Raw genomic sequence first — 90,050 nt, forward strand, 5'->3', positions numbered from 1 at the left:
GTCAATAGATTTTTAGAAAAAAGTGAAAAAACTCGAATCATTCGAGATTTGACTTGAAGAGTAGAAAAAAGACCACATCACTGCTTAACGCTGATGTGGTCTGAGAAATCTTAACTTAATGACATTGACGAAGCAGCAAAGAAAAAATGCTGGTAACGATCGAATTCTCGATCGAATCCAAATCCAGCCGCGACGAATTGGGGGCACCACCTTGCGCCGCGTAACAAAAGAAAATGCATGAAAGAACTCAAAAGAAAGAGGAATACGAATATGTATACTGCATTATCCATCGCCGGATCCGATCCGAGCGGAGGCGCCGGCATTCAGGCCGATCTGAAGACTATGACGTGCAATGGCGTTTTCGCCATGGCGGCCATGACGTCTCTGACGGCCCAGAACACAACCGGCGTCAGCAATATCTTCCCCGTCACTCCCGAATTTATCCGCGAACAGATTGAAATGGTCGTTCACGATATTCGACCCGACGCCGTCAAAATCGGCATGGTCGGCAGTGCACCTGCCATTGAAGCGGTCGCTTTATCCCTTCAGGAAATTCCGGATGTAAAAACCGTCGTCGATCCCGTCATGGTTTCCACCAGCGGCAGTCTGCTCATTGATCCAGACGCCATCGAGGCGCTTAAAACGCATCTGATCCAGGACGCCACCCTGATCACGCCAAACATCCCCGAAGCCGAAGTTCTCTGCGGCTTCTCCATTCAGAACCGGGACGACATGGAAAAAGCCGCCCGCAATCTGGGCAGCACCTTCCATACCGCCGTTCTTGTCAAAGGCGGTCATCGCGTCGAAGACGCCAACGACGTGCTTTACGACGGAAGCAATCTGATCTGGTTTGAAGGCGAACGCGTCCAGACGGAAAACACGCACGGCACCGGCTGTACCCTTTCGAGCGCCATCGCAGCCAATCTGGCCAAAGGGTTTAATCTGCCTCAGTCCGTACGAAGAGCCAAAGCGTACATTACCCGGGCACTGGACGACGGCCTGAATCTGGGCAGCGGTCCCGGACCGATGAACCATGCCTTTAAAGGTCACGAAGATTTTTTTGATCTTCCTGAAAACGATCCGGAGGTCTAGGTACGATGCTTACGCAGATTCTTATTGTCGTCAGTCTCATCGCCTATTTTGGAATCAGCCTCTGGCTGGTTAAGGACGTAAAGCTGACCACGTCTTCGATTTCGATCTGCGCGATCTGCATCGCGCTGACCCTGATTCTGGAATCCATTTTCATTCCGCTGCCGACCGGCGCGGTGATCACGCTGTGTTCGCCCGTGCCGCTGCTGGTTCTGGCCATCTGCTTTGATCCAAAGCTGGCCATTCTTTCCGGATGGATTACCGGTCTGCTTTCCATCGCACTGCTTCCTACCTGGCAGCCGGTCCATTGGGCACAGATTTTTGTGGAACACCTGGTGTGCTTTTCCTGCCTGGGCTATGCAGGACTGTTTTCGGCGAAAACGAAGCTGGGCATTCTTCCCGGCCTTCTGCTCGCGTTTGCGATCAAGTTCATGGGCCATGCGGCCAGCGGTGTTGTCTTCTTTTCCCAGAACGCCTGGTCGGGCTGGGGTCCCTGGGCTTACAGCATGACGTACCACCTCACCAGCAAGGTCCCGCTGTTCCTTCTTTGCACGCTGGTCATGCTCGCCCTGCCGCTCAAAACGCTGGAGCGCCTTGGCAAATCCAAAATGGTAAAGAAAGGAGCCGCCCAGTGATTGAAGCGCTTCGTCATAAGAAAGATTCCTTCAGCGCGCGTCTTTTAAACGATTCCATTCCGTACTGGAACCATTACCTCCGCCATCCGTTTCTGCAAAAGCTGGCCAATGGGACGCTCTCGCACGATCGCTATACCGGCTACATGATGCAGGACTATCTGTATTTGAAAGAGTATGGACGCTGCTTCCTTCTGGGTATGGTTAAGGGCACCGACCCCGCCTTTCGCGCCGTTTGCGAACATTATCTGAAGCGGATCAACAATTTCGAGCTCGACGTTCACCGCGGCGCGTTTGAAGCGCTCGGCATTTCGAAACAGGATCTGGAGCGTGCCGTTCCTTCGCTGGAAAATCTTGGCTATACCTCCTACATGCTCAAAGTCTGTCTCGAAGGCAAACAGGAAGAAATTTTAATTTCGATTCTCGCCTGCGCCCTCAGCTACGAATACATCGCGCACGAAATCGTCAAGGAAAAGCCCGAAGCCTTAAACGATCCGCTGTACGGCAGCTGGTTTGCGCAATACGACTCGGCCGATTACGCCAAAGAAAACGATGACCTCTGCGCGCTGCTCGACGATCTGACCAGAGAGCTTTCCAAAGAGCGGCTCGATGCCCTCGAGAATATTTTCCAGACCTGTTCCCGTTTTGAAATGGGCTTCTGGAACGGAGCCTGGCAGACGGGTGATGAAACGCGGCTTTGTGCCTAAGCGATTTGTAAACACCCAGTAAACGCTCTATACGCGTTCCAAAATACGAATCTCCCGAAAATACGCTGCGCTTCAAATTCCGCCATTTAATGAAAACTGGCTGAGCGGATCCGTCCGACTCAGCCAGTTTTTATCTGAAATTTTCTGCATAAAGCTTCGAATTACCTGGAAGCTTTTTTCTTGCGAAGGAATTCCGGAAGCGGTTTTCCTTCTTTTTTCCACTGAATGAATTCCGCTGTCGCGGTAAAGACGGCATCGCCGGCGGAGTTCAGGCAGGTTTCTACCGAATCCTGAACGACACCGATAATGAAGCCGACCGCTACGACCTGCATGGCCACATCCTGAGAAATGCCAAACAGGGAGCAGGCCATCGGGATCAGCAGAAGAGATCCGCCGGCAATACCCGAAGCGCCGCATGCACCGAGCGCAGCCATCATCGAAAGCAGAACCGCAGCCGGGAAGGAAACCTGAATGCCCAGCGTATTGGCGGCAGCGAGTGTCATGATCGTAATCGTGATCGCAGCGCCGTCCATGTTGATCGTGCTGCCCAGCGGAATCGATACGGAATAGAAATCCTTATCGAGACCCATCTTCTTGCACAGTTCCATGTTGACTGGAATATTCGCAGCCGAACTGCGGGTAAAGAATGCCGGAATGCCGGATTCTTTCAGGCACTTGAACACGAGCGGATATGGATTGACGTGCAGATAGCAGAACACCACAAACGGGGAAACGACGAGCGCCATGAACAGCATCGTGCCGACGAGCAGAAGCAGCAGCTTTCCGTAATCGGTAAAGATGGACAGACCGCTTGTCGATACAGTCGTGTAAATCAGACCCATGATGCCAAAGGGCGCCAGGTTGATTACCCAGCGAACGATCTTGCTGACGGCTTCCGCCACGTCGTTCATGAACTTCTTCGTATTGTCCGAAGCGCAGGCTTTCATCGCCAGACCAAAGAGAACCGCATAAAACAGAATGCCGATATAGTTGCCGTCCGCGATCGACTGGATCGGGTTGGAAACGATATTGGCCAGCAGGGTATGCATGACTTCATCGAGGCCCTGCGGAATCGTGGACGCGCTCGCCGCTTCGGGCAGAACGATGGTCTGCGGAAACAGGCGGGACGCCAGCACCGCCAGTACAGCGGCTAAAAATGTCGTCAGCATGTACAGCCAGATGACAGTACCAAACCGGCGGTCAAGGCGGGAAGAATTTTGCGCAAGCGCACTTGCGACAAGAACAAAAACCAGAATCGGCGCCACGCCTTTCAGCGCGCCGACAAACAGATTTCCAAATTCGCCAATCCAGGTCCAGCCTGGCACCAGCAAAGCCAGTATGACGCCAATCACCAGACCAATCAGAATGCGAAGAATCAGGCTGGTACGGTTGTAGCTTCGAACGAGCTTCAGACACCCATTTTTAATGGATTGCATAAAAACTATCTCCTTTTCCCTTGTCGGAAAATGAAAAACATCGAACCAGAACAGCCGATCCGTGTTCGATGTTCAAATTCACCAACAAAAATAATAATACGTGATCCTCTGATCGCCATACAAAGACGCCTGTCTCCGCCATCTGAACGTTATTCTTGCTCGCTTTGTATGTTTTTATCATGTTTTTCGGAAGATACGTTCTTGCCTTTTGGCCTCTGTCGTTCTTTCTTCCATTCGTATCTTCCCTTTTCACACTTTTTGCCGCAAAAAAGCCGGAGCGTATGCTCCGGCCTGGCAATTCAAGGGGTAAATCGTATGACTCTGTCCTCTCTTTCGAATCTGGATTTTCTGATCAGTGCAGTTCGTAGTACTTGATGGAATCCTGCAGTTCGTCGAGGCGGCGGGTCATTTCTTCGAAATCGTCATCGTTTTCCGCCTGCTGATGGGTAACGAGCGAATCGAGCAGATCGGCGGCTTTCTTATTGATCTGGACGGAACGTTCATAGTATTTGCGCAAAATGTCCATGTTATGACCAATCTTCACATACTGTCTGGCCTGTTCGAGATTGTTCTGGGACATGGCGATCGCTTCATCCAGTCCAGCTGTGAAACGGGCAATCGACAGTTTGCTTCCACCAAAAATGTTTTCGAGAATGGCCTCGGAATTGTCCTTGATGCGGTGCAGTTCCCGGTCGTTGTTTTCGATCTGTGTCAGCAGATTGCGCTCGATCGCGCGCTGCGTCTCCTTGGCCTCGTCAACGACTGGCCGGGCCTTTTTCTCCGGTCGTGGGAAAAGTTGCCCGCTTCCGCTGGAAGCACGTGTGTCTTTCACATTGGGAATCGGCGGCTTTTTCGGAATGGGCGGCTTTTGAGACGGCCGCGCCTGTGTACGGGACGCATGGCTTTGCGAAGAATTCGCAGGAGAAGAATACGTACGCGGACCGGCTTTCAGTGCCCCCATGCCCAGGTAGACCGAGCCCCAGTTGGAAAAATAGCGGCTGAGGCCTGGTGCGAAAAACAGAAGGAAGGAATAGAGATACATCATCAGCCCTTCCAGATAATAAAAGGCATACGGCATGACGACCGGATGCGAATAGCCGAACATCGCCTCGTTATACTCGCTGTTTTGCGGCTTTTGCGGGGAAACGTACTCCGTTCGCGTTCTGGCCTGACCTAAAAAATGGCCGACATAGTAAATGACTGGAATAATAAAAAGGAGTTTGAAAATGAACCCCAGATGCAGAACAAAGGCCAGCGCCATGGGCAGAAGCATGGGGAGCAGATCTTTACCCGAATTATCTGACATATCTTTTCCCTTTCCTGAATAAAACGGTTTCCCGCCGATCGTGCCGTTCGCTCAAATCGCCCGGAAACCGGAAATAAACCTGTAATATGAATTATACCGGCCGCTCAATTTCTTTTCATCCATCGGCCGTCTGGAAAACCGAGGCTTATTAAAAACTTTACTATTCTTTTCCGGTATTTTGGATAGGCACCCATAACGCGGTCAGTCTGGGATTTTTTTGATTTTCAAAGCCTGTCCGACCACGGGAATCTTAAAAAACGGCCCGGTTTCTTTCCCGGCCGCTGTTCAACAGTATCTGTACACGATAAGGAGTCACCATGAATATTCTGTATTTTCTCTGCAACTTTCTGCTTTCCTTTTTTATTTTTCTGAAAGGCACCCAGATTCTCGGCTTTTTAAAGGCGAAAGAGTATGACAGTCTTTCCGGCTATTCGAGCCCGGATCTTGAACCGGGCACAAAGCGCTGGATTCGCGCTCAGGAAATTTATGGAGACGCCCTGCGCAAATGCGGCGCAGGACTGATGCTTCTGAATGTAGTCGGCGCGCTTTCCGTATTCATGCTGGAACTGCCGGTCATTCAGATCGAATCCGTCATCCTTCTGCTTCTGGAAATTCTTTCCTTTTTCGGCGCGAAACTGTGGACCAGAAACCAGATGGCCAAGGACATTGTCCTGACCCCTTCCGCCCCTGCAACGCCGGCTGGCGAAACCGCACCGGCAGACGAAGGATCCAACCGATCGGATGCTTCTTTGGAACATGCAGACGATGCGAAATCTGAAGCGCACAAAGCCGAGGACGAGAATCCCGACGAAAGTCCGAAAGAAACGCCGGCAAAAGCAGAAGAAACTTTCACAGCCGATACACAGGACGATGCGATCCCGGCAGAACGCGACGATGAGAAGGAATCGGTTTCTGAACAGGAAGAACTCGAACCAGATGCTGCCGCAAACGAACCAGACGCAGCCGCGCAGACCGAACAGCCGAGGGAAGCGTCTGTACCGACGGACACGAACGAAAACGAACCGGCTGAACCGGTCCTTCCCGCTGAAGATGCCCATATTCATTTGGCTCCTTCCTCGTCCTCTGCAGACACACAGACGACGTCTTCTGAACCGACTGCCTCTTCACCCTCTTCTGCTCCTTCAGAATCCGCAGCTTCTTCGATCGAACGCAAGGCGGCCCCTTCTCCGGAACGAAGAACTGCGCCGGCTCACGAAGAGAGCAGCTCGGAAGAATCCGGTCTGGAAGATGTGGATCCTAAAGAAGCCGACCGTCTGGCCCGCTCCATTCTGAAAGCTTCCGCTTCCCGAAACGATCGCGCCTCGTTCCATCGCCGCGATCGCCGCAACCAGCAGATTGCAGAAAACGGCTTTCAGGTCCACCAGATCCAGAACAATTCCGATCAGGCCTCCTTTTCCATCAAGCGTCTGCCGGAAGATACAGACACCGAATCCAAATAGAACAGTCAGGATCCCAGGATATAGAGTCATCCTCCGTTTTTCCGCTCCTGTCCTCCTCTGCTGTCCCCGTTTCAAAATCCATGCATACGAAAATCGCCCGCAGAAAGAAACAAAGCGTTTCTCCTTGCGGGCGATTTTCCTGTGTCCTCTTTGAGGTCTCACCGGATGATGTGCGGATCTCTGTCGATCTGCTGAATCTCCGTGAATCTGCGGATTTGTGCGAATCTGCATGAATCTGCAGCGATCTATGCGATTTTATTCGCGATTTTCCCTCTCGGACGGGTACTCGAGAATCTTTTCCATGCCGATTTTCTGCGGCTTGAGATTGAGCGACTCATAAAAGTGAAGGGCCGAAGTATTGTCTGCCCATACGTTGAGCGTCACGTTGTAACAGCCGCTCTTTCGTGCGAAGTCGCAGACGTATTCATACAGATGACGGCCGATGTGCTGATGGCGGATGTTCTGATCGACGCAGAGATCGTCGATATAGAGCGTTTTGATCGGCGTGAGGATATTGTCGTTGGGATGCTCCTGAAAAATGCAGAACGCATAGCCGCGAACCTGTCCTTCTTCATCTTCGTAAACAAAGACCGGTGTCTTTTCCTCGCGAAGAATCGTTTCGAGCTGTTCGTCGGTGTATTTGCGGGCGCCGGTCTTAAAGAGATCCGGGCGCGCCTGATGGTGTACTTCCAGAACCTGACTGAGCAGGCTGTCAATGACGTCAAGATCGTGAAGATCCGCTCTTCGAATATTCATTTCTGTTCCCTCCTCCATCCGGGCTGGCTACCGCTGGCTGGTTTTCTTCTGGCTTTGTTTCGCACCGTTTTGTCTTTGTTTTGGCCTGGGTTGGGCGGTTTTGGCCAGCCGCCTTCGGTCTGTACCTGCCGGGCGGTGTCCCGCCCATTTAAACCGGAATGGCTTTGCGGCTTATGCGGATGAGTGAAGCCTTGCTTCACTATCTTACATACTGGTTACAGACGTTTTTCATTGTAATCCTCTGCTTCTTCTTTAGCAGAGATTTTCCTTCGTTCCATTCTGTCTCCTTTTTGAACCTTCATCGTTTCCGCTCTGGAAAAGGGAGCCCATAAAAAACTGTCCGCAAGGGACAGTTTCGGGATTAGTCAGCGTAGAAGGCGATGCCTTCGTATTTCCAGCCGTAGTAAATCAGATTATCGCGTTCATCTTCACTGAGAGTGAAATGATGGCTGCCGGTTTCGGCATTCGGGTTATAGAGACGATAAACCGGATGTTCATAATGTTCCAGTGCAGCTTTCCAGGATTCGCCTTCTGCGCGCCAGCCAAAGCCCTGCAGCGCGTTGTATTCCTTCTCATCGATGGTGTAGTGATGATCGCCGGTATTCGGGTTATACAGACGGAAGACCGGAATCGCGTTGTCTTCGTCGCAGGAAGACCAGGCCAGACCTTCTGCATTCCAGCCGGCCCGATCGAGGTAATTGGCTTCCTGCAGATTCAGCGTGTAGAAATGTTCGCCGGAATTCGGGTTATACAGACGGAAGACCGGATCCGGTACACGCGAGTTCTGCGCGATCCAGACGAGACGTTCACGGTCCATCAGAGGTCCGCCGGAACGGTCACGGTACACATAGACGTAGGCAAACAGAGAAACGACTTCGCCGTTTTCGTTCAGCATCGGCGATCCGCTCTGGCCGCCGCTGCCGTACGTGTTGGATTCCAGAATGCGGTCAAACACTTCCACATCGCTGCCCCAGCTTTCGTACTGGGTCGAAATGTCATTTTCGTGATTGTATTCCGCCGGATAGCCGCTCAGATGCAGCCGCTGGGCCTTGGCGCCGTCAATCGAAAGCGGAAGCTTGCCGGTTTTGGCGGCAATGTCGTCGTTGAGTACAATCAGTGCCACGTCGTTGGCTTCGTGGGCGTCGTTCAGCCAGCCTTTATCGACTTCGAAATATTCAACATCTTCACTCGTCCACGCGCCAAACGGTGCGGAATAATCGGTGGCACCCGGGGTGATATGAATGCTTTGGATCCAGCCGTAGCCGTGTTCCACATCGTAAATACAGTGGCCGCACGTCAGAACCGTATTTGGACCAATGACAAAGCCGGTACCGACGTAATAGCGGTGTTCATCGTTCTGGTCTACAAATTCCAGACGAAGCTTGCAGATGGCGCTGTACGGCATGCGGGTCGTATCCATAACGCGGGTACGGGTTTCGGGAGAATCTTCGTTGTATTCGGGAAGAATATCCGAACCGTCCGGTCCGCTTGGATCTTCCTTGTACACCGGATCGAGCGGCTGTTCGTTTTCTGGTTCTGCCTCTTCTTCCGATGCAGCATCGTTTTGAATCTGCGTCGAATCAAACGCGTAGCGAACCGAGTCGTCCTCGACAGTTACTGTACCGTTTGGTGCGTCGGTAAAATCCGGCTTTTCCTTTGCCAGCATGGCTGTCGGCGAAAGAAAGGAAAACGCCATCGTCAGGCTTAATACCCAGGCGCCAAGACGATGTCCAAGTTTTGGACGCGTTGACCCATAGGCTGGGGGAATCGGATAAATATGTTTTCGTTTCATGCACAATCTCCTTATTCTATGTTGCCGGGCTGTGAAGTTTCCTTCGTTATGCGTCCGGTAAATATGTCGATCACTATATTGCAGTTTTCTAGTGCCATACTACCCGATCGGTGTCCGTCTTTCTTTTCAACTGACCATATAAAAATGCGGTTCGCATAATGTCAGTTCTGTTTTCTCGCCGTCCTTTCCGACTCTTTTTTCTCAAGTATCGGATCGGGTCAATTTCTTATCTTAGTTGTATATAAAGGCCTTTTTGCGCTTTTTTCGAGAGCCGCTCCCGCCTGGAAAAGCGGCGGTCCTGCCTCTTTCAAGTCCGGTTACCGAGCGATACGCCTGTGCCGTTTTTCTCGTTCTGTGCTGTACTTATTCGCAAAACGGATTTCATTTTGGAAAGCGGCCGAAAAAAAGGCTGATCCTTCTGAGGGTTCTGAAGTTCCCTCAGGCTGGATCAGCCTATTGTGCCTGGACAGAGTTCTGTCGTTCAGAATTTATGAACGAAACGGGTTCGCATCGATTTTCATCGAGCGTTTCTTCGTTCCTTACTTTTCGCTGCTTTCGCTTTCGCTGGAGTCAGCTTTTGAATCGTCGGCTTTGGAATCGTCGGCTTTCTTGTCTTCCGATTTCTTATTGTCCGACTTCCTGGTGTCCGGGGTTTCGACTTTGAAGATGTAGCGAACCGAAGTCTTGGCACCTTCCGGTGCACCGGCGAAGGTGGAGTACTCTTCGTTGAAACGGATCGTTTCATTGCAGAGGTCCTTGAACATGGCGATTTCTTCTTCGCCCCAGTTCAGAGCTTTTTTCAGCTGGCTCATGCCTTCGTCATTGAGTTTGACGGTTCCGTCTTTCAGCTGACGCGCACCGTCATCAAGCTGGCTTGCGCCATCCTTGAGTTGTGCGGCGCCATCCTGCGCCTGGGTGATGCCGTCATCAAGCTGGCTTGCTCCGTCATACAGCTGACTGGCTCCCTGATTCAGCTGTACAGCGCCTGCATGCAGAGCGCTCGATCCGGCGTAGAGACGGGAAGCGCCGTCGTGCGTCTGGGCGATACCAGCGTTCAGATCGTTCATGCCGCTGTGTACATCCGACGCGCCCTTGCTTAATACGGTTACGCCGTTGATCAGTTCCAGATGACCGGCCTGCAGCGCCTTGGCACCGGCATTGACGCTCGAAGCGCCGCTGGCGAGTTTGGCTGCGCCGTCATTCATGGACGCGGCAGCGGTGCTCAGCGATGTGGCGGCATCAATGAGTGTCGTGCGGCTGTCGGCCAGTTTCTGGGTCGAATCCGCAAGCTGATCCATACCCTTATTCAGGTCGTCGGCTTTTGTGGACAGCGTCTGGCTTAATGTGCGCAGACCGCTTTCGAGCTGGTCAATGCCGTCATCCGTCTTCGCTGTCAGTTCGCCGACACCGTCATCGAGTGTGGAGATGCCGGTATGCAGCTGGGAGGCAGCGGTACTTAACTTGTCGGTTGCCTGCTGGAGTTTCGTCAGCGAAGCGCTCAGGTTAGTGAAATCCTCGCTGGCGCTGATCTGGTTCAGACCATTCTGTACGCCGGTCAGTGCGGTAATGGCTGTATCGATATCGTGATCCAGGCTGGTCAGCTGCTGGACGGCTCCATCGAGTGAAGTGGAGATCGTGGAAATCTGGCTGAGTTTCTGGGAAAGACTTTCCACATTGGCTGTGGAAATCGGTGTAATTGCCGTCTGCAGCGGAGCAATCGAAGCCGGCAGATCGTCTACCGAAGTCTTGGCGGTGGCCAGACTGCTTCCGGCAGCCTGTACGCTGGTCAGCGCACCGGAGAGCTGCGGCAGAGAAATGGCATTCAGGGCAGCCCTGGTCGCTTCATCGGTTGTGGATGCAGCGGCAGCGGCAATCGCCTGACGTGCGGCTTCAACCTGCGAAGAGGCAGTCGATACGGATGTGGCGGCCTGACTGTTGGCGGTCTGTGCTGCGGTGATCGCATTGGACGCACCGGTTTTGGCGTTGGAAGCCGCCGCAAGTTTCGTATTGCGATCGGCAATTTCCTTGTTAGCTGCCTGAATCTGCGCGTTGGCCGAGGTTACGCCCTGGTTGATTGTATTGACGTCCGTACGAATACCCGAAGAAAGCGTTCCGACATTGGCGCTTGCACTATTCAGTGCGGTCTTCATCGTATTGAGCGTCTGCAAATCGTTCGCAAGCGTCGTCTTCTGACCCTGCAGAGTCGTCAGAGCGCCGGAAAGCTGGGTGCTCAGTGTTGACAGCTTGGCCGGATCCATCCCGGAAATCTGAGTATTCAGAGCGCTCAGACCATCGGAAATCTGTTTGGAACCATCCTTGGCCTGATCGGCTCCAGTCTGCAAAGACTGCACGCCCTGATCAAACTGGGTCTTGAAGGACGCTGCGCCATCGGCGGCTTCACCGCTCTTATCGGAAGCGGCTTTCGTAAATTCCGATACGCCGGATTTTGCGCTCTTCATGCCGTTGTTCAAAGCGAGGAAGGAATTGCCGAGCTGATACAGCTGGCCGTCCCGGCCGGTAAGGGCATCAACTTTTGTCTTGAACTGAGACGTACCGTCGCTCAGAGATTTCGATCCGCTTTCCAGCTGTTCGGTTCCGGCAGCCAGATCGTCGCTGCCTTTGGACAGCTTGTTGACGCCGTCCTGGGCAGATTTTGCACCGCTTTCGAGCTGTGCAGTTCCGGCGGTCAGCTTGCTGGAACCAGAAACAAGAGCATCGGTTCCTTCCGCCAGACGTTTCGCGCCGGCTTCGAGATCCGCGGTGCCATCCTGTGCGGCTGCGGTTCCGTCTTTCAGCTGGGAAGAACCGTCATGCAGTTTTCCGGAACCGTCTTTCAAAGCGCCCATGCCGTCGGTGAGGGAGTTTGTTCCGTCCAGCAGCTGATCGGCACCGTCGCTCAGTTTGGCTGCGCCGTCCACAAGCTGGTCAGCGCCGTCAAAGAGCGGCTGCAGTTTCGAAGTGAGTTCGCTCAGATCGTCCATATCGCTCAGTTCGGAAAGCTGGATTTCATTGGTTGCACCGAAATACATCTGCGGCACTTCAAAGTCTTTTACATCGGCTTCGATCGTCACATCATCACTGGCGCCAAGCTTATCGGTAAAGGAAGAAAGGCCGGCGCTGTCCATTGTTTCGGTTAATCCAGGCAGTGCAGCGAACATCAGGAATTCGCGTTCGCCGTCATTAATGGTCTCGCCCTGTTCGCAGGAAATATTGGAGAAGATCTTGCCGTCGAGATCCATCAGACCGCCCGCTGCAAAGAGCGGATGAATGATGACGTTCTTTCCGTTGAGATTAACGGTTTTCTTCTGATCGTTAACGAATTCCACGTTCATTTTCAGATGACCGCTTTTGCCTTTGAGCTGTTCGGCCGTCATCGTTTTTCCGTCCAGGCTGTAGGTAACTTTGATCTGTACCGGCAGTTTTTCCCTGGACGTACCCTGATAGTAAAGATCGTTGCCGTTTACGTTCCATGTGTAGACGTCGCCGGAAACGGTCGGCTTGTTGTCTTCTTTCAGATCCTGTACGTCGCTCAGTTTCAGATTTTCGCTGATCTCGCCGAGTCCGTTTGGATTGTGCAGCCAGGACGTAACGATCGTTTTGGAAATATTGCCGTTTTCATCCAGGAACGAGTAAACCGTTTCGGTTTTTGTGGTGTCTTTCGCATCCTTTTTGGATTTTGCACTTTCTTCCTGAAGGATCGTGCGGCTGGCGTTGGAAGGTTCCGCTTCCCTGGCCAGTACGCTAACAGGAAGTGCGGAAAGAGACAGAGCGCTGCTTAACAGAGCGGCTCCGAGTTTCTGAATTGAGTTTTTCATATTCGAAATAGCATTCCTTTCCCTCCGCTGTCCGTTTCCCGTTCGGTCCTTCAAACGGGAAATGGTTCTGGAGGCTGATTCTTGTCGGCCAGGCAATGGGAAGCCTGCGCCATGTGGACAAGCTGCTTTTTTACTGCGGGCATCCTGCCTGTATAGAACAGATGAGGATAAGATGGAAAATCTGCGGATTTTCTAAGCCAGACCGGTCTGCTGGTCCAGGCGAAAACCGGCTGGAGAATGCGGCTGGTTTTCTGAATTCACGTCATTCACTGTCTGTGCAGCAGTTTTGGAATCCTGTGTGTTTACCGTTTGGGCAGTTTCGGCTTTGGCATCCGAATTCGATGCGTCTTCTTCCGGTGCAGCTTTCGGCCAGCCTTTTGTGGTTCTGGTGATGAACTTGTTGCACGTAAGAAGCAGAGCCGGCAGAACCGTCAGAATGACGATGACACTGATCAGGGCGCCGCGGCCAAGCAGGGTGCACAGCGATTTGATCAGGTCCATGCGGGCAATCAGGCTTACGCCCGAGCAGGCCGCAAAGAAGGACATACCGGAAGTAATAATGGAAGGCATCGTCTGGGTGATCGCCGTCGTAATGGCTTCTTTTGGCGGCTGATGCGCAGCGAGCTCTTCACGGAATCTGGACGTTATCAGGATGGCGTAGTCGATGCAGGCACCCAGCTGAATGGTGCCGATAACGATGCCGGCGATGAACGGCAGTTCGGTATGTGTCAGATACGGAATGCCCATGTTGACGAAAATCGCAAATTCAATACAGAGCACGAGCAGGATTGGCAGCGATACCGATTTAAAGGTAAGGGCAATAATAATGAAGATAGCGAGGATGGAAACAAGGTTGACCATCTTGAAGTCGATGTCGGTAACCTTGATCAGATCGCGCGTCATGTTGCCCTCGCCGGCGATCAGCGCGTTCGGATCGTATTTCTGTGTAATGGAATACAGATCTTCAATCTGATTGTTCAGCTCATCGGTAGCTGAACGATAGGACGTATTGACGAGAATCAGCTTGCGGCCGTTGGCTTCGAGTACATCCCGGATGGCATCCGGTTCAAGTTCCGAAGGAATCATCGGTCCGGCAAACTTTTCATAGGCGACTACGCTCGTAATTCCATCGAGGTTTTCGATTTCATCGACCATCTGACGCGTCTTGGACGCGGAGAGATCCTGATCGACCATGATGAAATGCGAAGTCGTCATATCGAATTTATCTTTCAGTTCGTTGGTGCCCTCAACCGCCGGAAGATCGGCAGGAAGAGAAGCAGCCAGGTCGTAATACTGTGCCGTATGGGAGTTGCACCATAAGGCCGGAACAAACAGCAGGGCAAAGACAACCAGAATTGCTTTGCGATGCTTGACAACCCAGTCGGAGAATTTCGGCAGCGGACGGATCAGAACCGGATGCTGCCATTTTTCAATCCATGGGTCAAAGAACATCAGCAGAGAAGGCAGAACCAGAATCGTACACAGCACGGCGAACAGAACGCCTTTGGCCATGACGATACCGATATCGCGTCCAAGCGTCAGCTGCATGACCAGCAGAGCAAGGAAGCCGGCGATTGTCGTAATGGAAGAGCTGGTAATGGAAAGCCATGTCGCATGAATGGCCCGGGCCATGGCGTCTTCCTTGGAATCGCCTTTATTTTTCTCTTCCTGATAGCGGTGCAGCAGGAAGATGGAGTAGTCCATGGAAACGGCCAGCAGCAGAATCATGCTCAGCGCCTTGGTGACGTAGGAAATCTCGCCAAGGAAAATATTGGTTCCCATGTTGTACAGAATTGGATAAACCATGCCCAGAATGAAGATCAATGGCGCCAGCCAGGACTTCAGTCCGAGCGAAAGAACAATTAAAACCAGAAGAACCGCAATGGCGGAATAAATCGGCGTTTCCCGATCCACCATCGCTTTCGTATCCGCTGTAATAGCGGAAAAACCGGCGACATGCACGTTGTCGCTGCAGAGCTTTTTAATTTCCTCGATCGCATTCATCGTGGAATCGCTGGCCGCTGCATCCTTGAACGTGACGATGATCATCGTCGATCCGTCCGAATAGATGGCATCCGTCAGCGAAGAAGGAAGAACATCTGCCGGAATCTGGGCATCCACGACATCTGTCTTGGAGAGCGTCGTATCGACGCCGTCGATCTGAGAAATCTGCTCTTCCAGCCTGGCCACATCCTTGTCCGGCATGTCGTCTACAACGACCATCGCCGTACCCGCCAGGTTGAAATCGTCGCTCAGCACATCCTGCGCCACAATCGAGGGGGAATCCTTTGGAAGATATGTCAGAATATCGTAGTTAACACGCGTATTCATATATCCAATAACCGAAGGAATCAGCAGAAGCGTAGCTACAAGCAAGATAATATTCCGGTATTTAACAATAAATTTTGAACACTTTTCCATAACCGTAAGTACCTGTTTTTCACTGGTTTCCTTTCACATCACCCATCCTATTCAGTTTTTGACCATCGGTCAATATTTACGCCCGTATCCCTTTCAGACACTTTATTCCCTATGCCTAAAAAATGACTATCAGTCATTTTTTATATTTTTTAAAGGTTCGGGTGTATACTGAAGCCATGTCAGGAAAAGCCGAACAGAATAAACTTCATAAAAAAAACAGCCTGCTCAGCGCTGCGCTTGCCCTTCTTTCCAGCCGGGATCTGGCGGAAGTCTCCATTTCGGACATTACCAACCGGGCCGGCGTAGCGAAAGGCACTTTCTATTCTTTTTTCAGGGATAAGGAAGAGATCCGGGACTATCTGGTCGACCGGGAATCCCAGCGCATTGTCCGTAATGCGCAGGACCAGCTCGACGAGGAAGATATCCGAAACTTTGACGATGCGGTCATTTTCATGATTTCCCGCATTCTTCAGCAGCTCTCCGACAATCCCCTGCTTCTGCGTCTGATCCGCCGCAGCCTTTCCATGGGCGTCTTCCATAAGGAACTGCAGAGCACCCTGGGTCAGGGCGGTCTCGATCTGGCGAATCGCTTTGAAGCCAAGGCCCGCGAATGCGGCGTGAAATTTGAAAATGCCCAGCTCGTCTATTTCATGATTCTCGAACTGACCGGATCCGTCTGTTATTCCTCGATTGTGTACGGCATCCCCTGTTCGATTGAAGAACTCAAACCCGTTCTGTTCGATACCATCCGCGCCATTCTGGCTTCGGCCAAAAAGAACCCGCAGGAGGACCCCCCCTGCATTAGTACCTGCATTAATACCTGCATTAACGATTGAAAATACCCGTACCCCGTGTGCTGAATCCATACAAAAAGGAGATCCGTTCCAGCAAATTGCTGAAAATGGATCTCCTTTTTCCTTTTCTGTTCCTGGTTATTCCACCGTTTTCCGGTGAATCGCGTCTCTCCTTCTCTTCGCTCATTGGAAAGAGTAAACGCAGCGAACAAGAGTTCAGCCAGCGCATTTTCGCGTTTCCTTCACCAGTCCCCGCTCTCTTATTTTTGTTTTCTCCTTCAATCAAGGAGAATGAGGGGATTTTTCCGAAATGGCGTTTTCTGCAATCGAGGGGTCAGGCGGTTCTTAATTCTGAAACCAGTTTCCCGTAATCCCGTTTCCTTCGAAAAGGGATCCTCGATCGCTGGCTATAGCTGTCACCTTCGTCTTTATGGATCGTTCTGCGAACCGCATCCTGTATTTTTCCTGATCGATTCCTTTACCTGTCTAAGCCTGTTCCAAAATCTTGCAGACGTCGACCCAGCTTTCGGCATTGGCGTATCGATACAGTTCCTCGAGGTTCATACGAATGGCGCTGTTCGAACTGCCGCAGGCTGGATAGACATAGTCAAAGCGGCGCAGCGATTCATCGAGACAGACGCGAACGTCTTCCGGATTAGCAAACGGACACACGCCGCCGATCGCATGACCGGTTCGCCCTTCCACATCTTCGGCATTGAGCATGGAGGGTTTCAGTCCGAACGTTCTTTTGAATTTTCCGTTATTGACCTTCGCATCGCCGGCAGCCACGATCAGAATCGTATCGTTCTCCGGTCCATAAAAGGAAAGCGTTTTGGCGATATGTTCCGGCTCGCACCCCAGCGCCTGTGCGGCAAGCTCTACGGTCGCGCTGGACTGATCGAGTTCAATGATTCGATCGGCGATATTCTGCGCTCCAAATGCTTTGCGTACATTTTCAATAGACATGAATACTCCCTCTCTCTTTTCTTTACTCGGATACTCTGCTGTTCCGCCCTCCAGATTTCTGGAGGCTTTTTTTTTGGATCGTCTTCCGTCCAGAAGCGGAATTCAATAACAGATTTTTCGCCTTTCCTTTCCCGTTTTCAAGTTCTCCGGAAAGACTTGCCTGTCTCCATGGCGAAAAGCCGCAGATTTTGCGCAATTCTGCGCTCTGTTCCAAGGACAGTGATAGTCAAATTGAGCTTTCCTGCTGCAAGAATGCAAAGAACACTCTCAAAAAATGAAAAGAACCTTCTTCTGGCTATGGATATGATGAAAACAAGTGAAAGCGATCGTACGGTGCAGGAATCGGGCGCCTGCAGACGACAGACAAACCCGCTTTGACTCACTTTCGATACACACGATACACAAAGGAGAAAAGGAAAAGATGAATAAACGATTTCGAAGAGTTTCTTCGGCGGCGCTCAGCCTTCTGCTGATTGCCTCCCCGGTTTCCCCTCTGCTCCATACGCTTCCCGTTCTGGCGGAAGAAACCGAACTGGCCGAATCCTATACGTTTGACGGAACGGCTTCGACACGCGTCAGCATTACCGATCAGCTTCCCGCCTATGGCGAAGCCGATACGATGATCTGGTCCGGAACCTTCCAGGCGAACGCTTCCAATAACGCCATCGTGGCGCTGATGTCGGTCTGCGGCAATGACAACGCCAACGACTACATGACGCTTTATGTCCGCCCGGGCACAAACAAAATCGGTTTTGAATTCCGTAAAGTCACCGGTGCGAGTTACAAAGTATCGCAGGAAGCCAATTTGCAGGTGGGAACCGACAAACACGAATTTGAACTGGTCGTTTCCAGCAAAGGCTATTTTCTGACGGTTGACGGCGAAGAACTGATCGCTTCCCGTCAGAGCGGGGCTTTAACTTTAATGAACTGCGGGTATACCGATCTGCGCATGACCCTTGGCGGCATGGACCGCACCGGAAAAAGTTCCATGTCCGACAACTGGTTTTTCAACGGAACCATGACGAATGTCGCCGTAAAACTCGAACAGCGCGACGTTCTTCCCGAAGCGTTTGCAGAAATCAGCGGCGCTTCCTTTGACGGCAGTCAGATGCAGGGCAAAACGGCACCGCTTCCCGAAGGACTGAATGCGACAGACGGCTGCAGCGCGGCGGTCATTTTCCGGGTAAACAGCAGCGCCGAAGGCTTCATGCCTATCGCAAGTCTGAAATCGGCCGATGCTTCGACGATCTATACGCTAGGTACGACAGGAGATTCCCTCCAGCTTCAGATCACGGCCAGCGGAACCGTACAGTCCGTAAATCTCGATTATCCGGCGGGCACGCTGTACACTGGCGGCGCTCATACCGCCGTTGTGAACTTTACGAGCACCGGCGTTTCCGTTGTCCTCGACAGGCAGGCGGCCAAAGTGATCGAACAGCCGTTGTCTTTAAACAGTCTGACGCAAATTGAACTGGGCAAGAGCGCGGATGCCGCGCTGAATGGCGACATTACCGCCGTGAAGTTTTACAATCACGCGCTTTTGGAAGAAGAAGCAGCCAATGTAACTCAGTTTACGACCGGCCGGCTTCCGAAAACGGGCTATCGAACGAGCATTCTTTCCCTCGTTCAGCCAGGCGACTACGGGTCCGGATACTACCGCATTCCCTGTCTGGTACGCACAAACAGCGGCGTCCTGGTGACCGCAGCCGACAAGCGCAACGATACCCAGATGGACCAGTACAACATCGACACTATCGTTCGCCGCCGGGTAGACGGCGAGTGGAAAGAAGGCCAGGTCATCATCGACATGCCGGATATTGAAGGAACCGGCAGCGAACAGAAAGACTCCAATACGATCGATGCCGAACTGCTCAACGCGACTCTGCCGGACGGTACGAACCGTGTCTTCTGTCTGGTGGACTTCTTCCCGCAGAACATCGCCTGCCTCATGAACGGTTCCGACCTTTCTCTTGGTCACGGCTATATGGATGTGAACGGCAAGAAGTATCTGAAACTGCTTAACGATGACGAATCCGAAGTGTACACCGTACGCGAAGGCGGTCACATCTTTAACGCTGCCGGCGAAGATACGGGAGCGACCTTCCGGGAAAATTCAGACGGATCGATCGGAAACCGCGACTACGGCTGGCTGACCGGCCCGAATGGCGAAGACTGGGGAAGCTGCTGGATGTACAGCGGCGAAGATAAAGGTCACCTGCATGCGGTCCGCAACCAGCATCTGATGCTTACGTATTCCGATGACGACGGCGAAACGTGGTCTTCGCCAAGACTGATCACCGATCAGGTCAAGGAAGACTGGATGAAGTTTAACGGAACCGGTCCGGGACGCGGCATTCAGCTCGAACACGGCGAACACGCCGGACGCCTTGTCTTCTCGACGTATTCCATCGCCAACAACTTCAACTCGCAGGCCTCCAGCATCATATACTCGGATGACTATGGCGAAACGTGGACACGCGCCCGCTCGCCGCTCGAATGCGCAGGCGCCGACATCAGCAGCGAAACGTCCGTCGGCCAGTATGGTGTAACGACCGAAAACCAGGTCGTTGAACTCAATGACGGTTCCCTGCTCATGTTCATGCGCAACTATTCGGGCAAAGTCAAAATGAGCAAATCCACCGACGGCGGCGAAACGTGGGGAGCAATCACTCAGACGGCGGTTACGGATGTGTATTGTCAGGTTGCCGCGACCCACACGAACTACAACGGCAAGGAATACGTGATTCTCGCCACCGCTCAGGGCCCCGGACGCACGAACGGCGCCACAACCGTGGGCGAAATTCAATCCGACGGAACGATCGACTGGAAAACGCCGAAGCAGTATTCCATCGGCTCCAACCAGTACGGCTGTCTGGAAGTCGTTGACGACGGCGTGATCGGCCTGATTTACGAAGCCGATGATGAAGCCGGCGCGCTGGCCATGCGCTATACCGAGTTTTCCATGGACTATCTGCTCGATGACGACGGACCGGCCGCAACCGTTCCGGCTAAAACGAACATGATCGTGACATGCGATCACAAAAACGGCGATGAAAATCAGGTCAAAGCCGGCGATACGTTTGAAATCACCTTTGAACTGAACGAACCGGTTTTCGTCAGCGGCGAACCAACGTTAAGCCTCACCTTCCAGCCGCTCAATACGCTCCTTCCTGCCGAAGCGCGTCAGGCCGTCTATGTCAGCGGCAACGGCACGAACAAGTTCAAATTCAAATACACAGTATCCGAAAGCGACCGGGCCGGCGAACTGTATACGGAACACATTGTCCGCGATGATCAGGGACAGCCGGCCAGGAGCTACTACGATGTGGAAATGTACACCCGCCGCACAACCTATCTTGGTTCCATCGGCCAGCTGAGTGCGGACTGGACCGATGCATCCCGGGATATCGCCGGCGCCCAAGCCATTGAAGGCGGCATTTCCAGCTGGGGCGATGTGGCCAACGCTACCGACGGCAGGGAAAACACCTTCTGGCATTCCTCCGGGCAGAGCGATGCCTATCTGCTCATCGATCTGCAGGATGTCAAAGCCATTAGCGGTCTGCGCTATTTGCCAAGGCCGACAGGAAGTACGAACGGCGATATTACCGAATACGAAATTTCCGTCGGCATGGATCCAGACAGTCTGCGTGTAGTCAAATCCGGAACCTGGACTACGCCCAAGGAATGGAAAGGTACGCTGTTCACACCGGTTTACGCCCGCTATGTCCGACTGCGCGCCATTCGCGGTACCGGCGGATTTGGCAGTGCGGCCGAAGTTCGCATTCTTGCAGCCGGCGACGACGAAACTGCCCTCTTTACGGACAATTTACAAACCGCGATGGCAAAAGCCAGTTCGCTGCTTGAAGGCGATATGTCTTCTTTCCATAACAAATCGAGTGCGCAGGACGCTCTCGAAACCGCAGTAGAAGCAGGCTGGGCTGCCCTTCGCGACTACCAGTCGCAAGAGGCGATCGACGATGCGGCAGACGCTATTCATTCCTTGCTGCTCGATCTGCGCAAGCTTCCCGATCCGGACACCCTGCCCGAATAACCGCTCTCTTTCTTTTCACCATTTTTCAGCTGTGCTGCCTGGCCAGTACGGCCGTAAAGGACAGTAAAGCCGGAACAGGCGAAACTGCATAATGCAGTCGCCTCTTCCGGCTTTTTTCTGTGCAGTTCCAGCCAAGTCGCGGACAGCTGGCCAAAACGGCGCACAGAAAGCGCCCGGAACAGAGAAAAGCCAGACTGCAGAAGATCACAGTCTGGCTTGAAAAAGCGAAGAAGGAAGAAGCAGGGTCGAAAACCTGTTTCTTGAACCTGCTTCTAAAACGTACTTCTGAACCTTACTTTGGAAGGTTTGCCGAAGACGGCGTTTTGCGCAGAGCGAGCAGTGCACGGTTGAGCGTGATGCAGGAGGCATCCAGTTTGGCCTGATCGTCTGCTGCATCTTTCGTTTCGAGTGCTTTGGCTTTCAGTGCAGCAATCGTATCCTGCCCGGCTTTGCCGAAGTCTGCCGTCCTGAGCGCATTGGCTTTGGCAAGAATCTGATCGATCAGCGTGTAGTCCAGAACGGCTTTCTTTTCGAGTGCGTTCAGAGCATCGTTCAGCGTTTTGGCCGCCGCATCGAGATCGGCCTGGCTGTTCTTGTCGCTCAGTGCTTTTTTCGCGGCGTTTACTTTCTGATCCAGAGCCGCCCAGTCGGTCGTATCCACATAGCTGTCGCGGTCGAGTTTTTCTGCTCGATCGATTGCGGCGCTCAGTGCTGTGGTATTCAGACTGGCTTTTGTAACCAGCGCATCCATCGCGTCGTTCAGCGCTTTGGCTGCAGCGTCGATTTCGTCCTGGCTGTTCTTATTTTCCAGAGCGGTTCTGGCGCTGGCGAGCGTTTCATCAAACGCATCCCAGTCGGTTGCGCCGATGTAATCGCTGCGGATCAGCTTGTCCGCCGAAACAATCGCTGTGCTCAGCGCATCCACATTCAGGCTGGATTTAGCTACAAGGCCTTCGATCGCCTGCTCGAGACGGGCTTTTGCAGCATTGATATCGGTCTGTGTGCTCAGGGCATCACGGCCGGCGACAACTTCGTCGAGAACGGCCTTGAAGGCTGCCCACGAAGCTGGCGTGTAGTCCGCTTCATTTTTTGCCTGGGCAATCTGAATCTGGGCATCGAGAGCTGTAAAGGAAAGTTTAGCGGAAGCCTTGAGATCTTCCAGCGTCCAGTTGGTCGCGCTGCGGATGCTCATCTTGCCGTCCTTGCCAATTTCGACAGGCAGCCATACGTAGCCGGATGTGCCCAGAGAGCTTCTGGTCCAGCGGTCGCCCATGTAAATGAACTTGCCGTTTTCCAGATCTACCGGGATGAAGCAGGTGGATTGCGTATGGAATGTTGTCTTGGACGTGTCATTGACACAAGGATCGCCGACGACGGTCCATGGGCCGAGCGGATGATCCGCCATGGCGTACTGCGCCTGGTTTGGATCCCAGCCGGTGCATCCGGACGTCATCAGATAGTACTTGCCATCGTATTTGAACATAGCCGGAGCTTCGCGGGAAGAATTGATGAAGTTGCGGGTGTAATCGGTAGCGGCGACTTCTTCTGCCGACAGTCCGGTTCCGTCCACGCCGCCTGTGCGATCCTTCGCCAGTCCGGTGTAGGCGTCATTGAGGCGGGCGATATACATCGTCGCGTTCATATCCGAGGAGTAAATCACATACGCCGTTCCGTCCTCGTCCTGGAACAGGTTCATATCACGGACTGCACCGCCGGTACCGTCAGATCCATGATCGGATACATGTTCCGCCGCGTAGAGACGGACGGTGGAAACGAGCTTGAACGGACCTGTAGCGCTGTCGGAAACCGCAATGCCGGCGCGGGCACGGCCGTAGCTTCCGCCGCTGGACGGGGTACGTCCATCCGAGTGGAACCACATGACATACTTGCCGGTATCTTCGTTATAAATGACTTTCGGACGTTCCATGACACTGCGGTCGTTGGCGAGATTCCAGTAGGTTTCTTCCGCCTTGTTTTCGTACTGCGGATCGTCTGGTTCTTGATCTCCGCAGTCGCCATAGAGGGCGCTGAAATACGGATCGGTTTCGAAGATGGAGTAATCGGCTTTGTAGCCTTCATTCTGATCTTTTCCGTAGTCTTCGCTGCTCACCGGAACGGTACGGAGGACAACGCCTTCGTCGGTCCAGTTGTACAGGTCATCGGACGTGTACAGATGAACACCGGCCATCGGGGTATAGCCGCTTGCACGGTCTTCGCCGTACCACGCCCATTTTTCCTGGCCGTCGATCTTCAGTTTCTGGACCTGACCGCCGTGAGCCTGAATGTAATTGCCGTTGTTGTCGACCCAGGCGCGGTTCGAATCGCCGCCAAAGGACGTGTAGGTGAAGGTTTCCTTCAAGCTGTCGTAGGCTTTTTCCATCGCGCGGTACATATCGCGCAGTTCTTCCTGCGTCGCGCCTTCTTTGGTGATGAGCGCCTGCGCTTCAGCTTTTTGGGCGTTGTAGGCGTCGAGGCTGTCCTTGCCGAAGGTGCGATCGGTCATGTCTTCTGCCTGTTTTGCGAGCAGAGCGGAAAGGGTTTCGCTGGTCCATTCCGGAGTTGCCTTGACGATGACATAGCTGATCAGCGGGTCGGCGTACTGGCTCGTGCGGTTCGGGTTATGAACGAATACATTGAGTTCGCCGTCATTTACGGTAACGTCCCAGGTCTGTTCAACGAGCTGACCCTTGGTCAGGGTAAGACCCGATTTTACCGTCTGATCTTCGAGAACGACATCGACTGGACGGGTATCCCACGGGTTTTTGAAGCCGAGAGTTACGGTGTAATCGTCATTGACGCGCTCTGGAAGTTCAAAGCTGAATTTGAAGCCGGACTCTCCGCTGACGTAGTCGATCGAATCGCTGGTGTACAGATAGCTGTCTTCAAGCGAGGTGGAATTGCCGCCGGCGGCCGAAATGGAATGTACGCCGTCTTCCTCGAGACCCCATTTGAGACCGGTCAGCGTATCGGTTTTCAGTTTCTGGGAAACCGAAGACTGATACAGACCGCGCTTGATATTGGATGGAGTTACGGACGGATCCGTAGTTCCGGCGTTGAAGACGTAAAGAATGCCGTCGTTGGCCTGAATTTCCTGTTCGGTCCAGGTTTTCGCCGGGTTGGTGATGTCCTGAATCTTGTCGGTAAGCGATTTGGTCAGATCGTCTACACCCTTCTGCGTCGTTTCCGGATTGCGCAGCGCATCGAGAGCGGACTGATGCAGATCGCCAAGCACCTTGATGTCCGCTGCCGAAGCCTTGCTCAGATCGAGTCCCTTGATCGCATTGACCGCATCCTGCAGAGCGTCGGTATCGAGCACTTTCGAAATTTCGATGAAAGCGAGCGTCGGGTCGGGCTGGCCGGACTGCTTTCTAATGACAAGAATCGAATCACTGTCGCCGGAAACTGTGGCCCGACCGGTGAAGGTATTCCAGTTGTTGCCGCCGTTCCAGGTGTTGGACGAACCGAGTTTTGTTTCGGTATCGCCCTGCTTCATATAAATATCCATCTTTCGGCTGGACGTTGAATCTTTCCACCATTCCTTAAAGCCAAGGCGGATCGAATACGTGCCGGCTTTGAGCGGGAACGCGTACTGAATGGCCTGATTGTTATAGGCGTACCAGCCGGAATCGTAGCTGTCATTCACGCTTGAGCTGCTGTGTTTGCCAAGATCCTCGACGTAGCCCCATGTCTTTCCGTTTTCCGGATCATATTTCTGATCATAAGTCTCGTTGAGGATATGGCTGGTTTCTACGGCTTTGGAATAGCGCGGGGAGCCGGCGTTGTTGCAGTCGACTACCCAGGAAAGCAGCGGAGAAACCGTTTCGATTTTGCAGGAAGCTTTGATCGCTGTGCCGCTGACGGTGCCTTCCAGCGTTCCGTTCGAGCTGAGAGACTTGCCTTCGGTATCCCATACGACGGTTTCTTCCGTCGTTGTATCGTCAGACCAGTTTGCCGAAACGGTCTGCGGCAGACGGGCATCAAAGCCGGACGGTGTATATACGGTCACGGAATCGAGACCGATAATCGTCGCGCCGACGGGTGTTACCCGCACGCCGCATTTGGCCATGAGGCCGCCGTCTTCTGTGACGGCACGGATAGTCGTTCCGCCTTTGGCTACAGCTGTGATTTTTCCGTTTTCATCGACGGTCGCAGCGGCCGGGTTCGACGAAGTGAAGGTGACCTTTTTATTGGTCGCATTTTCCGGTGTGATCGTCACCTGCAAAGAATACGTATCGCCCGGATGGAGATCGAGTTCATCCTTGTCGAGAGCAATGCCGGTCACTTCCGGTGTCTCCGGTGTAGAGGCGAACACGAGTTTTACACCCTGGTCATTGGACGATTCGTTCGATCCAATGTGCAGGCGCGTACCGTTTTTCGTTGCGATCGCAAACGTGATTTCTGTGACATCCGGATTTTTCTCGAGATACTTCTGAATCAGTGTGCCGACCGGGATACGAACTTCCGTATCCGTATCATCCACCGAGAACGTTTCTGATTCGGCTTTGCCAAGATCCTGGTCTACCGCCGGCTGGTTGTACCATGTCACGGCGTTTTCTACGGAGGTGCTTCCGCCGCCGTTATCGGTTCCATCGCCGGCGACCCAGTTCGAGTCCGCCACAGCCGCCTGCAGCACTTCTTCTGTGGCGCTTCCTGCATGTCTGGACTGATAAATGATCGAAAGATCCGCATCGATCCTGGAAAGATCGGAAGGCAGAGTGTTTTGATCTAACGCATAGCGAACGAAAGCAATTTTGCAGTCGTAATCGGAATTGGGTCGTTCGCCTTCGCCAAGCAGGCCCTGCGAAGCGTTGCCCTGAACCTGAAGGAAGGCTTCGGAACCATAGTTCTTTCCGGCTTCCTCACCCCAGGACTGAATATGGGTATCCGACTGAGCCGCAAGACCTTTGCGGTTTGTCGAAGCCGGGGTATATTCATCGGTTTTCGCAAATTCAGCGAGCGCTTTTCCGTTGTAGGGAATAACGATAACCTTGCTTCCGTGTTCATCGTTGCCGCGGTCATCGTCCTTTTCAGAGTCAATAACGGCCAGCGTCATGGCTTTGAGCGTCCCGTCTTCAATGTAGACGCCCGGACGTTCCAGTTTGGTCCAGGAGTTTTTCGTTCCATCGGTGTACTGCAGATGCTGAGCCATCGTTTCGGCGCTGTAGGCTGTACCCGTATGCAGAGTCCAGTCCTGAACGCCGTCGTAGCTCGTCAGATAGTAGGCATACTTTTCCTGCCAGTTGTTTACAACAATGTGATACATGCCGTCGGAATACCAGAGAACCGGGTCTTCCAGCGCGCTCGTGTTCATTCCCGGAATGTCCCACCACAGTTTCTGACGCTGCGTCGTCCAAGGACCGCGTACCGAAGCAGCAGTGGCAATATCACCGTCACGGCCGGTCGCCAGATACGTGCCGTCCGGACGCTGGGTAATGGTAACGTTGCTCAGACGGAACTTGCCGTCGGTCTCCATGATTCCGACGTGTTCCCATGGTCCGTCGAGCGATTTGGAAATATGAATGGATCCGTTCATCTGATCGCCGTGCAGACCGGTATCGCTGACGGAAATCGCGTAGCGATAGCCTTCCTTATAGGCTGGATCCGTTTTGGAAATTTCAAAAGCGAAGACGTTATGACCGGCGCCTTCGTAGTAATCCGGCCAGAGCATGCCCTGATCGGTATACGGGCCTTCCAGATTGTCGCTGGTCGCATAGACCGCTACCGATCCGCCCCAGCCGCTGTGGCCGTTGGCCTGATCCCAGCGGGAGGCGAACATGTAGTATTTATCCTTGCCCGTTTCGGCATCCGTTCCCTTAAGGATGGTGCCGTCCCAGTAGCAGTAGTTCGCCAGGGTGCGGTCTTCCAGACCGTTGTCCTGGTCGCGTTTTCCGACCAGAGGAACGCCCCAGACATCGTCTTTGAGTTCGCTCAGAATGGTCATCGGCATGAAGCCGTCGACAAATGAGGCCATTTTTGTCGTTTCCTGCGAACCGTCGTCGGATGCGTCATTTTGCGCGGGAGCGGGGGAACTCTGCGCAAGAATCGACATCGGCGTACCAGCCATCAGCAGTGCAGCAAGCAGACAGCTCGTTCCTTTTCGAAAAGATTTGTGCATAAATTTCCTTTCCTTATGGTGATGCGGTCGTGTCCTGACCCTCCCGTGCTGCCAAAACCTGGTTTCGATTCCGGCAGGCCAGACGGCAGGACAGACTTTCTCAGTTTTACTAAAACCGCTGTACCTTTACGCTATTCCGAAAGCGCTTTCGGATCAAGTCACATTTTTCGTCGAATTCGAAAACGCGTGTGTTTTTCTGTAAATTGGGCAAAAAGCAAAAATGCACAGGATAAAAATCGATCATAACCTTTATGTATCGCACAAAAAGGACAAATCTATCCCTTCTCTTTACGCGCGGCGATCCCGACATCTCTTTTGGCATCGACTAAAAATCCAGTAAATCAGCAGGTAAAATATGGTAAACAATCCCAGAGGCGCATGGAAAAAGGCGGCTCGTTTCTGTTCGAAAACAGAGGCGAGCCGCCTGAATTTCTGGAAAGAGAAATAAAGCAGAATAGGAAATCTATGGAGAACAGGAATTCCGGCCAAACGATCTGAGCTATGTCCTTATTCCAAAGCCTTGCCGTGCGGACGATCCCAGTAGCCGTAGCGCGGATTCATCTTCCACAAATACCAGAAGGCGACAATGGCGGACAGGCCTTCCGCAACCGGCGATGCCAGCCATACACCCTCAAGCTTGAAGAGAAACGGAAGTCCGAGAATGCAGGCCGTCTGAAAGAAGAACGTACGCGTCAGCGAAAGAATCGCAGAAACGACTCCGTTATTGAGAGACGTGAAGAAGCCCGACATCAAAATGTTGAAACCCGTAAACAGGAAGCTGAACGCGTAAATGCGAATCGCGTGAATCGTCAGATTCATCAGCGTCGGCGAATAGGAAACGAAAACCATGCTCAGCTGGCGGGCGAACACTTCTGCGCCTGCAAAAACGAGCAGACTGCCGACGATCGTGATTTTCATGGAAATGCCCAGCAGGTTTTTGAGTTCCTTATGATTTTGCGCCCCGTACTGATAACCGATGCAGGGACCAACGGACATCGTGCAGCCGAAGAAGACGGCAGTACAAAGAAACGTGATGTACTGAATGACGCCATACGCGTTGACGCCGTCCGATCCGATCAGCCGCATCAGCTGCCCGTTATACAGCATGAGTACAAAGGAAGCCGAAAGGTTGGTGACCATTTCGCTCATGCCGTTAAAGCACGACTGCCCAAGCGCCTTCAAGCGCCAGGAAAAGCGGACGAAATGAATCGGCGCTTCCTTATGCCGGAAAAACCAGATCAGCGGAATGATGGAACTGGTAATCCAGTTGATCGCCGTAGCCGCCGCGGCGCCGAAAATGCCCATGTGTCCCCAGCCGATCAGGGCAAAATCCAGAACCATGTTGGAAATGCCGCCAAACAGCGTAATCGCCAGTCCCAGTTTCTGCTTGCCCGCCGTTACGAGGAAAGACTGAAACGACGTATGGAGAAAGAAGAACGCCTGAACGGCAATAAGCGGAGCCCCATACAAAATACAGTCGGCCATCAGCTCATCGGTCGCACCCAGAAGGCGGCTGATCGGTTCCAGAAAGACCAGGGTAACGGCCGCAACCACAATGCCGACCAGCACTTCAAATACGATCAGCATCGAAAAGTATTCACACGCCAGCTGCTGCTTGCCCTCGCCAAGCGTCTTGGAGATGAGCGCGTTGCCGCCGCTGCCGATCATGAAGCCAAACGCACCAAGCATCCCGACCGCCGGCCAGATCAGGTTGAGGGAGGAAAAGGCCTGATCGCCGACCAGGTTGGAAACCGCCAGACCATCCACAATGGTATACAGCGAAGTAAACACCATCATCACCATGCTCGGTAAAGCAAACCGTAAAATCTTCGGCAAGGTAAAGTGATCCGCAATTGTCATTTTCATCCTCTGTCCCCTCCTTCTTTCCGGCTCGATGCATCGAAGCAGAATGCCCGATCGAGCCTTATCTTTCGGATTTTTTAATCTTTTTTGCGCGTGGCTATATTTATAGCATGCATAAAAATTCTCTTCAACTCCCGCATTCCGACCGACTGTCTCTGTCCTGCAGGTTGCGCACCGCAAAAAAGCACCTGGATTTCCAGGTGCTTAAAGACGTTCTTTCTGTTTATTCATTCCCTCTCCGCGTGTCTTAACGGAAAAGGCCCGACTCGGCAATCCGCCATGCAGCTTCCTTTACTTCCTCATCCGAACGAACGAGGGCGAAACGCACGAAGCGCTCCCCTTCCTTGCCAAAGCTGGTTCCCGCATTGACCAGAACGCCCGTCTGTTCCAGAAGAACGTTCAGGAATTCGGAAGAATCCACATAGCGATCCGGAATGGGTGCCCAGACAAACATCGTCGATTTCACGGGATCGATGGCCCAGCCCGCTTTGCCAAATTCGTCGATGAGCAGTTCGGCCCGGCGCTTGTATTCCGCGCAGACTTGCCGCGAGAAATCCCCGGACTGTTTCAGAGCCGCAATGGCGCCCTGATGAATCGGCGCAAAGCTCTGAAAATCGATGGTGTTAAGCAGCTTGGCGTACGGTTCGATCAGATCCTTATTGCCGACCATGACCGCCATGCGCGCGCCGCCCATCGAATAGGCTTTGGAAAAGGAATTCAGTTCAATGCCGATTTCCATGGCTCCGGGATACGCCAGAAAGCTTTTGCCCGGTTCGCCGTCAAAAATCAGTTCGCTGTAGGCGTTGTCGTGGACCACGATGATGTCGTTGCGGGTGGCAAAATCGACCAGCTTCTCATAAAAGGCGTCGTTGGCGACGGCACCGGTCGGATTGTTTGGATAGGAAACGACCATCATGCGCGCCCGCTTTGCGACATCCTGCGGGATCGCGTCAAAATCGATCAGATAATCGTTTTCCCGTTTCATCGGCATGTAGTACACGTCCGCACCGGCAAGAGAAGGCGCGGTACGGTAAATCGGGTAGCAGGGATCCGGAAGCAAAACCAGATCGCCCGGATCGCATAACGCCATCGGGATATGACTAAGCGCTTCCTGGCTGCCTTTCAGCGGGAAAATTTCTTCCGCTTCCAGCGAAACGCCATAGCGGCTGGCATACCATTCCTGCACGGCTTCAAGCAGATCGGCACGGGGCGAGAGCGAATACTGATAATTGTCATCGTCCAGGCACGCGTTCGCGATGGCCTGCTTTACCGCGTCGCAGGGCGGAATATTGGAAGATCCGATCGAAAAATCTATGACGGAATTTCCCGTTCTTGCCGTATAGGCTTCCTTAGCCGCAAACAGATCCGAAAACGACGGAGCGCTGATCTCTTTTACGCGGCGTGCTCCATATTTCATAGACATATCCTCCACTTTGAAAACTCATTATAGAGAGTTTGCCTCCCGCCGGCGTCGGCCCGGCGGGAATTTCTCCAAATTTCGCCCCATCCCGCTCAAAAACTCCCTGAAAAAAGCGTTTTCGATCTGTGTTCCGTTCGGCCTTTCGACTCTGTCTTTTGACGTCGTCTGAACTCTGTATGTGTAAAACGAGAACCGAAAGCTGCTGGCAGAGAACAGGATGCAAAGCATCGGAAACCGAGAACGGGCGCGCAGGGCGAATGTACAAAGACCGGCTAAAACTTTGTGTTCAGCTTTCCGTTGACCATCGTGCCCAGTACCTCTGGACGGCTTGTCTCGGTCCATTCCTGATCCAGGAACGTCAGATCGGCCAGAAAACCCGGTTCGATTTTTCCCAGCTCGTTTTCCTGATGGGACATATAGGCGCTTTCTTCGGTTACGGCCGATCGAATTTCGTCCATCGTCAGCGCATCGGGCATATGCAGGGCCCAATAGGCATTTTCAAACACATCGCAGTCTTCAATCGGGCAGTCGGTCCCCATGGACAGGTGCGTACCGCGCTTGAGCGTTCCAAACGCGTAGCTGGTCGCAGCCTTTTCTTTTCCGACCCGCGATTCAACGACCGCCTGATCCGCTTTCCAGAATACCGGCTGCGCGTAAACGCAGATGTGCTGGTCGATCAGCCGCTGTACCAGATCGGCATCAGTAATCTGCACGTGCAAAATGCCCCAGCGAAGCGTATTTTCGGCATCCTGATAGCGCGCAAAGACATCGAGAATCTGGCGAATGGCCTGATCGCCGATCGCATGAAAGACAACCGGCCGGTCCAGTTCCTTGCACGAACGGACGAAGGCGTCCATCGCGGCTTCATCCATCGTACGGATGCCGCGATTGCCCGGATCGTCCGCATAGTCTTCCTGCATCCAGGCCGTTCGTCCGCCCAGCGCTCCATCCGCGAAGCCCTTGAACGGACCGTACGTATGCGTCGGAGTGCGATACGCTTCAAACGCGCCCATGAATTCGCGCATTTCTTTTGGATCGTTGATGTTGACCTGATGATGAATCCGGATTTTTTCAGACGCTTTTTTATAGAGCGGCAGGCGGCGTCTCCAGTTTCCGCTTTTCAAATCCGCCGGCTGCACCGCGGTCAGCCCCTTTTCCAGGCAGTGATCGACGGCTGCGTTGAGCTGTTCTTCTTCGTTTTCTTCGAGCAGCTTCATAAAAGGGAGGCAATCGTCCTCGCTGAAAATGCCGTCTTCTTTCCAGCAGCCGGCTTTTTGCATCGCCGCGCTGTTGGCCGTAAGAATGTGCGTACAGGAGCGTTCGATGACAATCGGTATGTCGGCGCTGACGGCGTCGAGATCCGTTCGGGTCGGCATCCGTTTTTCGTTCAGATCTTCCTGATTCCAGCCCATGCCATGGACGATCCGCTCGCTTTTGTCGATCTGTTCCTGAACGAGCGTCTGAATGTCCTTCATGCTTCTCGCGTTCTGGAGCGGCGCGCAGCTGAGTGCCTGTCCGGTCATGATCAGATGAAGGTGCGAATCATGAAATCCCGGATAAATCCAGGCGCCTTTTGCATCCACACACTCATCCGACTCGTTTTGAAGGGTCTCCAGGGTTCCCGTTTTCTCGATTCGCGCATCATTGATCAGCAGCGCCGTATCATCTGGATGCGCGTAAATGTGCGCATTGAACAGTAAAGTTTTCATTTGGCTTCTCCCATTTTCAAAAGAAGAGACTGTCTCTCTTTCCTGAAGGTTTCTGTCGTATTTCGATCGTTCTTTTCGAATTTTATATATAGAAAAGCCGGAATGGGTATCCGGCTTTTTTTTCAGTATGAGTTTTTATCGTGAACTGGGCGAAAAATTACTCTTCGATCGTTACGTACTTGTAAACGAACGGTACGCCAACTGGGTTGTCGACGAGGTTTTTCACTTTCGGGTTCAGCAGATCGGATGCACCGGTCTGGAATACAGGGCCTACAGCCACGTCGTCCATGGCGATCTTTTCTGCTTCTTTCAGCAGTTCCCAGCGCTCTTCAGCCGATGCAGCGCTTGCGGCTTCATCGAGCTTATCGGAATAAGCGGTGTTCGGGTATTTACCAAAGTTGAAGGATCCGCCTGGGAGCAGAACGTTCAGATATGTAGTCGGGTCTGCGTAGTCCGGGCCCCAGCGGGTGAGAACGATGTCAAAGTCGCCGTTCTGCTGGGTTTTCAGACGGGCGTTCTTTTCCTGCTGAATCATTTCGATGTTCAGACCATCGAGTTTTGCGAATTCGGACTGGATGAATTCAGCGGCTGGTTTAGCAGGATCGCTTGGCTCAAACAGGAAACGCAGGCTGATGGTGTCCTTGCCGAGTTCCTTTTTCGCCTGATCAAACAGTTTCTGCGCTTCTGCAAGGTTGTCTTCGTAATCGCCGGCGAAGTAGGCTTCAGCGGTTTCACGATAGTCCTTGCCGTCTGGTCCGTTGGCCAGTGCTTTGGTTACAAAACCTTCAGCTGGGATGGATCCGTCTTTGAGGATTTCATCGGTCAGGTTGGTTTTGTCGACAACGAGAGTCAGCGCCTTGCGCAGGTTTTCGTTGGCGAGATCTTCGTTTTCAAAGTTGTACTGGAGGTACCAGAGGAAGCTTCCCAGTACAGAAGTGAAGGCTTCGTCGTCTTTGTATTTATCAACGAGCGAAGAGTTCAGACGGGCATAGTCTGCCGATCCGTTTTCGTAAGTCAGTGCGGCGGTCGATGGATCTGGAACAACGGAAATGTTGATTTCATCGAGGGCGACATCGTCAGCGCCCCAGTATTTCTGGTTCTTGACGAATTTGAGGGAGTTGCCCTTGGTCCAGTTTTCGAGTTCGAACGGACCGCAGAACAGCAGATTTTCCGGAGACAGACCGTACTGGTCGCCCTGTTCTTCTGCGAATTTCTGGTTGATGGGGTAGAACGGAGGGAATGTGGTCAGCGATACAAAATACGGAGTTTTACGGCTGAGCGTAACTTCGAGTGTCTTGTCGTCTTTTGCGGTAACTGCGATTTCATCTTTCTTTTCCGGGTCGCCCATGGCTTCATCTGCACCTTTGATGCAGGCGCCATCCGTTGTGAAGAGGTACGCATAGTCCGCTGTCGGGTCGGTAATGGTATCTTTCCATGCGTATTCGAAATCCGCCGCGGTAACGGGATCGCCGTTGGACCATTCGGCATCACGCAGATGGAAGGTATACGTCAGTTCATCGTCCGATACGTCGTAGCTTTCGGCAAGAGCCGGGACGATGTTGTGTTCAGGATCAGTGGTTTCCAGACCTTCGATAACCATGTTGATGGCTTCAAAGGACGTACCGTCGGTTGCCAGGGAGGAATCCATGGTAATGACATCGTTTTCCTTGATCAGGTTAAGAACCTGGGAACCAGTGGAAGATCCCGATGTGTTGCTCTGGTCTGTGCCGCCAGCTGGTGCGCTGGAGCAGGCCGCCATGGAAACAGCAGCCAGTGCGACTACGGACCCTTTTACAATCTTGTTCATAAAGAGTTCCTTTCTTCTTTTCCACCATTATACGAATCGCAATTCAAATAACGGTTGGATTTGGGAAAACCGAAAGGAATGATTTAAATGTGTTCGCTTTTAACCGGAAATTGATTTTTTCTCCTTCCGCTGTCGCTTTGCTTCAACAATCTAGTTAGCTATTTTTCAAAAACGAGGGCGCGCTTCCTCCACGCGACGCCCGCTGCCGTTCAAAACCGGATTCAGTCAGGAGAGAAAGGTAAAAACCGGTCGGAAAAGCCGCCCTACTCGTATGTGGCTCCGCTGGACACAAACGTCTGCTTTACAGTGTCAAACAGCCCTTTGTCCGTCAGACGAAGTTCCGGAATTACCGGCAGAGCCAGGAAGGCCAGACTGGTAAACGGGTCTACGCCTTTTTCAATGCCCATGGACTGTGCGAGCGCAATCAGACGATTCTGCTTCTCGACAATTTCTTCGGGTGCGGCTTCGCTCATCAGGCCGCCGACTTCCAGCGGCAGAGCCGCCTGAACGCGTCCATGAGAAGCCAGCGCATAGCCGCCGTTCATCTCGGTCAGGGCGTTAATCGCGCAGGCCAGATCTTCGCGGTTATCCCCGATCGCGATGACATTGTGCGCGTCATGCGCAAACGAGGAAGCGATGGCCCCGCCTTTCAGACCGAACCCTTTGACCAGACAGCTTTGAACAGCACCGGTTTTTCCATAGCGTTCGCAAAGAACGAGCTGACTGATGCCCAGCATGGCCAGCGGATCTTCTCCATCTTCGACGTACATCGTTCCATCGCGCGTGAGCAGTTCGCCTGGAATGAGTTCAATCCGGTGCAGATCGCCCGAGAATACCGGCAGATCGTCCGCCTGGAACGTCGGCAGATGCACGCTGTGATACAGCGGCGCAAAGCGTTTCCGCCGCTCTGCTTCGGTTTTCGCGTTTTCTGAAGACGACATGGCTTTGGTGAATTCCTCTTCGATCTGCGCGTACGGCTTTCCGTTTTTGTATACATCGATAATTTCAAAGTCTTTCAGATCCTTGACGATGACCAGATCCGCCAGATAGCCGGGAGCCACGGCTCCATGTTCTTTCAATCCAAAATGGCGGGCGCTCTGAATGGTCGCCATGCAGACGGCTTCGATCGGGTCGGCCCCGACATCCACGGCCTTTTTCAGGCACCAGTCGATATGACCGCGCGTTTCGATTTCTTCGAGATGCTTGTCATCGGTACAGAACGAGCAGTTTTCCAGCGATACGCCTTTTTCGATCAGGCCCTGCAGGATGGCTTCGAGATTTTGCGCGCCCGATCCTTCCCGCAAAAACAGATGCAGACCGGCTTCCAGCTTTTCGATCGCCTCGTCGGCATTGACCGCTTCGTGATCACTCGTAATGCCCGCCAGCCGATACGCCATCAGATCACGGCCATGAACGCCGGGCGCATGCCCGTCGATGGGCCGGCCTTCAAACGTTTCCAGAATTTCCAGCATGCACTTATCTCCGTTCAGCACATCGTGAAAACGCATCACTTCGCCCAGGCCAAACACCTGATGATTTTTCACATACGGTTCCATATCCCGGGCCATAAAATCGCCGGCGCCGTTCGTTTCAAAACCGGTGGAGGGAACGGAAGAGGGCATCATCACATAAATATCGAGCGGAGAGAGCGCGGCTTCTTCGAGCATGTAGTCCAGCCCGGCTTTTCCGCCGGCATTGACGATTTCATGCGGGTCCGCCATCAGCACCGTCGTTCCCCGCTTCAAAAGCGGCAAAGAGACGCGAAGGGGCGAAGCCAGCGTGCTTTCAATATGAATATGGGCATCGATCAGACCCGGCAAAACATACGCGCCGTTCAGATCGTGCTCTTCCTTGCCGGTATACGATCCGATACCCGTAATTTTTCCGTCGTTGATCGCAATATCTTTGGATACGATCGTGTGGGTAAAGACATTGACGATGTTCGCGTTTTTCAGAACCAGATCGCTGTCTTCGAGTCCTCTGGCTTTACGTATCGTTTTCTGCATAAATTCAAGATTCATAAATGGATTCCTTCTTTATCCCCGGACAAAGAGACTGGTTCAGCGTGTTTCGAATCGTCTCGACCGCTTCAGGCCGATCCGTTTTTCGTGGACATTCTTTCCGGGGACAGGATTTTGTATTTCGTTTTCAAAGCGCCGATCTCGCCGGCCTGTTATGGAGCCGCTTTGGGGATCGGTTTGAGAAAGTATACCTTTGACCTGCATAAAATTATAAGAATCTGGTCGAGAAACTATCCTTAGAAGACATTTTCATTTTTCATCGCCTGGCCGCCTGGCCAGATCTGCCCATCAAAAAAGAGCGCGTTTCCTGTTCTGGAAACGGCGCTCCTGCTTCTGCATTGGGTCATGAAAAGACCGGCTTTGGGCGATCGATCTGGCCTGTTCGATTGGACCATACGGCTAGCGGATATTCTGTCTGACCTTTTCGTTTCTTCAGTCTTTGAACTTGTCCGCATCCAGCATGCGGATGACTCTGGCCGGACTGCCGACAACAACGGCGTAATCGGGCACATCCCGGTTGACCAGCGAATTGGCACCGACGACGGCGTATTTTCCGACGGTAACGCCGGGAAGAATCGTCGCATTGGCGCCGATCCAGGCGCCTTTTTTGATGCGGATATCCGCGACGGTCAAAATATCGCGTTCATAAAAATCATGATTGTTTGTGATCAGCGCGCAGTTGAGCGCAATGCGCACATCGTCTTCAATCGTGATCTGGCCCGCACTCATGCACTTGCAGAAGGGCATGATGGAACAGTGCTTTCCGATATGAATATTGGATGCGAGATTGCAGTAAAACGGCGGACGAACGCGCGTACCTTCTCCTAAATCCGGCAGCAGTTCGTGCAGCAGCGCTTTATACTCCGCGCTTTCGGGCATGACTTGTCCCATTTCAAAAATCAGCCGGTCGGTACGTTCCCCTTCCGCCTTTCGAGCGGGATTGGGCTGGCGCAGATCCAGTTCTGTAAATTCAAACATGTTGGGTTTCTCCTTGTTCTGTATCGGTCCGGGCCAAAGTCAGAGCGGGCCGTTTTTCAGCTTTGATTGTATTTCCTCAGATTCGATCCGCCCTCTGGCATGCATAGGACGGATGATACAGACCGGTCGGCGCATAAAATTCATCGCCGACATACGTAAAGCCAAGCTTTGTAAGAGCGCGCGGATTTTTTATTTTCCGGGCGATGGCCCGCAAACAGAGAATCGGCATTCAGCGTCAAAAACGCATACGCAATCACGGCCGGCGCAGCTTCCACGGCATAGCCGCGTCCCCAAAACGCGGGAAGCAGATGAAAGCCCAGCTCATACTCTCCGGCTTTTGTTCCATGCGGCCGCAGTCCATAGCATCCGACAAACTCGCCGGAAGCACACTCAAAAAGCGGCCAGTACTGCACGCCATATTCTTTATCGTTTTCGATTTCCTGAGCCAGCCGGGCGGCGATTTCGTCTTCGTCAAAGCGGCCGCCTGCGCAAATCCAGCGAGTAACCTGTTCATTGCCCCACAGCCGGCGCGCCAGAGCCAGATCCGACGGCGTCCATTTTGAAAATTCGAGCCGGTTCGTTTTTAAAAAATACATTCCGTCCATTTCCATAATCTCCGTTTTGAGCTTCCGTATTGTTTCCTGCTGTCCGTTTTCTCCGTTCCTTTTCTTTGTAAAATGTACCGCTCGTTCAACGCCGCAAACCTGTTGTGCTGCAAAAAGCCGAAAAAGGAGTCAAAGAAGATGCATTCACATCCGCTTTGACTCCTTCAGAGCATTCTTTAAATTTCCCGTTTTCCCGGATTTCAGAAAAAACGAGCATTTTCCCGCTTTGGTCTTATTCGAATTCGATCGTTCCAGGCGGCTTGGAGGTAATGTCGTACAGTACGCGGTTTACGTGCGGAACTTCATTAATGATGCGATCGGATACGCGGCCGAGCACATCCCATGGGATTTTCGCCCAGTCAGCGGTCATGCCGTCGATGGATGTAACCGCACGGATCGCTACCGCGTAGTCGTATGTACGCTGGTCGCCCATAACGCCGACCGAACGCATGTTGGTCAGCGCGGTGAAGTACTGCCAGATGTCCTGCTCGAGACCGGCTTTGGCAATTTCCTCACGCAGAATGGCGTCGGATTCGCGAACGATTTCCAGTTTTTCATCGGTGATATCGCCGATGATGCGAATGCCAAGACCTGGTCCTGGGAACGGCTGTCTCCATACCATTTCGTGCGGCAGACCGAGTTCTTCGCCAAGCGCACGGACTTCGTCCTTGAACAGCGTGTTCAGCGGTTCAATAAGCTTGAATTCCATGTCTTTTGGCAGAGCGCCGACGTTGTGGTGGGACTTGATCGTCTGCGCGGAATGGGTTCCAGATTCAATGACGTCGGTATACAGGGTACCCTGTGCGAGCCATTTGATGTTTTCGCCCTGCGCGATCTTGCCGGCTTCTTCATCAAAGGTGTAAATGAATTCGCTGCCGATAATTTTACGTTTCTGTTCCGGATCGCTGACACCGGCCAGACGTTTCATGAAACGGTCCTTGGCGTCGATCTTGACCAGATTGATGTTCATGTTGCGGCCAAACGTTTCCATTACGGATTCCGCTTCGCCTTTGCGCAGCAGACCGTGGTCGATGAACATCGCGATCAGCTGATCGCCGATCGCTTCGTGAAGCAGAGCGGCGACAACGGAAGAGTCTACGCCGCCGGAAAGACCAAGAAGAACTTTGTCATCGCCGACAAGATCCTTAATTTTCTTTTTCTGTACTTCAATGAAATCGTGCATGGACCAGTTTGCCTCGGCCTGGCAGATTTTGAAGACGAAATTGCGCAGGATGTCATTTCCATACACGGAATGGCGTACTTCGGGGTGGAACTGGAGCGCATAAATTTTCTTTTCTGTATTTTCCGCCGCCGCAAACGGGCAGGTTTCGCTTTTTGCGATCTGCTCAAAGCCGGGAGCCAGACGGGATACCTGGTCGCCGTGGGACATCCAGACGGTCTGTTCGGTTGGAAGTCCGTCAAAAAGAAGGTTTTCGCGGGTTACCGTAATTTCTGTGCGTCCGTATTCCTTGCGGTCGGATGCCAGAACCTGTCCCCCGAGGTCTTCCATGATTCTCTGCATGCCGTAGCAGATGCCGAGAAGAGGAATGCCGGATGTGTAAATTGCGGGGTCGCACTGCGGCGCGTCTTTGGCATAGACGGAGTTGGGGCCTCCGGAAAAAACAATGCCTTTTACATCGCCGAGGGCTAAAATTTCATCCAGCGTCATTGTATTGGGATGCAGTTCGGAATAGACACCGAACTCACGAATCCGTCTGGCAATGAGCTGGTTGTACTGGGAGCCAAAGTCCAGAACAATAATCTTATCTGCCATTAGTCAGCCTCTCATTCTTATGGTGTTTTGATGAATCAAACGGTTTTGCGGTCTCTCACCGCTTGATCTCGATTATATCGACCGAAAACAGGCGGATCAAACGAATGCGCTCTTTTCCAGTATGCGCTGCCCAATCCGTGAACAATTCGCCCGACGAATCAAAAGTCCGAAAGATAAAGCCCGTTTGATGAAATAGTCTAGTCGGATGGCTTAAAAATCGAGATCGAGGGACGAATCCGCGCAAAGGGTCTGATCCGCGCGCCGTCCATGACTCCAGGCGATTTCGCCTGCGATCGCGATCATCGCCGCGTTGTCCGTGCAGCAGCTCATAGGCGGGACGTTGAATTCCATGTTCGGATACTGTTTCGCGAGTTCAGCGACTTTTTCGCGCAGCCGGCTGTTGGCGCTTACACCGCCGCCGACAATCATCTGCTTCAGATCCGGATGGTTTTCGATCGCCTTGCGCACTTTGGTGAAAATTTCTTCGAGCGCGGTTTCCTGGAAGGAAGCGGCCAGATCTTCGACTTTCCATTCCTTGTTTTCCCGCTCCATGCGCTTCACAAACTGGAGCACGCCGGATTTCAGACCGGAAAAGGAGAAGTTGTATTCGCCAGGCGCTTTTGGACGGGGCAGCTTGTAAATCGGCTGGCCCTGTTTAGCGAGGCGGTCAATTTTCGGGCCGCCCGGATAGCCGAGGTCGAGGACACGGGCGACTTTGTCATACGCTTCGCCGATGGCGTCATCCTGCGTCTCGCCGAGAATTTCAAAGCTCGTCTCGTCTTTCATGTAAATGAGTTCCGAGTTTCCGCCGGACACCAAAAGTGCGAGCAGCGGAAATTTCAGGTCGGTATCGAGCTTGTTGGCATAAATGTGGCCGGCCAGATGGTTAACGCCGACAAGCGGCTTTCCGGTCAGCAGCGACAGGGTCTTAGCCGCCTGTACGCCGACATGAAGGCAGCCGATCAGGCCGGGGCCCTGGGTGACGGAAATCAGATCGATATCGTCCCAGGTCAGTCCGGAATCCGTAATCGCCTGATCAATGACGGTGGAAATATTTTCCACATGCAGGCGGCTGGCGACTTCCGGAACAACGCCGCCAAACTGTTTATGCGTGTCAATCTGTGAAGAAACGACGCTCGAAAGCACGTCCTTCTGATCCTTGACAACGGCTGCGGCGGTTTCGTCGCAGCTGCTTTCTATTCCAAATACAATCATTCCGTTTGGTTCCTTCCATTAGGGGATCCGGACTGGCTCTGAAGATTCCGTTCGGGTTTTCTCTTTCCCTTTTAGAAAGCGAAAAATCGATACAGACGCAAAGACTCTTCAGGTCGTCCGCATTTATGGTTTACAGTCCAATAGCCATGACCAGAGCGTCTTCGCCGTTGGCGTAATAGCCTTTGGAGCGGTGCAGAAAGACAAAGCCAGCCTTTTCGTACAGCATTCTGGCTGGCGTGTTGGACTCGCGCACTTCCAGACTGAACGTTTCGCAGCCCGCTTCTTTTGCATGATCGATGCAGGCCTGCAGAAGCGTCTGTCCATAGCCGTTTTTGCGGCAGGCGGGATCAATGCCGATATTGGCCAGCTGCGCCTGTTCAAACATGATCCACAGTATGGCGTAGCCGATGATTTTCCCCTCTTCTTCGAAAACGAGAGGGTGGGAAAAGGGATTTTCCTCCAGTTCAAACGCAAACGACTCTTCCGGCCAGGCGTCTTCAAAACAGAGCTGTTCGAGCTCGGCGATGCGGGGAAGATCGGCCTGCGTCATCGGGCGGACCTTGCTCACGCCAGATACCTCTGGCTTTCTTTCATATAGCAGGGCGTCAGTGCGTCCACATTTTCCACGTCTTTGGCGAGCGGCAGCAGGGCCCGGGCGTTTTCCAGGAAATCCGATGGCTGGGCGGTCTGTCCGATCAGCTCGCCTTCGCCATACAGCACTCCCGGATGATCCTGGAAATAGGCCGGCAGATCTTCAACAGGCAAAATTTCCTTGAAGAGCTCCACCCCGTTTTCCAGATGGCCTACATATGCGCGGCTGGCGCGGGCATCGAGGATGACGTTGGCCTTGGGGGCGGTTCCCGCGTAAAGCTGCAGGGTTGAAATCGTGCGCACTTTCGCATGGGACTGCGTTCCGAGAATTTTGGCGGTCGTCATGGCGATCCGCAGGCCAGTATAGGAGCCCGGACCGTCGGTCACAATGACTTCGTCAATATCCTTCAGGCTCCAGCCGGCTTTTCTGAGCAGAACTTCCAGTTCTGCCAGCAGGCTTTCGCTCTGTTTCTTGAATGCTTCTTTCGAAAGGCCTTCGACCAGGTTTCCGTCTTCAAAAAGCGCGATCACCAGATTTTTCCAGGCCGTATCCATAACAAGGGTTTTCATCAGGCATACTCCTTCATGATTTCATCCACGATTTTGCGGCTTTCTTCGCCGGTCGCCTCGATTTGTACATCGCGGCTCGTCTCGCCGGTTTCCGCAAGAGACATCGCAATATGATCCGATGGAATCTGTTCTTCAATGTATTCTGCCCACTCGACGACGCAAAGACCGTCTGTGAAGCATTCTTCAAAGCCGAGGTCCTGGTGGGCGCCTTCCAGGCGGTAGGCATCCATGTGGTAAAGCGGGGTCCCGTCGGCGGTTTTATACGATTTCATAATCGTAAAGGTGGGCGAGTTGATCGTTCGCTTTACGCCCAGCGCCTGTCCGAAAAAGCGGGTCCACGCGGTTTTGCCCGCGCCCAGATCGCCATCGAGGGTGATGGTCATCGTTTTATCTTTAAGCTGCCGGGCAAACGCTTCGGCAAGCTTTTTGGTATCGTCAAGGGTTTCAAGATGCAGGGTCATGTTCACTCTTTTCAGCCTTCTTCCTGTTCTGGGAAATACTTTTCTTAATCTGCGCAATCTGTTCCATGCGCCGGCCGACTTTGGCTTCGCTGCCCAGCGTGCCAGGCCGGTAGTAGACGCGGTCCTTGAGCTTGTCGGGCAGGCAGACCATGTCGGTCATGTGCAGAGGATAGTCATGCGAATATTCGTACCCGTCGCCATAGCCGAGATCCGCCATGAGTGAAGTCGGTGCATTGCAAATGTGAAGCGGCACCGGCTCTTCGAGCGTCTTGAGCGCGTCTTCCTTGGCGGCGTTGTACGCCGTTTCCAGAGAATTGCTTTTGGGCGCCAGGGCGAGATACGTCATCGCATGGGCGAGATGAATGGCGCACTCGGGCATGCCGAGATACATGCACGCCTGATAGGCGGCAATCGTAATTTCCAGTGCCCGGCTGTCGGCCATGCCGATGTCTTCGCTGGCCATGCGCACCGCTCTTCGCGCAATGTAGAGCGGATCTTCACCGCCTTCTAACATGCGTGCCAGCCAGTACATGCACGCCTGCACATCCGAGTTTCGCATCGATTTGTGCAGGGCGGAAATCATGTCGTAGTGACGGTCGCCTTTTTTATCGTACAGCAGCGTCCGTACGCCAAGGACCTGCTTGATAATGTCTTCATCGACGTGAACGCCGTAAATATCATCCGGCGAGTTGGTGATAATCATCTCCAGCGTGTTCAGTGCCAGTCGGGCGTCGCCATGGGCGAACGTCGCAACGGCGTGAATCTGATCGTCCGTCATGTGAATCGCTGTTCCGCCGTATCCCTTTGGCGATTCAATCGCCTGATGGAGCAGCCGGACAATGTCGTCGGTCTGCAGGGATTTCAGAACGAAAACTTTACAGCGCGATAACAGGGCGCTGTTGACTTCAAAGCTCGGGTTTTCCGTCGTCGCGCCGATCAGGACAATGCTTCCCTTTTCTACCCAGGGCAGAAAGGCGTCCTGCTGCGCTTTGTTAAAGCGGTGAATCTCATCGATAAACACGACGGTGCGCTTGCCGTTTTTCCGATCGGTTTCGGCCTGCGCCATCATTTCCCGGATCTGCTTAATGCCCGTCTGTACGGCTGAAAAAGTCACAAACCGGCTCTGGGTCTTTTTGGCGATGATGCTCGCCAGCGTCGTCTTGCCCACTCCGGGCGGGCCCCAGAAAATCATCGAAGGCAGCGTGTCCTTTTCAATGCAGTTCCACAGCAGCGATCCGGGCTGAATCAGGTGCGTCTGTCCGCAGTATTCTTCCAGCGTATCGGGCCGCATCCGATCGGCAAGCGGACGAAGCATAAATCCGTCTTTTTTCGAAGGATCCGGGTTCTCGCGATATTCCTCATCGCCGGAAATCGGATCAAAAAGCGTGTCCTGTCTCATAGTCTTCCTATTATACAACGAAGGGAAACGTTCCCCTCTCTGATATCCTGCGGGGATTGTCAAGCGATTTCAGGACACACTTTTGGTGAATTTTCTGACCGATTTTTTCGCCGGGCACCGGTTTTTCCCCTTTGCGTGCGCAAAAGCGGCGCACAAAAAAGCGAAAGCCAGGGGCGGTAAAGCCCGGCCTTCGCCTGAAAATCTTTACTCGTACATCAGTCGATCATCATGAACACGCCAATCATGACCACGGCCAGAATGAGCCAGGACAAAAGGAAGCAGAGTATGAAGTAGCGGTTTCGCTTTCCCTTGTCCACGGGGATATTGCCGGCGATCTGACCAGTCTGTCCGTTGACGGCGATGACGTGATCTTCGCCCTGATCCCGCTTGTAGTCCATGTAAAGCAGATACGCCGGCAAAATGGCGTAGTCCGCGCTTTTCAGCGCCCGGCGAATCTGACTGCCGGTGACGTGGAGTCCTTCGTAGCCGCCCATCGTGCTGGTGAGCGCAGACTCAAACGATTCTCTGGCGCGTTCTTCCGATCGGGCAGCGCGTGTATCGGAATCCTGATCGTAACGCTGCGCCAGAAAGCCGGGCAGATAGCCGGGATTGTACGGCATGAGCTTGTCGTAGTTGTACGGTTCGATGGCGTTCATCGCTTCCTCGCTTGCCTTGGACGATGCCACCACCGGAATTTTCCAGAAATCCATGGAACCGCCGCGTTCGATCTGATACACCATGTGATCGGTCACCATGTACTTGCCGCGCCGCGTCGTAATCGTATGTTCGCCGCGCGCACTCATCATGCCGTTCATCTGCAGATCGTAAAGCCAGTATGGCAAATAAATGCCCTGGATTTTATCGATGACATTTTCCGAAGCGTATTCATCGGGATAAAACGGCTTTTTGGCAATGTACTGTTCATACAGTTCGCCAAGCCGCTTTTTATCGATTTCAAAAGGAACTACGTATTTGGGGGCAAACTTGCCGCTTGTCTGCTTTTCAATGACCAGCGGGGTCTTGCAGAAAAGACACGTGGTAGCGGACGTCGTTTTATCGGTCACAATTTCCGCGCCGCAGTGCGGGCACTCGTACACGACGAGATCTTCCGTGCTTTCCGTACTGCCGTCGGTCGCCCTGACAAAGGCTTTCATACCGGACTGGCTAGCGCTTGTATCTTCATGGACTTCATGATCGACCAGTCCTTTTTGAGACTGGCCGGCGTTTTCCTGTTCGTTCAGTTCCTGAACGCGGCCGCAGAACGGACATTTCAGCTTGCCGGATTCCGGATCAAACTGCAGTTCGCCGCCGCAGTTGCTGCATTTGTATTCCATCAGAAATGACCTCCGCTTCCGGTATGGCCAGCCGAACCGCCGCCGGAAAATCCTCCGCCGTGACTGGGGGAGTCGCTTTCCACCTTGACGCGTGTCTGGTAGGCACGCACAAAGCGGTCTTCCTTATGTTTGAGATTGAGCGCGTCTTCGTATTCCGCAGCCTTGCGCGCCAGCTTTTTGTCTTTATGCCTGCCGACTTTGACGCCCGTCCTGATCAGGGCAATGACCAGAGAGAGAATCAGGGACAGACCGATCAGAAGCAGGGACGTTTTCCATTCCACAAACGGCTTTTTCAGCCAGCCCATGGACGTGGTCTTTAAATAGAAGCGCTTATCCGCCTTTTCGAGAACGGTCATGGCGCTTTCAAAATAATTGCCCTCTTTCAGCTTGTCCGCCGCAGCATCCGAAAGACGGTCCTGCTTGCTCTGGGTAAAAATGCTGCGAACCGTATCGCCGTAGGCGTCTACCCAGTACGAGCGGTCCGACATATTGATGCCGTACGCCAGATAGCCGGCGGGATACTCCGATTCGCCGGTCGACTCGAGCATGTCTCTGGCGTAATTGTCCGAATACTGGGGAACGCTGGACGTATAAACCCAGACAGTCGTGTTGTAGTCGCTGCTCATTTGTTCGCATTTTTCTTCCAGAACGGCTTCTTCTTCGGCCGTAAACAAATCCGCGTCATCGATGACCAGCGGTTCTTTCGCCATCAGCGACAGGCTGGGCACAAGAAGGAACAGGGAAAGCAGAACGGCGATCAGACGGTTTCCTTTATGCATACAATCCTCACTTGCAGACTCGATTTCAGTCCGCTTCGATCCATAGCCGGTTTCCGTCTTTGCCTCTGATTTCAGACAGAAGGGGCAGTCTGTGTATGGACCGAGATTTTCTCCATTATACGTTTGCGCGCTCTTCGCGTCTTTTTCTTTCGAATTTGATAATCTTCGCAATCCGCTTGACGGCTTTTTTGCACCGATTTGAAGTCCTTTTCGAAGTCCTCCCGCTTTGGATTTCTGGTGCCTTCGGACAAACATTCTGAAACCCCGCATCCGGAAAAAGCACATGCGGCAGTCCTGGACTGCCGCATGAATCGCTCATTGGTCTGATTTCTCTTTTTCTTCGCAGTTATTCGTACCAGTACTTCAGATTGTGCGGCTGGAAGTCGTAGTAAATCTGATAGCCGAACGGATCCGGAATGGAAACCAGATACAGATCGTTTTTCAGCTCCGTTTTCGCGGTGCCGTGATCGACGCTCATTTTCCAATTGTACGTATTGGGCTGACCGTCCTTTGGCTGCACGTTTTCGGTGCTGAACTGGACGATTCCGTTCATTACGTTATCGATCGCTTCGCCCGCGCTCAGTTCATCCTGATACAGATAGCCGGTATCGTAGCGTTCAAAGCGAACCGCGTTTCCGTTAAAGCGTCCGTTTCGCAGCGTACCGCAAGCCGTTGCGAACTGGTCGGTACCCGCTTTGGTACTCAAGAAGCATCCGTTTGCGGACAGCGTACCGCCGCTCACCGTGTCCGCGAGCATCAGCTGCCGCTTCCAGGGCGAGTAAATCAGAATCGGACGATTCGCTTCCCAGGCGCTCAGTACGATCAGGCTCTGTCCCGGATCGGACCAGCCGACAAGCCTGCCGTTCTGGAACGCCAGAGTCCGTCCATCCGACATCGCATCCGCGCTGCGCATGAGCGCTGCAAGGGTGTCCGCCTTTTCGTACAGACCATCAAGGCTGCGTTTTTTCGCCGCGTCGCTCAGAGCCGCCTGATATTCGGTCATGCTCTGTTCGAGCGCTTTCGCGTAGCCCTGCGTGGGAATTACCGTGGAAATGCCATACCAGCCAATGTCTTCGCTCTTCCAGCCCTGTCCGGCCAGAAATTCGTATTCGCGCGCATCCTGGGTGTAGTTGTGCGATCCGGTCTGCGCATTGGGATTGTAGGAACGATACAGCGGCGTGCCGTTTAGGGCATCGGCGGAATACCAGCCAGTGCCTTCATCGATCCAGCCCATCGAAACGAGATGATCTTTTTCCCGTGCAGCGGCGGTGTAAAAATGATCGCCGGCATTTGGATTGTAGAGACGATACACCGGCGTGCCTGAGACGTTTGGGGCATACCAGCCCAGACCTTCGAGCGTCCAGCCGACCTGGACGAGATAATCCCGTTCGTTGCGATCCTGCGTATAAAAATGTTCGCCGGAGTTAGGATTGTACAGGCGATACATCGCATTGCCTTCCGGAGCGCTCAGCGGCGCGGTTGCGGTGCCGTTCACAAAGGTCGGACGGCCTTCCAGCCGGTCCACCACATGAGAAACCCGATGAACGCGTGTCCATCCGCCCGTTTCTTCCTGGGCCATAACCGGCACGCTAAAAACGCCAAGCAGTACGCTGGCTGCTGCAGTCAGGCGAATCCAAGACTTCATTTTTCTCTTTCTCCTTTCAGACGCTTCGATTGATGCGTCCTTTCTTTTTCCTTTTTCAGAGCCGCCCTCTGTTTTGTCATTTCGTTTTACGCGCTCAGGCGGGAAAAGACAATTTCCAGATTCTCCAGAAAAGGATAAGGAATCGATGGTCCCTGCTTATGCGGTTTCTTTTTCGCCAAACCGCTTTTTTCGCAGATCCTGTGGTTCCTGTTCAAAAAGAAAAGGCCCCGCTAAGGGATTTTTCTTTCCTTTCGTCGCTTTTTTTAACAGGTGTACCTTCCAGTATAGCAGTTGCCAATTTTTACTCTTTTTCTTTTTCAAATCCACACCATTTCCAGAGGATTTGCGCAAAGATGTACAGGTTTTCCAGCGATCGAAGCCGCTCTGTCCTTCCTTGACTTCGTATCTCTACTTTACCCGGCTGTTCGTACTCGCTTTTGGCAGGGGGTGAAAAAAGCAGCCTTTCCGCATGGGGGAAAAGCTGCCGTATTGCTTGATTAAACTCAGAATTCAGCCGGTCCGGATCTAAAGCCGGCGATCAGCCTTCGCAAAACCAGGCGACGCCTTCATAGCGCCAGCCCAGGCGCAGCAGTGCATTGGCTTCGTTGACATCCCGCGTGAAATGATGCGTCGCCGTCCACGCGTTTGGATTGTACAGGCGGTACACCGGCTTGCCGGACGCTTCCTTGACTGCGGTCCACGCCAGATCAGTAGACGCGAACGCGACATCTTCGTAGTGCCAGCCAAAACGAACCAGCGCATCGCGTTCGTTCGTATCCATGCAGTAATGGTGGTCTCCGGTATTCGGATTGTACAGACGATACACGTACCAGCCGTCCGCCGATGACTGCCAGGCGGTGCCTTCATTGCGCCAGCCGGCCGCAATCAGCTGATTTCGCTCTCTGGATACCTGCGTAAAGAAATGTTCGCCGCTGTTTGGATTGTACAGACGGTATACCGTGTAGCTGTCCGCTGCCAGAGCCGATACGGGGGCCTGCAGCGAACTGCCCAGAAGTCCGCTCAGAGCCAGACAGAACGCCCGCTTTTTCCCTTTTTTCATAATTCCCTTTTTCTCCTTATTCGATTCACTTTTGCGGCTTCTGTTTTCTGTATATGCAATAGATCTCATTCGCCCATCTATTGTTTCGAAAGGATGAAAAACAGTCTTTTGGGCCGCACCTATGTCTATTTTAACAGGCGTCATGGATCGACAATACCCTCTGCAGGCAATTCATTTTTTCGAGTGCGGATTTTTGCAGCCGGAGCCATTTAGCTACTGGAAGCATCCGAAGAGGCGGCGGAAGCAATCTGGGAGGAATCGTCTGAATCGCTCGTCGAATCGGATTCGTTCTGCGACAAATCGGCAGAAGAAGAAACGGAATCCGAACTGGCCAGCGTCGCATCCGCGAGTGCCTGGGACCACGTCTTGAGCGGACCGGTTTTCATGCCCTGCAGCCGGCGGCTGTACAGGTTGAAGACGTAGTTTCCATAAATGGCTTCATACGGACAGAGCTCGGAGGCGCGAATCATCGCCTTCTGGTAGTTTTCAACCGACTCTTTCTGATTGACGGCGGACTTGCCGGCACTCAGATCGGCGTTGAGCGCTTCATCAAAGATGTGCGCGTAGTTTGTTCCGCCCGCAATGCGGTGATTGGCCGTATCGGTATAGCCTTCGTACAGGTTCATCGCCGAGTTGTTCTGACCCGAATACGTGGACACCATGAAAAACGCGTCCCAGTCGTCGATCGGCTCTTCGCTCGACGGACTGACGGTCGTCAGCAGCGCGTTGAAGCTGATCGTGTTTGTGCGCAGTTCGGCTCCGATTTTGCGCCAGGATACTTCCAGCATCGGAAGCAGAGTTTTTAAAACGGAGTTGTTCTTGCTGGCGAGGAAACGGACTTCCAGACGCCTGCCGTCCTTTTCCCGGATGCCGTCGTCGCCCATTTTCCATCCAGCCGCGTCAAGAATCGCACTGGCCTTGTCGGGATCATAGCTGTAGTCGATCAGGCCGTCGATTTCCTTATCTCCCGTTGTCACCGCGCCCAGACCGTGGGCAATCGGTGACCAGAACGTTTTCGGCACATAGCCGACGTTTACATTTTCCAGATCCGCATCCATGGAAATACTTGGCCACGCGTAGTACTTTTCGACAAATTTTTCCTGATCCGTCGCATAGGCCAGCGCCTGCCGGACCGCCGGATCGGCGCATACGCCTTCCTGACAGTTAAAGCCGATATAGCCCTGGGCTGCGCGCAAATAGTGGCTCGTTTCCACATTATCGAGGGCCGAAGCCTGCGCGATGATGTCCGGATTGGCGGTTGCCGGAATCAGATCGATCGTTCCGTCCTGAAGCGACTGCACTTCCGTACCCGCTTCAATCGTCAGCATCGCCACAGATTCGATCGGATACTGGCCATCCCCGTTCCAGTCCGGATTTTTCTTCAGCACAGCGCCCCACGAAGAATCGTACTGATCGATCACATACGGACCGGTTCCAATCGCCTGCTCCGGCTCGAGGTTTTTATAGGCGTCCAGATTGCCGCGGGAATACGGAAACTGACCTTCCGGCACGATGAACACCGTGCCGATCGAAGCGACCGCGTCACTATCCGGCTGGGCGCACGTAAAGGTAACGGTCAGACCGTTGTGCGAAACCTGAATGCCAGAAATGTCTCTGGCCGATCCGTCCTGGCACGCTTCAAAGCCTTCAATGAAATCGTACGTGCCGTCCTTGATGCCGCCCACGTATTCCGGATCCGCCATGAGCGTAAAGGAATACTTGATGTCATCGCCGTCCAGTTCCGATCCGTCTGAAAAGCGAAGTCCTTCCTTGAGATGGAAGCGGATCGTTTTTCCGTCCTTGGACACTTCCGGCGCTTCGCTGGCCAGAACCGGCACCAGCGATCCGTCCGCGTCGTACGCCAGCATGGACTGATACACCATGTTGACAACCCACTGGTCATACATCGACGCGGCATACATCGGACAGAACGTTCCCGTCAGTTTCTGGGTAATGCCGACTTTGAGAACGTCATCGCCAAGCGTCCCTGGACCGGTCGACGCGGAATCCGTCGACGATTTGGGTTTGGAACAGCCTGTCAGCGAAACCAGCAGCGCCGCGCAGAGCGCAGTAAGAATGAAACGGCGTACTTTCATAAAAACCTCCTGAGGCGGCTGCCAAACACCGCCCGACCGATCTAGAACTTACGGTCTGTCTTAATCTATATGTCCAATATGTGTTCTATATGCAGATTCAGGAACAGGGAAATCCCGGGAAATCGCAGGCGTTCAATAACTCCTTCATCGCTATTCCCTGCATGCATCAGCAAAATGGAAAGGCAGTGCCTTCCTGTCCAATGTACAGAGTACAGACGGGCACGGGCCGGATTCCCTGTAAAATAGAAACGCAAAGCCAAATAAAAACAAACTGAAAATACGAAAAAACAGAAAACAAAGAAGGCCCTTGCTGCCCAAACGGCAGCATACGGCCAAATTGAAAGGAATCCCATCTGTATGAAACTCAATTTTTCTCCGCGCTACCAGCAGCTTCTTGATACGCTGGGCGCCTATACGCTGGCCTGCTCGACAGTCTATGTCGATCAGTATACCGTTGCCCCGAAAAAGGGGGCTTCCCGGACCAATGAGGCGCTGACGATTTTGTCGCAGTTCGCCTTTAATCTCGAAAACAATCCCGGAACGATCGCCTGGCTCGAAGAAGAATATGCCGCCATGGCAGACGGATCGCTCGAACAGAAAGAAGTCGGGCTGCGCCTGAAAAAGCTTCAGGACACCCGGGAGATTCCTTCCCCGCTTTACAGAAAATGGCAGGAAAGCGCGGCCGAAAGCGAGACGATCTGGCACGAAGCCAAAGTCCAGTCCGATTATGAACGCTTTCGCCCCGCGCTCGAAAAAGTCATTTCGTATACGCTGCAGGCGGCGTCGTATTCGCCGCGCTTTGATCCGGCCCATCCTTATGATTATCTGCTCAGTCTTTACGAACCGGGCATGAATCAGGAAAAATATGATGCTTTTTTTGAAGCGATCCTCGAAGATCTCGGTCCGCTCGTCAAAAAAGCGGCTGCGGCCCGGCCAAAAGATCTTTCTCTTCTGCACGCGCCGGTGAGCGACGCGCAGCAGGAAAAACTGGCCAGTGAAGTTCTCGATTTTCTGAAAGCCGATCGGGACCGGCTGGCGATCAGCACGACCGAGCACCCGTTTACCGATTTTCTGTCCCACGACGATGTCCGAATCACCACGCACTATGAACCGGATCAGTTTGTCAGTTCCATTCTTTCGACCGTCCACGAATACGGGCACGCGCTGTATCATCTGCAGACGGAAGCGGCTTTTGACAAGACGATGCTCGTGGAAGGCGTCGGCTGCGCTGCCCACGAATCCCAGTCCCGTCTGCTGGAAAATCACATCGGCCGCTCCAGAGCGTTCTGGAGCGTGCTGCTTCCCGCTTTGCGAAAAGAAATTCCAGCCCTCGAAACGGTCGATGCCGATACGCTGTTTACACTGGTCAACACGTGCCGTCCTTCGCTGATTCGAACCGACGCGGATGAGCTCACCTATCCCTTCCATATTCTCATACGCTATGAAATTGAAAAGAAAATGGCCGCAGGCACCCTCGATTATGCGACGCTTCCGCAGCTCTGGAACGATCTTTACGAAACGTATCTCGGCGCACGACCCGAAAACGACCGTGAAGGCGTCCTGCAGGATGTGCACTGGTCTTCCGGCGATCTCGGCTATTTCCCCAGCTACGCGCTTGGCTCTGCCTACGCGGCCCAGATTTATGAAGCCATGGAGCGGGACATCGATCCAGAGCAGCTCATTCTGGAAAACCGCTTTGAAGACATCGCGGCCTGGCTGGAAAAGAACGTCCATCGCTATGGCGCCTCGAAAACCATGCTGGAAATTGTCGAAGAAGTCAGCGGCAAACCGTTTGATCCGCACATTTATACCGGCATGCTTAAGAAAAAATACGCGCCTCTGCTGGAAGATCAGGCAGAAGACTGAGGTCGAACTGAGGCCGGATGACGCTTGCTCTTCGGGATTGAGGGCGGGATCGAACAGGCTGGCGCAAAAAGCCGGCTATGGAGGATCCGTCGTCTGTACAGAAGACCCAGCACTGGCGGTTTCTGTCGCCGTCTTTTGCAAAATGTCCGCATTTCCAATCCTATCTTTTGAGTAATGTGTCCATATCTCTGTACTTTTCATTTTCAGCGTCATTTTTTATTCCGCCGCATTGCGGCGGAATTTCTTTTGAGTATGTGAAACTAACAGTAAGCATTTTATTGATAAGATGGTCATGAAAAAAGAGAAAGAAGAAAGGAGGACAAACAGAAAAGGAATGATGGAGTAATTTATGTCTGATACCACAACTCAAAACGGCTTAACCCCTCTCCAGCGCAACCTCGCATATCTTGGCTGTCTGATGTTAGCCTTGTCCATGGCGGCCTTTGGCCTCTCCCTCGCCAATATTCAGGGACCGGTTCTTGCAAGTCTCAACGGCATGGACTCTTTTTCACTCGTTACCGCGCTGACTTCCGCTTCGCTCTGCCTGATGACTCTGATCGGCGGATCGCTGATGGACAGCATCGGTGCTAAGAAACTTGTTCTCTGGTTTGGTCTGATCAACTGCATTTGCGGCATTGGTCTCGCCTTTGCCTCTTCGCTTTCCATGTATCTGATTTTGCGTGTCGTTCTTTCGGCATGCCAGGGCGCGTTCTCGGCTGTTCCGTTTATCGCCGTCCGTCAGATTTTCCCGGTTAAAGAAGTCCCGAAATACGTAGGTTTCCTTTCCGGCGCACTGGCCATCGGAAGCTTTATCGGTTCCTGGGGCGCAGGCTGGCTTATGGACCACGGCATGACCGGTATGGCTTCGGCTTTCCCGACAATTTTCCTGGCTATCGGTATTTATCTGATTTATCGCTATCTGCCAAACGGCGCAACCCATAAAGGCGTTCATCTGGACTGGATCGGCGCACTGCTTCTGGGCATCTGCCTGTTTGCCCTTGTCTTCTGGCTTAACTACGGTGCCATTCTCGGCTGGGGCTCTGCCTTCGTCCTCACCTGCGCAGCCATTACGATTATCAGCTTCATTCTGCTGCTGATCGCGGAAAAGAAAATCAGTTCTCCGCTGATTCCTCTGAATCTTTTCAAGAACAAGACGTTCGTTATCGTTCTGCTGATCACCGGTCTCTGCGTTGTTTACCTGACGGCCATTAACGCCTACGTTCCGCAGGCTATGCAGCAGCTGATGGGCCAGCCGGCTTCCATCAGCGGTACCGTTCAGATTCCGCGTACGATTCTTTCCATTCTCGTTCCTGGCGCTGCCGGTGTATGGATCGCCAAGAAGCTTTCGAACTTCTGGAAAGCCTTTGCTTACTGCGCTATTCTGGTCATCATCCCGACTGGACTGCTCGTCTTCATCGGTCCGAACATGCCGGTATGGTTCGTATTCGTCATGCTCGCACTGACCGGAATCGCCGATTCCTTCCGTACCGTATCGTCCATCCCTGCAGCGCAGATGCTGCTTAAACCGCAGGATCTTGGCATCGGTACTTCCCTGGTTGGATTTATCATTTCCCTCAGCGGCGTTATCGCTTCCGCTCTGTTCTCCATTGCCTACAACGCACTGACCCAGGCTACACCGGGCAACGTCGGCATGACACAGGGTATCGATACCGTTCTGCTGATCTCCTGCGCAGCAGCCGTCATCGCTCTGCTTCTGGCCATCTTCGTCTTCCGTCCAATGTTCCCGAAAGCCGTTGCTGCCATGCATAAAGACGACGACGCTTCCGCAAAATAACCGCTTTAAACTTTTCAGATCCCGATACGATCTGCAGGCTGTCCTTTCGGGGGCAGCCTTTTTTCCTGGAGCAGTCGATCGTATCCGCGTCGGGAATACGCAAAAAGCAGAAGCTCTCCGAACGGATCGGATGCAGCTTCTGCTTTTTTTGCTGAAATTCAGAAATAGGGATTTAGGGATACCTGAGCGGGTTTGCGTTCGCGGTTGCCGGATCAGCTAGTCTTCGTTGGTATGACGAACCGCGCCCGTGCAGTCTTTGGCGAGAGCGACGATCGTATCCGCGCAGCTTTCGATCGGCAGGCGGCTTGTATCGAGGCAGACGTCATAGTAGAACGCCTTGCCCCATTTGCGGCCGGTGAAGTACTGATAGTGCGCCTTGCGGCGTTTATCCTTATCGCGCAGACGCTTGTCGATGCTTTCGTCGCGCTCGCCGTATTCGGTCAGAATTCTCTTCTTGCGGCTTTCTTCATCCGCCCAGATGAAGCAGCTCAGTACGCCGGGTTCATTGCGCAGCAGGAAGTCGGCGCAGCGGCCGACGATGACACAGTGTCCCTTTTTGGCCAGATCCAGGATGACTTTGGTCTGCGCTTCAAACAGCTGTTCGTTGAGGTTGAAGCTGAAGCTGCTGCTGGCGAGCATGGTCATGAAGCGGTCCTGCTCTTCGCCGTTCTGTTCGATGAACTCTTTAGCGAATCCGCTTTGCGCGGCGATCTTTTCGACCAGGTTCCAGTCGTAGAAGTCATAGCCGAGTTTTGCGGCGACCAGTCTGCCGATAGTACGGCCGCCCGATCCGAATTCTCGGGTAATGGTAATGATGTTTGCAGTCATACGTACCTCTTTCCAGATCCCGTTGGATCCTGATGTGTGTTTTGCAGACCGAAAAGCCATTATATTGCCAATGAATGCCGGGTCCGCTCCGATTTTGAAAGCTGCCGTCGCCAGGGTCTGGCTTTCAATTTCTTTGCGGAGGCCCCTCTGTACTCCGTTTTGGTCTGCTTTATTCCTAAATAAATTATAGCCGCTTAAAGACGCATAAAGACCACCAGTTCCCACAAAAGCGCAAAACAAAAACCGGAGCCTTTCAAAAAAGATCCGGTTTGCGTTGTATAGAGAGATATCGATTACCGAACGGAATTAAAAATCGAACGTGCGATCCGACGCGCCGTACTGTGCATAATAGTCGCGAATTCTCGAAATCATCTCGTCATCGAGCGTTTTGTTTTCTTTCAGGCAGGAAACGATTTCCGGCATCGATACGATCGCCGCGGTTTCAAAGCCGTATTTCTTTGCGACTTCGCCAAGCGCGGACGTATCGGACTGGCCTTTTTCAGCGCGATCGAGCGAAACCATCAGGCCCTTGATTTCCACGTTTGCTGCGCCTTTGACTTTTGGCACCGTCTCATCCATGGATTTGCCGGAGGTGGTCACGTCTTCGATCATGATGACGCGGTCGCCGTCTTTGAGTTTTGTGCCCAGGAAGCTTCCTTTATCCGCGCCATGATCTTTTTCTTCCTTACGGTCGGAACAGTAGCGGATTTCCTTGCCGAAGAGGTCGTAATACGCTTCCGCGGTAACGACGGCCAGCGGAATTCCCTTGTAGGCCGGGCCGAAGAGCACATCAAAGTCATCGCCGTAACGATCATGAATGGCTTTCGCATAAAACTCGCCGAGCTTGCGCAGCTGACGACCGTTTTCATAGCCGCCGGCGTTCATGAAAAAGGGCGAGATCCGTCCGGACTTGAGCGTGAAGGTACCAAATTTCAGCACGCCGCTATCCAGCATGAAATCAATGAATTCCTGTTTGTAGTCTTCCATTTTCTTTTCTCCTTAACTGGCTTCGAATTAACGCATGGACCGCCGCAGATGCCTTCGCCTGAAAGGGCAAGGCGCTTTTTATATGGATTTTATATGGATATGGATCCAGAAAAGACTTTGGATCCGGGAATGCGGGCGATCTTTTTTCCTGTTCAATCTTATCAGATCCGCCGCCAAAACCGGCAGCGGTTTAGAGGAGTCCGGCTTTTGACTCCAAATTCCTTTTTAAATGATCGGACCGCTCAGACGGATCGGACAAAAAGAAAAAGGACTTTGCCTTATGGCAGACACATAGAGTCTGGCCGCAAAGGGGCAAAGTCCTCTTTTCGTTTGAAATGTCGTTTTACGTCCTCATCTGATCTTGCGCTGTTCGCTCAGGACGCAGGCGCGAAGCCGCTTTACTGTTCGTCGGATTCTGTGCCTTCAAATTCTTCTCGAATGCCTAGAACGACTCCAGCCAGAGCGGCGATCACCATCATGGCGCTGATCAGAACCACAATCCACTTTGTATTTTGCATAGGGGGGGCACTCCTTCCTGCTCAATGCCTTGAGCCGATATTCGCGAAAGTCTTTTCCGCTTTTTCTTTTCTATATTGTACCCTCTGCACCGCTTGCCAGGGAGCGGACAATGACCGGACCTTGCTGGTCATTTTGCTTGTCTGGATGCATTCACCGCTGGCTTCCGGCTATCATTCGCCTCGGAACACTGTCTTGCTTCTTTGCCCGTACGCATTTCCTGGTTATTAATATGATCTTTATTTCAATTTCGTGAAATGTCTATTTTTTTACTCCGGTTAAGTTTTTTTATTTGTTTTCTGACTTAGGTAAAGCTATAAAACAAATCATTATAGTCGATATAAATCAAGCGAATAAGGCTTTTTTGTTCATGTATCGTTCCGAAAAATATTTGGGCATACAAAAAGGAATGATACGTGTCAGCTAGTATTATGAATGCGTAAAGAAAAGGAGATGTTTCTCAATGACTAAAGAAGAATTCAAGAAAGTCCTTGATGCAGCTCTGGGTACAGATGCATACAGTGCAGAAGTAATCGCCGACCTGGTTGAACACTTCGACGCAACTGGCAAATATGCACAGACTGCCAAAGACCGTCTGGACGAGAGATATGGCTCCCTTCTCGGCTGGATTCAGAAACATGCAGCAGAAGGCGAATACGCAAAAGCTGCTGATGAAGCCGAAAAGATTGCGATCGTTCTCAAAGCCCTTGCCGCAATTAAGTAAATCCCAATCGCAAGGCATGCCGGATCCGGACAGGGATCCCGGCAAACGATGGACGCTCAGTCTCATCGCTTAATTGATTCACTATTCTAAATTATCCATTCATCGGAACGAATCTTCGGATTCTCCGGTTTGGAATATGCAGAACCCCGCTGGAGTAAATCCGAAGAAATCGTCCGACGAATTCTTAAGATAATCCATCGGTCAGTATGATTAAACACTTAAGGAGGTCATCTATCATGACAAAAGAAGAATTCACCAAAACCCTGGAAGCTGCAATCGGCGGCACTGAATACGGCGACGAAGTAATCGCTGACCTCACTGCTCACTTCGACGAAACTGGCAAGTACGCTCAGACTGCTAAAGATCGTCTGGACGAAAGACTCGGCTCCCTGGAAGGCTGGGAAAAGAAACACAAAGCTGAAGGCAACGACGCAGCTGCAGCTGTAGAAGCTGAAAAGATCGCTCTCGTTAAAAAAGCCCTCGCTGCTATCGCCTAACCAGCTATAGTCCCGCACGTCCCGTCACGGTGACGTCCCTCAACAAACACTCTTAATCCCACACATAAACGCCGGCTGTGCTTCGCCACAGCCGGCGTTTTCTGTTCTTTTCTCGCTCCCGTCTTTTTGAGAGATCGTTTCCTGCGATCGATCGCGTAAAAGGGGCGGTGTCAAACAGGTCATTTTTTTGCCAGCCTGTTCGCACCGCCTCTTTTTCAGGTGTCTTTTTATCCGGTTTACAAACTCGGATTTCAGGCCGCTGCTTTTACAGGCTTGCGGGTGAAACCAAGAATCAGAGCTGCAGCAGCTACGCCTGCTGCAAGAGCGACCAGATACATCAGCGGATTGCCGATGGTCAGGACAACAAAGATACCGCCATGAGGTGCCATCAGCGTGCATCCGAACAGTTCAGAAAGCGCGCCGGCAAGAGCGGAACCAATCGCACACGCGGGAAGCACGTGAAGCGGGTCGCTCGCCGCAAATGGAATTGCACCTTCTGTAATGAACGACAGTCCCATGACCACATTCGTCGGCGCTGTTTTCCGCTCATCTTCTGTGAACTTGTTTTTAAACAGCCATGAGGCAAGAGCTATGGCGATGGGAGGAACCATGCCGCCGATCATAACCGAAGCCATTACGGCATAATTTCCAGCCGCAAGAGAAGCCGTGCCGAATACATACGCCGCTTTGTTGAACGGGCCGCCCATATCGATGGCCATCATTCCGGCAAGCAGAGCACCAAGAACCACCCCTGAAACGCCGTTCAGCGATTCGAGCCAGAGATTCAGCTGTGTATTGAGCCAGCCGACTGGCGGTTCAACCAGGAACATCATAATTGCACCGGTGATCAGAACACCGAAGAACGGATAGATCAGCATCGGCTTAATGCCTTCCAGGGAATCCGGGAGTTTGGTACAAATCTTTTTCAGACCGTTAATTACATAGCCGGCCACGAATCCAATCAGCAGCGCGCCAAGGAATCCGGATTTTCCATTTGCGGCAATGGCGCCGCCGACAAATCCGACCATCAGCCCCGGGCGATCCGCAATCGACATGGCGATGTATCCGGAAAGAACCGGGAGCATGAAGCCAAACGCAATATCGCCCACACTCTTGAAGAAAGCCGCCGCCGGCGTAATCGTACCAAACAGCTGCCGCTCGGATTCAGCCAGCATGTTCATGTCTACGCAAAAGCCGTCAATCAGGAAGGCAATAGCGATCATGATTCCGCCGCCGACAATAAAGGGAAGCATGTGCGAAACGCCGTTCATCAGGTCTTTATACACCTTGTGCCAGCCGGATTCTTTTTCTTCCGATCCTTCTGCATGCGATGCATTGCCGGATTCGTATACCGGAGCGGCCGGATCCAGGGAGCGTTCGATCAGCTCCTGCGGTTTATGAATTCCATCGGCAACAGCGGTCTGAATCACGCGTTTTCCGTTGAATCGATCCATAGGAACTTTTGTATCGGCCGCAACAATGATTCCATCGGCATTCTGAATGTCGTCCGCCGTCAGTATATTTTTTGCGCCGCCGGATCCGCGTGTTTCCACCTTGACCCGGTATCCCATTTCCTTAGCTTTTTTCTCAATGGACTCTGCAGCCATATACGTATGCGCAATTCCCGTCGGGCATCCCGTAACCGCCACAATATAAGGAACCTTTGCATCCGGATTTGCGCCGGCTGCCGGCTCTTTTTCTGCCGTCGCCGTTTTTTCTGCCGCCGGCTGATCGAGGGCTTCTTCCGCCTCATTGAGCAGATTCAAAAATTCCTCTGGTGTCTGCGCCTTTTTGAGTGCGCTGGAAAGCTCTTCATTCATCAGCATTCTCGACAGCTGGGCCAGCACCTGAAGATGAACGTTTCCGCCTCCGGTGCGGCAATCAGGAACAGAAGATTCACCGGCTGTCCGTCGAGAGAGTCATAATCCACACCGTCTGGAATGACCATGGCGGCCAGACCTGGCTGTTTTACGGCTGCGCTGCGGCCATGGGGAATCGCGATCCCCATGCCCACACCCGTCGTACTTTCTTTTTCCCGGTTATAAACCTGTTCTTCATAGGGAGCGCGCTCTGCGATTTTTCCGCTTTTTTCCATGAGATCAATCGCTTTGCGGATAATTTCGTTTTTATCGGCAGCAGAAGCATGCACATCGATGCTTTCGATTGCCAGCAAATCGCGAATTTTCATGTGTTTTCCTTTCCTCTGCCGGACGATTCCGTCCGTCTTTTTCGCTTAAGGTAAATCGGGTGTCTCTTTGCACATCTGCATCCTGTTTTGAGTAAGGAAAACATCGCAGGCGAACACAGATCCGACGCTTCCGGAAATTCCAGATCGGCCGGCAGGAAAGCAGTGTGCAGTGTATTGAAATCGATCAGAGTGTAAACTGCTGAATCTCGATCAGACTTTCGTTCTGAAGCCGCTGAATATCTTCGTACTGGGCCAGATCGCTGCAGAAGGCGGTAGCCGATCCGCAGTAGACGCCAAGAGCAAGCGCCTCTTTAAGATTCTCGGTATCGAGATAGCCAGCCATAAATCCCGCAACCATCGAGTCGCCCGACCCGACGGAATTGACCAGTTTTCCCTGCGGGCAGGAAGCCGTATAAAACGCGCCGTCCATTCCGGCAAGCAGTGCACCTTTCGCCCCGCGGGAAACCAGAACATTTTTTGCCCCCATGTCCTGAAGTCTGCGGGCCGCCCGGGCAAGGCTTTCGACGGATTCAAGTTTCTGATCAAACAGAGCTTCCAGCTCATCCTGATTTGGCTTGATCAGAAACGGATGCCGCTCGAGGGTATGGAGCAGAAGATCGCCCGTGGCGTCTACCGCACTGAGCACGGAGTCCTTGGTCAGATCGAGCAGATGACGGTAGAACATCGAATCCATTCCAGCCGGAACGCTTCCAGAAAGAATCAGCACATCCTTTTCGTTCAGGCTTCGGATGCGGGTTTTCAGTTTTTCCACGTCCGCCTCACAAAGCTGCAGACCGCATCCGTTGATTTCCGTTTCCCTGCCGGATTTGAGCTTGACGTTAATCCGGGTATAGCCGGCACAGTCGATGAAGTCCTTTTTAAAGCGGCGCTCTTCCAGCATGCGCACAAGTTCCTGTCCGGAAAATCCGGCCACAAATCCAAGGGCTGTATTTTCATGGCCGAGCCGTCCAAGGATCGTGGATACATTGATGCCTTTTCCGCCTGGATACAGTGCGCATTCTTCGGCCCGGTTTGTTTCGCCGGTTTCGAAATGATCGACGCGCATGATGTAGTCCAGCGAAGGATTGGCGGTAAGAGTGTAGATCATGAAGTTCTCCTTTCCTTTTTCCCAGACAGAGATACCGGGACGATCGAGCCTGGCTTACCTCGATTCGCCCAAAACCGCTGTTTGGGCTTCCTGTTTTTCTGATGATCGGTGCAAGTTCGTCACGCCGGACAGAGCTGCTTTGTCCTGAGGGTTTTACTGGATTTCGTCTTCGTTCTCCGAAACCGTTTCGCCCGTGCTTCGAAGAACCAGTCCGGGAAATCCATCCGGAATCTGCGCGTTTTTTTCCGTAATCAGAACGGCCTGTGACAGGTCGCCAAACCGAACGGCCGCGATCTGATCAAACTTGGAAGAATCGGCAAGCACATAGGCTTCCAGCGTTCTCTCCAGCGCTTTTTTCTTTACACTCGCTTCCCGTACATCCGGTGTCAGCAGTTCTCCGTCTTCTGTGACGGCATTGGTCCCAAAAAATCCTTTGGAAAATCGGTACTTGTCCAGAAATTCGAGTGTTTCTTCCCCCACCAGCGCACTGGTGATCGATTTGAGCTCTCCGCCGGTTACGGAAACCGGAACGCCGAGCTCCATCAGCCGTACGGCATGGGAAATGGAATCGGTAATCGCCCGGATCTTCTTTCCGGCCAGCAGAGGAAGGAGTGCTTCCACCGTTGTTCCAGCATCCAGATAAATGGTTTCGCCATCCTGAATCTGCGCGGCTGCCTGAAGGGCAATCGCCTTTTTTTCTTTCTGATGCTGGTCCCGGCGGCTCGCCAGCTGACTGTCGGAAACATGGGTTCTCGGTTTGCAGGTCACGCCGCCGCGTACCCGATGCAGCAGCCCCTGTTCTTCAAGCGCCATCAGATCTCTTCGCAGCGTACTCTCGGACGTCCCGAGCAGATCGAGCAGTTCCTGCTGCGATGCTCTTTCTTTTCCTTTTAAATACTCCAGAATTTTCTCGTGTCTTTCTTCGGTCATCATTTTCTGTTTTCCTTCATTTCTTTTCTATTTCTTTCACCTCTGTTCACCTGGTTTTCTTACAGTGAAATCATACGGCGATGAAAGCGGTTAATCAACCATATTTATTCAAATTTATTCATTAATTTTCTTTTTATCCTTTGATTCCATCTATTTTCGTTCAGTTTCTTTCTTATTTGTTCAAAACTATTCATATATTTCATATTTATCCAAAAGCAGAAACGCTGCACCCGGCCTTGGAAGCCCGCAAAATGGCGTCAAAGGCTCGCTCAGCTCCTTATTTGTTCATAGTACTCCAATAAAGAGCCGCTTTCGTCCAATTCTGAAAGATCGTCCGGAGGAAAGAAAACGGGACGAACGTTCTGTCCCTGGATAATTGGCGGCTTTATCTGACGAAAAAACTGTCCAGAACACGTAAGCCTGTTTTTCGGAATGGAACGGGAAGTTCAGATGCTTCCGGAACCGGTCACGAAGCTTCAGATTTTTAAACAGGAACAAACTCTCTGAATCTCACACATAAATTGCGGGTGTGCTTCGTCACAGCCGGTATTTTCAATTCTGGCCTTTCTCAAATCCGCTTCAGACTGTATCCTGTCTAGTAGACGGATGCCTCCGGGCGAATGGAGGACATCCACATAGATCTTGGAGGATTTATATTTTGAAAAAGACCGTTTATACACTGCTGAGCGCAGCTCTGCTGCTTACCATGGCCGGCTGCTCCAGCAAGCCTGCAGACTCCAGCACTTCGTCTGCAGCCGGATCATCCGCTGTCTCCGACGCTTCCGCCATTACGAGCGAAGGCACTTCTTCCGCGAAAGAAGAACCTGCAGAACCGGCAATTTATGCGGTAGGCGACATTCTCGCCAACACGCCGTTCTCCCGTCAGTCGGTCATCAATCAGCTGATCGACATGGGCTATTCCAAATCCACCGCAGAAAGCGCCGTTGACGAATACGGAGCTGACTGGGTAGAAAACGCGAAAGAAATGCTGAATCGTCTCGACAAGAAAGATCACGACGAAGCGATCCAGACGCTGCTCGACTTTGGTTTCACACAGGAAGAAGCCGAAGCGGCTGTTGAATAAGCTGTTGAATAATTGAAAAGAAGTCATTCCAGTACCAGACCCATTTCAGGCGCTCTGCCCGCTGTTTTTACAGCCGGTCGAGCGCCTTTTCCTGTTTTCAGCTTTCCTTATCATCTTTTTCCTCTTACCTTTTTCCTCTTCCCGCTTCCCTTTCTTTTCTCTCTTTCGTGTCCAGTTTTCAGGGTACCCTTTCTTCCTTGCTCTGGGTATGCGGCTATAAAAAAATCCGTCTGGATTTTGCCGAACAATCGGACAGTCCAGACGGATTACCATTCCTTTTTGAAATGCAGCTTTGAAACACAGCGTTTCGAGCTTAGTTTTTGGCTTTTGCCTGCAGTGACGGCCAGCGGAAGATGGCTTTGTCTTCGACCATCAGACGGCAGATCACCGCGCCAAGCGCGTTGCCAAGCAAAATCCAGAGCAGGTTGAGCGACCATTTCCAGGCCAGCGCCATATAGGCGAAGTCGGCGATGGAGTGTTCAAATCCACAGAGGATAAATACCGTGACGCAAAGGAAGCATCCAGCGTGAAAGCCTCTTTTCCAGGAGCTGACCGCCAGATACATGAGAACGCCGCAAAACGTCCCGTTAATGAGGGCGACATACCAGCTCAGGGCGTCTTTCTTTTCCACCAGTGCCTGCGCGGTTTCAATCACCGGCGTGTTCGTGCGCAGCAGCAGACAGACAATTCCGGCACCGATCAGGTTGCCCAGAAGAATACGGAGAAACGGCAGGTCCTGCTCGCCGAAAAAGCCGATTTTCCCGGTGAAGAGATCAAGCTGATAAATGATGACAAACGCCAGGCCGAAGCCGAAAAAGAGGGCGCCCAGCGGCGCTTCGGCACGAAGGAACAAATACGCGGCAATCGCAATCATTCCGCCGGCCGCAATCGATTTTTTCATGGAAAGCGGCCCTGCTTACGCGTTCATCACCGCTTCGATGGCTTCAAACGTGGCTTTCGGATCCGCTGCCTTAGTAATGGAACGACCGACAACGATGTAATCGCATCCCTGTTTGCGGGCGAATTCCGGGGTGGCGACGCGCTTCTGGTCGTCCTTGGAATCGGTGGCCAGACGAATGCCCGGGGTTACAGTAAGGAAATCTTCGCCGCAGGCTTCCTTGATCGCCTTGGCTTCATGGACGGAGCAGACCACGCCGTCCAGACCGGCTTCCTTGGCCGCTTTGGCGTAGCGAATGACGGAATCGATGACTTCGCCAGGGATGCCCTGCTGTTCGTTCATCGCTTCCTTCGACGTGCTGGTCAGCTGTGTTACCGCGATGACGAGCGGCTTCTTGCCTTCGCCGGCACCGAGTTCAATGCCTTCCTTGGCGGCTTTCATCATTTCGATGCCGCCGGCCGCATGGCAGTTGACGATATCGGCGCCCAGAGCCGCCAGGTTTTTCATGCCGCCTTTTACGGTGTTTGGAATATCGTGCAGCTTCAGATCGAGGAAAACGTCATGACCCATCGCCTTGACTTCACGGACCATGTCCAGACCTTCCGCATACGTCAGTTCCATGCCGATTTTTACGGTGACGGGCTGATCAAACTGGGAAAGGAAATCCAGGACTTCCTGACGGCTGGAAAAATCCAGCGCAATAATTGTTTTGCTCATAAATTCTCCTTCTCTCGCTTTCGTGTTCTTCTGATGTTTCGCCGTTCTGCGCTTTCGAGCGTAGTCGGACAGGCATTTACGGATCGAATCGAGCCAGGCGCAGCAGGTCGCGCCTGGCGGTGCAGTTTTCGATCGCCTTTACTGTATCGAATCCTGTCTGAAAATGACAAAGAATCCAGCTTTCGTACGAAAAAGGGCTTTTCTTCTCTTCGTTTCGCCTCAAAAAAGAAGCCGGCAGTCGACCGGCTTCTTCGTTTTTAAAAGACTTAGTTTTTCGGAAGCGCTTTGCCAATGGCTTCCTTGACCGAGTTCAGACGGTATCTGGCCAGAGCGGCAGGAAGTTCATCGATAATGCGCGGGCATGCCCACGGATCGACCAGATTTTCGCTGCCGATTTCCACAGCGCTTGCGCCTGCGTACAGGAATTCCAGAACATCTTCGGCGCATGTAATGCCGCCGCAGCCGATGATTGGAATGTTTACAGCCTGTGCACAAAGGTAGACCGCACGGATGGCGATCGGCTTAATCGCCGGTCCGGAAAGACCGCCTGTGACGTTGCCAAGCAGCGGTTTTGCGGTGCGCAGATCGATGCGCATCGCCGGAACGGTATTGATCAGAACGATACCGTCAGCACCGGCCTGTTCCACCGCCTGCGCGATTTTCGTGATATCCGTTACGTTTGGCGAAAGCTTCACGTAAACCGGCTTGTCGGCAACGGCCTTCGCCATACGGGTGACTTCCGCAGCCAGTTCGGGATTGGTACCGATGGCCATGCCGCCGGCGGAAACGTTCGGGCAGGAGATGTTCAGCTCAAACGCCTTGATAACGTCCATGCCGCGCAGCTGTTCAATGACCAGCGCGTAGTCCTGCAGACTTGCGCCCGCCACGTTGGCGATGACTTCGGTATCAAACTGTTCCAGAAACGGAAGTTCGCGGGCTTTGACGAATTCCACGCCTCGGTTCTGCAGACCGATGGCGTTGATCATGCCCGACGGAGCTTCCGCGATGCGCGGCAGAGGATTGCCGGCGCGGGGATCGGGCGTAATGCTTTTGACGCAGCAGCCGCCCAGAAGGCTCAGATCGTAAATCATCGAAAATTCACGGCCAAAGCCGAAGGTTCCCGAGGCAGGAATAACCGGGTTTTTCAGGTTCAGACCTGGAAGCTGTACAGAAAGATCCATTACAGTACCACCTTTCCAATCGGGAATACGGGTCCGTTCTTGCAGACGCGAACCTGCATGCCGTTGCGATCCGTCATGACGCAGCCGTTGCATACGCCAAAACCACAGCCCATGCGAGCTTCTAACGATACATAGCCTTTGGTGTAGGCATTGCTGACGGCGCGCAGCATCGGAAGCGGGCCGCACGAGAGGACAAAATCCGTCTCGATGCCCTTAGCGCGAACGCCGTCCAGAACGGTGCCCTTAATGCCGGCACTGCCGTCCATCGTGCAGATGACGGGCGAAATGCCCAGATGCTCAAATTCATCGACGTAGAAGACATCGCCGGCACTGTTAAAGCCCAGAACGACATCCACTTTAGCGCCTTTTTCAAGATAGGCTTTTGCGGTATACAGCATTGGAGGCGTTCCGACGCCGCCGCCCAGGATCAGAACTTCTTTCTGATCCGTGATCGGAAAACCGGTTCCCAGCGGACCGAGCAGCGAAAGGCAGGTGCCCGGTTCCATCGTCGACATTTTGTCGGTTCCGTTTCCCATGATTTTGTAAACCAGCGTCAGGCGGTCTTCTTCCACCCACGATACGGAGATCGGGCGGCGAAGAAAGTAGCCGGGCAGCGCCACATCCACAAACTGGCCCGGTTTGGCCAGCGCGGCGAGGTCGGTTTTCAGAACCATTTTGTAAACCGAATCGGCGATGGGGGTATTGTTAAGGATTTCTGCGTTGGATTGTTTCATGTTTATTTCCCCATTTCGTTCATGGAAATCATCGAGAAGGAAAGGGATTCAAGAACTTTGAGAAGCGCGTTGGCGGTATCGAGGGACGTCATGCAGAAAATGTTATTTTCCGAAGCCACGCGGCGGATGATAAATCCGTCGTCCTCGTTTTTGCGCGAATGACGGCTCATCGTGTTCACTACGAAGTTGACGCGGCCGTTTCGGATGACATCCACAACCGATTCCACATCGCCGCCCTGATTTTCAATCTTGGCAGCGTCGTGAACGAACAGGCCATGTTCGCGCAGGAAGCGAGCCGTACCCGGGGTGGCGTAAATGCCGTAACCGATCGTCGCAAAACGCTTAGCCAGCGGCAGTGCGTCTTCCTTGTCCGCATCCGCAATCGTCAGCAGGACGTTGCCGTGCGGAGAAACTTTAATACCAGCGGCAACCAGGGCTTTATACAGCGCCTTTTCAAGGTTGATATCGGAGCCTAACGCTTCACCGGTCGATTTCATTTCCGGTCCAAGAACGGTGTCTACGCTGCGCAGCTTGGCAAAGGAGAAGACTGGTGCCTTGACGAAGACGCGGTGCGCGTCTTCCGGACGATAGCCAGGTTCATAGCCCTGTTCGCGCAGGGAGTGGCCAAGTACCGCCATCGTCGCCGCATGGGACATCGGCGTACCGGTAATCTTGGACAGGAACGGAACGGTTCTTGAAGATCTCGGATTGACTTCGAGAACATACACCTGATCATTATGATCAACAATAAACTGAATGTTGTACAGTCCGATGAATCCGAAACCTTGACCGATCCGGATGGCGTAGTCAATAATAGTACTTTTTACTTCGTCGCTGATCGTCTGGGGCGGATAGACCGAAATGGAGTCGCCGGAATGGACGCCGGCGCGTTCGATATGTTCCATGATGCCCGGCAGATAGACGTCTTTTCCATCGGCGATGCCATCGATTTCCAGCTCCTTGCCGACGATGTACTTGTCGACCAGAATCGGAGCGTCATGGGAAATTTCCTTAACCGCGTTGCCCATGTATTTCACGAGTTCATCGTCATCGTGAACGATTTCCATAGCGCGGCCGCCCAGTACGTAGGACGGACGAACGAGAACCGGATAGCCGATGCGCTTGGCGATGTCGAGCGCTTCTTCAACGGTAACCGCGGTTTCGCCCTGCGGCTGCGGGATATCAAGCTTTTTAAGCATCGCTTCAAATTCATGACGGTCTTCCGCAAGGTCAATGCTCTTGAGCGACGTACCGAGAATCTTGACGCCGTGTTCGGCAAGGGAAGCTGCCAGGTTGATGGCCGTCTGGCCGCCGAACTGAACGATGACGCCTTCCGGTTTTTCGAGATCGATGACTTCCATGACATCTTCGGTCGTCAGCGGTTCGAAATACAGCTTGTCGGAAATCGAGAAGTCGGTCGATACCGTTTCCGGGTTGTTGTTGATAATGATGGCTTCATAGCCGGCCGAACGCAGCGATTCGACGCAGTGTACGGTCGCGTAGTCAAACTCGACACCCTGACCGATACGGATCGGGCCGGAACCGAGAACGATGATTTTCTTATTGTCGGAAGGAATGCTTTCGTTTTCCTGCTCATACGTCGAGTAGAAGTACGGGGTGGCGGAAGTAAATTCGCCGGCGCAGGTGTCAACCATTTTGTAAACCGGAACGATGCCATTGGCGTGACGCAGGTCATACAGTTCCTTTTCCGGCACGTTCCAGGCTCTGGCGATGTAGGAATCGGAGAAGCCGTTTTGCTTGAGGATGGCGAGCGTTTCGACATCCATCGGTTTTGCCATCATCAGGGATTCGAGGTTGATGATGCGCTCGAGATGCCACAGGAAGAACGGGTCGATCTTCGTCATATCGTGAAGTTCTTCAATCGTGCCACCGTCGCGCAGCCATTTGCCCAGCGCGTACATGCGCAGATCGCTCTTGCCTGTGATCAGCTTGGCGAGATCTTCCCTGGACAGTTCGTCAAGATCCTTTAAGTACAGATGATCGACTTTCATTTCCAGCGAACGTACGCCTTTGAGGAACGATTCCGCAAACGTACGGCCGATGGACATGACTTCACCAGTCGCCTTCATCTGCGTACCGAGGGTACGGTCGGCGTTCGGGAATTTGTCGAAGGGAAAACGCGGGAACTTGGAAACGATGTAGTCAATCGCCGGTTCGAAGCAGGCGTAGGACGATTTGGTAATCGGGTTGAGAATTTCATCGAGGGTCAGGCCGACTGCGAGTTTGGCCGAAATGCGCGCGATCGGATAGCCGGTGGCTTTGGACGCCAGCGCCGAAGAGCGGGATACACGCGGGTTAACCTCAATGACGTAGTACTTGAAGCTTTCCGGATCGAGGGCGAGCTGTACATTGCATCCGCCGCAGATTTTCAGGGCGCGGATGATTTTCAGCGAAGCTGAACGAAGCAGCTGGTTTTCGCGGTCGGTCAGCGTCTGTACCGGAGCGACAACGATGGAGTCGCCGGTATGAATGCCGACAGGATCCACGTTTTCCATGTTGCAGACCACGATCGCGTTGTCGTTGGTATCGCGCATAACTTCGTACTCGATTTCCTTGTAGCCGGCAATCGACTGCTCGATCAGGCACTGGTGAACTGGGGAAATTTTCAGACCGGCATCGCAGATGGTGCGCAGTTCTTCTTCATTGTCCGCAAATCCGCCGCCGGTTCCGCCCAGAGTGTAGGCCGGACGGACAACGACCGGGTAGCCGAGGGTTCTGCAGTATTCCACTGCCTGATCCACGGTGTGGACGATGTCGCTTTCCGGCACCGGTTCGTTAATTTCACGCATGAGCGAACGGAAGAGTTCGCGGTCTTCCGCCTTGTTGATGGCGGAAAGGTCGGTACCGAGGATTTCGACACCGTATTCATCGAGAATGCCGTCTTCCGCCAGTTCAACAACCAGGTTCAGACCAGTCTGGCCGCCGAGGGAGCCAAGAACGGCATCCGGGCGTTCCTTATAAATAATGCGTTTGGCAAAGTCGAGGGTAATCGGCTCGATGTACACCTGGTCGGCAACAACCGAGTCGGTCATGATGGTCGCCGGGTTGGAGTTGATCAGAATGACTTCATAGCCTTCTTCACGCAGCGACTGGCAGGCCTGTGTTCCTGCATAGTCGAATTCGGCAGCCTGGCCGATGACGATCGGGCCGGAGCCGATAACGAGAATTTTATGGATATCCGTACGTTTAGGCATTCTTCTTTTTCTCCTTTTCTTCTTCCATCAGCGCCATGAAGCGGTCAAACATTTTCTTGGAGTCGTTCGGGCCGGCATTGGCTTCGGGATGGAACTGAAGCGAGAAAACCGGGTATTCGGTATGCATCATGCCTTCGCAGGACTTGTCGTTCAGCGCGACATGCGTCATTTTCAGACCCGTTCCTTTCAGCGAGTCCTTATCGACCGCATAGCCATGGTTCTGGCTGGTAATTTCCACATGGCCGTCTTCGAGATCAACAACTGGATGGTTGCCGCCGCGATGGCCGAATTTCAGCTTGTAGGTTTTGGCACCGCAGGCCAGCGCGATCAGCTGATGGCCCAGGCAGATGCCGAAGATGGGTACTTTTCCGATCAGATTGCGGATCGTTTCAATCGATTCCGGCAGATCTTCCGGGTTTCCAGGACCGTTCGTGAGCATGACACCGTCCGGGCGGAAGTTCATGATCGTTTTCCAGTCGGTGTTATACGGAACAACGACGATGTCGCAGCCGCGCATCGACAGTTCGCGCACGATGCCCAGCTTGGCGCCAAAGTCCATCAGGATAACTTTCGGTCCGCGGTTTGGTACCGAGTAAAGCTTGGAGGAGCTTACGCGCTTTACCTGATCGTGCGGCAGTTCCGTTTCCTGCAGCGTTTTCACAATTGCGTCCACATCGGCGTCGACATTGGCCATCGTCGCGCGCATGGTGCCGTGTTCACGGATGCGGCGGGTCAGCGCGCGGGTATCCACTTCGCTGATGCCTGGGATATTTTCGTTTTTGCAGAACTGGTCGAGCGATTCGCAGGCGCGCCAGTTGGAGTAGTCGTCACAGAGATTTTTGACAACGAAACCGAACGCAGCCGGTTCAATGCTTTCCCAGTCGTCGCGGTTTACGCCGTAGTTTCCGATGAGGGGGTACGTCATCAGAATGATCTGACCGCAGTAGGAGTTGTCCGTAAGGATCTCCTGGTAGCCGGTCATTGAGGTGTTGAAAACAAGCTCGCCGATCTGGAAATTGTCGGAGCCGAAGCCCTTGCCTTTCCAGACGCTGCCGTCTTCAAGAATCAGCAGTCTGTCTTCCATATTTATTTATCCTTTCTATTTATTTATCCTTTCTGGTCCATACCGGGCGGCCCTCCGACCACGTCTGCATGACGCACACATTCGCTGTCCAGCCGCCAAACGGCGTATTTTTCCCTTTCGATTCAAAATCGGCGGGGTCAATGGTGTAGGTTCGATCAAAATCCGCCAGGAAGAAATCCGGGCGATAGCCTTCGCGCAGCTCGCCGGTCTTTTCCAGACCGAAGCGCTTCGCGGGCTTTGCGGCCATCCACTCCAGCAGCTGTTTCAGACTCCAGCGTTTCTGGCGGTCCACAAACTCGGTGTACAGCAGCGGGAAGGCGGTTTCGAGAGCAACGATGCCAAAGGGCGCCTTGTCCATCGGCCGCGTTTTTTCTTCCATCGTATGCGGGGCATGGTCGTTGGCGATGAAATCCAGCGTTCCATCTTCCAGCCCTTCAATCAGCGCCATGCGATCTTCATGCGAACGCAGGGGCGGATTCATTTTTTCCATCGCATCCTGAACGTCCCTGTCTTCCAGGAGCAGATGATGTGCAGTCACTTCGGCGGTGCAGTTGACGCCGTCGCGCTTGGCCTGCCGCAGTGCTTCCACGCTTTCTTTTGCGGAAATGTGATCTGCATGGTAAGCCACCGGAATCTGGCGTGCATAGCCGAGATCGCGAATGAGCTGGGCGCTTTCACAGGCGCTCGGAATACCGATCCAGCCATTCTTTTTCGCGTACGGACCTTCATGCACCGAAGCGCCCGGCGCGCGATAGTTCATGTCTTCGGTATGGCAGGAAAAGAGCACATCGGCTTCCACTGCCTTTTTCATGGCTTCCTGCATGACATCGCCGCTCGCTACGCCGACGCCGTCATCCGAAAACTGATGAATGCCGAGTTTTTTCAGCGCCGCATAGTCGGTCGGCGTCCTGCCGGCTTCATCGTCGGTGATTGTTCCAAACGGAATCACGCGTACAACGGCATCGTTCGCGATTTTTTCCAGATACGGTTCCATCGTCTCTACAGTTGATGGATACGGGCGAAGGTTTGGCATCGCGAAGATCGTCGTAAAGCCGCCGGCAGCCGCCGCCCGGCTTCCCGCGGCAATCGTTTCCTTGGCTTCGTAGCCTGGTTCGCGCAGATGCACGTGGGTATCAACCAGACCGGGCAGTACAGCCAGGCCCTTGGCATCGATAATTTCCACATCGTCATCGACTTCAATTTCTGGCGCGATCTGAAGGATTTTTTCCTGATCAAACAACATTTCCAGATTCTGAAGCGAACCGTCATAAAAGATGCGGGCGTTCTTGATCTTGATGGGGTGAAGCCCGGAAAATGCGGGTTTCGTGTTCACAGAGATTTCCTCCTTTATTCGGGTTTCTCTTATTTATCGTAGATTTAACGGAAGGCTCCGTCTTATCTTTCCTGGATTCGTAAGTGTTTCTGGCCGGTTTCGCCGGCTTTTTATGGCTCAGGCCTTGCTTCGGCCAAAAGGCTCGAAGCCGAGAGCACGGCGGACAACCGCCTTGCGGACGAGGACCCCGTTTTTCATCTGCTGGAAAATGCGGCTGCGGCTGCATTCCACCAGATCGGTATCAATTTCCACGCCGCGATTGACCGGCGCCGGATGCATGATGATCGCATGATCCTTCATGCGCTTTTCCCGTTCTTTCGTCAGGCCGTAGCGGCTGAGGTATTCCTCGTCGCTCAGGCTTTCGAGGCGGGCGCCGCGTTCACGCTGAATGCGCAGCAGGATGAGGACGTCAGCCCATTCAATGTTTTCGTCCAGATCCACAAACGGGTAGCCTTCGCGTTCCCATTCTTTCGGTCCCGCAAAGCGGACTGTCGAGCCGAAGCGTTCGAGGGCTTCCTTGTCGCTGGCCGCAACGCGGGAGTGAGCGACATCGCCGCAGATGAGCACGTTGAGGTGATCAAGGCGGCCAAATTCGTTGTAAATCGTGAGCAGATCGAGCAGGCACTGTGTCGGGTGATTGCCCTTGCCGTCTCCGGCATTGATGATGGGAACTTCAATATTTTCCAGTTCGCGGAAATATTCGTCCTGGGCGCTCCGGATGACCAGAACACCGTAGCCGAGCGCCTCAAAAGTGCGCACGGTATCGTAAAGCGTTTCCCCCTTTGTCAGCGAAGACGATTCGGGGTTGAAGTCGGCGGCCTGCAGTCCAAGCTGGTATTCCGCGCTTTCAAATGAGTAGTGTGTACGAGTCGAAGGCTCAAAAAAAAGATTAGCAGTAAGTTTCCTGGATGAAACAGGAACCTGCCAATCTGATTGAGAACTATAAAAAACCTTCGCATCATTGAGAATATCGAGGATATCCTGATTGGATAAATCCTTCATAGTGAGAAGCGACTTTGGATTCATTCACTTACCTCCCTGATGTCCAGATCCATGGTGATGATCAATTTGATCTTTTGGATTATAGCGCAAGTCCCCGCAGGATGACAAACAAATTTCAAGCGTCGTACCCTGCAGGAATTTTTCCCCTCCGGATTGCACCATTTCCCTTCTTTTGGATCATTTTCAGAATGTATCTCTTCGAATTAGGAACTATACCATGCGCAGTAAAAAAGAAAAATCAGACGATCCGCGTCAGGCAAACGGAAAATGGTATAGGGGCAAGCAGAGCCAAAAGCGTAGATACAGATCGGCAAAAGTAAAAAACGAAATTTCCACTTTACATAAAGCATATACATCCATTTTACCCTAAAAAAACTGTCAAAGATTCGATGGCGACGCGAGTCTTTGCAGGAATTTTCCGCCCTTGGACTGCACCGCTTTCTTTCTTCCAGGCCATTTTCTGAATGGATCTCTTCGAATCCGGAACTCCACTTTGCGCAGGAAAAGGGAAATCAGATGATCCGCGCCAGACAAACGGAGAATGGTATGCGGGAAAGCCAGAACAAAAAGTGCAGCTACAGATCGACAAAAGCCAAAAGCCCGATATCCGATTTACATAAAGTAAATACAGACTTTTTAGGCCAAAAAAAACTGTCAAAGTTTCAATGGCTGCGCAAAGAAAAAACATCCTGCAGGAAAACAGAACCAAAATGTGTAGCTACAGATTTGCAAAAAAACTAAAAAGGATATTTTCGCTTTATATAAAGAAGATATAGACTTTTTTTCACCTGAAAAACTGTCAAAGATTCAATTGCCATCCCAGTTCCTGCAGGAATATTCCGCCTCTGGACTTTGCCGTTTCCCTTCTTCTGCGCCATTTTCCGAATGGATCTCTTCGAATCCGAAACTATGTTCTGCGCAGTAAAAATGGAGTGCCGACCGGTTTTCGACACTCCGTTTTTCTGTTTCCTCATTTTTTCACGTTTTTTACTGCCGGACTGGGCGCACTTACGGGTTGCATCGTTTGCAGGGCTGATAGCCTTCCGCAATCAGCGCATCCCGGCTGGCAACGACATCCTTGCGGTTTTTCGGTTTCATATCCGCGACGGACTTGCAGTCGGGGTGATGGAACTTATGCGTATTCGTATTGCAGACGTAGGACGCTTCGGCAGCCGGAGCCTGGGCGGGTGCCTGGGCATCGTCGCCAGAAGGAGCGGCCTGTTCCTGACCCGTTCCGCCGACGGCGATGGTTCCGTCCGCTTCATTAGATCCGTCAGCATAATTGATGGCCACACCCGGTTCGCGGTTGTACGCAAAGACGCAGAACTGCAGTCCCTTTCCGTCATCTTCGACAGATTTGGCTTCCATCAGGACACCCTGAGCAACCAGATCGTTTCCTTTGTAAATTGGGGTCACCCGGTACATGACGTGGTTTCCCGTCTGTTCAATATAGTCCCGGGCCTGTGTCTCATACGGAAGCATGCCTTTCGTATTCATCGTCCGGGTTCCGGTAATGAGGTTGCGCGGATTGGCGTTCTGACCGGAAAGCATGTAAGCCACCAGATGGCAGCGGTTGTACACATAGCCGTTTTCCACAAACGGATATTCCTTGTTTTCAAAACCGGTCGGATGCACGGACGAAATATCGCCGCGATCTTCCTCCGGCATGATTTCCTGACCTAAAGAGGCGTAGCCCATAGTCGCTCGGCCAAACGCATCCAGATCGAAGTAATGCTGGAAAGCCTGCGTCGTTTCTTCGTTTTCTTCAAAAAACGGGACGTTGTCATGTATGATCGCCACCGGATTTCCGGTATAGGGCGGAATGTCGTCCGCGGTAAAGTCGTAGCCAGGCGCGTACGGCTCGCTTTGACTGTCTGCCGCGGCCGTTTGCGAACTTTGCGAAGACAGGCTGGACTCATTTTGCAGGGAAGACGTTTGCTGACTTTGCGAAATGGAAATCGAACTTTGCGACCGGCTTGCATCCTCGACGGAAGAAGCGCCGCATGCCGTCAGCAGCGGGATCAGAAGCAGCACAAGGGCGCGGTTTAAAATCCTGGACATCGTTCTCGCCCGTTTTCGCACTCTGTGCGAAAATCGATGCGCAGAAGAATTAAAGGGGTTCATCGTCTCAGTTTCCTTTCCGTAAAAGACCAGCCCCTTTTCCATCGCCAGAAAGCCCGAAAAATCCGCTTTGATTCCGATTATGGGAAGAGTGTGGTCTCTCTTTTTTCTCTCATTCGTCTATATTTTGGACCAGTTGTCAGAGATTTAGAATTATTCGGGCACAATTATCCGTTAAATAAGGCGATTTCGAATTTCGCCGAAATCGTCTCGTAAAATTTGGGGTCCTTTCTGGCGTGTATGCGCTTTCGTCATCTTCACATATTTAGGCGCTAATCCTTTGAAATCTCTTTTTTAGAATGATTTTGGAAATGAGGAATTCCATGAACAATAACATTATTTTCTATCTCACCTTTAAAAAAGATCTTGTCTTCTTCTACGAGAATCTTCCGCTTCGCGAAGCCCTCGAACTGATGTACAAACACGGCTATACCGCCATTCCGGTCATCGGTCTGGACGGTACATACGTCGGCACCGTCAGCGAAGGCGACTTCCTGTGGTTCATCCTGCAGAAAGGCGCGGATGCAAAGACGCTCGAATCCTATACAGTAACCGACCTGATTCGCGACGACTTCATGCCGCCCGTCAACATCAGCGTTTCCATTGACGACATTCTGGAAACCGCCCTCCACCAGAACTTCGTTCCCGTCGTCGATGACCGCAGCATCTTCATCGGCATCATCACCCGGCAGACGCTGCTGCGCGCCCTGGGTTCTTCCTCTTTGCAGCCTTCGCTTGCCGCGATGCCAAATTCGGAAAACGCCTCAACGCGCATCTAGCGGCGCGATCCGAAACCTGTTTTATCGTATTGCTTTTCTCCCTTTTCTCCTTTGTTTTCTTTGCCTGCTTTTTCGGGAAGCAGGCATTTTTTCTGCCCGGACGCGCAAAATGACGCTTCTTTCCAGCTTTTTCTGAGCGCTCTGTGCGCCCGTTTTCAAAAAACCGGTGCATGGTATAATCAGTTCACCTTTCGAGGGAACAACACGTTTTTTAACAGGAAAAAATCGACTTTCAAAATCGTATTTTTCCATACAATCTTCTGTTTAAAATTCTGGAAATGGAGCTGATGTTCTTGGTGTATATAAGTCTGTCCATTCTTTCGTTTGCGGCAGCCCTCTTTTTTCTGACTCTGACCATGCAGCCGGCAGATGACGCCCGCTATACGGCCATGGATCTCTTTCTCGCTCTGCTCTTTCAAGTGCTCAGCGCCTGGCTGCTCGTCCAGCTGCCTGCGGTAGCGGCGGTGCTCAACGGCCCGGCTTCCTTCTGGATTCTCATGGCGATCGAACTGATACTTGGTCTGATCTGGGTGCATCTTTCCAAACGCATTCACTTTTCTTCCGCCAGCATGAATTCCCTGCAGAAACCGCTGCTCAAGCTGTTTTTCTGGCTGCCGGAAGAAGCTGCGGACAGCGACGATGAACTCGTCCGTCTGATTGAGGCTTCCTCGGTTCCGGAAATGGAAGAACAGCGCGAAGTACTCGAAAACGCGCTCGATCTCAACGACACGTCGCTCGATGAAATCTGTACCCACCGTTCCGATATGGTGTGCCTGTCCATGAAGGAAGATCCGTCCAAGTGGAAGCAGATCATCATGGCTAACCGGCATACGTTTTATCCGATCACCAACGAAAGCGACGACGATATCGTCGGCGTGCTCGATACCCGCGATTATTTCCGTCTGAACGGCTGGGGCAAGAAAACCATTCTCGATCACGCGGTCGACAAGCCGCTGTTCGTTGCCGAAAGCAATACCGCCGATGAGCTGCTGCGCATGATGAAGCAGCGCCACACGTACATCGCCATCGTTCTCGACGAATACGGCGGTGTCGTTGGTCTGGTCACCCTGCACGACATTATCGAAGAGCTCTTCGGCGATCTGTCCGAAGAGGAAGAAAAGCGGCAGGCGGATATCGTCCGGCTTCCGCGCGGCGTCTGGCGCATTAACGGCGAAGCCGATCTGGACGATGTGTCCAAGGCGCTGGGCATGGACCTGCACCTTGATGATTTTGAAACGTTCTCCGGCTACGTGCTCGGCTCCATGGGCTACATTCCCGAAGACGGCAGCCAGCTTGAAACCCGCATCGGACCGCTGTCCATTCAGATCCGGCGCATTCAGGGACACCGCATTCGTCAGGCGCTCGTCAAAGTCGAAGATGAACCGAAGGGAAATCCCGCGCCAGAAAGCACTCCAACTGGAACCGCAAAGTCGGGCTCAGCCAGACACTGAGCGCTCCAAACGCGGAAGCCAAAGGCAGGACAGTCCTCACCATTTTGAAAAAGAAAAAAACAAATGGTCTTTTCCAGTCGCCGAATCGGGCGAGAGGAAAAGACCATTTTTGCGTAGTATTGAATTTTCAAAGACTCCTGCAGAACTCTGGAAAGAGGAAAACCTTCCGAAAGTGAGAGCTCTGTGCCTAAAACCGGTTTTCGATGACGCCTTCCTTGAGCTGCTTCATCTGCTTCCATGAGCGAAGCACGAGAATAAACGCGAGCAGAGCGGAAAGCAGATCGGCGATCGGCTGGGAAACGACCAGTCCTTCAATTCCCCACATCAAAGAAAAGACGAAGGCGAGCGGAATGAAGAAAATGATCGTGCGGGAGAGGGAGACAAACACCCCTTTGCCCGGCTGGCCGATGGCCGCAAAATACGTCGAACTGAGCGACTGAACGCCCTGGATGCAGATGCCCATCAGGTATACGCGAAGCATGATCACACCAAAGCGGACGTACAGTTCATCGCCGGTTCCAAACAGAAGAATGAGCGGTCTGGGAAAGCACTGAAAGAGCACTTCGACAAGCGTTCCTAAAACGACGACCGAAATCAGACCCTTGACCATGCATTCCTTCACGCGCCCATACTGCGCGGCGCCATAGTTGTAGCCGACAATCGGCTGAAGGCCCTGCGCAATGCCGACAATGACGGAAATGAAGAGGCCGTTAAGCTTGAAGGCCACACCGCTGGCCGCGATTGGAATATTGGCGCCGTAAACGGACAGGGACCCGTAGTACTTGAACATGTTGGTCAGAAAAATCTGAACCACAAGAACCGCCGCCTGGTTGAGCGCTGAAGCCATACCCAGGTTGCAGATTTTCTTCAGCGGCGCCATGCGGATTTTGAAGCTGTCCGCATTCATATGCACATGCTTGAAGCGCGGCAGATAAAAGAGTGCGATGACAAAGCTCACGATCTGGCCGATAATCGTCGCCCACGCCGCACCGGCCATGCCCCAGTGAAAGACGAAAATGAAAATCGGGTCCAGGATGCAGTTGACAATAGCGCCGACCACCATGAAAAACATGGAAAAGGAAGGCGAACCGTCCGCCCGGCAAAGCTGGGAAATGCCGTTGCTGACAATGAGAAAGGGCATGCCAAGCAAAATGACGCGGGAGTATTCGAGCGCGTAGCCGTAGTTTTCCGGGGTGGCGCCAAAAACCGGCAGCAGAGCCGTAATGCTCAGCTCGCCAAGAACCAGATAAATCAGCCCGCTTAAAAACATGAAGCTGAGCGCCGTTCCGGCCGTTCTTGCCGCCTCATCCGGACGTCCTTCGCCCAGCTGCAGCGAGTAGCAGGACGCGCCACCCACGCCTAAAAGCAGGGCGATTGCCAGACAGATGGTCGAAAGCGGAAAGACGACCGTCGTCGCGCCGTTGCCCAGATAGCCAAGACCCTGGCCGATAAAAATCTGGTCAACGATGTTGTAGAGCGAGCTCACCAGCATCGCGATGATGGACGGGAACGAATAGCGAAACAGCAGCTTCGAAATTTTCTCGGTGCCTAGTGGATTGCCGGCGGACAGTGTCTTTTCCATCGTGTACCTCCTGATCGTGCAAACGGACGAATTTCTCCGTTTTTGTCGGTGAACGCCTCCACGAAAACGTGCTGTAAAAAGGACAGGCGTCCATTTGTATACGAAAGGATAGCACACAATTATTTTCAGTACGGAAAAAAGTAAAATTTGGTGCCGTTTCGCTTAGTGGATTTTCCGCTCTCCTGCTGCGGTTTGCGGATGTTTTTTCGGCAAAAGAAAAAGTCCCGATTTCTCAGGACTTGAAATCCTACGACTTTAAAAAGGCGATAATGTCTTCTTCCTGGAGCGCGTCCACGGATTCCGGAGTATCTTCGACATCCACTTCAATGGCCAGTTCGCCGTTGTCGTCATAGACATGACAGGTGAAGGGATGTTCGTCGATTGAATCGAAATCGAAGCCGGCATTGCTCGGCAGACACTGCGAAAGCATCAGCGGTTCATCGCCGGTATTGATCAGGCGGCGTCCAATGTTCGACGGAATCTTGTGGAGACTGCCTTCTTCCAGTTCTTCGCACCAGCATTCGCCGTCGCGGCTGAGGAACATGACCAGACCGGTTCCTTTCATGCAGAGCAGATATTCTTCCGCATCCGGATTGACGTGAAAATGACCTTTCGTGCAGAAGTACTGGTCATCCACCTTGCCCGGATACAGGGTAATGTGCCCCCAGTTGAGATGGCCTTCGCCCGGCTCAGATTCCTTGACGATGTGCTCATAAATCTTAGTTTCCGGATCGAGGGTCGGATCTTTGCGGCGGAAGTAATCCGCGTCTTTATAGCGCATGACCATTTCGGTCAGATTGTTTCCATTCAGACGTTCCTGCCAGTGATGGGTCAGCTGTGACTTGGTGACCGCTACACGTTTGTGATTTGTATTATCCATATTCAGTACCTATTCCCGTTTCGCTGTATGACGCAGCGGCATTCAGGCTTGCCTGCAGCCTGTCCCCAGAACGCAAGGCGGGCTTCCCAACGGGAAACTTTGACAATCAGGCAAAGGGAAAGACTCGCGTTCGGATCATCTGTGCTGGAAAGCGGGGGCTCTTTCCGGTACTCAGGTTATAGCGCTTTTGGCACTTTTTTTCGTTTATTATGCTTATTATTATTGAATATTTTTGATATTAGTATCCTGATTAGATTATATTCCTTCAAACGTCCGGGCGGGATGCGGATTTTGAAAATCGTTTGATAACGCAAAGCAGAACGGGACAGGCTTCGCGATCGGGGCGCCGACACTCGAGCAGTTCGAGATCGTCACGTAAAAGAAGGCTTTCCATAACCGCTTTTCGTTCTTGATCGCCTGGCGCGAGCGGATAGAAAACCAGAGCCATCCGGCCTTTGGGCCGAAGCAGATCTGCCGCGGCGTTCACGGCTTTTACAGAACTTTCTGGCAGAGTGGATACGCCGTGCAGACAATGGGGGTCATAGCCAAAATTGAAGATCACCGCATCGATCTGCCCTTCGTATTCAGAAAGGTCTTCTTTCATAAATTCGTGGGAATGCAGCCAGGCGGTAATGCGCGGACCAGTCATTTTTTCGCAGCTGGCCGCATAGAGCTCCGGCTGGACTTCATAGGCAAAGACATGCGCCGCACGATGATCAAGAAAAAAGCGGGAGTCCCGGCCCAGACCGAGCGTTGCGTCCACGCAGATCGCCTGCTCATGAAGGACGTCCAGAAGAAAGTCGTGTGCTAGTTCACTCATGGATTTCATGCTGGTAATGATCCCCTCCATTTCCTCGAATCACGCATTTTCCATTGTTTTATTTTGTTTTGCGATGGCTGCCTATGCCTTTGGAGCTATCTTCAAAATTAAGAATTCGTCGAAAGTGCAGTATCTTTTTAGTCTTCGCCGTCAAAATCGTAAAAGCTCTGATCGTCGCTGAACACCGGATCGGCGTTCTGCGAAATCTGCGCGAGCAGCTTTTCCGCGCTTTCCTGCAGAGCGGCCAGCTGTTTTTGTAAAAGGGCGCTCGTACGGCACGTCTTGCCGGCGTTTTCGCAAAGCATGGTGGCCTTGATTTCCAGCGAACGGACTTCCTTTTCGAACGCTTCCATATTGGCCGCGCGGTAGAAGCTGCGCGCCGATGCCTGCAGCGAGAAGACGACGCCGCAAAGCGTGGTCGGCGAAACCAGAAGCACATGGCGGGAGAGCGCGTACTGCTGCAGCATCGCTCCTTCCCCGCAAAGGTAGGCGTAAACCGCTTCGCTGGGGATAAAGAGGAGCGCTTCATCGAGCGTCTCTTCCGTGATGTATTTATCGGCTACATCGTCGATGTGTTTCTTTATATTCTTTCTGAATTCTTTTTCATAATACTCCGCCGATTCGGGTTCTTCACACATCCGCAGGTAATTTTCCATTGGAAATTTCGAGTCAATGCACAGAACCTGATCGGACTGCGGCATATGAAAGGCGCCGTCGCTGATGCGTCCGTTTTTCAGATGGTACTGCGTGCTGTACAAATACGGACTGTCCCCAAGATACGTCCGTACGATGGATTCCAGCTGGTATTCGCCCCAGGTCCCGCGCCGTTTGGCGTTGGCCATGACCTGGGTAATGGAATGGACTTCATCCGCCAGATCTTCCGAGCGTTCGCGGGCAGAACTCGTATCGAGCCGTACCTGTTCCAGCTGGCTGCCCATGCGCCGCAGATGAATCTCCTTGTAGTCGCCGTCCTTTTCCACGATGTGATACAGATCGCTGACTGAATTCATCAGCGAATACACCGCGTAGCCGACCAGCGCCAGCAGCACGATCATGACAATCATTAAAGCCACAAGAAATCCGTTCATAATTTTCCCCTTTTTTCTTTTTAAATCTTTCCCGCATGGCCCGGGATTTTAAAATCCGGCCTGGACCATACAATCTGTACCCCATTTTAATAAATTCAGGCGCCTTTTTGAGGCGCCTGATTGCTTTCTTCATCCAGACGGTGTTCCTTAGCCATGAAATGACGCATGAACCGTCGTCCATTTTTACAAAACAAAAACCAAAACAAAGTGTCACAGAGCTTTACAGAGTGTTACAGAGCCTTGCAGTGCCTTACTTGCTCTTCTGGGCATTGCGTACGACTTTTTCTGCCGATCTGAGCAGGCGAAGCTGATCTTCTCGGGTTTCCCATTCAGGATGGAGAATGACCTGATGCAGCACTTCGAGAAGAACATCCCGGCGCTGACTGCCCTGGAGATGCGTCTGGGCAATGACGTCATCGCCGTTGATTTTCAGCTCGGCGATGGTAAAGGGATGCCTGTCCTTTTCCTGTTCAAAATAGGCGCGGAAGAGGTCAAGGCGTTCGCGTCGGTCCTTGGTCGCGTGCGCTTCAATGTCGGCTTCCTGCAAATCCATCAGCTTTTCAAACAGTGCCTTGGTATATCCTTTCTGGACCAGGATTCGATAGAGGCTCTGGTACGCGGGTCGAAAAAACGTATCGTGATCCGGGATCAGTTTCACCACGTCTTTCTGCAGCTGTTTTGGCAGCTTAAGACGGGAAAGAATGACTTTGGCGTGTCGGGCCGACGCCTGTTCGTGACCATGGAAATGGTCGCGGCCGTTTTCATCGTGGAAGCGCACATCCGGCTTGCCGCAGTCGTGCAGCAAAGCCGCCCAGAGCAGAACGGGATCGCGATGAGGCAAATAGCGCAGCACATCGATGGTATGCGTGAGCACCCCGCCGTAATGATACGGGGTACACTGCGGCGTACTGGCCATTACTTCCACTTCCGGAATCCAGGGTCGAAGCAGATCCGCCATCGGTTCGATCAGGCGTGGATCGTCGCGCAGAACCGTTTCGATCAGCGGCGCGACGCGCTCTGCAGCCAGTGTGGAAGAAAGAGCGCTTTTTTCATGAATGGCTTTGAGCGTGTTTTCTTCGATCGTGCCCTGAAGCCGGGCCGCGAAAGCCCAGGCGCGAAACATGCGAAGGGCATCTTCTTCAAAACGCCCTTTCGGATCGCCGACCGCCCGGATCTGGCGTTTTTTCAAATCATCGATACCGCCGTACGGATCGATCAGCCCTTTTTCGGGATGATAGGCCATGGCGTTAATGGTAAAGTCGCGGCGGGCGAGATCTTCACGAATATCGCGGGTAAAGGAAACCGCGTCCGGATGGCGATGATCGCGATACGTCCCTTCTTTACGCATCGTCGTCACCTCGATCGGACAGCCGTCCTGCAAAACGGTAACGGTGCCATGTTCGATTCCCGTGGGAACGACGTGTTCGAAACGGGCCATCACCTGTTCGGGACGGAGCGTCGTCGTGATGTCATAATCGTTTGGCGCGATCCCGCGCAGGCTGTCGCGTACGCAGCCGCCGACCAGCCACGCTTCTTCGCCATTGGCGTTCAGCGTATCGAGTACCTTCTGTACCGGCTCAGGAATGGGCAGCTGAAAGAGGCATGCAGCCCCGGGATTGAGCGTGTCTTCTTTTTTTCCGATTTCTTTTTCCATATCGACGGCTCCTTTCTTCGTTTTCTGTATAGCTTTGCGCCCTAAATTTCTGACTTCACTTTATCATGCGGCTGTTTTCACTTTATCACGGGGAAATGCCCGTGACGATCTCTGCATTTTCGGTTTAAGCCGGAATAGCTGTACACCCTCCGGCGGCAGAAAAATCGTTCCGGAAAAGACGATTTGTCCTGCGCCCGGGCATAAAAAAATCCCTCCAGAAAGAGGGACATATCATTCGGGATCAATACGGTATGCGGCTTACGAGCGGCTTCTGGAACATTTTGCGGCGAAGCTTGCAACCGCGCTGGCCAGGCATACGAAGAGAAGCGCCCAGCCGCAGGGGACCAGGAAGAAAGGTTCATGAAGAACTCCCTGGGCATCCAGTGTTGAGCCGATCAGGGCGAAGAGTCCAAAGCAGAGTACGGCTGCGATTCCGGAAATCAGTGCCGTCCATTCCCAGACTCTGGAAGCTGAGTGTTTTCCCGATCTGGCAAGGTTTGCGTTCATAGGTATTTCCTCCTTTTTTTTCTGGGAAATCTAAGTCTACGATACCGATCCAGGAGATTCGAGACAGACGCTCCCATCTTTTCGCACCATGGGAGAGCTCCTGTCGATATCGACCCTCTACTCTAGTCATCTTCGTTCGAAAAGGTATTGCTTTGCCTGAGATTTTTCGAGACGCAAACGAAAAAGCTTCTGTGCAGAGATTCGCATACGCCTGCACAGAAGCTTTCGGTTTTTGAGTGTTTTTTAGATGCAGCGATGGGTCTTAAACTAGAACGCGCGCACGTAAATCGGTTTGGAAGTACGGGCGATATCCTGTCCGAGCTTGGAATCGCTGAACATGAATTCGAGTTCCTGATCTTTTACGACGCCGCGGATGGCCGCAGTCAGACGTGTGAAAATACCAGTGTCTTTTTCGTTGGCATCCACCAGGATGAACAGCGTTGTATCCGGTTTGTTCGGATCTTTCAGACGCTCCTTCATGTAAATGGCGTTGATCGCCTTGTCATGGAAGCCGGCTGAAATCAGAGCCGCTTCGAGATCCTGCTGGTCGCCCGTAAGGTCGCGCAGGTATACGTTACTGTTCTGGGCCAGGTTTTCCTGTTTGAGCGGTGTCTTGTAGGCATCCGCAAAACCGATCAGGAAATCGGACGGGAAGCGTACGTTTACGCCAGCCGGGTCAACGACAATGCCGTCGACATCGCCTTTCGCGCTTCTTACCATCGGCAGGAACTGTTCCGAAGAAAGCAGCAGGCAGTTTACGCCCGGTTCGCCGAAAGCGTTTTTCATTTCGGCAACACTGGTGAATACCGGGAACATTTTCGTTCCGTCCTGACTTGCAGCCGTCATAAATGCCATTTTGGCATCTTTCGGGAACTGAATTTTTCCGTTCTCCAGTTTGGTCGGTTCCTTATCCCATTTGGCAGGGACATACACACGGGTATCCATGAGCGCCTGTCCTGCTTTGAGCAGGTCTTCGTCCGCATGGGTTTCCTTCATTCGGACAAGCGCTTCGAGCAGAATGTCGTTCTGATATTGTTCCATAATTATTCTTCATTTCCTCCAACAGCAGCTTCCTCGAAGAGAATGGATGGAGCGGCTGTGCTGCGCATTTCCCATTTCAGGTCATCGCCGACAGCCTCTACATGATTCATCAGATCGATAAAGTTTCCGGCTACAGTAATCAGAGTCAGCGGACGAACTTTCCGGCCGTTTTCCACCAGATAGCCCTTGGCCTGTAAAGAAAAGTTCGTACTGACAAAATCAATGCCGGCATGCATTCCCGCAAGTTCGCTGATCACTACACCATTGTCCATTTTTTTCAAAAGAGAGTCAAAAGAATTCGGGCCCGACACAATATAAAGGTTCATGCTGGAAACGGTAGTTGCACCGCCGCCGGAACGGAATCCGTTGCCGGTGGATTCGGCATCCATTTTCAGCGCAGACTTGGTGTTGTGGAGAACGGTTTCAAAAACGCCGTCGCGAACGACTGTTTTTGTATATGTCGGACGGCCTTCGTCGTCATAGTTCCGTAAGAAGAGCGCGTCTTCATTGCGCGGATCGTCCACGATCGTGATCTGATCCGAGAAGATTTTCTGGCCGACCTTGCCGCATAACGGCGAAATGCCGCGGGCGATCGACGTACCGTAAAACATCCCTTCCAGGCAGGAGAAGAGCGTCGACATGGCTTCGTTGTTGAAGATGACTTTGCAGGTGCGGCTGCTCAGCGATTTGGCGCCGATCTGGTCCTGCACGCGCGTAACCAGACGCTTTACGAACGCGTCCTGATCGAAATCATCGAGATCGTAGACGATTTCTACACGGTAGTCGTCATATACTTCCCCGTTATCGCGCATCGTAATCTGCGCGGCGATCACCTGATACTGGTAGGCGCTGGACACTTCCGTCCCCAGCGAGTTGGTCAGCTCGCTGCTCACTTCGGCGCTTTCAAAAGAAAGTTCATTGACCAGACTGACGCGGCTGTCGGCAGCCAGAAGCTTGTCTTCCAGAGACGCGAGCACTTCCTTAATGTGCGCCGGATCGGCCGGTTTCCAGGTCTTTTTCGAAATGGTCTCTTCGCATTCCATCGGTCCGACAAGAACGTCCTTTTCCGATTCCGAAATGCGGTCGGCATTATCGCGAAGCTGACCGAGAATTTCGTCCATGTCTTCGTCTTCGATTTTTTCGAGCGATGTCGAAACGATTTTTCCATTGGCCATGGCGCGCAGCGAAGTGGAAAGAATACGGGATGTCGTAAACGAATCCATCGTATGGTCAAACCACTGCAGAGAACGGGACGTCTGCCGCGTCTGCGCGATTTCGAGGCCTTCCAGTCCAAGCTGGGCTGACCGTTCAATCCATGCCTGCTTATTCATTTGCGGTACCTCCTACAGTAATGGAGCTGACCCGGATGGCCGGCTGGCCGACATTGGTCGGAATCGATCCGGAAACCGATCCGCACATACCCTGCGCGAGTTCCAGGTTGTCGCTGACCATATCAATGTTCTGAAGAATTTCTGCACCGCTTCCGATCAGCATGGCGCCGATAACGGGATCGGTGATTTTTCCGTCTTCAATCAGGTAGCCTTCGTTTACGCCGAAGTTGAATTCACCGGTGTTCGGATTGACCGAACCGCCGCCCATCGAACGGCAGTACAGACCGAAGGAAATGTCCTTGAACATGTCTTCTTTCTTATCCGTTCCCGGTGCGATGAACGTATTGCTCATGCGGCTAGTCGGTTCGTACTTGTACGATTCGCGACGGCCGCTTCCCGAAGACGGCGTATTCATGCGGCGGCCGTTAAGACGGTCAACCATGTACTGGGTCAGAACGCCGTGATCGATCAGCAGTCGTTTCTGCTGCGGGTTGCCTTCGTCATCCATGTTCTGGGAACCCCATTCGCCCGGAATCGTTCCATCGTCCCAGGCGCTGACTTTTTCGCTGGCGATTTTTTCGCCTTTCCGGTTGGAAAATACCGAAAGTTTTTTGGCGACGCTGGTCGCTTCAAGGGAATGGCCGCAGGCTTCGTGGAAAATGACGCCGCCAAAGCCGTTATCAATAATGACCGGCATCACACCGCTGGGCGCCGGTTTGGCGCGAAGCAGTACGAGGGCAATTCGAGCCGCCTCTTTCGCCATCTCTTCTGGCGAATGGTCACCTTCAAAATATTCGAGGCCTTTGGAAGCGCCCGGTGCAGTGTAGGCGGACTGCACATTGTCGCCTTCGCGCGCATACGCCTGAACGGCCATACGGCTTCTCTGTCTTGTATCCGCCTTGAACAGACCGTCCGAATTGGCGATCTGCACGTCCTGATGAATGGACGACAGCGAAGCGCTGGCTTTAAAAATCCGTTCATCATAGCCGCGGGCCGTCTTGATGGCCCGATCGAGCAGAGCGAGTTTTTTCTCGTCTTCCGTCTTGAACGGGTCCTGTTCGACTGGGGAAATGTTTTCCGCCCGGCTCAGTTCATTCAGAACGACGTTTTTTCCCTCTTCTTTTTTCCCGATGGCGCTTCGCAGATCGTCTACGATGCCCTCGAGAACTTCCATATCCATTTCATCGGTGTAGCCGTAAACCGATGAAGTTCCTTTATACAGACGAATCCCCGCTCCGGCGCGTACGCTCGCGCTGATATTCTCAACGTTGTCATCGAGCTGCGTCATCGACTGCGTGTGGGTTTCTTCTTCAAAAATCTCCGCAAAATCCGCTTCCGATTTCATGGCGCGGTTCAGGAGTACTTCTACTTGTTCTTTTTTGAGCATTTTTATCACTCCTCTATCTTTTCAGTATACCGCAGGACACAAGCCCTCTTCCACAAGGGGCAGAGCGGCCTGGATCTGCCGGTGCTTTCTGTCCATTCGGCTATAAATTCGTATTACGTTCTCATTTTATAGCCTTCTATATTTTATTTTTTTCTTTTTTTTGTTTTTCCTGTTTGCATCTCAGAGGTTTTTCTTATAGTATGAATAAGCTGTTTGACAGCAATAAAGATTTTCAAGTCATATTCAAACTTTGCGCCATTAGCTCAATTGGATAGAGCGTCTGACTACGGATCAGAAGGTTGTGGGTTCGACTCCTGCATGGCGCGCCATTTATCGGGACGTAGCACAGCTTGGTAGTGCACCTGGTTTGGGACCAGGGGGTCGCAGGTTCGAATCCTGTCGTCCCGACCATTTTATTATTTTGGCTAGGTAGCTTAGTTGGCTAGAGCATCCGGTTCATACCCGGAAGGTCGTGAGTTCGAGTCTCACCCTAGCCACCATTTCTTATGTTTTATTTTTCATGGACCCTTAGCGCAGTTGGTAAGAGCAGCTGGCTCATAACCGGATGGTCGCGGGTTCAAGTCCTGCAGGGTCCACCAGTTACCTACAGTCCTTAAGGAATGTTGTTGCAGGAGCACCGATTGATTTCTGAAAAAAGTGATAAAATTTCTTGCATCCAGTCATCCTTTCGGTTATTATATCTAAGCACATCGCGGGATAGAGCAGTCTGGTAGCTCGTCGGGCTCATAACCCGGAGGTCGTTGGTTCAAATCCTTCTCCCGCAACCATGTGGTCTCTTAGCTCAGTTGGTAGAGCAAAGGACTGAAAATCCTTGTGTCGTTGGTTCGATTCCGACAGAGACCACCACTTTGTAAATCACGCACCCAATTCGGGGTGCGTTTTTTTATGCCCGGTTCTGGTCATAGCCTTGCCCTCTTCATTCGACCCAGAATACCGAAATCTTAAATTCTCTTCCATACAGACAAGGCCCCGGAATCCATAGACAGGATCCGGGGCCTCTATTCTTCTGCTATTCTTCGATTTTTATTCAAGTTTTCTGTCTGTTTTCGCTTTTCTGGATCGAGCTTACCTATCCGATTCGTCCGGCACGCTTTGCAACTTCTTCCGGATCCGCCAGGCACTCAATTTTGTCCAGCTTTCCCTTCTCGTCAAACGTGCAGATCATCGGAACGCCCGTTGGCGGTTCATAGATCAGGGAAATGCCAAGATCGCGTTCGACGTCTTTCAAGTCCTTATTGGCGTCTTCAATCAAATATTTCAGCAAAACGCCAAGGATGTTTCCATGCGCCGCAATCAGTACGGTCTGCTCCTTTTCCAGACAGGGGACGACTTGTTCCCTGTAAAACGGAACGATTCGATCCATCGCCATCTGCATAGATTCGCCAAGCGGCAGCTGTTCTTTCGGTACATCCGCATATTCCGAAGACTGTCCAGGGGTGCGCGGATCATCTGGATCGAGCAGTGGTACCTTTGCGTCGAGTTTGCTGCGCCAGGCATCCACTCTGGCTTTTCCATATCTGGCAATTGTTTCCGCCTGGGTGTGACCCTGCAGCGCCCCATAGCTTCGCTCATTGATGTGCCACCTGCGCGTTACCGGCATTTCTTTCTGATCGAGTTCATTCAGCACATGATCGAGCGTCTGATTGGCGCGTTTGAGCCGCGAAGTGAAGGCCCGATCGATCTGGATGCCTTCTTCTTTCATCCTTTTACCGGCTTCTATAGCTTCTCGGTGTCCTTCTGGACTCAGATTCACATTCGACCAGCCGGTAAACCGTTTTTCCTTATTCCATTCGCTTTCGCCATGACGAAGCAGGATCAGTCGTTTCATACCGCAATTCCCCTTTGATTCCATACGTCTGTCCGGACGTATCGCCTGTCCGATATCCTCCCCAGCATAGCGACTCTTCCGTAAGTGTCAAACAATCGACGGGTATACGCGAGACTGAATATTAGATACGCTAAACGGGATCCCTTTCGAGATCCCGCTTGGCGTATTTTTTATTCTTCATCGTTTTCTTCATACTTCGGATCCGG

The 90,050-nt window shown here is 52.7% G+C and carries 67 protein-coding genes and 6 tRNA genes; 20 read left to right on the forward strand and 53 right to left on the reverse strand.

The annotated features are described in order from the left end of the window. The first annotated feature begins 270 nt into the window (after positions 1–270). Genes thiD through tenA form a run of 3 tightly spaced genes read left to right on the forward strand, consistent with a single transcriptional unit; the run spans position 271 to position 2,428 of the window. Positions 271–1,092, forward strand: coding sequence for a bifunctional hydroxymethylpyrimidine kinase/phosphomethylpyrimidine kinase (gene thiD, locus Afil_RS02055; RefSeq protein ID WP_230266866.1), 822 nt, complete (start codon positions 271–273; stop codon positions 1,090–1,092). Positions 1,093–1,097: 5 nt separating this feature from the next. Then, the gene (locus tag Afil_RS02060; RefSeq protein ID WP_230266867.1) at positions 1,098–1,724 is read left to right on the forward strand and encodes an energy-coupled thiamine transporter ThiT; all 627 of its coding nucleotides are present in this window, start codon (positions 1,098–1,100) and stop codon (positions 1,722–1,724) included. Then, positions 1,721–2,428: a thiaminase II gene (tenA, locus tag Afil_RS02065; RefSeq protein ID WP_230266868.1), complete on the forward strand. Its 708-nt coding sequence runs from the start codon at positions 1,721–1,723 to the stop codon at positions 2,426–2,428. The genes Afil_RS02060 and tenA overlap by 4 nt, the downstream gene beginning before the upstream one ends. 161 nt (positions 2,429–2,589) lie before the next feature. Here tenA and sstT read toward each other — a convergent pair whose 3' ends face one another. Both sstT and Afil_RS02075 read right to left on the reverse strand, forming a co-directional pair. Continuing rightward, the gene (gene sstT, locus Afil_RS02070; protein ID WP_230266869.1) at positions 2,590–3,864 is read right to left on the reverse strand and encodes a serine/threonine transporter SstT; all 1,275 of its coding nucleotides are present in this window, start codon (positions 3,862–3,864) and stop codon (positions 2,590–2,592) included. A 352-nt stretch (positions 3,865–4,216) separates the two neighbouring features. Next, positions 4,217–5,170, reverse strand: coding sequence for a hypothetical protein (locus tag Afil_RS02075; protein WP_230266870.1), 954 nt, complete (start codon positions 5,168–5,170; stop codon positions 4,217–4,219). A gap of 317 nt (positions 5,171–5,487) precedes the next feature. Here Afil_RS02075 and Afil_RS02080 point away from each other — a divergent pair, with 317 nt between their 5' ends. Beyond that, positions 5,488–6,630 (forward strand): hypothetical protein, encoded by a 1,143-nt coding sequence (locus tag Afil_RS02080; protein ID WP_230266871.1) that lies wholly within the window; start codon positions 5,488–5,490, stop codon positions 6,628–6,630. A 255-nt stretch (positions 6,631–6,885) separates the two neighbouring features. On the opposite strand, the gene Afil_RS02085 is transcribed toward Afil_RS02080, so the two are convergent. The 4 genes from Afil_RS02085 to Afil_RS02100 all read right to left on the reverse strand — a co-directional run bounded on the left by Afil_RS02085 (position 6,886) and on the right by Afil_RS02100 (position 15,324). Further along, the gene (locus tag Afil_RS02085) at positions 6,886–7,386 is read right to left on the reverse strand and encodes a GNAT family N-acetyltransferase (RefSeq protein ID WP_230266872.1); all 501 of its coding nucleotides are present in this window, start codon (positions 7,384–7,386) and stop codon (positions 6,886–6,888) included. 361 nt (positions 7,387–7,747) lie between these two features. Next, on the reverse strand, positions 7,748–9,178 hold the full coding sequence (locus Afil_RS02090; RefSeq protein ID WP_230266873.1) for a trypsin-like peptidase domain-containing protein: 1,431 nt from the start codon (positions 9,176–9,178) through the stop codon (positions 7,748–7,750). Positions 9,179–9,717: 539 nt separating this feature from the next. After that, positions 9,718–12,993, reverse strand: a complete 3,276-nt coding sequence (locus Afil_RS02095; protein WP_230266874.1) for a phage tail family protein — start codon at positions 12,991–12,993, stop codon at positions 9,718–9,720. 192 nt (positions 12,994–13,185) lie between these two features. Further along, positions 13,186–15,324: an efflux RND transporter permease subunit gene (locus Afil_RS02100; protein ID WP_230266875.1), complete on the reverse strand. Its 2,139-nt coding sequence runs from the start codon at positions 15,322–15,324 to the stop codon at positions 13,186–13,188. A 266-nt stretch (positions 15,325–15,590) separates the two neighbouring features. On the opposite strand from Afil_RS02100, the gene Afil_RS02105 reads away from it, so the two are divergent. Beyond that, the gene (locus tag Afil_RS02105) at positions 15,591–16,250 is read left to right on the forward strand and encodes a TetR/AcrR family transcriptional regulator (RefSeq protein ID WP_230266876.1); all 660 of its coding nucleotides are present in this window, start codon (positions 15,591–15,593) and stop codon (positions 16,248–16,250) included. 17 nt (positions 16,251–16,267) lie between these two features. Further along, positions 16,268–16,579 carry a hypothetical protein gene (locus tag Afil_RS02110; protein WP_230266877.1) on the forward strand — a complete coding sequence of 104 codons (312 nt, stop codon included), beginning with the start codon at positions 16,268–16,270 and terminating at the stop codon, positions 16,577–16,579. Between the two features lie 115 nt (positions 16,580–16,694). Here the strand turns inward: Afil_RS02110 and Afil_RS02115 are convergent, their stop codons facing one another. Next, on the reverse strand, positions 16,695–17,174 hold the full coding sequence (locus tag Afil_RS02115; RefSeq protein WP_230266878.1) for a YbaK/EbsC family protein: 480 nt from the start codon (positions 17,172–17,174) through the stop codon (positions 16,695–16,697). Positions 17,175–17,595: 421 nt separating this feature from the next. On the opposite strand from Afil_RS02115, the gene Afil_RS02120 reads away from it, so the two are divergent. Then, the gene (locus Afil_RS02120) at positions 17,596–21,225 is read left to right on the forward strand and encodes a discoidin domain-containing protein (protein WP_230266879.1); all 3,630 of its coding nucleotides are present in this window, start codon (positions 17,596–17,598) and stop codon (positions 21,223–21,225) included. Between the two features lie 292 nt (positions 21,226–21,517). Here Afil_RS02120 and Afil_RS02125 read toward each other — a convergent pair whose 3' ends face one another. From Afil_RS02125 to Afil_RS02220, 20 genes are all read right to left on the reverse strand, one after another. Next, the gene (locus Afil_RS02125; RefSeq protein WP_230266880.1) at positions 21,518–27,340 is read right to left on the reverse strand and encodes an Ig-like domain-containing protein; all 5,823 of its coding nucleotides are present in this window, start codon (positions 27,338–27,340) and stop codon (positions 21,518–21,520) included. A 507-nt stretch (positions 27,341–27,847) separates the two neighbouring features. Next, the gene (locus Afil_RS02130) at positions 27,848–29,206 is read right to left on the reverse strand and encodes an MATE family efflux transporter (protein ID WP_230266881.1); all 1,359 of its coding nucleotides are present in this window, start codon (positions 29,204–29,206) and stop codon (positions 27,848–27,850) included. Between the two features lie 244 nt (positions 29,207–29,450). Continuing rightward, positions 29,451–30,620 carry an aminotransferase class I/II-fold pyridoxal phosphate-dependent enzyme gene (locus Afil_RS02135; RefSeq protein ID WP_230266882.1) on the reverse strand — a complete coding sequence of 390 codons (1,170 nt, stop codon included), beginning with the start codon at positions 30,618–30,620 and terminating at the stop codon, positions 29,451–29,453. Between the two features lie 275 nt (positions 30,621–30,895). Further along, positions 30,896–32,332 (reverse strand): amidohydrolase, encoded by a 1,437-nt coding sequence (locus tag Afil_RS02140; RefSeq protein ID WP_230266883.1) that lies wholly within the window; start codon positions 32,330–32,332, stop codon positions 30,896–30,898. 157 nt (positions 32,333–32,489) lie between these two features. After that, positions 32,490–34,139, reverse strand: a complete 1,650-nt coding sequence (locus tag Afil_RS02145; protein WP_230266884.1) for a peptide ABC transporter substrate-binding protein — start codon at positions 34,137–34,139, stop codon at positions 32,490–32,492. Between the two features lie 263 nt (positions 34,140–34,402). Then, complete coding sequence (gene ade, locus Afil_RS02150; RefSeq protein ID WP_230266885.1) at positions 34,403–36,160, reverse strand: adenine deaminase; 1,758 nt, start codon at positions 36,158–36,160, stop codon at positions 34,403–34,405. 432 nt (positions 36,161–36,592) lie between these two features. Beyond that, positions 36,593–37,138 carry an acyltransferase gene (locus Afil_RS11235; protein WP_288339703.1) on the reverse strand — a complete coding sequence of 182 codons (546 nt, stop codon included), beginning with the start codon at positions 37,136–37,138 and terminating at the stop codon, positions 36,593–36,595. A gap of 140 nt (positions 37,139–37,278) precedes the next feature. Next, positions 37,279–37,743, reverse strand: coding sequence for a GNAT family N-acetyltransferase (locus Afil_RS02160; RefSeq protein WP_230266886.1), 465 nt, complete (start codon positions 37,741–37,743; stop codon positions 37,279–37,281). Positions 37,744–37,975: 232 nt separating this feature from the next. Further along, positions 37,976–39,517, reverse strand: coding sequence for a glutamine-hydrolyzing GMP synthase (gene guaA, locus Afil_RS02165; RefSeq protein ID WP_230266887.1), 1,542 nt, complete (start codon positions 39,515–39,517; stop codon positions 37,976–37,978). A 210-nt stretch (positions 39,518–39,727) separates the two neighbouring features. Then, positions 39,728–40,732, reverse strand: a complete 1,005-nt coding sequence (gene tsaD, locus Afil_RS02170) for a tRNA (adenosine(37)-N6)-threonylcarbamoyltransferase complex transferase subunit TsaD (protein ID WP_230266888.1) — start codon at positions 40,730–40,732, stop codon at positions 39,728–39,730. 130 nt (positions 40,733–40,862) lie between these two features. Next, positions 40,863–41,300, reverse strand: coding sequence for a ribosomal protein S18-alanine N-acetyltransferase (rimI, locus tag Afil_RS02175; RefSeq protein ID WP_230266889.1), 438 nt, complete (start codon positions 41,298–41,300; stop codon positions 40,863–40,865). Then, positions 41,297–41,893, reverse strand: a complete 597-nt coding sequence (gene tsaB / locus Afil_RS02180; RefSeq protein WP_230266890.1) for a tRNA (adenosine(37)-N6)-threonylcarbamoyltransferase complex dimerization subunit type 1 TsaB — start codon at positions 41,891–41,893, stop codon at positions 41,297–41,299. Before tsaB ends, rimI begins: the two co-directional genes overlap by 4 nt. Then, positions 41,893–42,354, reverse strand: coding sequence for a tRNA (adenosine(37)-N6)-threonylcarbamoyltransferase complex ATPase subunit type 1 TsaE (gene tsaE / locus Afil_RS02185; protein WP_230266891.1), 462 nt, complete (start codon positions 42,352–42,354; stop codon positions 41,893–41,895). The genes tsaB and tsaE overlap by 1 nt, the downstream gene beginning before the upstream one ends. Then, entirely contained in the window at positions 42,338–43,669 is a 1,332-nt protein-coding gene (locus tag Afil_RS02190; RefSeq protein ID WP_230266929.1) for a replication-associated recombination protein A, read from the reverse strand. The genes tsaE and Afil_RS02190 overlap by 17 nt, the downstream gene beginning before the upstream one ends. 299 nt (positions 43,670–43,968) lie before the next feature. Further along, a complete protein-coding gene (locus Afil_RS02195; RefSeq protein ID WP_230266892.1) occupies positions 43,969–45,087 on the reverse strand; it encodes a TFIIB-type zinc ribbon-containing protein in 1,119 nt (372 codons plus the stop codon). Beyond that, positions 45,087–45,866, reverse strand: a complete 780-nt coding sequence (locus tag Afil_RS02200) for a TPM domain-containing protein (protein ID WP_230266893.1) — start codon at positions 45,864–45,866, stop codon at positions 45,087–45,089. Before Afil_RS02200 ends, Afil_RS02195 begins: the two co-directional genes overlap by 1 nt. 346 nt (positions 45,867–46,212) lie before the next feature. Then, positions 46,213–47,511 carry a hypothetical protein gene (locus Afil_RS02205; RefSeq protein WP_230266894.1) on the reverse strand — a complete coding sequence of 433 codons (1,299 nt, stop codon included), beginning with the start codon at positions 47,509–47,511 and terminating at the stop codon, positions 46,213–46,215. Positions 47,512–47,667: 156 nt separating this feature from the next. Continuing rightward, the gene (locus tag Afil_RS02210) at positions 47,668–47,862 is read right to left on the reverse strand and encodes a hypothetical protein (RefSeq protein ID WP_230266895.1); all 195 of its coding nucleotides are present in this window, start codon (positions 47,860–47,862) and stop codon (positions 47,668–47,670) included. A gap of 187 nt (positions 47,863–48,049) precedes the next feature. Then, entirely contained in the window at positions 48,050–48,571 is a 522-nt protein-coding gene (locus tag Afil_RS02215) for a hypothetical protein (RefSeq protein WP_230266896.1), read from the reverse strand. A gap of 209 nt (positions 48,572–48,780) precedes the next feature. Next, complete coding sequence (locus Afil_RS02220; RefSeq protein WP_230266897.1) at positions 48,781–50,667, reverse strand: ABC transporter substrate-binding protein; 1,887 nt, start codon at positions 50,665–50,667, stop codon at positions 48,781–48,783. 357 nt (positions 50,668–51,024) lie between these two features. On the opposite strand from Afil_RS02220, the gene Afil_RS02225 reads away from it, so the two are divergent. Together Afil_RS02225 and Afil_RS02230 are read left to right on the forward strand one after the other, a co-directional pair. Then, a complete protein-coding gene (locus tag Afil_RS02225) occupies positions 51,025–52,533 on the forward strand; it encodes a carboxypeptidase M32 (protein WP_230266898.1) in 1,509 nt (502 codons plus the stop codon). A 349-nt stretch (positions 52,534–52,882) separates the two neighbouring features. Next, on the forward strand, positions 52,883–54,328 hold the full coding sequence (locus Afil_RS02230) for an MFS transporter (RefSeq protein WP_230266899.1): 1,446 nt from the start codon (positions 52,883–52,885) through the stop codon (positions 54,326–54,328). Positions 54,329–54,544: 216 nt separating this feature from the next. Here Afil_RS02230 and Afil_RS02235 read toward each other — a convergent pair whose 3' ends face one another. Both Afil_RS02235 and pyrE read right to left on the reverse strand, forming a co-directional pair. Beyond that, complete coding sequence (locus tag Afil_RS02235; RefSeq protein WP_230266900.1) at positions 54,545–55,156, reverse strand: cytidylate kinase-like family protein; 612 nt, start codon at positions 55,154–55,156, stop codon at positions 54,545–54,547. Positions 55,157–55,462: 306 nt separating this feature from the next. After that, positions 55,463–56,143 (reverse strand): orotate phosphoribosyltransferase, encoded by a 681-nt coding sequence (gene pyrE, locus Afil_RS02240; RefSeq protein ID WP_230266901.1) that lies wholly within the window; start codon positions 56,141–56,143, stop codon positions 55,463–55,465. 979 nt (positions 56,144–57,122) lie between these two features. On the opposite strand from pyrE, the gene Afil_RS02245 reads away from it, so the two are divergent. Together Afil_RS02245 and Afil_RS02250 are read left to right on the forward strand one after the other, a co-directional pair. Next, positions 57,123–57,383, forward strand: coding sequence for an FRAT-87 protein (locus Afil_RS02245; RefSeq protein WP_230266902.1), 261 nt, complete (start codon positions 57,123–57,125; stop codon positions 57,381–57,383). A gap of 236 nt (positions 57,384–57,619) precedes the next feature. Beyond that, on the forward strand, positions 57,620–57,880 hold the full coding sequence (locus tag Afil_RS02250) for an FRAT-87 protein (protein ID WP_230266903.1): 261 nt from the start codon (positions 57,620–57,622) through the stop codon (positions 57,878–57,880). Positions 57,881–58,131: 251 nt separating this feature from the next. Here the strand turns inward: Afil_RS02250 and Afil_RS02255 are convergent, their stop codons facing one another. From Afil_RS02255 to Afil_RS02270, 4 genes are all read right to left on the reverse strand, one after another. Continuing rightward, positions 58,132–59,700 carry a PTS fructose transporter subunit IIC gene (locus Afil_RS02255; protein WP_369413416.1) on the reverse strand — a complete coding sequence of 523 codons (1,569 nt, stop codon included), beginning with the start codon at positions 59,698–59,700 and terminating at the stop codon, positions 58,132–58,134. Further along, on the reverse strand, positions 59,700–60,068 hold the full coding sequence (locus tag Afil_RS02260) for a PTS sugar transporter subunit IIA (RefSeq protein WP_369413417.1): 369 nt from the start codon (positions 60,066–60,068) through the stop codon (positions 59,700–59,702). Before Afil_RS02260 ends, Afil_RS02255 begins: the two co-directional genes overlap by 1 nt. A gap of 184 nt (positions 60,069–60,252) precedes the next feature. After that, on the reverse strand, positions 60,253–61,176 hold the full coding sequence (gene pfkB, locus Afil_RS02265) for a 1-phosphofructokinase (protein WP_230266904.1): 924 nt from the start codon (positions 61,174–61,176) through the stop codon (positions 60,253–60,255). 153 nt (positions 61,177–61,329) lie between these two features. Further along, a complete protein-coding gene (locus Afil_RS02270) occupies positions 61,330–62,109 on the reverse strand; it encodes a DeoR/GlpR family DNA-binding transcription regulator (RefSeq protein WP_230266905.1) in 780 nt (259 codons plus the stop codon). Positions 62,110–62,764: 655 nt separating this feature from the next. Between Afil_RS02270 and Afil_RS02275 the strand changes: the two genes are divergently transcribed. Beyond that, positions 62,765–63,190 carry a UBA domain-containing protein gene (locus tag Afil_RS02275; RefSeq protein WP_230266906.1) on the forward strand — a complete coding sequence of 142 codons (426 nt, stop codon included), beginning with the start codon at positions 62,765–62,767 and terminating at the stop codon, positions 63,188–63,190. A gap of 313 nt (positions 63,191–63,503) precedes the next feature. Here Afil_RS02275 and Afil_RS02280 read toward each other — a convergent pair whose 3' ends face one another. The 9 genes from Afil_RS02280 to Afil_RS02320 all read right to left on the reverse strand — a co-directional run bounded on the left by Afil_RS02280 (position 63,504) and on the right by Afil_RS02320 (position 75,415). Beyond that, a complete protein-coding gene (locus Afil_RS02280; RefSeq protein WP_230266907.1) occupies positions 63,504–64,091 on the reverse strand; it encodes a formate/nitrite transporter family protein in 588 nt (195 codons plus the stop codon). A gap of 15 nt (positions 64,092–64,106) precedes the next feature. Continuing rightward, positions 64,107–64,805 carry an orotidine-5'-phosphate decarboxylase gene (gene pyrF / locus Afil_RS02285; RefSeq protein WP_230266908.1) on the reverse strand — a complete coding sequence of 233 codons (699 nt, stop codon included), beginning with the start codon at positions 64,803–64,805 and terminating at the stop codon, positions 64,107–64,109. A gap of 266 nt (positions 64,806–65,071) precedes the next feature. Next, positions 65,072–65,986 (reverse strand): dihydroorotate dehydrogenase, encoded by a 915-nt coding sequence (locus Afil_RS02290; protein ID WP_230266909.1) that lies wholly within the window; start codon positions 65,984–65,986, stop codon positions 65,072–65,074. After that, positions 65,986–66,720, reverse strand: coding sequence for a dihydroorotate dehydrogenase electron transfer subunit (locus Afil_RS02295; protein ID WP_230266910.1), 735 nt, complete (start codon positions 66,718–66,720; stop codon positions 65,986–65,988). The genes Afil_RS02290 and Afil_RS02295 overlap by 1 nt, the downstream gene beginning before the upstream one ends. Before the next feature lie 2 nt (positions 66,721–66,722). Beyond that, positions 66,723–69,935 (reverse strand): carbamoyl-phosphate synthase large subunit, encoded by a 3,213-nt coding sequence (carB, locus tag Afil_RS02300; RefSeq protein WP_230266911.1) that lies wholly within the window; start codon positions 69,933–69,935, stop codon positions 66,723–66,725. After that, positions 69,928–71,019, reverse strand: a complete 1,092-nt coding sequence (carA, locus tag Afil_RS02305; protein ID WP_230266912.1) for a glutamine-hydrolyzing carbamoyl-phosphate synthase small subunit — start codon at positions 71,017–71,019, stop codon at positions 69,928–69,930. The genes carB and carA overlap by 8 nt, the downstream gene beginning before the upstream one ends. A 19-nt stretch (positions 71,020–71,038) precedes the next feature. Further along, positions 71,039–72,352 carry a dihydroorotase gene (locus Afil_RS02310; protein WP_230266913.1) on the reverse strand — a complete coding sequence of 438 codons (1,314 nt, stop codon included), beginning with the start codon at positions 72,350–72,352 and terminating at the stop codon, positions 71,039–71,041. A 117-nt stretch (positions 72,353–72,469) separates the two neighbouring features. Continuing rightward, positions 72,470–73,378, reverse strand: a complete 909-nt coding sequence (locus Afil_RS02315; protein WP_230266914.1) for an aspartate carbamoyltransferase catalytic subunit — start codon at positions 73,376–73,378, stop codon at positions 72,470–72,472. Between the two features lie 984 nt (positions 73,379–74,362). Beyond that, complete coding sequence (locus tag Afil_RS02320) at positions 74,363–75,415, reverse strand: DNA/RNA non-specific endonuclease (protein ID WP_230266915.1); 1,053 nt, start codon at positions 75,413–75,415, stop codon at positions 74,363–74,365. Positions 75,416–75,798: 383 nt separating this feature from the next. On the opposite strand from Afil_RS02320, the gene Afil_RS02325 reads away from it, so the two are divergent. Next, complete coding sequence (locus tag Afil_RS02325; RefSeq protein WP_230266916.1) at positions 75,799–76,254, forward strand: CBS domain-containing protein; 456 nt, start codon at positions 75,799–75,801, stop codon at positions 76,252–76,254. Between the two features lie 21 nt (positions 76,255–76,275). Here Afil_RS02325 and Afil_RS02330 read toward each other — a convergent pair whose 3' ends face one another. Further along, positions 76,276–76,506, reverse strand: a complete 231-nt coding sequence (locus Afil_RS02330; protein WP_230266917.1) for a hypothetical protein — start codon at positions 76,504–76,506, stop codon at positions 76,276–76,278. A gap of 35 nt (positions 76,507–76,541) precedes the next feature. Between Afil_RS02330 and Afil_RS02335 the strand changes: the two genes are divergently transcribed. Further along, complete coding sequence (locus Afil_RS02335; protein ID WP_230266918.1) at positions 76,542–77,705, forward strand: hemolysin family protein; 1,164 nt, start codon at positions 76,542–76,544, stop codon at positions 77,703–77,705. A 187-nt stretch (positions 77,706–77,892) separates the two neighbouring features. Here Afil_RS02335 and Afil_RS02340 read toward each other — a convergent pair whose 3' ends face one another. From Afil_RS02340 to Afil_RS02380, 9 genes are all read right to left on the reverse strand, one after another. Continuing rightward, complete coding sequence (locus tag Afil_RS02340) at positions 77,893–79,287, reverse strand: MATE family efflux transporter (RefSeq protein WP_230266919.1); 1,395 nt, start codon at positions 79,285–79,287, stop codon at positions 77,893–77,895. 247 nt (positions 79,288–79,534) lie between these two features. Then, entirely contained in the window at positions 79,535–80,167 is a 633-nt protein-coding gene (locus tag Afil_RS02345) for a glucose-6-phosphate isomerase family protein (RefSeq protein WP_230266920.1), read from the reverse strand. 265 nt (positions 80,168–80,432) lie between these two features. After that, a complete protein-coding gene (locus Afil_RS02350) occupies positions 80,433–80,987 on the reverse strand; it encodes an MnmM family RNA methyltransferase (RefSeq protein WP_230266921.1) in 555 nt (184 codons plus the stop codon). Between the two features lie 137 nt (positions 80,988–81,124). Further along, on the reverse strand, positions 81,125–82,075 hold the full coding sequence (rmuC, locus tag Afil_RS02355; protein WP_230266922.1) for a DNA recombination protein RmuC: 951 nt from the start codon (positions 82,073–82,075) through the stop codon (positions 81,125–81,127). A 250-nt stretch (positions 82,076–82,325) separates the two neighbouring features. Continuing rightward, positions 82,326–83,729, reverse strand: a complete 1,404-nt coding sequence (locus Afil_RS02360; protein WP_230266923.1) for a CCA tRNA nucleotidyltransferase — start codon at positions 83,727–83,729, stop codon at positions 82,326–82,328. Positions 83,730–83,987: 258 nt separating this feature from the next. Continuing rightward, positions 83,988–84,236, reverse strand: coding sequence for a DUF3955 domain-containing protein (locus Afil_RS02365; RefSeq protein ID WP_230266924.1), 249 nt, complete (start codon positions 84,234–84,236; stop codon positions 83,988–83,990). Positions 84,237–84,503: 267 nt separating this feature from the next. Continuing rightward, the gene (locus Afil_RS02370) at positions 84,504–85,277 is read right to left on the reverse strand and encodes an enhanced serine sensitivity protein SseB C-terminal domain-containing protein (protein WP_230266925.1); all 774 of its coding nucleotides are present in this window, start codon (positions 85,275–85,277) and stop codon (positions 84,504–84,506) included. A gap of 2 nt (positions 85,278–85,279) precedes the next feature. Then, positions 85,280–86,608: a TldD/PmbA family protein gene (locus Afil_RS02375; RefSeq protein ID WP_230266926.1), complete on the reverse strand. Its 1,329-nt coding sequence runs from the start codon at positions 86,606–86,608 to the stop codon at positions 85,280–85,282. Beyond that, positions 86,601–87,995, reverse strand: coding sequence for a TldD/PmbA family protein (locus Afil_RS02380; protein ID WP_230266927.1), 1,395 nt, complete (start codon positions 87,993–87,995; stop codon positions 86,601–86,603). Before Afil_RS02380 ends, Afil_RS02375 begins: the two co-directional genes overlap by 8 nt. A gap of 252 nt (positions 87,996–88,247) precedes the next feature. Between Afil_RS02380 and Afil_RS02385 the strand changes: the two genes are divergently transcribed. The 6 genes from Afil_RS02385 (at position 88,248) to Afil_RS02410 (ending at position 88,862) form a co-directional block, all read left to right on the forward strand. Next, positions 88,248–88,324: transfer RNA gene (locus Afil_RS02385), tRNA-Arg, on the forward strand. A gap of 5 nt (positions 88,325–88,329) precedes the next feature. After that, positions 88,330–88,406: transfer RNA gene (locus tag Afil_RS02390), tRNA-Pro, on the forward strand. A 12-nt stretch (positions 88,407–88,418) separates the two neighbouring features. Beyond that, a tRNA-Met gene (locus Afil_RS02395) sits at positions 88,419–88,495 on the forward strand. Between the two features lie 22 nt (positions 88,496–88,517). Continuing rightward, positions 88,518–88,594, forward strand: a tRNA-Ile gene (locus Afil_RS02400). 112 nt (positions 88,595–88,706) lie between these two features. Continuing rightward, positions 88,707–88,783: transfer RNA gene (locus Afil_RS02405), tRNA-Met, on the forward strand. 3 nt (positions 88,784–88,786) lie between these two features. Continuing rightward, positions 88,787–88,862: transfer RNA gene (locus Afil_RS02410), tRNA-Phe, on the forward strand. Between the two features lie 223 nt (positions 88,863–89,085). Here the strand turns inward: Afil_RS02410 and Afil_RS02415 are convergent. Beyond that, positions 89,086–89,844 (reverse strand): 2,3-bisphosphoglycerate-dependent phosphoglycerate mutase, encoded by a 759-nt coding sequence (locus Afil_RS02415; RefSeq protein ID WP_230266928.1) that lies wholly within the window; start codon positions 89,842–89,844, stop codon positions 89,086–89,088. Between the last annotated feature and the right edge of the window lie 206 nt (positions 89,845–90,050).

The sequence above is a fragment of the Allobaculum fili genome, assembly GCF_020969955.1.
Classification (GTDB): Bacteria; Bacillota_I; Bacilli_A; order Erysipelotrichales; family Erysipelotrichaceae; genus Allobaculum; species Allobaculum fili.

Coding starts and splice junctions, on each gene's coding strand:
- thiD (WP_230266866.1), top strand. CDS start 271: ATGTATACTGCATTATCCATCGCCGGATCCGATCCGAGCGGAGGCGCC.
- Afil_RS02060 (WP_230266867.1), top strand. CDS start 1,098: ATGCTTACGCAGATTCTTATTGTCGTCAGTCTCATCGCCTATTTTGGA.
- sstT (WP_230266869.1), bottom strand. CDS start 3,864: ATGCAATCCATTAAAAATGGGTGTCTGAAGCTCGTTCGAAGCTACAAC.
- Afil_RS02075 (WP_230266870.1), bottom strand. CDS start 5,170: ATGTCAGATAATTCGGGTAAAGATCTGCTCCCCATGCTTCTGCCCATG.
- Afil_RS02080 (WP_230266871.1), top strand. CDS start 5,488: ATGAATATTCTGTATTTTCTCTGCAACTTTCTGCTTTCCTTTTTTATT.
- Afil_RS02085 (WP_230266872.1), bottom strand. CDS start 7,386: ATGAATATTCGAAGAGCGGATCTTCACGATCTTGACGTCATTGACAGC.
- Afil_RS02090 (WP_230266873.1), bottom strand. CDS start 9,178: ATGAAACGAAAACATATTTATCCGATTCCCCCAGCCTATGGGTCAACG.
- Afil_RS02095 (WP_230266874.1), bottom strand. CDS start 12,993: ATGAAAAACTCAATTCAGAAACTCGGAGCCGCTCTGTTAAGCAGCGCT.
- Afil_RS02100 (WP_230266875.1), bottom strand. CDS start 15,324: ATGAATACGCGTGTTAACTACGATATTCTGACATATCTTCCAAAGGAT.
- Afil_RS02105 (WP_230266876.1), top strand. CDS start 15,591: ATGTCAGGAAAAGCCGAACAGAATAAACTTCATAAAAAAAACAGCCTG.
- Afil_RS02115 (WP_230266878.1), bottom strand. CDS start 17,174: ATGTCTATTGAAAATGTACGCAAAGCATTTGGAGCGCAGAATATCGCC.
- Afil_RS02120 (WP_230266879.1), top strand. CDS start 17,596: ATGAATAAACGATTTCGAAGAGTTTCTTCGGCGGCGCTCAGCCTTCTG.
- Afil_RS02125 (WP_230266880.1), bottom strand. CDS start 27,340: ATGCACAAATCTTTTCGAAAAGGAACGAGCTGTCTGCTTGCTGCACTG.
- Afil_RS02130 (WP_230266881.1), bottom strand. CDS start 29,206: ATGAAAATGACAATTGCGGATCACTTTACCTTGCCGAAGATTTTACGG.
- Afil_RS02135 (WP_230266882.1), bottom strand. CDS start 30,620: ATGAAATATGGAGCACGCCGCGTAAAAGAGATCAGCGCTCCGTCGTTT.
- Afil_RS02140 (WP_230266883.1), bottom strand. CDS start 32,332: ATGAAAACTTTACTGTTCAATGCGCACATTTACGCGCATCCAGATGAT.
- Afil_RS02145 (WP_230266884.1), bottom strand. CDS start 34,139: ATGAACAAGATTGTAAAAGGGTCCGTAGTCGCACTGGCTGCTGTTTCC.
- ade (WP_230266885.1), bottom strand. CDS start 36,160: ATGAATCTTGAATTTATGCAGAAAACGATACGTAAAGCCAGAGGACTC.
- Afil_RS11235 (WP_288339703.1), bottom strand. CDS start 37,138: ATGTTTGAATTTACAGAACTGGATCTGCGCCAGCCCAATCCCGCTCGA.
- Afil_RS02160 (WP_230266886.1), bottom strand. CDS start 37,743: ATGGACGGAATGTATTTTTTAAAAACGAACCGGCTCGAATTTTCAAAA.
- guaA (WP_230266887.1), bottom strand. CDS start 39,517: ATGGCAGATAAGATTATTGTTCTGGACTTTGGCTCCCAGTACAACCAG.
- tsaD (WP_230266888.1), bottom strand. CDS start 40,732: ATGATTGTATTTGGAATAGAAAGCAGCTGCGACGAAACCGCCGCAGCC.
- tsaB (WP_230266890.1), bottom strand. CDS start 41,893: ATGAAAACCCTTGTTATGGATACGGCCTGGAAAAATCTGGTGATCGCG.
- tsaE (WP_230266891.1), bottom strand. CDS start 42,354: ATGACCCTGCATCTTGAAACCCTTGACGATACCAAAAAGCTTGCCGAA.
- Afil_RS02190 (WP_230266929.1), bottom strand. CDS start 43,669: ATGCTTCGTCCGCTTGCCGATCGGATGCGGCCCGATACGCTGGAAGAA.
- Afil_RS02195 (WP_230266892.1), bottom strand. CDS start 45,087: ATGGAATACAAATGCAGCAACTGCGGCGGCGAACTGCAGTTTGATCCG.
- Afil_RS02200 (WP_230266893.1), bottom strand. CDS start 45,866: ATGCATAAAGGAAACCGTCTGATCGCCGTTCTGCTTTCCCTGTTCCTT.
- Afil_RS02205 (WP_230266894.1), bottom strand. CDS start 47,511: ATGAAGTCTTGGATTCGCCTGACTGCAGCAGCCAGCGTACTGCTTGGC.
- Afil_RS02215 (WP_230266896.1), bottom strand. CDS start 48,571: ATGAAAAAAGGGAAAAAGCGGGCGTTCTGTCTGGCTCTGAGCGGACTT.
- Afil_RS02220 (WP_230266897.1), bottom strand. CDS start 50,667: ATGAAAGTACGCCGTTTCATTCTTACTGCGCTCTGCGCGGCGCTGCTG.
- Afil_RS02225 (WP_230266898.1), top strand. CDS start 51,025: ATGAAACTCAATTTTTCTCCGCGCTACCAGCAGCTTCTTGATACGCTG.
- Afil_RS02230 (WP_230266899.1), top strand. CDS start 52,883: ATGTCTGATACCACAACTCAAAACGGCTTAACCCCTCTCCAGCGCAAC.
- Afil_RS02235 (WP_230266900.1), bottom strand. CDS start 55,156: ATGACTGCAAACATCATTACCATTACCCGAGAATTCGGATCGGGCGGC.
- pyrE (WP_230266901.1), bottom strand. CDS start 56,143: ATGGAAGACTACAAACAGGAATTCATTGATTTCATGCTGGATAGCGGC.
- Afil_RS02245 (WP_230266902.1), top strand. CDS start 57,123: ATGACTAAAGAAGAATTCAAGAAAGTCCTTGATGCAGCTCTGGGTACA.
- Afil_RS02250 (WP_230266903.1), top strand. CDS start 57,620: ATGACAAAAGAAGAATTCACCAAAACCCTGGAAGCTGCAATCGGCGGC.
- Afil_RS02255 (WP_369413416.1), bottom strand. CDS start 59,700: ATGAATGAAGAGCTTTCCAGCGCACTCAAAAAGGCGCAGACACCAGAG.
- Afil_RS02260 (WP_369413417.1), bottom strand. CDS start 60,068: ATGAAAATTCGCGATTTGCTGGCAATCGAAAGCATCGATGTGCATGCT.
- pfkB (WP_230266904.1), bottom strand. CDS start 61,176: ATGATCTACACTCTTACCGCCAATCCTTCGCTGGACTACATCATGCGC.
- Afil_RS02270 (WP_230266905.1), bottom strand. CDS start 62,109: ATGATGACCGAAGAAAGACACGAGAAAATTCTGGAGTATTTAAAAGGA.
- Afil_RS02280 (WP_230266907.1), bottom strand. CDS start 64,091: ATGAAAAAATCGATTGCGGCCGGCGGAATGATTGCGATTGCCGCGTAT.
- pyrF (WP_230266908.1), bottom strand. CDS start 64,805: ATGAGCAAAACAATTATTGCGCTGGATTTTTCCAGCCGTCAGGAAGTC.
- Afil_RS02290 (WP_230266909.1), bottom strand. CDS start 65,986: ATGGATCTTTCTGTACAGCTTCCAGGTCTGAACCTGAAAAACCCGGTT.
- Afil_RS02295 (WP_230266910.1), bottom strand. CDS start 66,720: ATGAAACAATCCAACGCAGAAATCCTTAACAATACCCCCATCGCCGAT.
- carB (WP_230266911.1), bottom strand. CDS start 69,935: ATGCCTAAACGTACGGATATCCATAAAATTCTCGTTATCGGCTCCGGC.
- carA (WP_230266912.1), bottom strand. CDS start 71,019: ATGGAAGACAGACTGCTGATTCTTGAAGACGGCAGCGTCTGGAAAGGC.
- Afil_RS02315 (WP_230266914.1), bottom strand. CDS start 73,378: ATGAATCCAAAGTCGCTTCTCACTATGAAGGATTTATCCAATCAGGAT.
- Afil_RS02320 (WP_230266915.1), bottom strand. CDS start 75,415: ATGTCCAGGATTTTAAACCGCGCCCTTGTGCTGCTTCTGATCCCGCTG.
- Afil_RS02325 (WP_230266916.1), top strand. CDS start 75,799: ATGAACAATAACATTATTTTCTATCTCACCTTTAAAAAAGATCTTGTC.
- Afil_RS02330 (WP_230266917.1), bottom strand. CDS start 76,506: ATGGAAAAATACGATTTTGAAAGTCGATTTTTTCCTGTTAAAAAACGT.
- Afil_RS02335 (WP_230266918.1), top strand. CDS start 76,542: ATGTTCTTGGTGTATATAAGTCTGTCCATTCTTTCGTTTGCGGCAGCC.
- Afil_RS02340 (WP_230266919.1), bottom strand. CDS start 79,287: ATGGAAAAGACACTGTCCGCCGGCAATCCACTAGGCACCGAGAAAATT.
- Afil_RS02345 (WP_230266920.1), bottom strand. CDS start 80,167: ATGGATAATACAAATCACAAACGTGTAGCGGTCACCAAGTCACAGCTG.
- Afil_RS02350 (WP_230266921.1), bottom strand. CDS start 80,987: ATGAGTGAACTAGCACACGACTTTCTTCTGGACGTCCTTCATGAGCAG.
- rmuC (WP_230266922.1), bottom strand. CDS start 82,075: ATGAACGGATTTCTTGTGGCTTTAATGATTGTCATGATCGTGCTGCTG.
- Afil_RS02360 (WP_230266923.1), bottom strand. CDS start 83,729: ATGGAAAAAGAAATCGGAAAAAAAGAAGACACGCTCAATCCCGGGGCT.
- Afil_RS02365 (WP_230266924.1), bottom strand. CDS start 84,236: ATGAACGCAAACCTTGCCAGATCGGGAAAACACTCAGCTTCCAGAGTC.
- Afil_RS02370 (WP_230266925.1), bottom strand. CDS start 85,277: ATGGAACAATATCAGAACGACATTCTGCTCGAAGCGCTTGTCCGAATG.
- Afil_RS02375 (WP_230266926.1), bottom strand. CDS start 86,608: ATGAATAAGCAGGCATGGATTGAACGGTCAGCCCAGCTTGGACTGGAA.
- Afil_RS02380 (WP_230266927.1), bottom strand. CDS start 87,995: ATGCTCAAAAAAGAACAAGTAGAAGTACTCCTGAACCGCGCCATGAAA.
- Afil_RS02415 (WP_230266928.1), bottom strand. CDS start 89,844: ATGAAACGACTGATCCTGCTTCGTCATGGCGAAAGCGAATGGAATAAG.